The organism is Kocuria sp. HSID16901 (assembly GCF_003989425.1).
GTDB lineage: Bacteria > Actinomycetota > Actinomycetes > Actinomycetales > Micrococcaceae > Rothia > Rothia massiliensis.
Genome location: NZ_RBLM01000007.1, coordinates 1 through 115,343, shown reverse-complemented (window position 1 = coordinate 115,343; position 115,343 = coordinate 1). Strand labels below are relative to the sequence as shown.

Here is a 115,343-nt window from a genome sequence, read left to right as displayed (position 1 = left end):
GAAGGTGAAGCAGCTGGATTCTGTGCTCCAGTGTACGTAACCACCGATACTCGTGGTCCAGTTGGGCAGCAGGCTCTCGGCCGACATAAGAACGTTCCCTCAGGGACGCAAGCGCAGCGGTGGTCGAACGATCGCGAACGTTTTCATCAGTTCGTCCATGCACCAATTGCAAGAGTTGAACGGTGAATTCGACGTCGCGAAGCCCGCCAGGTCCCAACTTAATCTGTCGCTCACGTTCGGCCTGCGGAATATTGTTGGTCACTCGACGGCGCATGCTCTGCACGGAGTCCACGAAGTTTTCTCGCCCCGAAGCCTCCCAGATGCGCGGCGAGATGGCTTCCAGGTATTCGGCTCCGATGGTCGGAGATCCTGCGATGGGACGGGCCTTCAAGAGCGCCTGAAACTCCCAGTTTTCCGCCCATCGCTCGTAATATCTGCGGTGTGAATCAACGGTTCGCACCAAGGGGCCGTCTTTGCCCTCGGGACGAAGGTTCGCGTCGATTTCCCACAGTCCAGGTTCCGGCCCGACACCGTAGATCACAGGCGTCATGGCTTTCACCATCTCGGTGCCGAGACGCATCATGGTCTCTTCGTCGGGCGCCGTCGATTCACCTTGGGCGACGTACTCGGAGGGTCCGACGGCGTACATGACGTCGACGTCGGAAATATAGTTCAGCTCCCTAGCTCCGCACTTGCCCATGCCGATCACGGAGATGTCCACATTTTTCGATTCTGGATCCTGGGAAAGGCATTCGGCACGCGCCACGGCCAAGGCGCCGTCGATGGCGGCGCCGGCGAGATCCGCAAGAGCTGCGCCCACCTTCGGCATATCGGACACGGGATCGTCGGAGGTGAGGTCGGCCAGCGCAATTCGCGTCAAACGATCGCGATACGTCACGCGAACCGCCGACTTGGCGTCCTCCCCGGTGACCTGGGCGACCGGCCAGGGCGAGTCAGGGTCAGCACCCACGCTGGTCAGAAAAATGCGCCGCAAAGACTCGGCGAGGCCCGATTCCTCGGGTTCCGGCAAGGGGGCAGGATTCTCATCGAAAATCTCGACATGTTGTGTGTGCCTCCGGAGGAACTCACCAAGGGCTTCGGAGGCACCAAGGACACGGTAGAAACCTTCGGCATCAGCTCCCCGTTCCACATACCGGGCGATGTTCGGGTCCTCGGCCAACATCCACACGATCGATTTCAAGGCCACGTCAGGGGACGGACTGAGCCGGAGCCCCTCGAGGAGACGACGCTGGTCCACGCCTTCAAGTTCACGCGATTCTAGCCACCGACTGGCGCCGGTGAGGTCATTGAAACCGACCGCAGCGAGGTGTCTCTTTGCTTCGGGAATCACGGGGTGGGGACGGTCCGAATTTTCCGACATCATCTCAGAGCAGGCCGAGGTTGTACTTCAGCTCGTACGGCGTCACTTCCATGCGATAAGCGGTCCAGTCGTCTTGCTTATTGCGCAGGAACTGGTGGAAAACCGTCTCCCCCAACGTTTCTGCCATGAATTCGGAGTCTTCGGTTTGACGAATTGCGTCGTGCAGGGAGGAAGGCAAAGGATCGTGCCCCAGGCTACGGCGCTCCGCCGCGGTCATCGACGCGACGTCGTAGTCCTCGGCGTCAGGTAAGGGGTATTCATTCTCGATGCCTTTAAGACCTGCCGCCAAAATGACTGCATATCCGAGGTACGGGTTGACCGCGGAATCGACGCCCCGGTATTCGATGCGAGCCGATTGCATTTTGTTGGGCTTATACAGGGGCACCCGGACGAGTGCGGAACGGTTATTGTGTCCCCACGAAAGGTAGCTGGGAGCTTCTCCGCCACCCCAGAGGCGCTTATAGGAATTCACAAACTGGTTCGTCACAGAGGTGAATTCCGGAGCATGGCGCAAGACTCCGGCGATGAAGTGACGCGCCGTCTGAGACAGCTGGTATTCGGCCCCTGCTTCGAAGAAGGCATTGGTATCGCCTTCAAAAAGCGAGAAATGCGTGTGCATGCCCGACCCCGGAAATTCGGTGAAGGGTTTGGGCATGAAGGTCGCGTAGATTCCTTGAGAAAATGCGACCTCCTTGATGACGGAACGGAAAGTCATGATGTTGTCGGCCGTTTGAAGCGCGTCTGCGTGTCGCAGATCAATTTCATTTTGTCCGGGCCCACCCTCATGGTGGCTAAACTCCACGGAGATTCCGACGGACTCCAACATCGTGACTGCCCGACGACGGAAGTCTTGAACGACGCCGCCGTAGACGTGGTCGAAGTAGCCTTCACGATCTACGGGTTCGGGATGCCCCTCAGAATTCAGCTCTTGGGACTTGAGCAGGTAAAACTCGATTTCCGGGGAGGTGTAGCAGGTGAAACCCATGTCCCCCGCCTTAGCCAGGATGCGCTTCAGAACTCCGCGAGGATCGGCCGTGCTGGGTTCGCCGTCGGGGGTCAAGATGTCGCAAAACATCCGCGACGTCGGTTCCGTCTCTCCACGCCACGGAAGCAGCTGAAAGGTGGAGGGGTCGGGCTGCAACAACATGTCCGATTCATGGACGCGAGACAGTCCTTCAATCGATGAACCGTCAAAACCGAGCCCCTCTTCGAAGACGGTCTCCACCTCGGCCGGAGCAAGGGCAACCGACTTCAAGGTGCCGACGACGTCCGTAAACCACATCCGGACAAACCGCACGTCGCGTTCCTCGATGGTACGAAGGACAAATTCTTGTTGACGGTCCATGACTCTCCTTGGCGGTCGGTGACCTCGATCGAATCCGTTTCTCACTCTATCCCGAGACGACGAGCTCCTTACGGAAAATTGCCGACTTGTGGATAGCAGACCGCGAAGAGTGGCGGGATACGTATCATGAGGGACATGGCTTCATACTTGCAGGACCGCGACGACCAGACTCCCCACGCCGATGACTGGCTCAGCGCGGTTCGCCGGGTCAGAACCACTCATCTCCAGCGATGCAAAGACCTCGGTCACCGATTCTCGATGTTGACTTCGTATGACGCCTTGACCGCGGAGATTTTCGACGCCGCTGGCATCGAGGTCCTCCTCATCGGAGATTCGGCGGGAAACACCGTCTTCGGTTATGAATCCACGCTTCCCGTGACCCTCGATGAGCTCATCCCCCTGACGCGAGCGGTATCCCGAGCGGCTCAACGTGCCCTTGTCATCGTGGATCTTCCGTTTGGGACCTACGAGGAATCGCCAGCCCAGGCCGTGGCTAGCGCCGTTCGCCTCATGAAAGAAGGCGAAGCCCACGCGGTGAAGATGGAAGGTGGGGCCTACTACGCCGAACACGTTCGGGCCATGGTGCAGGCGGGCATTCCCGTGATGGCTCACGTGGGATTCACCCCGCAGTCCACCAACGCCCTCGGCGGATTCCGGGTTCAGGGCCGGGCTGAAGCGGCTTCACGGCTCATCGAGGATGCCACCGCCCTGGAGGCCGCCGGTGCCTTCGCGGTATTGGCCGAAATGAGTGCGGAAGACGCCGTTCGTGCCATGGACGAGGCACTCACCGTCCCAACCGTAGGTATCGGCGCGGGTCGTTCGACCACCGGCCAGGTCCTCGTCTGGCAGGACATGGCCGGATTGACCACGGGCAAAACGCCCCGGTTCGTCAAGAAATATGCCGACGTACGATCGGTCATCACCGACGCCGCCTCGTCCTACCGAAAAGACGTGCTCGACGGCAGTTTTCCTGCCGAAGCGCACGTCTTTCGTGAGTGAAATGTCACCCGGGGCTAGGCGTCGCCTCGCCACTCGGCGTCGGAGCGGTCCCAGTCTTCATTGCGTTCTTGGGCTCGTTCTAGTGCGTGCTCTGCTTCTGCCCTGGTGGCGTACGGACCAATTAACTGGCGGTAGTCGGACTGGGCACCTTCTTCGACCTCATGGGTGAAGGTGTTGAACCAGAACTGCGAGTCGGGGTTGCTTCCGCCGCTGTCGTTGACGCTCATGATGTGCCTCCTGAATCGAGCTTGTGTTCTAGAGTTGACTATATGTCCCGCAGCAATACTTCCACGAGATCCCATAACGTTCCGGCCCCGAACGGAGGCGCGCCCATAGGTGCATTGACGCCGGGCGTCGTCGGCCCTACCCGCAAAGTTCCGGCGTCCATCGAGCGCCCCGAATACGTCGGAAAAGCCACCGCACAAGAAGGATCCGGCTCAAACTTCTACACCCCGGAAGAAGTAGAGCTCATCCGTGAAGCGGGAAAGATCGCGGCAGGATCCATTGTCGCGGCCGAAGAATACTGCGTACCCGGGCGAACCACAGACGAGATCGACCGCGTAGTGCACGAATACATGTGCGACCACGGTGCGTACCCGTCGACCCTCGGTTACAAGAATTTTTGGAAATCCGTGTGCACATCTCTCAATGAAGTGATTTGCCACGGAATTCCGGATTCTACGGTTCTTGAAGATGGCGACATCATTAATCTCGATGTCACCGCCTACAAAAATCGGATGCACGGCGACACCAACCGCACCCTCCTCGTCGGCGACGTCGACGAAGAGTCCAGGCTATTGGTGGAGCGCACGGAGGAAAGCCTTCGACGGGCCATGAACGCGGTCAAACCAGGCCGGGAGCTCAACGTCATTGGGCGCGTCATTGAGAAATACGCTTCTCGCTTCGGATACGGCGTCGTTCGCGATTTCACCGGTCACGGCGTCGGCAGGGAGTTCCACTCAGGGCTCATCGTTCCCCACTACGACGCGGCCCCGGCGTATAACACCGTCATCGAGGAAGGCATGGTCTTCACCATCGAGCCGATGCTGAACCTCGGAACCATCGAGTGGGACATGTGGGACGACGACTGGACCGTTGTCACCAAGGACCGCCGCCGTAGCGCACAGTTTGAGCACACGATGCTGGTCACCGCCGACGGCGTCGATATCTTGACCCTCCCGTAACCCCACTAGCCTCTCGCTCAACCTCTTCCAGGAGAACGCATGTCGTCAGTGACCCCCGACCGTCCGGCTGTAGCCATTCAGCAGGACCTCAACTCCGTCTCCACTCTTGCCGATCCGCGACCTCACGAGCTGGCCATTGGCATCGACATTGGCGGAACCGGCATCAAAGGTGGCGTTGTGGACCTGCGAACCGGCTCGCTGGTCAGCGACCGCCACCGCATCGATACGCCACAACCCGCCACCCCGGAAACCGTCCTACCGGTCGTGCAACAAATCGTCGAGGAGCTTCAGTCTCGCGACCTTGCCCCAGACCCAAACACCGCCGTGGGAATCGACTTTCCGGCGATCGTGAAAAATGGTGTGACCTGGTCCGCGGCAAACGTCGACAAGTCCTGGATCGGCGCCGAATTGAAGAAGCTCGCCGAATCTTCGGTCGGACGAACCGTCTACGCGGTCAATGACGCGGACGCGGCAGGTTTGGCCGAAGGAATCTACGGCCAAGGTCGTGACCGAAACGGACTAATCCTTGTGATCACCTTGGGAACGGGGATTGGTTCGGCCATGATCCATAACGGCATTCTCGTGCCCAATAGCGAACTCGGACACCTCGAAATTGACGGCCACGACGCCGAATCAAAGGCCTCCGTTCGTGCCCGCGAGCGTGAGGATCTTTCCTGGGACAAATACGGAGAACGGCTACACCGGTACTTCAGCCGGGTGGAAGCGCTCTTCTCCCCCGACCTCTTCGTGGTGGGCGGCGGCGTGTCCAAGAAACCGGAGAAGTTCATGCCGTATCTCGAGGACATCTCCACACCGATCCGCCCGGCCGCGCTGCAGAACAATGCCGGGATCGTGGGCGCGGCCCTCTGGGCAGCGGGGCAACCTGGGGAAAGGGAATACCACGACCAAGAGCTGGAGGATTAAGAATTACCCGGTTGCTTCTGACGAGTGACCTCAAGAAAAAATCCGTTCGCGGCCTCCGGGCCTCGAACGGATTTTTTCTCCCTCAGAGTGGATCCCTGGGGTGAAACCACGCTGGCCCATGCCGTGAAGGACCGGCATGGAACATCTCGTTTTAAATGGTGAACGCCGGTACCTGACGGCTTCCCCTCCGCAAGTACCGGCGACCAGTCACTATCTAACCATAAGTTTCTCGACGGGTCTAGATCAGAGTCGGCTGATCCGGTTCGTCGGAATCTTTGGCCTTTTTCGCCCGACGACGCGGCTTCGCCTGGGAGGCTTCTCCATCCTTCGAGGTTCCCTCCGCCGGCGTCGTCTTCGGAGCGGCTCCGGCACCGCCGTCGGCTTCGTTAATGCCCCTCAAGGTGCGGATGGCGGTTTCGAAGTCTTCGAGACCATCGAAGGCTTGGTACACACTGGCGAACCTCAGGTAGGCCACCTCATCGAGGCGTTGTAGAGGTTCAAGAATAGCGAGACCGACATCGTTGGCGTCGATTTCGGCAAGCCCCTTAGCCCGGATGGACTCCTCGACCTCTTGGGCTAAGAGCGCCAGGTCGTCTTCACTGACGGGTCGCCCCTGACAGGCCTTGCGCACACCAGAGACGATCTTGGCACGTTGGAACGGCTCGGTGGCCCCGGATCGTTTGATGACGTTCACGGACGTCGTCTCGAGCGTGGAAAATCGCCGTGAACACGACGAGCATTGGCGGCGACGGCGGATGGCGGAACCATCGTCGGCCACGCGGGAATCGACGACCCGGGAGTCCGGATGCCGACAATAGGGACAATGCATTCAGCTCACTCCTGAGGTGGACCGACGATCAGTACGTGCCGCTATGGCGGCCCCGTGCGCGGGAAGGTCCTCCGCCGAGGCCACGGCAATGATGTCGTCCCCCACGGCGGCTAGAGCATCCTCGGTGTACTCAATGATTTGCACGGCCTTCATGAAGGACGTGGTGCAGAGCCCACTGCTGTGGGTAGCTGAGCCGCCGGTGGGCAAAACGTGATTGGATCCAGCAGCGTAATCGCCAAGGGGCACGGGGCTATACGGGCCCAAGAAGATCGCGCCAGAGTTCCGTATGCGAGACGCGACCTCACGGGGATTCTCTGTGTGGATCTCAAGGTGCTCGGGCGCGTACGCGTTGACGACGTCGATGCCACGCTCGAGCGAATCCGTGAGGATCACGCCGGATTGGGGCCCGCCGAGCGCTTCCCTCACCCGGTCACGATGTTTGGTCTCGGACACCCGCCGTTGCAAAGCGGTTTCGACGGCCTCTGCGAGTTCTGGTGAGTCCGTCATCAGCAACGATCCCGCGTGCGGGTCGTGCTCGGCCTGGGACAGCAAATCCGCGGCCACGAATTCGGGATCGGCGGTGTGATCGGCGACGACGGCGATTTCGGTGGTCCCAGCCTCTCCATCGACGCCGACGATCGAACGCAGCTGCCGTTTGGCCATGGCCACAAAAATATTTCCGGGACCGGTAATCGTATTCACGGGTTGAAGGGATTCCTCACCTTCCAGCCCATACGCCATGGCCGCGAGTGCTTGAGCCCCGCCAATGGCCCACACCTCAGTGACTCCCAAAAGACCTGCTGCGGCAAGGGTCGTGGGATGCGGCAATCCGTTGAATTCCTTTTGAGGCGGCGTGCACAAGACGACGGAGTCAACGCCGGCTGCCTGAGCGGGAACGACATTCATGACGACCGACGATGGATACACCGCGAGTCCACCGGGAACGTAGAGACCGACCCTCTGCACGGGTGTCCAGCGATGGATCAAGTGAGCGCCCGGCGCCACCTCAACGGAGGCGTCGTCCGGTCGTTGCACGGCGGCAAAGGCCCGAGTCCGTTCGATAGCGGTCTCCAGGCCGCTTCGAACCTTAGGGTCAAGAGCGTCGACGGCCTCACGTATGGCCGATTCGGGAACCCGGAGGGATTCCTGTGTTACGCCGTCGAAACGCTGGGCAAGTTCGCGCAAGGCCTCGGCGCCCCTATCACGGACGTCGGCCAGGATGGAGGCGACCGATTCCTCGGCCGACGCCAAGAATTCCCCGGTGGGTCGCGGAACCACGGATCGAAGCTGCGAGGGGCTCAGGTGCTGTCCCCGCAGGTCAAGTACGCGCATGAGCGGAGTGGGCACGGTGGTCGAATCAGTCTCAGTCACGTGACCAGTTTAACGTCAACGACCGCGATCAGCAGATTCGGTGGTTCACAGTCCGTTGTCGGAGCCTCCGGAGCGTTCCAAACAGGAGGAACCGAAGAGCACCTTGAGGTCACCGAACAACGCTGGATTCGGGTTGACCCTCAGCCGCGGAGACAGTCTCATGAGAACATCCTTGGTCCGGCAGGCTAGGTTGATCCTCACCTCGGCGTCCCCTCGGTGATTAATCAAGATGTTCTCTAGCTCCCGTAGCGTGGATTCGGTGGCCCGGTGTTCGGGGATCGACAGAATCACCGGTCCCTTTTGTCCATCGGCATCAATGTCTGGAACTTTCAGCTCTTGGGCACTAATCGTGACGGAACCGTCGTCGCGCCGCTGTAGCCGGCCCTTGATCGTGCATATAAGGTCTTCCGCCAACACGCCGGCGATGGGTGCGTAGACCTTTCCAAAGAACATGATCTCCATGGAACCGGTACGGTCCTCGAGTTCAATACGCGCGTATGCATTGCCGCTCGACTTGGCGACCTTCCGCTGCACCGAGGTAATCATGCCCGCCACCGTCACCACAGATCCGTCGGGCTTACCGTCTTCGTCTAGGAGCGACTGCACCGACGAGTCAGACAATTGCCCCAGGACATCGTCGAGCCCCCGAAGCGGATGATCGGACACGTAAAGCCCCAGCATTTCCCGCTCAAAGTTCAGCATGTCGCGACGTTCCCACTCGGGGACGTCCGGAATGGCCACCGTGAGGTCGGTCGCTGGATCGTCGTCGTCCATGCCGAAACCGCCGAAAAGATCGAATTGGCCGGCTGCCTCCTGCCGTTTGACCGAAACGGTTGCGTCGATGGCCTCTTCGTGAATGAGCGAGAGAGCGCGACGCCGGTGACCTAGGTCGTCAAATGCGCCGGCCTTAATCATCGACTCGATGGTGCGCTTATTGCAGACGACCGCCGGCACCTTTTTCAAGAAGTCGTGGAACGAGGTGAACTTTCCCTGGCTTTCGCGGGTTTCGACCAAAGCAGAAACGACGTTGGCCCCAACGTTGCGCACAGCGCCCATTCCGAAGCGAATGTCGTCACCCACTGGAGTGAAGTTCAATGCCGATTCGTTGACGTCCGGTGGGAGCACCGTGATGTTCATGTGTCGACATTCGTTGAGATACAGGGCGAGCTTATCTTTATCGTCGCCGACGGATGTCAGCAAAGCCGCCATGTATTCCTGCGGGAAATGCGCCTTGAGGTACGCGGTCCAGTAGGAAACAAGGCCATAAGCCGCGGTGTGCGCCTTGTTGAATGCATAGTCCGAGAACGGAAGAAGGATGTCCCACAGTGACTTAACCGCACCTTCCGAATACCCGTTATCGATCATGCCCTGGTGGAAGGTCTCGTACTGGCGATCCAGCTCGGCCTTCTTTTTCTTGCCCATGGCACGCCGCAGAATATCCGCTTCACCCAGAGAATATCCCGCCACCTTCTGCGCAATGGCCATGACCTGCTCCTGATAAACAATCAGACCATAGGTCGTATCCAGAATCTCCGCGAGGGGCTCTTCAAGCTCGGGGTGAATGGGCGTGACTTCTTGCAGACCGTTCTTTCGCAAGGCGTAATTGGTATGCGAATTAGCGCCCATTGGTCCCGGTCGATACAGCGCAAGGACCGCGGAAATATGCTCGAAATGATCCGGCTGCATGAGCTTGAGGAGCTGACGCATAGGTCCGCCGTCGAGCTGGAACACACCGAGGGTGTCCCCTCGCGCGAGCAACCGGTAAGACTCTTCGTCGTCGGTCTCGAGGGTCTCCAGGTCGAGGTCGAAATCCCGGTTCGCCTTGATGTTCTCAATGGCATCGGAAATGATCGTCAGGTTTCTCAACCCGAGGAAGTCCATTTTGATGAGGCCGAGGCCTTCACAGGTCGGGTAATCGAACTGCGTGATGACCTGGCCGTCCTGCTCACGACGCATGATCGGAATGACGTCGATGATGTCGTGACTGGACATGATGACGCCAGCGGCGTGGACGCCCCATTGACGCTTCAGTCCCTCGAGGCCTTCCGCGGTCTCAAAGACCTTACGGGCTTCTTCGTCGCTGGACAGGAGCTCACGAAGTTCGTCGGCTTCCCCGTATCGCTTCGCGTCCTTGTTGTAGACGTCTTTCAGCGAGATGCCTTTACCCATCACGTCCGGCGGCATCGCCTTGGTGAGCTTCTCCCCCATCGAGAAGGGATATCCGAGCACCCGAGAGGAGTCCTTGAGCGCTTGTTTCGCCTTGATGGTGCCGTACGTGACGATCTGCGCGACCTTGTCTTCGCCGTACTTTTCCGTCACATAGTGGATGACCTCGGAACGACGACGATCATCGAAGTCCACATCGAAGTCAGGCATGGACACACGGTCCGGGTTGAGGAACCGCTCGAAAATCAGGTCATGCTCGAGCGGATTCAGTTCCGTAATACGCATCGCGTAAGCGACCATCGAACCGGCGCCAGATCCACGGCCCGGCCCCACCCGGATCCCGTTGTCCTTCGCCCAGTTGATGAAGTCGGCCACCACGAGGAAGTATCCAGGAAAGCCCATCTGGGTGATGATGCCGACCTCATACTCGGCCTGTTTACGGACATCGTCCGGAATGCCGTTCGGGAAACGGTAGTGCAGACCGTTTTCGACTTCTTTGACGAACCACGATTCCTCGTTTTCCCCGGGAGGGCACGGGAAATTCGGCATGTAGTTGGCGCTCGTATCGAACTCGACATTGCACCGTTCCGCAATTTCGAGGGTGTTATCGCAGGCTTCCGGAAAGTCTCGGAAGAGCTCCCGCATTTCGGCGGCCGATTTCAGATAGAACTCGTCGGCATCGAATTTGAACCGCTTGGGGTCTTGGAGCGTCGATCCCGATTGCACGCACAGGAGGGCTGCGTGCGCTTTGGCGTCCTCGGCGTGGGTGTAGTGGAGGTCGTTGGTGGCGACCAACGGCAATTGCAGATCTTTGCCCAGGCGCAGCAGGTCGCTCGTCACCTGTTTCTCGATGCCGAGGCCGTGGTCCATCAGCTCGAGATAGTAGTTTTCCTTGCCGAAGATGTCGCGGAATTCCGCCGCGGCGTCCCGAGCTTCTTGGTATTGGCCCAGACGAAGGCGAGTCTGGACTTCTCCGGAAGGACAACCTGTGGTCGCGATCAGGCCTTTGCCGTAGGTATTCAGCAGTTCCCGGTCCATGCGGGGCTTATAGAAATGCCCTTCCAAAGACGCCTTCGACGAGGCCCGGAACAGGTTGTGCATGCCCTGGGTCGTCTCGGCCAAAAGCGTCATGTGGGTGTACGCGCCACCGCCGGAGACGTCGTTGCGCCCGCCATCGCCAAATTTAACGCGCGTGCGATCCTGCCGGGCCGTACCGGGCGTCACATACGCTTCCACGCCAATGATGGGCTTGATGCCAGCGTTTCTGGCCCGGTTCCAAAAATCGAAGGCGCCGAAAAGGAATCCGTGGTCGGTCGTCGCCATGGAATCCATACCGAGTTCGTGCGCGTGCTCGAAGAGGTCATCAAGACGCGCCGCGCCATCCAGCATCGAATATTCGGTGTGGACGTGCAGATGGGTAAAACCTTTGCCGGAGGATGGAGCCGCGGAAGTCACCACTCCACTTTAGGTGCTCGACGCCGTGAGAGCATCTCCGTTGCGCATGGCGTCCACCGCAAAACTCAGGTCGGGCGAATATTCGCTCGTGAATTCCACCACCTGGCCCGTGCCGGGGTGCTCAAAACCGAGCCGATGAGCGTGCAACCACTGACGAGTCAGCCCCCAACGGGCCGAGAGTGCCGGGTCCGCCCCGTACGTAAGGTCACCACAGCATGGATGATGCAGAGCAGAAAAATGGACCCTGATCTGGTGAGTACGTCCGGTTTCCAAGTGAACTTCCACCAGGCTCGCCGGGCCGAAGGCCTCCAGAACTTCGTAATGCGTGATTGCCTCGCGGCCGTCCTCGACGACAGCGAAACGCCACTCGTGCCCGGGATGGCGTCCGATTGGCGCGTCGATGGTCCCACGCAGGGGATCCGGAATTCCTTGAACCAGTGCGTGGTAGACCTTGGTCACGGTTCGCTCTTTGAATGCCTTCTTCAAGACCGAGTACGAATGTTCGTTTTTGGCGACAACCATCAAACCCGACGTTCCAACGTCCAGCCGATGCACGATACCTTGACGCTCTGCCGCACCGGATGTGGAAATTGCCACCCCCACTGCGGTCAGCGCGCCCACCACGGTGGGACCATGCCAGCCCGGGGAAGGATGGGCCGCCACCCCTGCCGGTTTGTTGACGACGACGATGTCGTCGTCTTCGTGCACAATGTCAAACCCATCCACGGTTTCTGGCACTACGCGGATCTTGGCATCGGGATCCGGAACCTCCGCCGTAACCTGAGCGCCCACCGGAACCTTCAGCGACTTCGTGGGCTTGAGCGGCTTTCCCCCGACCTCGACGGACACCCTGTCTTCGGCACACCACTGACTGGCCGCCGATCGGGAACGGCCGGTGACCTCGGCCAAGTATGCGTCCAAACGCAACCCCGAGTGGTCGGCATCAACGGTCCACGTCGTCACGTCGTTCGTATCCTTCATGAACGGTCCTCTTCAGCAGGTTGAGCGGGCTCGGAAGTGCGCCCGTCGAGCGGAACTCCTCGAAGCATCACAATGGCTAGCACCACAATGCTCACCGTGATGCAGGAGTCCGCGACATTGAAAATCGCGAAGTGCGGAACGGAGATGAAATCAACGACATGTCCGCGCCCAAAACCGGGTTCACGGAAAAGCCGGTCGGTGAGGTTGCCCAGCACACCCGCGAGCAGCCCAAAAAGACCAAGAATCCAGGCACGAGAACGGGCCTTCGGGAGATAGAACAGCACCACGCATGCGACGACTGCCATCACGATCGTGAAAATCCAAGTGATGGATTCCCCCATCGAAAATGCCGCACCCGGGTTCCGGATGAAACGCCACCACAGCACGCCGTCCACGACGGGGATGACCTGCCCTTCCGTCATATTCGACACGACCATGTGTTTGGAGACTTGGTCGAGCGTGTACAGCACGATCAGCATCACCACGCCGCCCATGACATAGGGGCGACGAATTCGATCCGACGAAACGGTGTCGGCGCGCTGGCTCACGGTCGAAATTCTCCTCATAGATAGACTGCGGGGCTAACACACCGGTAGTGCTCGAAGCATCCGGTATGCCTTTAACAGAGTACCGGGGCCAGCGCCACTGGGACGCTGACCCCGGTATCGGGCCGAGACTCGACGGTCTCCGTTCCGACTTACTTGGAGTCGGTCGGCTCGACGCGCGGCGAATTCTCCAAGTCGGTGAGCTTGCCCTCGAGGTAGGACTTCAGCTCGCGACGGTACTTCGATTCAAAGGTGCGGAGGGTTTCCACATCAGACTCGAGATTGGTCTTCGACTCCTCGAGAGAGGCAAGAATCGACGAGCGCTTGGCTTCCGCATCGCTCAAGAGCGATTGAGCCGTGGTTTGGCCTTCCTCGATGAGGCGGGCCTTTTCGGACTCGCCCTGCGAGACGTAATCATCGTGCAGACGCTGTGCCATGGCGATGACGGCCGCCGCCGACGCGGCAGACTCGCTCTGGCCTCCCTGAGCGGATCCGGCATTTGTGGAATCCGACGCCTGAGCGGTCTCGCTCGTCGTGGCGCCCTCGGCCGCCGTGGGAACCTGCTCCTCGGTCGGGTGAATCTCAGAGTTGAGGTTTTCGGTCTTCAGATCGGACGAAGAGTCAGACTCGACGTTCAACGCTGCCACGGAATCGGACGAGCCTTCACCGTTCGATGTGGAGTTCTTCGACGTCGCGTTCTGAGTCGGGGCCTCAGCGTTGCTCACGCCGACCGTCGAGACGGAATCCGACTCGGGATCGACGCCGGCCTCGCGAAGCTTCTGCGTCAACTCGTCGTTTTCCTTGTGGAGACGGCGGAGTTCGGTCACGACCTCATCGAGGAAAAGGTCGACCTCTTCCTGGTCGTATCCCTCACGGAATTTGGTGGGTTGGAAGGTCTTGTTAATGACCTGTTCCGGGGTCAATGTCATGAAATACACCTCTTGTCGTTGAGATGCGGCGGCTGTCGCATCGAAGTTGTGTTGGGGGCAAGCCGGCCGCTGCCTCACGGTTCACACGAGAGCTTATGGGAAAAGTCTGACGAAAACCTTGATGTCGAGCGGAGCGCCGACGATTCGGCTAGGACACGCCCGAGGCTAACGAGGCTCTCACGATGCTCTGCGCGATGCTGAGAACGACCAACAACACTAGGAAGCCCATGTCAAGCGAAACGGTTCCGATACGCAATGGCGGAATCCACTTACGCATCAACCGCATCGGCGGATCGGTCATGGTGTAGACCGTCGACGCAAAAATGAGCGCAACACCTTGAGGCTTCCAGAACCTCGCGAATGTTTGCACCCAGTCCAGAATCAGCCGAAACATCAGCACGAGAAACGCCAAATACAAGGCGAAATGGATGATGGCCAAAGCCGAGATCAACGGACGAATCCTTCCTATGACGAACCAAGCACCGACGCGCTATTAGCTGTGGTTGAACAGTGAATCGTCAGATTCGTTTGGTGCCGACGAGACGTCCTCGGACGCGAGGACCTCCAAGTTGGAGGGCGTCAGCAAGAACACCTGCTCGGTCACACGTTCAATGCTGCCGTTCAGAGCGAACGTCAGTCCCGACGAAAAATCTACCAGTCGCTTTGCCTCAGCAACGTCCATATCCGTGACGTTCATGATCACGGGAATGTTGTTCCGGAAGGATTCGCCGATCACCTTCGCGTCGTTGTAGGAGCGCGGGTGAATGGTGGTAATGCGTCGCAATTCGTTTTCGCTTTCGGTTTGTGCCGCAGCACGGTTAATCGGGGTCACGGGAGCGCGGTACTCATCTTCCGCATCCGTCGCTTCCTGGCTGTTACGCCGGGAAGTAGTCGTTTGAGCAGCATCGGCTCGACGCACGGCCGAGGAGGACGAACGAGATTCGCGGCGAGGCTGAGAGCGTCGTTCCACGGGACGACGCTCGTCCTGATCGTCAAGCTCGTACTCATAGTCTTCGTGCTGTTCGACTCGGGGGCGAGTCGCCAGTGCCGTGGAGCCTTCGATGGATTCGCGCGGGGCACGCTCCATCGAATCGGCATACGACTGTTCATTTGCTTCCGGCTCAACCCGACGCCGTTGCGCCGCGGGCTGGGCCTCGTACCCGTCGTCGGCGAGGCCAAGAAAGACCATCGCCTGGCGCAGTGTTCCGGCCATGTGAACTCCTCGAGAATCGTTCGTTAAACGGGCGCTACCCGCCAATGGGACCATTATTCCCACTGACTAGGGAAATCAGGTGGGTCAACACGCCACAATCGGGGAATCATCACGCGTTATTGCGTGGTCGATTCCCCATGATGGCACTTCCAACTCGGACGCTGGTCGATCCCCATCGTATCGCTTCAGCCATATCACCGCTCATACCGGCAGAGATCTTCCAGGCATCGGGATGGCTTTCCCTCAGACGACGGCTGAGCGTGTGAAGCTTCTCAAAGGCACGATCGGGTTCAGCACCAAGCGGTGCTACGGCCATTAGCCCACCGAGCTTCAGGCCTTCTGCCTCGGAAATGAGATCGGCCAGGTGCTCGATGTCCTGGGGATCCGCTCCTCCCCGGGTCCCCTGTGCAGCCGCTCCGGGAGTTACCTTGGCGTCGTCCAAGCCCACCTGGATGAAACATTCCAGGCCACCATGACTCGCCGCCGCCGGCTCAGAGGCTTCGCCAGCTTCAGCGCGAGAAATCGCCGCGGAATAGGCTTTGCTCAATGCTTTGACGATCGAGGCCCGATCAACAGATTGGACGCTCGTCGCGTATCGGACCACTGATTTGGCCTTATTCGACTGCAATTGACCGATGTAATGCCATGACACCGGCTCATCGATGAATGGGCTGAGGTCATGTGCCTTCTGCGAGGCTTCCTGGTCGCGGTTCTCTCCGTAGGTGCGAATTCCGAGGTCGTACAGGGCCTTGACGTCAGAGGCGGGAAAAAACTTGGTGACGGTTATTAATTCAACGCCGACGTGAGGATCCCTCACATCGGCCGGCGTCATCGCGGCCATCTGCTCAATTTCCTTCAGGACGCGCTCATGTCGCACGGACAATTCTCGTGCCCGCTCCGCCTCATACTCGATTGCCGTCATGTCAGTACATCTCCTTCGTCGGTCATCGATTCAGTCCGTGAGGACGCTGATTGATGACCCCGCCGCCACACGAGACCGGCGATCCTCCCTTGTCCAGGTGCTCGCCGATGCGAAAAAAGGTCGTCCTGTTCAAAGGTGCATTCGTTGATGACTTTGCGGTGAACCTCCACGCCGAGGCTCCGCAGTTGCTTTTCGGCGGCAGCTGGAAGATCGAGACCAGGGCTACCCCAGCGTGTTTTAACGGCGATACCCGGAAGCTTGGCCTCGGCGTCGTGCGCCATATCCGGAGGCACCTCATAGCACCGTCCACAAATCGACGGCCCTATCCAGGCTTGCAGATCAGTTCCTCCAGCGGCACGAAGGGATTCGATGGCATTCGGCAAGACTCCGTGAAGGAGCCCTTGACGCCCAGCATGGGCCACCGCATAGATCAGGGGATTCGACGACGTCACAATCACCGGAAGACAGTCGGCCGTCATGATGGCCAGAGGGCGCCCGTGCTTCGTCAACGCCGCGTCGGCCACAGGTGCCAAGGCGCGCTCTTCCTCCGCAGAAGAGTTCATGGGAATGAGCGGAGCTTCGTCGGCAAGCACGACGTCCGTCCCATGCACCTGCTCCAAAAACAACAAGCTACCCGGATCGAGGCCGATTCCACGTTCGATGCGTCGTCGGTGCTCCTGAGGGTCCGACGTTCCAAGCACGTGCAAACCGAGGTTTCCGGTAGCAGATGCGGTAAAAGCGACCGACACCCCCGACGGCAGATCCGCTCTATGCCTCAGATGAACACGCGTATCGCTTGTCGATCCTCCACCCTCGTGCATTGCACCGTCCACCGCCTCGAAATCGGCCCCTTCAATGAGCCTGATGGCAAAACTACTTACGGGGCATCACGCCCCGAGGGACGCGCCGTGGATGAGATGCGACGGGCGGGACGGCATAGCCGTCCCGCCCGTCGGCTTCACACGCGCGTTTTCAGTTGGTTACTTCAGGAAGTCAGGAACGTCCAGCGAATCCTTACCGGATTTCTTGGCGCCCGACTCACCGTTCGGATCAACGGCCGGGGGTAGATCAACGTCGAACCCGGCGTTCGCCGGAACGTCCGAGTCATCCTGCCACTGCGAGGAGCTACCACCGGAGAATGAGGAGTTCCCGGAATAGCTGTTGCCGCCGCGCTGCGGGTTGCTGGCAACCTTGGCCGGCTGCGAAGATCCGCCACCGTAGGTCTGCTGCGTGCGCTGCGCCTGGTTGGCCGCCGCATTGTTGTTATTGCTGTTCGTCTCGGGGTTCAGGGAATCGAATCCCGCGGCAATCACGGTGACCCGCGCTTCATCGCCCAAGGCGTCGTCGATCACGGCACCGAAGATGATGTTGGCATCGGGGTGAGCCACTTCCTGAACCAACCGAGCGGCTTCGTTGATCTCGAACAAGCCAAGATCCGAGCCGCCCTGGATGGACAGCAGGACACCGTGAGCACCGTCGATGGATGCCTCGAGAAGCGGTGAAGCGATGGCAAGCTCCGCAGCCTTGACGGCACGGTCCTCTCCCTGCGCCGAACCAATTCCCATGAGAGCCGATCCCGCGCCCTGCATCACGGACTTGACGTCGGCGAAGTCCAAGTTGATGAGGCCCGGGGTGGTGATGAGGTCGGTAATTCCCTGAACACCGGAGAGCAAGACCTGGTCCGCAGACTTGAATGCGTCGAGCATCGACACATTGCGGTCTGAGATGGAGAGCAAGCGGTCATTCGGGATCACGATCAAGGTGTCGACCTCGTCGCGCAGAGACTCGATGCCGGTTTCGGCCTGGTTCGAACGACGGCGCCCCTCGAAGGTGAACGGGCGAGTCACGACGCCGATAGTCAAGGCACCGAGCGAGCGAGCGATTCGAGCCACGACGGGTGCGCCACCCGTACCGGTTCCGCCACCCTCGCCGGCGGTCACGAAGACCATGTCGGCGCCCTTCAGGACTTCCTCGATCTCTTCTTCGTGATCTTCGGCGGCCTGACGACCAACTTCGGGGTTCGCGCCGGCACCAAGTCCGCGAGTCATCTCGCGACCCACATCCAGCTTGACGTCGGCATCCGACATCAGCAACGCCTGAGCGTCGGTGTTAATGGCAATAAATTCGACGCCACGTAGGCCGACTTCGATCATGCGGTTGACCGCGTTGACGCCGCCGCCGCCGATGCCGACGACCTTAATGACGGCGAGGTAATTCTGGGGAGTTGTAACGTCCATGGGTTTCCTCGTTTGAGCGTGTGAAGCCAACATTCCGGAACCCGAGTCCTGAACCTAAGCTTGAAGGTTTAGATTATGGACCGGATTTCGACTATCAGCCGGTTCCTATACCGCAACTAGAGTATCAATCACCGGTAGGCGTGTCGCACCGATTCGGCGTTTCGCGCCTAAGAATTTCCGGGAAATCTCCTCAGTCTGTTGGTGATATTCAACCTTGACGTTAAGGTTTAGATCGCCGAGAACGCGCGATGCGTTACTTGGTGACCGGGTGATCAGGGCTCGAAACGTCGTAGACCGACGCGCCACCTTGATCTTTGAGGGCCTTGACCAGGCTATTCAATACTTGAGCTTTAAATTCGCTCTGGTCGCTGGTCCCCCAAATCACTTGTGAACCGTCCTTCATGTCCAAACGAATATTGGACGGGGAATCCGCCTCAACCTTGTTCAGCTGAGACAACAAGGACTGCGGAAGAGTCTGCAACGCCGCCACCGCCGAGGTGAAGGATTCGCTCTTGACCGCATCCGGACCGCCATCCAATAACGGCACGCCGGCTTCATTCACCGACTTCTTCGAGCCCACAGCGACGCCGTTTTTATCCACCAAGATGTATTGGTCACCGGACTTCACGGTTGCCACAGGAATTCGCTCGTGAACGGTAACTTCCAAGTCGTGGGGCGGCTTCGCTTCGATGCTGACGCCTTCGACGACGACGTCGTTACCGATCATGCCCTGAACCTCGTCCGAGCTGATGCGCGTCAACGGCCGTCCTTTGAGGGGATCGAGGGCTTTTTGCACCTTTGCTTGGTCGGAAAGGTTTGCCCCCTTGATCGTGATGTTGTGGACCGCCAACAAGGGCGAATAGAACACCACGCCGAAAAACAAAAGGGCCGCCAGGAGTAGCACCCCGATACCAGCGATCCAGCGGGTTCGTCGGGGCAGCTTCCCCCACCAACGCGCGCTTCTCTGGCGATTTTGGGCACTTCGCGAGGGCTGGTTGCCCTGCCTCTTTCGGCGCCGGTCCTCCGCCTGAGGGAAGCTCAGGATGTTATCCGGACGCTCTTCGGCCCCAGTCTGAGTGGGCTTCGACGACGGTTCCGGGCGGTCGTCCTGCGCAGTCCTTCCGGGCTGCCCCTCCGGCACACGTTCGACCCGAACCTTAGCTTCGTCATTGACGCGCACTGCGGCAGGGCGGTGTTCGTCGACTCGCTGGGTGCTCCCGATGGCTTCGATGCGTTGTCCTCGGGTACCGGCGTCGCCCCGAGCCGTCGCTTCGGCCAACTGATCGCGGGGGTTACGTGGCGCTCGGTTCGGCCGTTCGGAGTCTTCCGTGGTCGAGACCCTGGGTGCTTCGCCCGAGGAAGAGACATCCGCAGGACGCACAGAACCGGTCGTCGCGTCTTCTCCTTGCTTCGACGACGGCGACGGCTGCTCCTGGTGACGGGGCATGCGTGGACGATGGAGTGGGCTCATGCCGAATCCCGGGCGTTAACGGGCCCTTCCTCACGCAGCTCGTTCAAGACGATCTCGCCGTACGTTGTGACGTCGCCGGCGCCGATCGTCATGACGATATCTCCATCATTCGCCGACGAAGCAATCTGCTGGGCTGCTTCCTCGGGGCTCGCGGCGTACCGCACCTCGGTGAACCCGGCGTCTGTGATCAGGTGGCTGGTCACGCCGGCCATCGGTTCCTCGCGAGCGGGGAAGATGTCGACCACATACGCACGGTCCGCCAACGAGAGGGCCTCAGCAAATTCTCGGGCAAATTCCTGAGTTCGCGAGAAGAGATGCGGTTGGAAAATCGCGTAAACGGTGTGCCCATCGGCAACGGTACGAGCGGCTTCTAGCGCTGCGGCCACCTCGGTTGGGTGGTGGGCGTAGTCGTCGTACACGGAGATTCCGCGCTCACGACCTCGCAACTCAAATCGGCGAGCAGAACCGGTGAATGCGGACAACGCTTGAGCCGCCCGATCCATATCGAATCCGGCGTACAGAGCACAGCACAGGGCAGCTGCCGCATTCCGAACGTTATGCGCGCCAGGGACCGAAAGCCTCAGCCGCGTGGACCCCGAGTGGGAGTTCCCCCTCAGGTCTACGTCCCAGGTCACCTCGGCGGTACTGGTCGTACCTTCCCCGTTGATGTCGCGAATCACGACGTCGGCACCGTCCGTGGTGCCATAGGTCAACACAGTTCCGCCCCGGTTCCGGTGCCCCGTCGCCAGACGCCGTGCGCCGGGGTCATCCCAGCAGGCCACCAGGACCCCGGGGTCGGCCAGGGAATCAACAAATTGATCGAAGGCATCGGTGACAGCCTCGGAGCTTCCATAGAAGTCCAGGTGGTCAGGCTCGACGTTGGTCACGACGGCGATAGTCGGCCTGTACTTGACAAAGGAGCCATCCGATTCATCGGCTTCGGCGATGAACCATGAGTCAGGTCCCGTCGCGCCAAGGGCCGCGTTGGACCCCAGAGCCGCAATCCGGGCTCCTACAGCGAATGACGGCTGCGCTCCCACGCCGTCGTACATGACCGAAATCATGGAGCTCGTGGTGGTTTTGCCGTGCGTTCCGGCGACAGCCACCGATTGCGACTGGTCCATCGAGGCGGCAAGGGCATCCGACCGGTGCACTACCCGCAATCCTGCGGCCCGGGCTGCGGCGAGTTCCGGGTTCGTCGGCTTAATGGCTGTGGAGACGACAACGGTGTCCACGTTCTCGACATTCGAGGCGTCCTGCGGAATATGGACCGTGGCGCCCTTCGCCCGGAGGACGTCGAGCGCGGCGTTGTCCTTCATATCGGATCCGCTCACCGAAAGCCCATGAGCCAACATCAAATCGGCAATCGCCGACATTCCCGTTCCGCCCATGCCAATGAAGTGGATGCGTCCGAGCTCGCCCAGCGAGGGCCGCTCCGGAAACGGCGGATACATGAAGTCCGGCAGCAATTTCGAGTTCTCGTGCTGTGCATTCATGGGATTAGTGGTTCCCTCCCTGGCTTGCGGCGTCGTCGATCAGCTCTGCCATCTGCTGCGCCGCGTCGCGAATGCCATGACGGTATCCGTTCCGGGACATCTCTGTGAGGCGTTCCGAGTTCGTGACGACGGGCAAGACCGAGGACACAAACCAATCGGCGTTGAATTTCTTGTCCTCGACGAGTAGGGCGGCGTCTGAGCCCACCAGACCGGCAGCGTTCAACGCTTGTTCGCCGTTCCCGATCGGGAGCGGCACAAAGACCGCCGGACAGCCAACGGCGGCGACTTCGCTCACGGTGGCTGCGCCGGATCGAGCGATCAACAAGTCGCACGCCGAGTACACCTTTTCCATGCCGTTCACGAATTCGACCTGGTGGTATCCGGGGGCGTTGAGCAAGGAACCGTCATCGTCCAGCAGCTGCTTACCTCGGCCGGTGATGTGCAACATTTGGACGCCCGATTCAACCCATTCCCGACGACGCAGAACCTCGGCGATCGTCCGATTCATGTTCTGTGCGCCCAAAGAACCGCCCGTCACGATGATGGTCGGCACCCCGTCCTGCAGGGCGAGCAGCTGGCGCGATCCGGACCGTTCGGCGGCACGGTCGCACTCGGCGATGCGACGGCTCATCGGCATGCCGACGTGTCGTCCTCCGGCAATCGGCGTCCCCTCGAAGGCCGTCGCCACGACAACGGCCTTCTTGGCCCCGACCTTATTGGCCAGTCCCGGACGTTGGTTGGCCTCGTGGATCACCACGGGTACGTTTTCGCGGGCCGCCGCAAGGTACAAGGGCGTGCACACATAACCACCAACACCTACGAGCACATCGGCCTCGGCGCGGCGCAATATTTCCTGGCCTTGACGAACCGCGCGACGCATCCGAAGAGGGAGTTTCAGCAAATCAAGACTGGGTTTGCGGGGCATGGGCACCCGGTCCACAAACTCGAGGTCGTAGCCAGCCTCGGGGACCAGCCTGGTCTCCATACCTGTCTTGGTGCCCACGGCCACGATTTTTGCCTCAGGGTGCCGTTCACGCACGGCGTCCGCAATGGCCAGTAACGGGGAAATGTGCCCCGCTGTCCCACCTCCGGCAACGACGACGGACAGAGGCTGGGTCATGGTCGAATCTCCCTTGGTCGGTAGTGGTGGTCTTCGCAGAGCGAGATCGGTGTCTAGTCTACGTCCGCGCGATGCTTATCGAGGGACGCCAGACTGATCGCGGGATGGGTCGGGGATTTTGTCAGGGCCATCCCGAAACCGGCCGCAAAGAGGGAGACCGTCAAGGACGTGCCTCCGTAGGAGACGAACGGCAACGGAATACCGATCACGGGCAAGAGACCCGTCACCATACCAATGTTGACGAAGGCTTCCCCGACGAACCAGGCCATCAGGGCTGCCGCAGACAAGCGCACGAAACGGTCGCTCGAGCGAAGGATCACCCGGGCCAGGCACAGCGCCATGACGGCAAAGAGGGCCACCACGATGCACGTCCCAATGAATCCCAGCTCTTCACCGAGAATCGCGACAATGAAGTCGTTGTGCGCCTCGGGAAGATAGTTGTATTTCTGGCGCGACTCCCCCAGGCCCTGCCCCCACCACGAACCCGTAGCAAGTGCCGCCAACCCTGAATTGGACTGAAAGCATTCCTGTCCGTCGACGCACTGGGAGGGGAAGAGCCACGACGTGACACGGCTCAGGCGGTGCGGGGCGGATACGACCACCAAGACCGCGATAAGCAATGCACCCAGAATCGATCGCGTGAAAATTTTCATCGGCGCACGTGCGAACCACAAGGCGCTCGCGTAGATCAGCACAAAGACGATGCAGGTACCGGCATCGCCACCGATAATCACCAGCCCACTGACCGCAATGAATCCCAGCGACGACGGCAAAAGCGCGGCGTGTGCACTGGTCGCGACCCGCGTGGACCGAGCCAGGGACCATACGACCCATAGCATGAGCGAGAATTTAGCGATTTCCGACGGCTGGAACGACAGCGGACCAAGGGCGATCCAGTTCCGGTTACCGTTGACTTCCTTACCCAGGGGCGAGAGCACCAAGAGAAGCAAGACCAGCGAAACCCCCATCAGCCAGTACACCAGCCGACGATTTTTCCAGAAGGACAGCTTGATCCGCGCCGCGACGAACATCGCGATGATCCCGATAAAGGCGAAAATACCCTGCCTGATAAAGAGGCTATACGGCGATTGTCCCTGAGCAATCTGCTCGACGGACGAAGCGGACAGCACCATCATGCACCCCAGCACCGTGAGGCCCAGAGCCGATACGGCGATGCCGATCGCCGCGCTATTCATCGATCCCGTGGCGACCCACCGATATAACGGCCGCGAAACATAGCGGTATCCGTCGGCGATCTTGGTCCACAAAGTGTCGCGGCGTGGCTTTCTCGGGCGCTCCGGTGCTGCTGTGCTCATGCTCCGGCGCTTCCTTCCTCGGCTTGGTTGATCTTCTCAACGAGCGCACTCACGGCGTCGATGAAAGCCTCGCCGCGTTCCGCATAGGAAACGAATTGATCCATCGACGCCGCGGCGGGCGCCATGAGAACGGTGTCGTTGTGCTCCGCCAGCTCATGCGCGATGCGCACCGCTGACGACATGATGGATGGCCCGTCTTCAGAAGCAACCTCGGGCGAGGCGGCGTGATGAATCGGCACCTGCGGCGCGTGCTTGCTCAGGGCATCCGCCAAGGAGTCGGTGTCGGTACCGATCAAGATCACTGCCTTGAGGCGGTGGGCGTGCTGGGCCACGAGGTCGTCGTACGCCACACCTTTCGACAGCCCTCCGGCGATCCAGATGACCGGGTCAAAGGAACTGAGCGATGCGTCGGTCGCGTGCGGATTGGTGGCTTTGGAATCGTTGACCCACAGCACGCCATGCGTGGTGGCCACGGGTTGGATGCGGTGCGCTCCAGGTTGGTAGTTCCGCAAACCATCTCGTACGGCCACCGGGTCGACACCAGCCGCTCGTGCCAGGGCCGCAGCTGCCAGAGCATTCTCGACCGTATGACGCGTGGGCAACTCCCCCGTGTCTTTGACGTTGGCGAGCTCCGCAGCCGACGTCCTACGCTCTTCCACGAACGCACGGTCCACCAGCAATCCATCCACGACCCCGAGTTGGGACAGATACGGCGAATCGGTGGTGAAGGAAATCGCCCGGCAGCCTTCCTGCACGTCGGCTTCTTCGACCATGCGTTCGGTCAGAGGAGACGCAGCGTTATAAATGCAGGCCACGCTGGTGTTTTCGTAGATCTTGGCCTTGTCTGCCTGGTAGTTCTCGAAGGAACCATGCCAGTCGATATGGTCTTCGGCAATATTCAGCACTGTCGCAGCAAGGGGCCTCAGCGAATGGCTCCAGTGCAACTGATAGCTGGACAGCTCCACCACAAAGACGTCGTAGTCGACGGGATCGCGCAAAGCGTCAAGAATCGGTGTTCCCACATTGCCCACGGCGATCGCTTTTAAGCCGGCGGCCTGAAGGATGGACTCGGTCATACCGACGGTCGTGGTCTTGCCGTTGGTTCCCGTCACGCACAACCACTCTGTGGTCTTGCGCCCGGCGCGCTCACGCAGTCTCCACGCGAGTTCAACCTCTCCCCAGATCTGAACACCCTCACGGACGGCCTGATCCAGAATGCCCAGGGTGGGACGCAGACCCGGTGAAGTCACGACGAGATCAGGCCGTGCGCCGTCGACGTCGGGCAGGGAATCCATCGCTCCATCGCCGAGGACTGCTCCCGCCGCCCCCACGATCCCGAGCGTCTGCTCTTTGTACCGGGTGTCTTCGGTGTCCTGGCCGTCCACGACGACGACGCGGGCTCCCAGCTCGATCAGGGTGTCGGCTGCGGCAAATCCGGAGACGCCCAGGCCCGCGACGACCACACGCAACCCCGACCATGAGGCGTCCCAGCTGGTCAGTTCGGCCAACCGTGAGTTCTCCACGACGGGATTCTCATTGGTTGCTCGCATTAATTGCTCACTCCTCCGTGGCTGATGAGCCAGTCACCATAGAAAACGCCAAGGGCCAAGGCGACGAAGAGACCGGCAATGATCCAGAAGCGCACGACCACCGTGACTTCTTTCCATCCCTTGAGTTCAAAGTGATGCTGCAAGGGCGCCATCTTGAAGACGCGTTTCCCACCTGAAAGTTTGAAGTACCCCACCTGGATGATCACGGATGCGGAGATCATCACGAAGAGGCCGGCCATGAGCACCAGGAGAATTTGAGTGTGGCTCAAGATCGCGAAGGCCGCCAAGGCACCACCGAGCCCCAAGGAGCCGGTGTCGCCCATGAAGATGGTGGCCGGTGACGTGTTCCACCACAAGAAACCGATCAACGACCCGACCAAGGCGGCGGCCACGACCGACAGCTGGCCGGGATCCCTCACCTCGTAACAGACGTTTTCTACAGAGCCCGGGCCACAGAGGTGGTTGGTCTGCCACATGGTGATCATGAGGTACCCGGAAAACACCAGAATCGAGGCACCTGTTGCCAGGCCGTCCAGCCCGTCCGTCAGATTGACGGCGTTGGTCGTGGCCGTGCCGATCAGGTTAGACCAGATCACGAAGAGGATCACTCCGACTACAGGGATGCCAAAGGAAAGGTCCAGCCATTGGATGTCCCGAGTCAATGAGATGTGCGTCGAAGCCGGAGTCCAGCCCCGGTCATCGGGAAGCAACAGGGCCAGCACACCGAAGATCACGCCGACGGTTCCCTGCAGAACAATTTTGCCTTTCGGCGTGAGCCCCAGCGACTGCTTCCGGGCAATCTTCTTGAAGTCATCGATGAATCCCACACCGGCCATGCCGATCATGAGGAACATCAACAGCAGTGCCGATGCCGACGGCGTCAGCGTGCCGCCAAAAATCAGGCCGTTCAAGAGAAGAGAGAGGAAAAACGCGACGACCGTGGCGCCCATAATAACGACGCCGCCCATCGTGGGAGTGCCTCGTTTAGTCTGGTGGCTCGTGGGTCCGTCCTCACGAATGAACTGGCCGTACTGCTGCCGCACCAGAACCTTGGTGAACAGCGGCGTCCCGGCCAGCGAGAGGATGAGACCGAAGGCCGCGGCAAGCAAGATGGAAATCATGCGTTTCCTTGCGCCTTTCTTCCTAGTGCGTGTCAGGCCTGAGGGCCGCCGGTTTGATCGTGTGCCACTCTATCGCCCAGGAAGCGTAGACCCGCGCCGTTCGACGATTTGAAGAGAGCAATGTCTCCCGGTTCAAGTTCACGTCGCAGGATCTCGAAAGCTTCATCCGCGTCCTTGACCCATACGGCTTCGTCGCCCCAGGAGCCCTCTAGATGGGCCGCGTTGAATAGTGGCGCGGCTTCCTCGCCGATGACAACGAGCTTGGGAATATTCAACCGCACGACGTCGCGGCCGACTTTGTCGTGTTCCTCAACCGAGGCCTCGCCCAGCTCAAGCATCGGGCCCAGGACAGCCCAGGTCCGCCGTGGCGGTTGTGCGTCCCTGCCCATCTGCGCGAGCGTGCGCAAGGCTGCGGCCATGGATTCAGGGTTAGCGTTGTAGGCGTCGTTGATAACGGTCACACCGTCCGGACGATCCGTCCGTTCCATGCGGTACCGGCTCCCCGCGCCTAGTGTGTTGAGGCCTTGAACGATGGCTTCGGGCCGAAGACCCGCCATAAATGCCAACGAGGCGGCCGCCAAGAGGTTGTACACGTGGTGCTCGCCCATGAGTTTCGAGGCGACGGAAAATTCGTCACCGTTCGGGAAGGACAGACGGAAGTGCGGGCAGCCTCCCTCGTCTGTTCGGAGGTCCTTCGCCTCGAGCAGGTCGTGGTCGGTCGTTCCCACGTGGCGGCCTTCGACCCCGAAGTACGTCACGGGGGCCGAGGCCTTGGACTGCATCGGCGCCACCCGGGTGTCGTCCAGGTTCAGCGCCACGCCACCGGTCGATGCGACGCCGTCGGCAAGTTCCGACTTGGTGATGGCGATGTTTTCTACTCCGCCAAATTCCCCGGCGTGAGCGGTGCCCACCTTGAGAATCGCGCCGTAGTCCGGCACCACCATGTCGCAGAGGTAACGAATATTGCCCAGATGATTAGCGCCCATCTCGATGACGAGGAAGCGTGTGGTGTAGTCCGCGCGGAAAACCGTCAGCGGAACGCCGACTTCACCGTTGTATGAGCCGATGGGGGCAACCGTGGGCCCCTCCTCGGCGAAGATTCCTGCCAGAAGATCCTTGGTAGTGGTCTTCCCCGCGGAGCCCGTAATTCCTACGACCGTGACATCGCCATGCCGACGAAGCCTGCCGACGATGTCATGTGCCAAAGCACCCATAGCCTCGACGACGTCGTCCACCACGATGGCGGGATATACGGCACCCTCGGGATCGGAGGTTTCCCTCTCTGCCAGGGCTACCGGGGAACCAGCGTCACGAGATACACCAATGAATCGATGCCCATCCGTAACTTCTCCGGGTTTGGCGATGAAAAGGGTTCCTGCCGACACCTCGCGAGAATCCGTGGTCGCCGAGTCACAGGTCGTGGACGCCGCGAGAGTCTCGTCCATGCCGACGATCCGTCCCCCGACCGCCTCGGAGATTTGTTGAACTGACAGTTCAATCATGATTGTCCTCCCGTGGCTTCTTCTCGTGCGCGCCGAGTTGCCAGAGCTTGACGCAGCTCTTCACGATCGTCGAGGGCATGGTCCACCCCGGCGACATCCTGGCTGGTCTCATGTCCTCTGCCGGCCACCAAGATCGAATCCTGTGGCCCGGCAATCTCGACGGCCCGTGCAATAGCGGCGGAGCGCGGAGCGATATTCTCCACACTCGAAGCCCGTGCGCCGTCCTTCATGGCATCCCGAGCACCGGCTTCGACGGCCTCGCGGATAGGCCCCGGCGCCTCATGGTGAGGATCATCGTCGGTGACCAGCACGACGTCGGCGTGCCGAGCGGCGATGGCTCCCATGATCGGACGTTTGGTCTGGTCTCGCTGGCCGGTGGCTCCAAAGACCACAATGACCTGGCCGTGAGCCTCGTCGTTCGGACGGATCGCGTCCAAGGCACGCTCGAGGGCGTCCGGGTTGTGCGCAAAATCGACGATCGCTACCGGTTCTTGACTCAAGACTTGCATGCGGCCTGGTACCAGAGGAGTCAAGGCATCCTCGGTGGCCAAGACGTCTCGCAGACGGTCGAAGTCCACGCCAGATTCGGCGACCATCACAGCAGCAAGAGCCGCATTGGAGACGTTGAAGTCGGCGGGTAAGCCTGTGGCCGTGCGAATCTCCCGGCCGTCCCTGTGGCGGAGGGTAAAACGATGCCCGATGCCCGCAGGCTCCACCGACTCGACCGTCCAATCGGCGTCGGGCCCTTCCGATCCGGCAGTGTTCCCTCGGCCAAATCCGGTGGACAGGGTGACGACTGAGCCGTCTCCCTGGGCCTGACGTGCGGAGTCCGCCATCCAGAGGCCCCACGCGTCGTCGATAGTGACCACGGACCGTCGTGAATGTTCCGGGGTAAAGAGTTGTGCCTTTGAGGAAGCGTAGGCCTCCATCGTGCCGTGCAAATCCAAGTGGTCCTGTGTGAGGTTGGTGAATCCAGCGACGTCGTAAACCAGACCGTCCACACGCTTGTAGTCCAGGGCGTGCGACGAAACTTCCATGGAGGCCGCGGTAATCCCCTGCTCCCGCATCACCGTGACCAACGAATGAACGTGGGTGGATTCCGGCGTCGTCAGTTTGCTCGGGATGGCGGTGCCGCCGGCAAGGATCTCGATCGTGCCAATGAGACCGGTGAGGTGGCCCAGTTCCGACAGCACCGAATTGACCATGTAGGTGGTAGTCGTTTTGCCATTCGTCCCGGTGACCGCGAAAAGTCGCTGGTCTTCGGCGGATGCCGGCTGGCTCGAATAGATGTGAGCGGCCAACGGTCCCACGACGTCGCGCACCCGATCCACGATGAGCACCGGCAGCTGAACGCCAAGGGCCCGCATCCTTGCGAGGCCGGGTTCGTCGGTAAGAATTGCTGCCGCTCCAAGGCGTACGGCTGCCTCGGAAAAATCGGCCCCGTGGACGTTCGCCCCGGGAAGCGCCACGTAGAGGTCACCGGACTGAACTTCTCTGGAGTCCATGCTGATGCCGGCCACAACTACGGTGGTGGCACCTTCTGCCCGTGCGGCGTACCCCCACTCCTCTAGCGCCGAGGAGAGCTCGTCCAGGGACCTGGTTGGCACATTCGACGGGCGCAGATTTTGGGCGGTCCCCTTCAGAGAGTCCGGACCCGGAGGGGGCGTGTGCTCCGCCGACCGTTCCTCAGAAGTCATGTGGGTGGTCCTTCTTCCTGCGTCCTGCATGCCTGCTCTTGCGGGTGTACCCGATTATTGCTGCTAAGTGGTCTTCACAAGGGAAGACACTACGTATCACGGTGCGATTACCTGCCTTCGCCCGTCTCATCGTCGGTAAATTTGGGGATCGAGACCGGCTTTGTCGACGATCGCGGCACTTGATAGTACTGCAAAACTTTTTCCATGATCTTCGAAAAGACGGGGGTACAACCAATCGCGGTGACATCGCCCTTGGGCCGCTGCAAGACGACGCCGACCAGGTAGGTCGGATCTTCCATGGGCCCGATACCAATGAACGAGGTCGTATAGCCGTCGTAGCCGCCGCCCTTGTCCGCCGGGGCTTCCGCGGTTCCGGTTTTACCACCGACGCGCCAGCCCTTGACGGCAGCCTCCTTGGCGCCGCCTTCGGTAACGACCACTTCCATCATGTCCCGCACCAGTTGCGCGGTGCGCTCGGACACGATGCGCTTCCCCTCGGGTTTGGGACGCTTGTCCTCGGTACCGTCCGGCCCGACGATGGACTCCACGATTCGCGGCGTAAGTTGTATTCCCTTATTCGCCACGGCTTGATAGGCCATCATCGTTTGAAGCGGCGTCTGAGAGACACCCTGACCGAACAGCACCGTGTACTGCTGGCGGACATCCCAGTCTTTGGCAGGCGCCAAAATCCCTCGGTTCTCGCCTGGCAGTTCGATGCCGGTTTTCTTTCCGATGCCGAATTTTTCGAGCCAGTCGTGCCGCTGGTCTTTCGAGAGCTGTTTTCCGGCCAAGACGGTTCCCGTGTTCATGGAATCCGCGATAATTCCGGCAAGGGTTCGCTTTTGTGCCCCGTGGTCGAAGGCGTCGGTAATGGTCTGCCCGTCGATGTGGAGCTCGGCCGGAACGTCGAATCCACTCGTGGGCGTGGACTTGCCCTCTTCGATCACGGCCGAGGCGGTCAGAATCTTTTCCGTCGACCCGGGCTCGGTGGCCGCGCTGACGGTCCTCGCCGCGAAGTCACCCGGAGCCGCCTTTTCGTAGTTGTTCGGGTCAATCATCGACGAATCGGCCAACGCCAGTATCGAGCCGTCTTTAATGTTCATGACCATCGCGGTCCCCCACTCGGCATCCAACTCATCCGAGCGGGCTTTGACCTGCTGCTGAGCGAAGTACTGAATATCGCGATTAATGGTCAGACGAACGGTCTTACCGTCCTCGGCGGGTTGATTCATATCTTCGCCCACCGGGATGCGGATGCCATTGGCACTGATTTCGTAGACTCGTTCGCCATCTTTACCCGTGAGGTCGGTGTCGAACTGGAGCTCAATGCCGCCGGCGGCGCCCTCAGAGTTCAGGAACCCGACGACGGAACCACCAATGGAACCGTCCGGGTAGCTGCGCTTGGAAATGGACTCCGAATAGATAAATGGAGCCTTGATGTCCATGACCGCGTTGTTGACATCAGGCGTGACCTCTTCGGCGATGACGGCGTATTTGCTGTCTCCATCGAGGCTCTTTTTGATGTCGTTGTCCGGCTTCTTGAGGATGTCGGCCAGTTTGTACACCACATCCTGAACGCTCATCTCTTTCTCGTTCAAGCGGTCAACGGGGGCCACGGCCGTTTGGTCCACGGTGATCTTGTATCGCTGAATTGAACGAGCCAAGACGTTGCCGTTGATGTCATGAATTTCTCCGCGCAGTGCGGCAATTTTCTGGGTACGACGCCGTGCATCCAGGGCCGCTTTGGCTCGCCCGGTGGGGTCGATGGCTTGCACCCAAAAGAGTCGCCCCACCAGGAGGGCCAACATGGCAAGAAACGCGGAAATGCCAATAAAGCTGCGCCGAAGTATGCCTTGGGCTTCCTGGCCTTCGGCGCCCGCCGCCCCCTCGGCGTTTCTGCCGTCGCGGGGATCATCCGGTTGGGTCCGCCCGGGGCGATCCTCGGTTGAATCCACTGGCTTCTTTCCTACCCCTCCGTATCGTGGCGGGGACGCACCCCGAACCTTCTTCATCTCCCTGCGTCGGCGTTCAAGCGCCGACCGGGATCTGGACCGAATTTCTTAGTCTAGAGCCTCGAACTGAACGATCCTGGCGGTCCGAGAGTGGAAACCACCACAATCGACCTCACCACTCACGACCTGTCAAGGACGCTGTGACCTCGCTAAAGTTTCAGCCCCTACCTGTTAGTTCGAATGAGCACTCTGAGAGGGTTGTGCAGACGGCTGGTCCGACTTTTTATTGTCGTCCTTCTTTTGGTCGGCTTGCTTCTTTTGGTCGGCTTGCTTTTTCTGATCTTCGGCTTGCTTGGCGGCGTCGGTGTCGCTCTCCAGCGGCGGATCGATCAAGTTGGTCTGACCGTTCTTCTTCGCCTCGGCGTCGTCCGACGGGGCCGCTTGTGCCGCAGCGGGTGTGCCGCTGATCTTCGAGTTTTTAAGATCGAGCTGCGCCTGATCGCTGGCGGAGACCATTCCCAGCTGTGAAGCGCGAATCGCCAAGTTCTGAGGAGCCTGGTGATATTCGATCTCCTGACTTATTTTCTGATTGTCCTCAGTGAGGGAACGCTCCTGAGTGCGAAGGTCCACGAGTTTGTATTGATTTGAAGACAAGGAGATATTCAGCAGAAGGACCACGCCCAGGGTCATGAAGACACCCAGTACAGTGGCAATCACGAGCGATAGCCGTCGGCGACGACGTGCGACCGTGGCGGTGGCGAGCGGGCGACGACGACGCGGCTCCGGGGCCACGGCCAGCTCATGCTCGAGTTCTTCGACTTCGGCATCCCCGACGACGCGAAGGTTGCGTCGCTCCTTGACCGCACTCAGGTTGAGGGCGGCGGGTACACCATTCTCGGTTTCCGAGTCTGTGTACTGCGGTTCTGCACTCATGAAGCCGTCCTAGATTCGCGGATTCGTTCCGCGGCCCGCAACCTTGCGGAGGCCGCGCGCGGATTATTGTTAATTTCTTCGTCGGTTGGATTCTCGACGCCGCGAGTCAAGATCTTGACTTCGGGTCGGTGTTCTTCCAATTCGACTGGAAAACCTTTGGGGGCCGTGGAGACCGCCAAAGCCGTCATCCCACGCTTCACAATTTTGTCCTCAAGTGAGTGATAGCTCATGGCTACGACACGGCCCCCAAGGGTAAGAGAATTCAGTGCGGCGGGAATTGCGGCCTCGAGAGCCTCAAGCTCATGGTTAACTTCAATGCGAAGGGCCTGGAAGGTTCGCTTGGCGGGATGACCCGAATGTCGCTGAGCCGCGGCTGGAACAGCCTTCTTGATGATCTCCACGAGTTCACCCGTACTGACAATTCGGTGATCCTGACGAACTTCAACTAGAGATTGAACAATTCGACCGGCAAATTTTTCTTCGCCCCAGTTGCGGAGGATGCGTCGGAGGTGATTTGCGTCATATTCATTCACAACAACCTCGGCGGTGAGATCATCGTCGACATTCATGCGCATATCCAACGGCGCATCGAAGGAATAGGCGAAGCCTCGCTCCCTTTCATCGAGTTGAAAGGACGAAACTCCGAGATCGAAGAGAACGCCGTCGACGCCCTGTAGGCCACGGCGCCGAACGATCTCTGGAATCTGGTCGTAAACTGCGTGCTCGGGCTGGAAACGGTCACCAAAGCGCTTCAACCGCTCTCCGGCCAATCGGTGGGCCTGAGCATCACGGTCGATACCGATCACCGTTAACGCCGGAAACCGCTGCAAGAGATGTTCGGTATGTCCACCCATTCCCAAGGTGGCATCGATGACCACGGGGCGTTGGCCCGAGAGAGCGGGCTCAAGCAAGTTCACGCATCGCTCCAAAAGTACGGGAACGTGACGATCACGTGCCGACCGCTCCTCGTGAGAGGTCTTTGCATCCATCAAAGGCCTCCGTTTCTCCTCGTGGCTACTCAGTTGCGCGAAATTGCGCTTTTCCGCACCCCTACGGCAAGAACACTGCTGCCTGGTCCCCATCCAAACGAATTCGGCCCTCAATACGGCCTGGCTCAGGGGAAGTTGAGCCAGGACGATTCCGAATCGTCGGCTGGAGATCACGCACCAGAGGTCACATCAGCCCCGGGATCACCTCTTCATCGGTTTCCGAAAATTCCGATTCCTTTTCTCGCAGGTACTCGTTCCAAGCATCCGCGTCCCAAATCTCGGCCCGGGTCCCAGCGCCGATCACGGCCAGCTCTTTCTCAAGACCTGCATATTCCCTCAACGAGGAGGGAATCGTGACACGACCCTGTTTGTCGGGCACCTCATCCGACGCACCCGAGAGAAACACGCGAATGTAGTCGCGGGCCTGCTTCGACGAAATAGGGGCTTGGCGCATTTGCTCATGCACCCGCCCGAATTCCGACTCGCTGAAGACGTAGAGGCAACGCTCCTGTCCCCTGGTCAACACCAAGCCCTCCGAGAGTTCGTCTCGGAACTTGGCCGGCAGGATGAGTCGCCCTTTGTCATCGAGGCGAGGCGAGTACGTTCCGAGGAACATTCGCCACCGCCTCCCCTGAATACATTGCGTGCACTCTCTTGGTCGAATGCCACAGAAACATAAGGAACCACCCTTATTGCTCCTGCGCCCACCACTTTACTCCACTTCCCTCCACATGCAACACTTTTCCTCCATATCTTGGAGGAACACCCCCGTCCACGGCCGCAGAACGCTGCTATTCCGGGGCGGAGACGTGGTGGAGGACGTGCAAACGCCTCACCCTCGTGGTGGTGCACATCGACGTTTTTGGGCACAAAAAAGGGCCGACACCGTGACAAGGTGTCGGCCCAGCCTCCTGGTGGAGGACAGTGGGGAGGAAAGTGGAGGCCTAGCCTCTGTTGTTCCGTTCCTCCCATTTCTCTTCTAAACGTCGCATGAAGGACGACGACGAACCGGCGGATTTCGGAGCACCACGTGCAGAACCCCGCTTGTGACCTTTCGTGCTGGAGCCGCGAAGTGTTGCCACGTAGACGCCGAGCCCCATCACGACGAATCCTACGACTCCCACGACGACCAGCTTGGACGCAACGCCAGCGAGTACACCCACCAACCCCACGACCGCGATGACGATGCCCAGCACCAGATACCGCACGGATATTCCGCCTCGATCTCGAGTAGACGAGGTCGTTTCGGAGTGCATGGACTGCGCGAAATGCGGATCCTCGGCATTCAGCTGCTGTTCGAGCTGGTCCAACAACTTCTGCTCGTGTTCAGACAGTGGCATGGTCGTCTCCTCTTCCCAGGGCCGGGATGCTGTGACGGCCAGGGAAACCGTCCGTCATCCGTCCGTTAAGAATAGTGCTTCCTGGGATCAATTTCACTGGGAGGAACCTCGTAGGTCGTCCCGGAGGCGAGGAGTTTCGCCATCCTCTGTCTTAGCCTTCCCCTCCTTCTCGTATCGAGGCGCCACCGCGCCCTTCAGGAGGCGCGCCGGTAGCAGCCCCGTCGGCCCGAATTTTTCCCGAATCTGGTCCATCGCCGACTCCGCATGGTCCCACTCCCCTTCCGCGACCAACTGATCGGAGGACGCCGCGTCCCAGAGCGAAAGCTGCCGGCCCGAATCGTGCAGGTCTAGCCGTTCCGCCCGCACACCCACTAACCGAATCCGCGAAGCTACCGGGCCTAAATCGTCGAATAGGCGCTCGGCGGCGTCGTACACTTCACGTCCCGTTTTCGCTCCCTGGTCCAGGGAACGTGCACGGCTTACGGTACGGAAGCTCTCATCGCGAACCTTGATCGCGACGCCGTATGCCCGTCGGCCACTTGCCCGAAGCCTGCGCGCGACGTCGTGGCTCAGCTGAAGCAACACCGTCTTGATCTCACGCACGTCGTCGGTGTCGTAGCTGAAGGTGTGCTCCGCTCCCATGGACTTTTCCACCCGTTCCGTCACGACGGGACGGTCGTCGATTCCCCGGGCCAGGTTGTATAGGTGAGCACCCGAGGCCTTGCCAAGCCGCCTCACCAAATAGTCGAGGGGAGCTTGACGGACGGCACCCACCGTGTCGAATCCGGCCTCGTGGAGATTTTGAGCCGTCTTTTCCCCGACTCCCCACAACGACCGAACGGGCAGGGGATCCAAAAAGTCGTGAACTTTGGCATCGGGAACAATCCATAATCCATTGGGTTTTGAACCGGTTGAGGCCATTTTGGCCAGGAATTTATTTCCCGCGATACCAACGGATGCGACTAATCCCGTGGCTGACTGGATGTCCGCCCGGAGCCGCCGGGCAATCGCCACGGGACTCCCCATTCTCCGGATGGCTCCCGTGACGTCGAGGAAGGCCTCGTCCACGCTGACTTGCTCCACCAAGTCTGTGACCTGACGCAGAATTTCCATCACCTGCCGGGAGTAACGGCGGTAGGCTCCATGAGTCGGATCGATGTAGATAGCGTGGGGCGCTAATTGTCGGGCGCGAGCCACGGGCATCGCGGACCGCACTCCCAGGTCACGGGCCTCGTAAGAGGCCGACAGGACCACGGAACGCGTACCCGAACCAGCCACAACGACTTGCTGGCCCACGAGTTCTGGCCGCGTCAGCAGCTCAACCCCCACGAAAAAGGCGTCCATATCCACGTGCATGATCACGCGGTCGTCAAATCCACGCACGCTCCCCGACATGGCTCCTCCAATTCTCTCCAGACCCCGTAAAATAGAAAACACTCATTACACGCCACTATTCCCAGGAATATTTTGTCCCCGGGAAGTCAGGAATCGTTGCCGTGAATCACGCCGCCCCGGACGACGCTGCATCCCGCCGAACCGCCGCGGAGCGGGAGTTCGTGCAGGCGGTCGAGGAATCGATTCGAGATTTCCTCAACCGTCAACGCTTGACCATTCTCGACGTTTCCTACGAAGCGCTCCCATTGGTGGACGCAATCGAAGCGCTGTGCCTCGGTGGAAAACGCATGCGGGCGCTCTTGGCGTTCTGGGGTTGGCAGGCCGCTGGCGGTTCGGCAGACTCCCCCGAAATCGTCAAGGCCGGTGCCGCCATCGAGCTCTTCCAGTCGGCGGCCTTGATTCACGACGACATCATCGATCACTCTGACACGCGCCGGGGCCGTCCCGCTCTACATAAGGCCTTCGAATCGATGCATCGAGACGAACATTGGGAGCTGGATCCCGCCCAGTTCGGAACGATGAGTGGAATTATCGCGGGTGATATGTGCCTGTCCTTCTCCGAGGCGAAATTCGCGACGGTGGAGGTCCAGCCCGACGCCGCCCGGCATGCGCGGCGCATTTTCGATCTCATGCGCACCGAGGTGATGGCCGGGCAGTACCTCGACGGCCTCTCTGAGGTCGTGGGCATCGAAGACCCCGACGACGCTCTGCACCGCGCGTCGACGGTCATTCGCTTCAAATCGGCCAAATATTCGTGTGAGCATCCGTTGACCATCGGTGCGGCGTTGGCGGGTGCCGATCAAGAATTACTGCAGCGTCTCCGGGAATTTGGACTTCCCTTGGGTGAAGCCTTCCAGCTGCGTGACGACGTCCTCGGCGTCTATGGCGAACCCGAAGTCACGGGGAAACCCGCCGGAGATGATCTGAGGGAAGGCAAGCGGACCATTCTGATTGCGCTGGCAGAACGCGGCGCCGAACCGGAGGACGTCGCATTCCTCGAGACCCATCTCGGGGACCCGACGATGGATGAATCCACCGTCAATCGTTTGCGAGACATCATCCGCGCGAGCGGCGCGCTGGACGAGGCAGAGTCCATCATCTCCACGACCGAGCGCCAAGTCAGTGCGGCGCTACGACGCCTGAACGCGGATGACCGGATCACCGAGGCGCTTCGATCCATGGCTTCTCGCGCCTTGCACCGGAGTTCCTAAAACCCACGTGATGCCGCCTCTCACACGACGGCACCACTCGGGTTCCTTACCAGGCCAGTGCTTGGGCGCGGCGTCGGATTTCGGTTTTTCGGCCTTCATGCAACGCGTCGATGGGCCGGCCGGGTAGCGAATCATCTGCGGTAAAGAGCCAGTGAATCGCGGCCTCGTCGTCGAATCCCGAATCCGCGAGGACCGTCAGCGTCCCTCGAAGCGAATCGAGAACCTCGCCGTCGCGCATGAAGAGCGCCGGGACTCTCCGCACTCCATCGTCGTCTCGTACGGACAACAGGTGACGATCGGAGATCAAAGTGTGAACCCGGGTCACTTTAACGTCCAGGCTCTCAGCGATGTCGGGAATGGTGATCCAGTCGCCGACCAGGTCAAATAACTCGCGTGTTTTTTCGTTAGAACTCACGTCTCTAGGCTAAACCACCGGACGGAACGAGCACGCCCAATGTGCCGATCGCCTACAATCGGTTCAATGAAGAGGACTGCACCGGGACCACTGACCGGCCGGACCCTCGAGGGTCGCTACCTCCTCGGAGACATGATCGCCCGAGGAGGCATGGGAGTTGTCTACCGCGGACGGGATACCCGCCTGGATCGTCCGGTGGCCGTCAAAGTCTTGAAGGACTCGGTCGGCTCGACTCCCGAGGCCATGGAGCGATTCGTTCATGAGGCCCGAGCGGCAGCGGCCATCTCAGACCCTCACGTCGTCACGGTGTGGGATCAAGGCATGGACGAGAGCGGTCCAGACCCGGTCGTTTACCTGGTGATGGAGCTGGTGGACGGGGCCACCTTGAGGGACCTCATTAAAAGGCGCTCCCCCATGACCGTGCGAGAGGCCCTGCGGGTCGCCATACCTCTCGCCGAGGGCCTGGCCGCCGCGCATCACATCGGCCTCGTACACCGTGACGTCAAGCCGGAAAATGTACTGACGTCACCGAACGGCTCCGTCAAAGTCACCGATTTCGGCCTGACGCGACGAGTACAGGCGGAGTCGGCTACCTTGAGCCTGGTCGGTTCGGCCAACTACATCGCCCCGGAACTCGTACAACGTCGGCCTGCTGGCAAGCCCGCGGACAACTATTCGGTGGGGATCATGATGTACGAGCTACTCACCGGGGTTCCTCCATTTCGCGGCGAGACACCCTACGCCGTGTCGATGGCCCACGTTGATGAAGTGATGCCGGACATCCGCCGTCGTTTCCCTGACGTGGACCCCGAAATCGTCGAAATCATCTCATGGTGCTGCGCCAAGGATCCGGAAAACCGCCCTCAGGATGCCGAAGACCTCCATGGCGAGCTCCTCCACATTTCTCGTCGCCTCACCGACGACGCGTTGGACCGCAGGCCCCCGGGGTACCGAGAAGATTCGGCAGATCTGTTCAGTGGCTTGGAGACCGCGAGCCACACCCGACCCGTGCAACTCCAGGAATTGCGCGCTCCGACCACAGGGTCCAAGGCATCACGAATTGCAGTCGATACCGATCTTCCGGAAGAGCACGCCATGGCGGACCGTCCCCGGGAGAACGTGGCCGCGGAGCCCATGACCGAAAGCGTCGCCGCGCAGAGACCTCTCGACGCCGCAACGCGGGTGATGCCCACCGGGCCCACGCCCGATAGCGCCGGCGCTCCACCGCGGCGCGAAGCCGAGGCACACAGCAGTCATCCCGCGGTGCCTACTCATGTCCTCGGCTCCACAGAGCCCTACCGTGCGTGGGTATGGATCCTCATATTTGTGTTGGCCGCCTGCATGGTTGCTTACCTGGGGTGGCTCGTGGGCGTCAGCATCCTGTCAAATGACCCATCGGTTGTCTCGTACGGCATGCCCACGGGAGTATCCGGAACCCCGTCGGGCGCGTGACAAGCCCCCGTCTGATCAACTCAACATGAGCCCGTACGCATTCAAGGCGCGGCATCATCGCCCATCTGGACGACGACGCCGCGCCTTGTTCGTTTCTGGAGGCTGAGAGTTACCGCTTGGCGAGGTACTCCGCGACCAGGAAGGCGATCTCGAGGGACTGCATGTGGTTCAGACGCGGATCACACAGGGTCTCGTACCTGTCCGCAAATGCCGCCTCATCGACGGCGTCCGAGCCGCCCAAGCATTCGGCGACGTCGTCACCCGTCATTTCCACGTGGATTCCTCCGGGAATGGTCCCCAACTCGTCGTGGACCTCGAAGAAACCTCGTACCTCGTCGACGACGTCGTTGAAACGGCGGGTCTTGTAGCCGGACGGTACGGAGATGGTATTTCCGTGCATCGGGTCGGTGACCCACACGACCTTCGCACCCGCATCGCGGACGCCTTCGACCAGGGCCGGAAGGTTTTCACGGATCTTCGAGGCGCCCATCCTGGTGATGAATGTCAGGCGCCCCGGGCTACGTTCGGGGTCGAGCTTGTCGATGAGCCGGAGGGTGTCGTCGACGCTGGTCGTCGGGCCGAGCTTGACGCCGATCGGATTATGAACCTTGGACAAGAAGTTCACGTGGGCGTCGTCGAGACCCCGGGTGCGTTCCCCCACCCAGAGGAAGTGCCCGCTGGTGTCGTACGGCAGGTGGGTGCGCGAGTCGATACGAGTCAGCGCCCGTTCGTAATCCAGGAGCAAGGCCTCATGCCCCGCGTAAAACTCGGTCCCGCGAATCGCGTCGAAGTCCGAGCCGCAGGCATCCATGAACCGAATGGCTCGGTCGATTTCCCGGGCCAGGGACTCATACCTGGCGTTGGCTGGGTTAGAAACGAATCCGTTATTCCACTCGTGCACCAAACGCAGGTCGGCAAAACCGCCCGTCGTGAAGGCCCGAATCAGGTTCAGCGTCGAGGCCGACGTGTGGTAACCGCGCAACATACGCTCAGGATCGTGTTGCCGGGCTTCCTCGGTGAAATCGAATCCATTAACCATCTCTCCCCGGAAGGTCGGGAGAGTCACATCGCCCCTCGTTTCGAGGTTCGAGGAACGGGGCTTGGAGAATTGTCCCGCCATGCGCCCCATCTTGACCACAGGCATCGACGCGCCGTAAGTCAGCACCACGGCCATCTGGAGCAACGTCCGAACTCGACCGCTGATCTTGTCAGCGGTGGCGTCCGCGAACGTTTCGGCGCAGTCGCCACCCGTCAAGAAGAACGAACGGCCTTCGGCGACCTCTGCCAATCGCTGTCGCATTTGATCGACTTCACCCGCGAAGACGAGCGGCGGAACAGACTCTAATTCCGAGACCACGCGATCAAATGCGGGGTGCTCCGCCCAGGTCGGTTGCTGATCAGCTGAGAGGCCCCGCCACTCGTCCAGGCCGGGATAGTCCTTGGCCGACGGCGCGGTCGAGGTCCGGATAAGTGCCTGGTGAGAATTCAACTGATCTGTCATGCGAACCAGTGTACGGAACGCGAGCGATTGCGCCGTGATCCGGCCGAAATTATGTCGATATTCGAGATTGCTTTAGGTCACAGCCCTAAAGCTATCCCCGGTCCGCCTCATGCGCGACAGCGTTCGAGGAGTCTTCCTCCGAGTCTCCCGTCGACGACTTTTCCCCTGAGGAACGCCGTTGCTGCGCGTTCTTGACGGATTCGTCCACGCGAGCACGTGCCTCGTGGAGCTTCTCTTCGACACGATCGAGGCCCGGTTGAATGCGTTCTTTGGCATTCTCGACGCTGGCTCTCGCGGACTCGACCGATGCCTGGGTACGTTGCTTCGCCTTGTCGAGCACCTCAGAAACTGCTGCCTTCGCGTCCTGCACCCGTTGCTTCTCCATGGCGGCCTTGACCGTGGCGGCGTAGACATCCACGTACTCTTGGCCCGAGAGCCGCTGTATGGCCTGGATGATCTCATCGGCCACGGTGCGTTGCACGGCGTGTTCCGATGCTCGCCCTGCGTACTGGGAAAAATCCAACGGCTCACCGATGATCGTGCGAACGGTATCGATGCGGCGGCCGTCTTCAGTGGTTCGTCGCGGGAGCTTGTGCCCCTTGGGTTGAACCTTCTCGGTATTGATCATCGCGACCGGAATAACCGGTACACCAGATTCCAAGGCCAGCCTCGCTACCCCAACCTTGGCTTTGTACAACCGGCCGTCTGGAGACCGCGTGCCTTCCGGGTAGATCCCCAGGAGCTTGCCATCCGCGAGTGTTTGAGCCGCTTGCGACAGCGACTTTGCCGATTTTTTGCCGCCCGAGCGGTCCATCGGGATTTGGTTAATGCCTTTGAAGAAGGCGGCGGTGGCCCGGCCGACGATCCCCTGGCCGGTGAAGTATTCGGATTTTGCCAAGAAGTAGACCTGGCGGTCCACGGCGACGGGCAGAAACACGGAGTCGGCGAAGGACAAATGGTTGGAGGCGAGGATCGCTCCTCCCTTGGCGGGGATGTTCTCCAGGCCTTCGACGTCGGGCTTGAACGTCTGGTTCATCACCGGACCCACGACGAAACGCTTGAGGAGCATGTAAAGCACGATCAGTTTTCCCTTCAGACCGATTGCCGCGGTTGGTGACCCCGCCGCGTGATTGTTAAAAGACTATCCGGTCACATCCCGGATTCCCACGTGCACCGATGCAGGACTCGGACTCAGAGTCATGACAGAATGGAATTATGGGCTACATCACAGATCATTGGAGTCGACGCCGTCATGCGGCGCCGGCTGACCGTGAGAGGTCCGTCGATACTTCTGCCGGTTCGTGGGAGGGCGGACCCGACGGCGTCCTCGTACTTCACGGATTTACGGGCTCCCCTCATAGCGTCAGGCCATGGGCGGAATCCTTTGCCGCGGCCGGGCTGGCGGTGGAGATGCCGCTCCTCCCCGGCCACGGAACCACGGTGGATGACATGTCCACGAGGACGTGGCACGAGTGGGCCCAAGCCGTTGACGACGCGTACTGGCGGCTCAAGTCGCGCACGGAACGCATCGCGGTTGCTGGGCTGTCCATGGGCGGTGCGTTGGCTCTTCACGTGGCGGCTCGACGCACGGTGGACGCGGTGGTCCTCGTCAATCCGGGGGTCATGGATCCCATGAAGCTCATGCCCGTCGCCCGATGGCTCGCGCCACTCATCCCCACGGTCAAGGGTGTGGGAGACGATATCGCCCGGCCAGGCGTGACGGAAGGCTCCTACCCGGAGGCACCTTTGAAAGGCGCCGCGCAACTTCACCTGTTGATGAAGGAAGCCCGCAAAGTTCTCCCTGCCGTCACGGCACCCGTTCGGATCTATCGCTCCCTCACCGATCATGTGGTGACCGACGCGAGTCACGAATACCTCGTTGCTCATCTCCGGCCGGAACCGGAATTGATTCCACTGAGTTCCAGCTATCACGTCGCCACACTGGACTACGACGCACCCACCATTTTTAGCGGCTCCCTCGATTTTCTCGCGAGTCACGGTTTCCGCCTCGCACGCCCGGGGAGCCATGTATTGGACGAAGACCACGCACTAGAGAGGACCCCATGAAATCGACGTCGGTCGAGCTCCATGAACGCTTCGATGAAAAGACCAATATCTCGGATCTCTTGGAGTCCAAGTTCCCGCACAAGGCGGACGAGCTGCTCTTCAAGGTCCAGCGCGCCGAAGGGGAATGGCAAGACATTACCGCCCGCCAGTTCCACGAACAGGTCGTGGCGGTGGCCAAAGGGCTCATTGCCGCGGGTATTAGCCCCGGGGACCGAGTGGGGATCATGTCGCGGACCCGCTACGAATGGGCCGTCATCGATTTCGGTATCGCCTACGCCGGTGGCGTTTCGGTGCCGGTGTACGAGACGTCGTCGCCGTCGCAGATTGCGTGGATTCTGGGAGACTCGGGTGCTCGCGCCGTCATTGTCGAGTCCCGTCAGCACAGTGCGGCCGTCCGGCGTGCCACCCAACACGCTGACCTTGCCGTGGAAAATGTATGGCAGATCGACGCCGCGGAGTCGGACCAAGCCTCACTGAGCGCTTTGAAGAAACTCGGCGCTTTGGTCGATGACTCTCAGCTGGAAGCCTCCCGCACCTCGCGGCGACTCGACGATGCCGCGACGATCATCTACACCTCCGGCACCACCGGCAAACCCAAGGGTTGCCTCCTGAGCCACGCGAATTTCGTGAAACTGTGCGCCTCGGCGCGCCAAGCCATTCCCGAAGTGGCGAGCTCTCAGAATTCGACCTTGTTGTTCCTTCCTCTCGCCCACGTGTTTGCTCGCTATATCCATGTGTTGTCGATCGACGCCGGCGTCGTGGTCGGTCACTGCCCGGACCTGAAGCATCTGACCGGCGATATCAAGTCCTTCAGCCCCACCTTCCTCCTGGTGGTGCCTCGGGTCTTCGAGAAGATTTATAACGGGGCCAGAGCAACGGCGCACGACGCAAGCCGACTCAAGGGACGAATCTTCGATGCGGCCGAACGCATCGGAGTGAAATGGTCCGAAACCGTCATGTCGGGCCGAAAGCCTTCTCCCCTGCTCGCTGGTCAATACGCCGTGGTCAACCGGCTCGTCTTCGCACAGTTGCGCGAAGCGATGGGCGGACGAGTTTCCTATGCGGTCTCCGGTGGCGGGCCCCTCGGGACGTATTTGGGGCACTTCTTCCATGCCGTGGGCATCAAGATTTTGGAAGGCTATGGCCTCACCGAAACCACGGCTCCCCTCACCGTGGGAACGGTCAAAGATTTTCAGATCGGCACGGTAGGTCCCCCACTACCCGGCACGGAGATTCGCATTGCCGACGACGGCGAGGTGCTCTGCCGCGGTGTGGGAGTCATCGATCATTACCACGAGAATTCCGAAGCAGACGCCGATTCCTTCACGGAGGACGGTTGGTTTCGAACGGGCGACCTCGGTGAATTGACCGATCAGGGCATGCTCAAAATTACCGGTCGCAAGAAAGAGATTCTCGTGACGGCGGGCGGAAAGAATGTGATTCCGGGGTTGGTCGAAGACGAGATTCGGAAGTCTCCCCTGGTGTCGCAATGTGTCGTGATCGGTGACCAGAGGCCCTTCATTGCCGCGCTGATCACGCTGGACGAGGAGACTCTCCCCAAGCAACTCAGCGAGCTGGGCTTGGACTCCACCATGAGCCCTGAAGCCGCCGCCGAGTCCGAGGAGGTTCAGCACGCCGTCCAGGAGCTCATCGACCGCGCCAATGACAACGTCTCCAAGGCCGAGTCGGTGCGAGCGTTCCGCATCATTCCGCAGGACTTCACCGAACAGTCCGGACACCTCACACCGTCCCTGAAGATTCGACGGCCCCAAATCATGAAGGACTACGCGGAGATCATCGACAGTATCTATGCGCAGAAGAAGCCCACGTCCTAAGGGCACGATACCCACAGGAGGGGCGGGATAATTCCCGCCCCTCCTGTGGGTTAACTGACGAACTCCTCTGAACCGGCGTCAGTTACCGGGGACGTCCAAGCCCAGGAGCGCGTTCTCCACGACCTCCGTCAACGCGGGGTGAATCCAGAATTGTCCGCGAGCCATCTCGTGGGCCGTCAGGCCGAAGCTCATGGCTTGGATCAGTGGCTGGATCAACATGGATGATTCGGTACCGATCAGGTGAGCCCCGAGCAGTTCCCCGGTGTCCTTTCGGGCGACCAGCTTGACGAACCCAACGTGGTCCTCCATGGCCCAGCCGTACGCGACATCTCCAAAGTCCTGGATTTTGACGCTGATCTCAAAGCCCTCGGTTTGAGCCTTTTCCCGAGCCTCAGACTCCGTCAGACCGACGGCCGCGATTTGAGGATTGGTGAAAACAGCATGAGGAACGAATCGCTGATCCGTCGAGCGCAGATCCTCCGGGTGATGAATATTGTGCTGCACCGTGCGCTCTTGGGCATTGGCCAGGTGCTTCAACTGGATCTCCGAGCTGACGTCGCCCAAGGCCCAGAGCCCCGGCACCGGTTGTCCTCCGGAAAGCACCCGCTGGTATTCGTCAACGGATAGCACGCCGTTGTCCACGTCCAGCCCAACCGATTCCGCGCCCAGGCTGTCGACGTTCGATACACGTCCCGTCGCGACCAGCACGACGTCGGCGGTTTCCGTGGTCGTCGAATTTCCTTCACGAAGGGTCACGCTTAAAGCGCCGTCGACCTGCTCGATCGCGTCAATGCCGGTGTTCAACCGCACATCCCACTGTTGGCCCGCAACCTCGGCGAACCTCGTGGCGACGTCGGCGTCATGTTCACGCAATACCCGCTCTGACCGATTAGCCTGAATCACCTCTGATCCCAGGCCGGAGAAGATGCCCGCAAATTCTGCGGCAATGAATCCACCGCCCACAATGACGACTCGCTTGGGGAGCTCCTCGATCCGCATGATGGTGTCGGAGGTGTGAACCCCAGGGAGGTCTATCCCTGGGATATTCGGGCGCACCGCACGAGACCCTGCCGCGATGACGACGTGGCGTCCTCGAACCCGCTGTCCCGAGGCAGTCACCAGCGTGTGCGGGTCCTGGAACGTGGCGTACTCGCTATAGAGGTCGACGTTCTCGAGCCCCTCTCGGTATTCCTTGCCGCTCTCGGAAATGGCATCAATACGACCAAAAATCCTGTCACGGATTTCCCGCCAGCGAACCTGCTGACGTTCCATCGTGACGCCCAGCGCGTCGATCTCCAGACCGTGCCGGGCCGTCGTCGCCGGGTAAGCAAACATTTTGGTCGGTATGCAACCGCGGTTCAGGCAGGTGCCTCCGAAGACACCTCCATCGATGATGGCGGCCTTCTTGTCACGCCATTCGTGGTTGATCAGGCTGTTTCCCGAGCCAGACCCCACCACGACCACGTCATACTCGTGGACCTCTTGATTGTCATGATCTGCCATGCTGTCTCCTCATTTCAGAATTCACCATATGCGGGGCACCATGCATTATTCCGGCCTCGCGAGCGTCTACCGCATAAAACATGGCGGGCCACGGCTTCATTCCCGAAGCCATGACCCGCCACGTCGTCATTCCCTCATCACGGAACCGTTAGGAATCGATGGTGATCACGAGGTCTCCGCCGGCCACCTGCCGTACGTCGTTGAAGAGAACGCGACCAACCGTGCCTGAGGTCGTCGCCGTGATGGAAGCCTCCATCTTCATCGCTTCGATGGTCGCAACTTGGTCACCCTCCTTGACCTGGTCCCCTTCCGAGACGGTGATGGTGACGGCGCCCGCGAACGGAGCCGCGACGTGTCCCGGTGTCGAGGGGTCAGCCTTCTCCGCAGCCTGTACCGAGGACTCAACCGACTCATCGCGGACGTCAATGGAACGCTGCTGACCGTTGAGGGTGCACATCACCGTTCGGTAGCCCTTGTCGTTGGGCTCCGAGATGGCCTGCATCGTCGCGAGCAGACGCACTCCCTTGCCCAAGGAAATGACGTGTTCGCGCCCTTCCATCATCCCGTAGAGGTAATCGCGGGTATGCAAGACAGAGACGTCGCCGAATTCGTCGACCGTCGCCTGGAAGTCCTTGGTTGGCCCCGGGAACAACAAGCGGTTCAAGGTGTCTCGTCGAGTCTGCGAATCGCCCTGCAGGTTTTTCTTGTCGTCGTCCGAGATCTCCGTAATCGACGGAGTGGAACGGCGTCCTTCCAACGCCTTGGTCCGGAAAGGCTCCGGCCATCCGGCCGGCGGCGTTCCCAACTCGCCGTTGAGGAAGCTGATCACGGATTCCGGAATATCGAATTTCTGGGGGTTGGCCTCAAACTCCTCGGGATCCACCTTCATGCCCACCAATTGGAGGGCGAGGTCTCCCACGACCTTCGAGGATGGAGTCACCTTGACGATGTTTCCCAACATCCTGTTGGCGGCCGTGTAGGTGTTTTCAATCTCTTCGAAGTGTTCCTCCAGGCCCAAAGCGATCGCCTGTTGGCGCAAGTTCGTCAATTGTCCGCCGGGAATCTCATGCTGATACACCCGGCCCGTGGGAGAAGAGAGCCCCTTCTCGAATGGGGCGTAAATCGCCCGCAAGGACTCCCAGTACGGTTCCAGGGACGACACGGCGTCGAGGTCCAAGCCGGTGTCCCGATCCGTATGTGCCAACGCCGCGACCAGGGCAGATTCGGACGGCTGGCTGGTTGTGCCCGCCATGGATGCCACGGCGACGTCCACGGCATCGACCCCCGCTTCGGAGGCGGCCAAGAGCGTCGCAAGTTGGCCACCGGCCGTGTCGTGCGTGTGCAGGTGGACCGGCACGTCGGCAAACTTTTCCCGCAAGGCCGAGACCAGGCGGCGAGCGGCTTCCGGACGCAGCAGACCCGCCATGTCCTTGATGGCGAGAATATGAGCGCCCGCGTCCACGATCTCCTGCGCCAACCCCAGGTAGTAGTCGAGGGTGTAGACCTTCTCCTCCGGGTCCAGAAGGTTGCCGGTGTAGCACATTGCCACCTCGGCAACCGCGGTTCCCGTCTCACGAACCGCACGAATCGCCGGTTCCATCTGCGAGACATCGTTGAGTGCGTCAAAGATGCGGAAAATGTCGACGCCGGTTTCCGCCGCCTCCTGCACGAAGGCGTCGGTGACCTCGGTCGGGTACGGGGTGTAACCCACCGTGTTTCGCCCACGAAGCAACATCTGGATCGGGATATTGGGCATCGCGGCACGCAACAGACGCAATCGCTCCCAGGGGTCTTCACCCAAGAATCGCAGCGCGACGTCGTAGGTGGCCCCGCCCCACGCCTCGACGGAGAACAGCTCAGGGGTCACGTGGGCGACGGCGGGCGCGGCAGCGAGCAGGTCACGGGTGCGAATCCGGGTAGCCAACAACGACTGGTGGGCGTCCCGGAAGGTCGTATCCGTCACGGCCAGAGGCTTGTAATCCCGTAGGGCTTTCGCGAATCCCTCCGGTCCCAGCTGCTGAAGCTCCTGACGCCAGCCTTCAGGCGGAACCTGTCCCGGATCGTCAAAGGGACTGCGGAACGGCTCTTCGACCTTGTCCCCGGGGAAACGCGGCAATTTGGTGCGCGGATCAATTCCCTCGATGCGCGGCCCATTCGGCTGATTCACCGTGACGTTGGCCAGGTAGGTCAACGCCTTGGTGCCACGATCCGAAGAATGCTTCTTCGTCAACAACTCGGGGTGCTCATCAATGAACGGCGTAGAAACATCTCCGGCTTGGAATACCGGGTCTTCCAAGACCGCCAAAATAAAGGGAATATTGGTCGCCACGCCGCGGATGCGGAACTCGGCAAGCGCGCGTTGCGCCCTTTGGACCGCCGTCGTGAAGTCTTTACCCCGGCAGGTGACCTTGCACAGCATGGAGTCGAAGTGCGGCGAGATTTCGGCGCCCGCGTAGACGGTGCCGCCGTCCAACCGGACGCCCGCGCCGCCTGCGGAACGGTACGCGCTGATCTTCCCGACGTCGGGCCGGAACCCGTTCGCTGGGTCCTCGGTGGTGATGCGGCATTGCAACGCGGCACCCCGAACGCGCAGGGTCTCTTGGCTGATGCCGAGCTCTGGGAGGGTCTCGCCAGCGGCAATCCGCATCTGTGCCTGGACCAGGTCGATGTCCGTAATCTCTTCGGTCACGGTGTGCTCGACCTGAATCCGGGGGTTCATTTCGATAAAGACGTGTTCACCGGCTCGTTCACCGGCGGTATCGACCAGGAACTCGACGGTACCCGCGTTGACGTAGCCCAGTTCCTTCGCGAATTTCACGGCATCGCGGTACAGGGCCTGACGAATGTTCTCATCGAGATGCGGGGCGGGCGCAATCTCGACGACCTTCTGGTGACGCCGCTGCAACGAGCAGTCTCGCTCAAATAAGTGGACGACGTTCCCCTCGGCGTCGGCCAGAATTTGCACCTCAATGTGCCGGGGCCGGAGCACGGCCTGCTCCAGGAATACGGTCGGATCGCCAAAGGCAGTTTCGGCTTCACGCATGGCGGCGGACAGCTTATCGGGAAGTTCTTCCCGGGAGTCGACGCGGCGCATTCCTCGACCGCCGCCACCGGCCACAGCTTTGACGAAGATGGGAAAACCGATCTCATCTGCCTCGGCCAACAATTTCTCTTTGTCGGCCGAAGGCTCGGTGGAATCCAGCACGGGAATTCCCGCACGTCGGGCGGCCCTGAGTGCCTCAACCTTATTTCCCGCCAGATCGAGGACGTCCGCAGGAGGACCGATAAAAGTAATTCCGGCTTCTTTTGCGGCCTCCGGCAACCGAGGGTTCTCGGACAAGAATCCGTACCCCGGATAAATGGCGTCGACCCCCGCTTCTTGGGCGACGCGAATTATCTCGTCAACATCCAGGTAAGCACGAACGGGATGCCCTTCTTCGCCAATGGGATACGCCTCATCCGCCTGCTGACGGTGAATTGAATGGCGGTCTTCGAAGGGGAAGACGCCTACGGTTTTGGCGCCTAGCTCATACGCGGATCGGTATGCGCGGATCGCAATTTCGCCACGGTTGGCGACCAGGATCTTGGAGAACATTGATAACCGTTTCCGCCCGCAACTCACGATTTTCGTGGCGTTCCGGGCTTGTCTGGACGATGAGAGCACGGTGCTCGTCGTCTTTCATATCTTACGGACTCTGGTGTGATTCCTAACTTAGGCGACCAATCTGCAATGGCGAAGTCTGTGACCTGGTAGACGTCAATTTTCTACGCGACGTCGCTTCCCGGTGCGTCTTTCCGGCATGTCAAGACTTCGTCGATGGATATGATGGGTGTGAATTTCCCATCTCCAAGCCATCGCGAGGTATGTGTGACGCAGGTTGTCAGTATCAGCTCCCTGAAGGGCGGGGTTGGAAAGACCTCAGTCACCCTGGGATTGGCTTCGGCCGCCGCCGCGCGTGGGCTGAGCACCCTCGTCGTGGATCTCGACCCACACGGTGATGCCAGCACGGGGCTGGCGGTGTCCACTCACACCTCCGCGGGATCCGATGCCGCCACCGTTCTCCGGAGCCCCAAACGCCGGTCCGTTGAGGCCGCGTGTGTACCCGCGGGGTGGTCCACCACCCGCGCTTCGGGACGACGCCCGCGCCTGGACGTCGTCGTCGGCTCCTCCGGATCCGTGACCTTCGATCATCTTCCGCCAACGCGAAAAAACCTCAGCCGTTTGCGGACCGCATTGCAGGGAACAACCCGTTACGACCTCGTCCTCATTGATTGCCCGCCCACCTTGAACACCCTCACGATGATCGCGTGGGCGGCCTCAGAAAAGGTCCTCGCCGTCGCGGAGCCCAGCCTGTTCTCGGTGGCCGGCACGGAACGCACCATGCGGGCCATCGCCCGTTTCGAATCCGAGAACGAATTCAAGGTTCAGGCCGCCAGCGTCGTCGTCAATAAGGTGCAGTCGGACTCGGCCGAACACCAATACCGCATCGAAGAATTGCAAGGCATGTTCGGCAAACTCGTGGTTTCTCCTACCATCAACGACGCCGCCGTGTGGCAACAGATTCAGGGGTCCGCCTCCCCCGTTCATTCGTGGTCCGGCGATGAATCGGCGGTCGCCATGGCTCAGGCCTTCGACACGATTCTGGGCGGCCTCATTTCGGCCTAAGCAATCCTCTCGCATCGAGGAAACCCGGGTGATGACACGACGACACAGGGCGACCAGTTTTCACTGGTCGCCCTGTGCGTTGAAAGGATATTTTTGCGGCTAGCCCGCAGCGTTGCGACGGGCAGCCCGTCGGGCCGAGAGTTCGTCTCCTGGGAAGTCCTCACCGGACTCTTGTTGCAAGGGGGCACGCATGTCTTCGCCGGGCATCGTCGAGAGGTTATTCTCCAGTTCCCGCCAGACGCGACCAACCGCGATGCCGAAGACGCCTTGACCAGCTTGCACAAGGTCGATGACCTCATCCGGCGAGGTGCATTCGTATACGCTCGCACCGTCGGACATCAAGGTGATTTCTGCAAGGTCCTCGACGCCGCGAGTCCGCAGGTGCTCTACGGAGGAGCGAATCTGTTGCAGTGAAACACCCGTGTCCAGGAGTCGCTTGACGATCTTGAGGACCAAGACGTCGCGGAATGAGTACAAACGTTGCGTACCGGAACCTTTGGCACCGCGAACCGTTGGTTCCACAAGCTTAGTGCGTGCCCAGTAGTCCAGCTGCCGATACGTGATGCCCGCGGCCTTACACGCCACGGGGCCGCGGTAACCGATGTTTTCGTCGAGCGCCACGAGATCTTCATCGAACAACATGCCCTGACGGCCCTTCGGTGGTGAAGGGACGATGTCTTCCATGCCAGGAAGTTGCATTTCATCGTAGGCCGGCGCGTCGGCCACGCGCAGCTCTTCTGTCCGAGCGATATTCAGGCGATCCCGTCGTGGGTCGTCGTGCGATCCATTCTGGCCCACGAGGGTCCTCCTTCATGATCCGGGGAAGTCATCAGTCGTAGTAGACGCTAAAGCCATCCCCGGGTCGGGTCAAAGACATTTGACCGTGTCCCAGAGGCAAGCTCTGTAGGTGTGAGTGATTCGCACGTGTCCGTGCGAGTGCCCCTTACTCTACCAAGTCTTTTCCACCTGATCCGCGACCAGCGTGGCGTGAAGATTGGTGCACAGCGAAGAAATTTCGCGCGCCGTCTGCGATGCCTTCTCTTGAGACCGCTCGTCGCGCCGACTGGCCATGGGGGCAACCGCTTGAGTCACCAACGCGACCTCGCGGTCGGCCGCGGCGCGGAAAGGGCGCAAATGACGTGGCTGCAACCCATGCGCCGTCAGCCGCGAGCACAGCTCCGTCACCTGAACGGCCAACTCGTCGAATGTTCCATCCGACCCTTCTTCGATCAGGCCGTAATTGATGAGCTCCCGCAGCATGGGCAGGTCCACCGAGGTTTTCCGCGACAGCTCCCGAAGGGTGAACTTTCGTGGTTCTCGTGGCTGGTTTTGAATCTCCGACGCATCGGTCATACGGGTCTCGGTAACGTCGTTCGGAAATCCGTTTTGCTCGAGCTCTTCGACCTTCGCCTTAATGACTTTGAGGGGAAGATACTGGTCCCTTTGCAGAGTCAGCACGTACCGTAGCCTGTCGATGTCCTGGCTCGAGTACTTCCGGTAGCCGGTATTCGTCCGTTGCGGGAACACCAGGCCGCGATCCTCCAGGAAGCGAATCTTGGACGCCGTGAGCTCGGGAAATGATTCTTCCAAGTGACTCAGCACCTGGCCGATGGTCTTATCCTTGGTCTCCGCGGCTTCGGAAGGCTCCCCGGAGGTGTCCGGTTCGTTCGTCGACATCTCCGCAGCGCTCACTGAGCGTCACTCGAGTAGTACACGAAGGCGAACTTTCCGATGCGCACCTCGTCCCCACTCTTCAGGGTCACGTGATCCACCCGATCCCCATTAATGTACGTTCCGTTCAACGAGCCTGCGTCGGTCAGGTCGAAACGGCCTGCGTTGAACTGGAAGACGGCGTGATGCCGCGAGACGGTCACATCGTCGAGAAAAATATCGGCATCCGGGTGCCGGCCCGCGACGATACCTTCGTTGCTCGCGCCGCCCTGGGCCATGCTCGCATCCAGGAGGAAACGGGCGCTGTGTTGAGGGCCCTCTTGGGCGATCAACAGGGCCGATTCCGCGGGAAGGGCCTTAATTGCGGCAATTTCCTCTTCGGCCAGTTTACGTTGCGGCCGCACCCCCGGGCTGGCTGCCGCCAGACCGAAGACGGTGGTATCCGGGCTCGGATCGTGATGATCGGACATGTTCTTCCCCTTAAGTAATGTGGGCGCACTCGCGTCACATGGGCCGGTGAAGGAAGGTTGAGGGACCTTCCTCATCGATTCCGCAGGGCGTGGTCGGTGCGTCATCGCGCATCTGCGACAAACGACCGCGCGGCGGTCCAAACCCTGGACCTGCGCCTGAGACTTAAAGTCTAGCCGGAGGACCTGAAAAGTTCTGCCGGTTCACCCGTGAATTGGTCGGATATTCTCCAACAGGTCAGGCAATTTCGCTTTCGTACCCCTGGGCGTCCAGCAGTCCGTCCAAAGACCCTGCGTCCGAAGGGCGGATTTTGACGAGCCATCCGTCGCCGTAAGGATCAGAGTTCAGAATCTCCGGAGAGTCTGCGAGTGAGTCATTGACTGCCACGATCTCGCCAGTGACGGGCATGTAAAGGTCGGAAACCGACTTTGTGGACTCGACCTCACCAAAAGACTCCCCCGATTCGTGCTGAGAACCCACTTCGGGAAGGTCGACGTAAACAACATCGCCCAGGGCATCCTGCGCGTGGTCGGTAATTCCGACAGTCACCAGACCGTCCCCGTCTGGGCGGGAAATCCACTCGTGTTCGGCGGTGTACGACAGCTCGGCGGGAACGTTGCTCATAAGGCGCCTTTCGAGGAAAAGGTAGTGAGAAATCTATGACAATGGTGCCGGTGCCACGCCTGGCAACACCGGCACCATTATTACATGGGACACGTTCTCCGGATGCTAGATCACGGCATCCGAGAAGTGGTTGGGGTTACCGAAGCGGTGTGCCGTGATCGAAACGGCCTGTTCATGCAGGAACGGCAGCATTTCGATGCGTCCCGCCTCGGTGACCTCGTGGTGGTACACCGCGACGTCGGGACGGCCTCCAAGCGCCTCGAAGACGGAGCCGTGGTCATCACCGATGTAACGGATGCGGCACCCCTCGAAACGAGTTCCTACCAGCCCCGCCGGCTTGATGTTGCGGATGCCCCGGAGGGAAGTCCGCCAAGCATCGTCGGTCTCGATCGTGATGTTGACTCCAGCGGACTCCAACGCACCACGAACATACACCGGCAGCTGGGTCGCCACGGACAGGTCGATCGGGGCTTCGGCGGCAAGGCCCGCCGCAACCACGCGGAGGGTTTCCGCAAGTGTTGCCGACTCGTCGGCACGCACGTGGACCCTCTGCGCCACGTAGCGCAGGATATTGCGCTCGATTCCCAGCTGCGAGGGGTCGTGGTGCACACCAAATTCGGTGGCCCAGGCCTCGGCATCCGAGGACGCCGACCTCGAGAGGAACTCGATCTGCTCCTGCGTCAGGGCGTGAGGCTCACGAGCCCTATTCAGCAATTCACGAGCCTTTTCATTGGAGGGCGACGCGATGGCCGTAGCCTTCTTCGACGTCCAGTCCCCGAGTGCGATCAGGTAGTTGGGACCGCCCGCCTTGGTGCCCGTCCCCACCGTGGACTTCTTCCAGCCTCCGAACGGCTGACGACGCACGATGGCGCCGGTGATGCCGCGGTTGACGTAGAGGTTGCCCGCCTGAACGCGGTCCAGCCACAGGGCCAGCTCGTCGGAGTTCAGGGAGTGAAGTCCTGCAGTGAGTCCGTACTCGGGGGCGTTTTGAAGCTCGATCGCCTCTTCCAAGGTCTTGGCCGTCATGACGCCCAAGATCGGCCCGAAATACTCGGTGAGGTGGTATTCGCTACCCGGCTTAACTCCGGCACGAACACCCGGCGACCACAGCTTGCCGGACTCGTCGAGCTGCTTGGGTTCGATGACCCACTGTTCTCCCTCACCCAACGTGGTCAGGCCACGCAGGAGCTTGCCCTCGGGGGCCTTGATCACGGGGCCCATTTCCGCACGGATATCCGTGGGGTAGGCAATGTGAAGGGACTTGACAGCATCGATGAGCTGATTCCGGAAACGCTCCGACGTCGCGGCCGAACCCACCAAAATGACGGTCGAGCAGGCCGAGCACTTCTGCCCCGCGTGACCGAAGGCCGAATTCACGACGTCCTTAACCGCGAGGTCCAAGTCCGCGTTCGGTGTCACGATGATCGAGTTCTTGCCCGAGGTTTCGCCGAACAACGGCAGATCCTTACGGAAGGAGCGGAACAGCTCAGCCGTCTCATAGCCGCCCGTCAGGATGAGGCGGTCCACATCCGGGTGTGCCACAAGTTCACGGCCAAGGTCGCGCTCGGAGAGCTGCACCAGCTGCAGGACCTCGCGGGGAACGCCCGCCTCCCACAAAGCATCGGCAATCACGGCGCCACACCGCTTGGACTCACCGGCCGACTTGAACAGCACAGCCGAACCCGCAGCGAGGGCCGCCAAAGTCGAGCCCGTCGGGATGGCGACCGGGAAGTTCCACGGCGGGGTCACCACGGTGACCTTGCTCGGGTGGAAGTCGGCGCCGTCGACGGTCTCGAGCGCTTCGGCCAAATCGGCGTAGTAGTTGGCGAAGTCGATCGCCTCGGAGACCTCAGGGTCGCCCTGGTCAAGCAGTTTTCCGGCTTCGGAGGCCATGACCTCGAGCAATTCAGCGCGCTTGGCACCAAGCACCCGAGCGGCCTGACGAAGGATCGCGGCACGCTCGTGAGCCGGGCGAGCGCCCCACTCTTCCCCAGCCTTCTTGGCCCGAGCCACTGCATCCTGAACCTGCGAGACCGAGGTCAGCACGGAATCCTTGACCAGCTGGACGCCGAGTTCCGACGCCTCAGCTCGCCGCAGGATTTCCTTACCCCAGGCACGGTTATGTGCCAGCGAGGTATCTGTGTCCGGGGTGTTGTCGAAGGAATCACCCGGCGTGTATACGTTGTCGACCGTTTCTTCGTTCCGGTTCTGACGACGATTCGGCAACGGGACCTCGTCGGTGACCTTCTCGAGGGAACGCTCGAAGCGGGCCCGCTCACGGTCGAAGAGAAACTGGCTGTTATTGAGGTCGAAGATCGCCGACATGAAGTTTTCGCTCGATGCGTTCTCCTCCAGGCGACGAACCAGGTAAGAGATGGCGACGTCGAACTCCGAAGGACGAACCACGGGCGTGTACAGCAGCAACTGGCCGACGTCCCGCCGAACAACTTCGGCCTGCTGCGCCGCCATGCCGATGAGCATCTCGTATTCGACGTCGTCCAGTACTCCACGGTGCTTGGCGAGCAACCAGGAGAACGCGATATCGAAGAGGTTGTGCCCGGCCACGCCCAAGCGGATGTTCTTGGTGTGTTCGGGGCGGAGCGCATAGTCAAGTACGCGCTTGTAATTGGTGTCCGTGGCTTCCTTGGAATCCCAGGTGGTCAATTCCCACTTATGGACAATGGCCTCGACCATTTCCAAGGAAAGGTTGGCGCCCTTAACCAGGCGAACCTTGATCCGAGATCCTCCGTTGGCCACGCGCTCGGCGGCCCACTTCTGAAGTCGCTCCATCGCGGCCATGGTGTCCGGGAGGTAAGCCTGGAGCACGATGCCGGCTTCCAGATTCTTCAGGTGCGGCTGGTCGAGAATCTTGGTGAACACCTCGATGGTCATATCGAGGTCCTTGTACTCCTCCATGTCCATGTTGATGAACTTCGGAGTGGCTGACTGGGCCGCGTATTCGTAGAGCGGCGTCAGGCGTTCGACGGCACGGTCGACGACGGCGTCGAAGGACCACGGTGCATGCGGTCCCGAAACCGAGGAGACCTTGATCGAGACGTAATCGACGTCGTCGCGACGCAAGAGACGCTCGGTCTCACGGAGGCGATGCTCGGCCTCGTCATTTCCGAGCACGGCCTCACCGAGGAGATTGATATTGAGTCGGTTGCCACCCGCGGTGAGGTGTTTGATGGCGGGCCCCAATTTTTCGTCACGAGCGTCGACGATCAGGTGGCTCACCATGTCTCGCATGGCTTTGCGGGCCAGAGGGATCGTGGGCCAAGAGAGCTTGGGAGCCACGATGCCGCCCGCGCGCACGGCGGCACGCAAATGGGGCGGAAGGAACTTCGGAACGATGGGGGCCAAACGGCCCAAGTTGCGACCGGCGGCCGCGTCATCCTCGGGACGAATAACCTCGTCCACGAACCCGACCGTGAATTCGAGGCCATGCGGGTCTTTGAGAACACCGGCGAGCTGCGCCGCAGCCTGATCTTCAGGAACCTCGCGAGAGGCCTCAAGCCACCCTTTAACGATTTCTCCGGCTTCGTGAGCCATAGTCTCGTATTCAGCGGAAGCGAAAGGATTCGATGACAAAGAGTGCCTCCTTTAAAAAGCATGAGCTATCAAGCACAGGCCGCGCACCGTTGCGTCAGCCTTCGACGCGCGCACGCACGTCTTCCCCAAGTATGTACCATGACTTAGGTAAGCAAAAGTTATAGGAACTTACAGGTATCCAACAGATCAGCTCACGAATTGGAGCCCATGCTCGACGTCAAAAAATTGCGCGTTCTCCAGGAACTCTCTTACCGGGGAACGCTCTCCGAAACGGCCGACACGCTTGGTTACACACCTTCCGCGGTCTCCCAACAACTTGCCGCGCTGGAGCGGGAATGCGGGCACAAATTACTGCAAAAACACGGTCGCGGCGTGAGCTTGACCCTCAAAGCTCGGACGCTAATTAAACACACGGAAAAGATCCTCCACGAACTCGAACTCGCCCAGACAGCCCTGGAGGCGACCGAGGAGACCCCCGGCGGCACCGTCCGGCTCGCCATTTTCCAGACGGCGGCCATGGCCCTATTGACGCCGACCCTGGAAGCATTGGGGGCCTCTTATCCCCATCTCAACGTCGAAGTCATTCAACGTGAGCCGGAGGCCGCGCTGGAACAAACCCACATGCGCGACATCGACTTGGTGGTTGCGGAGCAATATCCGCACCGGTCGGTTCGTGAATTCAATGAGCTCGATTCTCGTCCACTCAACGAAGATCCCGTGATGTTAGCCGTCCGCCCAGAATCCACCATTCAATCCATTAAGGATGCGGCCGAGGCCTCCTGGGTCATGGAATCGCGCGAAAACGCGAGCCGGGGCTGGGCGCAACATGTGTGCCGAACGGCCGGCTTCGAACCCCGAGTCACCTTCGAATTCAATGACGTTCGGGCACACATAGACTTGGTTGAACGGGGCCTGGCCGTCGCCTTGCTCCCGGGATTTGCCTGGTCAGGCACCACGCCTCGGGTTCGGTTGATCGAATTACCCAACCTTCCCCACCGGACTGTTTTCACGTCGGCCCGTCGCGATATGGCCAAGCGCCCTGCCATCGAGGCCGTGCGATGCGCTCTCGAAGAATCAGCCCGCCAAGTTAAATTGTTGTGACCGACTAGCGGACAACTCCCGCAGTCTTATCCAGGAGGATTTTGGCGGTCAGCGCATCGACTACCAGGTCGGTGACGGCGCGAGCCCTCAAGGCGCCCAAGAGAGCAGCGGCCCGATGCGGCCCCGAGACCACACAGAGCCGATGTTCGATGCGCCGCAACTCCTGCGGCGTCGGCCCCGAAACCCGACGATTCATCTCGATGTCCTGCCATGTTCCGTCCTCGCGCAAAAGTACGGTACAGATATCGCCTACCACTTGCTCTCGCGAAAGAGCAGCAAAGTCAGCGTCGTCGAGGTATCCCGAACTGTAGACATGCGATGGGAGGGGTCCGTGGATGGCTCCCACCCCGAAGAGCGCGACGTCGGCTTGTGCCTGCAATCCCAGCACCCCGCGAATACTCCTCTCGCGCCACATTGCCTGCTTGGTGTCGGCAAAGTCGAAAAATGCCGGAACCGGGAAATGGACGATTTGCGAGCCAAAGGCCTCCGCAATGGAGTTGAGGATCGCCCCCGTGTACGGGATTCCGGAGCGTCGAGCATTACCCGCCCCGTTGAGCTGCACCACGACGGAGTCCGGAACCTTCCGGGGAACCAGATGGCGCGAGAGCTCCGTGACCGTGGAGCCCCACGCCACCCCAAGGATCGTTCCGGGATCCATGAGCCGGTCGAGCTCTACCGCCGCCACACGCGAGACCTGTTCCATCTGATGTATGGGCGAGGAACTGCTCCGCACCGGGACGACGTGAGCGTTGATATCGAAGAGCTTTTCCAAGCGAGATTCGAGTTCATCCCCTTCCCCCGTGGGCTCCCCCAAGGTGATCCGAACCAGGCCCGTATCCCTCGCGTATTTAAGGAGTCGGGAGACTGTGGCTCGAGACACGTCAAACTCTTTGGCCACCGCATCCATCGTCAGGTCTTGCAGGTAATACATGGTCGCCGCTTTGTGAGCCAGATCATCACGTTTGTTCATGTCCACCCCACCCAAAGTGCACGTTCGTTCAATAGTCCTGATCATTCTTTCATAGTCGACTACAACTAGGAGAGAGACGTCACGAGTGTCACCCCACCATCGACGTCGAGAACCCTAGCCGCCAACATCAAGGAGATGTCATGAAAACTGCCGCAACACACCTGACCGCGGCCTCCCGCGCCGAAGCACTCGATGCGATGAGCGATTCAGAAGGCGTAGACATCCTGGTCATCGGCGGCGGAGTCACGGGCGCGGGAATTGCCCTCGATGCCGCGACGCGCGGTCTGCGCACTGCCGTCGTGGACGCCGGCGACTGGGCTTCCGGAACCTCGGCATGGTCCTCAAAGCTGGTTCACGGAGGCTTGCGGTACCTGCTGAACCTCGACTTCAAGCTGGTTGCGGAAGCCCTCAAGGAACGCGGCCTTCTCCTCACCAGCTTGGCCCCGCACCTGGTCAAGGCCCAGCCCTTCCTGTGGCCCCTGAAGATGCCGGTCATCGAACGCAGCTACTCCGCGATCGGCATCGGCATGTACGACGCGATGGCCATCGCGGGCGCCCGCGGTAAGAAGACCGTGCCGACCCAAAAGCATTACTCCAAGAAGGGCGCAAAGCAGCTCTTCCCCGACATCAAGGATGACGCGCTCACCGGAGCCATCCGCTTCTACGATGCACGCGTCGACGATGCACGCTTGGTCATCGACCTCATCCGTACAGCCGCCGGATACGGCGCCTTGGCAGCCAGCCGCGCCCAGGTCACGGGACTCCTCAAGTCCGAAACCGGCCGCGTGATCGGCGCTAAGGTAACCGATCTCGAAACCCAGGAGGTCCGCGAGGTTCGAGCCAAGCACGTCATCAACGCGACCGGGGTCTGGACCGAAGAGACCGAATCCCTGACCGGCAAGGAGCAGGGACTCGAGGTCTTGGCATCCAAGGGCGTACACATCGTCGTGCCCCGCGAACGCATTAATGCCGAATCCGGCATCTTCTTGCGCACCGAAAAGTCGGTGCTGTTCATCATTCCGTGGCAGCGCTATTGGGTCATCGGAACCACGGACACGCCCTACGATCAGGACGTCGCTCGCCCCGTGGCGACGGCGCAGGATATCGACTACATCCTGGACCACGCCAACGCGATTCTGGACAAGCCACTGACCCGGGACGACATCATCTCGACCTACGCAGGCCTCCGTCCGCTCCTTCAACCGGGCGTCAAGGGTGACGAGTCAACGCAGTCGACCAAGGTCTCCCGCGAGCACACCGTCGCCGAGGTGGTACCCGGCATGTCCGCCATTGCCGGCGGCAAGCTCACCACGTACCGCATCATGGCCAGGGATGCCGTGGACTTTGCGCTGGGAGCGACCGCGGGTGCACGGCCATCCATTACGGAAGACATTCCGTTGGTTGGGGCCCAGGGGTACCAGGCGGCTCGTACACGTGCGGGTCAGATCGCCGAGCAGTTCGGCTGGACCGCAGCGCGTGTGGATAGCCTGTTGGATCGTTACGGTTCGGAAATCGACGACGTCCTCGACCTGATCCAGGAAGACCCCGAGCTCGGGAAGCCGCTCACCAACGCCCCAATGTTCCTTCGGGCGGAGGTTCTACTCGCGGTTCGCTACGAAGGCGCTCTTCACCTCGAGGACGTCTTGATGCGCCGGGTACGGCTCGACCTCGAGCAACGGGACCGTGGCCTGTCCAGCGCCGAAGAAATTTTGGCGATCATGTCCCCCGAGTTGGGATGGAGCGCCGAAGACCGCAAACGCGAATTCGACAACTATGCTCAGCGTGTCAGCAATATTGCACGCGCCGAAGAGCAGAATGATGACGCAGGTGCATCCCAGAGCGTGACCGCCGACCCCGAAATCATGCCTCGCAAGATTCTGGGCAAGAACTAGTCCCTAGGGAATCGGGCGGGGCCTTATTGTCCCGCCCGATTCTCCATTTCATCAATCACCCGCCGGGATCGCCCCGGCAATTCTAGGAAACACAGACACGACGACGTGTCGGAAAGTAGCAGCAATGGCCGTTTCAGTCCTCGCCGCGGATTCTCCCGGAATCCTCGGAATTGCCCCTGACCTGATGAAAGATGGCGTTCCGACGACACTCGGCATGTTCACCTCCGAATTCGTGGGCACCCTCATTCTGGTTCTGCTCGGTTGCGGCGTCGTCGCCGGACAGGTTCTCCCCCGCACCAAGAACCACGCCGGTGGCTGGCTCATGGTGGCCTTCGGCTGGGGTCTCGGCGTTTATGCCGGCGTTTACGCTGCCTACGCCACGGGTGGACACTTGAATCCCGTGGTCACGCTGTCCTTCTGGGCCGCTCACAAGGATTTGGCTGAAGGCATCCCTTCCACCGCGGGCAACGTTTTCATCTACATTCTGGCCCAACTAGTCGGCGCCATCATTGGCGCGGTTCTCGTTTACTTGACGCACAAAAAGCATTTCGACCTCGAAGCTCCCGCAGCCGACAAGCTTGGAGTCTTTTCGACCGGTCCCGAAATCCGTTCTTATGGATGGAACTTCCTGACCGAGATTTTCGCGACTTTTGTGCTGATCGCCTTCGTCCTCTTCTCTGACAAGACGCCCAGTGAGGTCGGTCCGTTGCCGGTCGCTTTGGTCGTCTTGGCCATCGGCATCTCTCTCGGTGGGCCCACGGGCTACGCGATCAACCCGGCTCGTGACCTCGGTCCCCGCATTGCCCACGCGATCCTGCCGATCCGCGGCAAAGGATCCTCGGACTGGTCCTACGCCTGGGTTCCCGTCTTCGGTCCGATCGTTGGCGGTCTGCTCGCCGCCCTCGTCGTTCCGCTGGCCGTGTCCCTCTGATGTCCACGGTCGCAATGATGCGACCATTCTCGAAAGGCATACCTCATGAACGCTGCAAAGGATGAGAGAACGAACAGGGCACTGTTCTCCGAAACTATGAAAACTGATAAGAAATACATCCTCGCCATTGACCAGGGCACGACCAGTTCCCGGGCCATCTTGTTCGATAAAAAGGGCCAAATTAAAACCATTGGCCAACACGAGCACCGGCAGATCTTCCCGAAGGCGGGATGGGTCGAGCACGACCCTCAGGAGATTTGGCGCAATGTGCGTAAATCGGTTGCGGACGCTTTCTCCGACGTCGAGGTCAACCACCACGACGTCGCCGCCGTTGGCATCACCAATCAGCGTGAAACCGCCGTGGTTTGGGATAAAAACACCGGCAAGCCGATTTACAACGCCATCGTGTGGCAAGACACCCGCACGCAGGCCATCTGCGATGAACTTGCCGGTGATGATGGATACGACAAGTACCACGACCGCGTGGGTCTTTCCCTGAACACCTATTTCGCCGGCCCCAAGGTGAAGTGGATTCTGGACAACGTCGAAGGCGCACGGGAGAAAGCCGACAACGGCGACCTCCTGTTCGGCACTACCGATACCTGGGTGCTGTGGAACCTGACCGGTGGCACCAAGGGCGGTGTGCACGTCACCGACGTCACCAACGCCTCGCGCACCATGCTCATGAACATCCGGACCCTGGAGTGGGAAGAGGACATCGCCAAGGACTTCGGCATTCCGATGTCGATGCTCCCGGAGATTAAGTCCTCCGCAGAGATTTACGGTCACGGCGACGCTCGCGGATTCCTGCGGGGCACCCCCATTGCCGGCATTCTGGGCGACCAGCAGGCCGCAACGTTCGGACAAGCCTGTTTCGAATCCGGCCAGTCGAAGAACACTTACGGAACCGGCAACTTCATGTTGATGAACACCGGCAAGGAGCCTGTGTTCTCTGATAACGGCCTGTTGACCACGGTCGCGTACAAGATCGGCGAAGCCGACACGGTATATGCCTTGGAAGGCTCGATTGCCGTGTCCGGTTCCCTGATCCAGTGGTTGCGCGACAACCTCGAGCTCATCAGCGACGCCAACGAAACCGAAGCTCTGGCGACGTCGGTCGAGGACTCCGGTGGAACGTACTTCGTCCCGGCGTTTTCGGGCTTGTTCGCGCCGTACTGGCGCCCTGATGCCCGCGGCGTTTTGGTCGGAATGACCCGCTACGTCAAGAAGGCACACATTGTGCGCGCGGCATTGGAGGCTACCGCCTTCCAGACCCGCGAAGTGATCGATGCGATGAACGCTGATTCCGATGTGGACCTCACCGAACTTCGCGTGGACGGCGGCATGACGGCCAACGAATTCCTGATGCAGTTCCAGGCTGATCTTTTGCAGGTTCCGGTGATTCGTCCGAAGGTTGTCGAGACCACGGCCCTCGGTGCGGCGTATGCGGCCGGCATCGCCGTCGGTTTCTGGGACGGCGAGCAGGACGTCGTGGACAACTGGCAGGAAGATAAGCGGTGGACGCCCAAGTTGGACGTTGACGAGGTCGAGCGTCAGTACCGCCTGTGGAAGAAGGCCGTACAGAGGACTCTCGATTGGGTCGACGAAGACACCAAGGGCTAGTTCCTGGGTGTACCGACCTCAAAGATCCGTCGGCCGCGACACTCCACCTGGTGGGGCGCGGCCGGCGGATCTTTGGTCATGATGGGCGATGATCGAGCTTTCGGTATCCCGGCACTCCATCGCCATTGATATTCCGGAATCAGAAAGGGCCTTGATGAACGACGCCGCAGGTCTCTTCGGAGACGACGCTTTCGACCGGGAACCCCGCCAAATTGTGCCCGGTGTCGTCCACGTGCCCGGGTGGTTGCCCCTGGACCACCAACGCTGGTTGGTCGGCCAGTGGGACCATTGGGGTCGGGGCCCGATTCCCCCACATTCGCCGCTCATTCATGGGCATCCGATGTCCGTCCGCATGACTTCATTGGGTTGGCACTGGGACTCTGCCGGATTGCAGCCCCAAGCGCGGGAGTTCGGCGGCGCTTCACCCCTGCCCGTTCCTGACTGGCTGATCCGATGGGGACGTCGCGCCCTCGCCGATGCTTATCCTCGGGACCAGGCACCCGATTGGCCCGGGCTCAACGAGGATGAGCTAACCGCCTGGGCCGCTACATATACGCCCGACGTCGCACTCATCAATTACTACGAACCGAGCGCCTCGATGGGAATGCATCAAGACAAAGATGAGCTGTCCTCTGAGCCAGTCGTGAGCGTCAGCGTTGGGGATACCGCGCTTTTCCGGGTGGGTAATCCACAAACAAAGAACAAACCGTTCCGCGATGTCCGGCTAGCTTCGGGCGACTTGATAGTTTTCGGAGGACCCAGCCGGTACATGTTCCACGGAGTTCCGAAGATCCTCCCTGAGACGGCACCGCCGGATGGCCCAGTGAAACACGGACGATTCAACATGACGTTGAGAATGACAGGACGCACCTCATGAATGACGCACCCTCTGAAAGCTCGCTGGCGCGAAGCGAATGGGCCAACGGTAGCGCGATGATGCGTGACTACTACGACCACGAGTGGGGAATACCCGTCGTCTCCGAGGCTGGCCTCTACGAGCGGTTATGTCTCGAAGGATTCCAGGCTGGTCTTTCGTGGGCGACCATTCTGGCTCGCCGGGAAGCATTTCGCGAAGCCTTTGCGGACTTCGATCCCGACGTCGTGGCACGCTTCACCGATGACGACGTCGAACGTCTCGTCGGCAACGCCGCCATCATCCGCAGCGGCCCCAAAATTCGATCCGCAATTTCCAACGCGCGTGCAACCATCGCACTCCGAGATCACACGGAGCCTGTGCTGGCGGGATGGACGCTTCCTCTCCAGAATGGTGCGACCTTGGACATCGAGCCAGGCCTCCCCTCACTCATCTGGTCCTTTGCTCCCACCAGCACCCCGGCCCCCGAGGCCGCTTCCGACGTTCCGACGCAGTCTTCCGAGTCCGTTGCCTTGTGCAAGGAGCTCAAGCGCCGGGGTTTCTCCTTCGTGGGCCCCACCACCGCCTACGCATTGATGGAAGCCGTAGGAATGGTAGATACACACTGGGTCGGAAGCCACCAACGCGGCGTATCCCAGATTTTTTCTCCGGAAGGACGACGAGCCGAACTGGTGTCACACGCCAGTCACGGCACCGAGACGACGGCGAACTAGTCCGCGCCGACGGTGATCGCTTCTGCCTCATCCTCTGCGGACTCATGGGGGCGCTTCGGCACCAGGTGGTGTCCGGAAAGGGCCAAGACCAAGATCGCGATCGCCAACGTGCACACGGCCATCCAGTACGGTGCGCCGGCTCCCACGGCATCGGCCACGGGTCCGGCAACGGCAGGCGCAATGGCGCCACCGATAAAGCGCACACCCGAGTAGGTCGAGGACGCGATGGACCGAGGAAGGCTCGTTGCCTCCATGACGGTTTCGGTCAACGCCGTATTCATCACGCCTTGGAAAAGTCCAGCAATGACGATCAGGACGATGAGACCCACGAGGGAGCCATGAAGCGTCGCGGCCAAGATCATGGTCACGGCCAACAGTCCGAGCATGGAGAACAATACCGGCCGTAGACCGAAGGCTCGCGTCAGGATGGGGGCAATGAACACGGAGGCAATGGCCAAGGCGAGGCCCCACCCGAAGAAGACGAATCCCAGCTGATGCGCACCGAATTCAGAACCTGACTTGGCCGCGGCGGCCTCTAACGGATACGGGGAGTACGCGAGCAACACGAAGAACGCAAAGTTGTAGAACAACGCGGTGAAGGCCAAGGCCCGGAGGGCAGGATCTTTGAGCGCCACAAAACCTGCCGTGAGAGCGTGCTTCTCACTGCGCTGAGCCGTGCCCTTCTTCGGCGAGCGCAATAGGGCTACGATCGCGATAAATCCGACCGCCATGAGAGCCGCGGTACCAAAGAACGGCCCTCTCCACGAGAGGGATCCGAGCACACCGCCGACCAGTGGGCCGACCGCCATGCCAATACCAAGAGCGGCTTCGTAGAGCATGACCGCTTGACTGCTTCCACCCGCCGCGGCACCGACGATCGCCGAAAGCGCCGTCGAGATGAACAAGGCGTTACCGAGGCCCCATCCTGCTCGGAACCCGATAATCTCACCCACGGTTCCCGACGAGCCTGCGAAGGCTGCGAACGCGACGATCAGCACGAGTCCAATAAGTAGCGTCGTCTTTATGCCAATGCGGCTGGAGACCCATCCAGTAAAGAACATCGCGATGCCCGTGATGAACAGGTAGCTCGTGAAGAGGAGCATGGTCTGCCCCGCCGTGGCGTCGAGTTCGCGGCTAATCGCCGGGAGGATCGGGTCCACGAGCCCGATACCCATAAACGAAACCATGCATGCGAAAGCAATGGCCCACACTGCGATGGGCTGTTTGAACATCGATGGCTTTCCGGGCTTCCGCTGATCCGCGGCAGACCCGCCTGGCGCATCGACCATTGGCCGGGAGTCCGTTGGAGTACTAGTGGTCATGCGAGTAATTGCCTCCTTAGCGGCAATGCCGTCCTCAAGAAACGGCGTTTCATATTGCTTAGCTATATTTATGAGTAAAAAAATATACTTCTCAGAAGCGCACTCGGCGGCGCTCGCGGGGCCCACTTCCGCGAGCCCCGCGAGGGAGCAACTAAGACTTCGAAAGGTCGAGATCGTTGGCGACTGAGTCAAAAATGGCTGCGGCCCTCCACAGAACCTCTCGCTCTTCTTCGGTGAGGTTCGCAATAGCCGGTTGAATTTTCTGCGTAGCCTTGCGCCGAAAGTCGTTCAAGACCTTCTTGCCCAAGACGGTGATCTCCATCAACTGGGCGCGCCCATCGTAGGGGTCCGATTGCCGGCTGACGAGCCCCTCATTCTCGAGTCTCTTGAGAACCCCCGTCATGGTCGGCTGGGTGATGTGCTCAGCAGAAGCGAGGTCTCCGATTCTCATGGGGCCGCTCAGAGTGAGGTTCGACAGCACGCGCAAGACGATGGTCGACCTCTCACGACCACTGTGACGCGACGCGGCCCGCACAAAACGGCTCGCCGAAACAATCAGTCCGGTGGCTTTCCGCGATTCACTCTGAGTGAGTTTTTCGGGCCCGGACGACGATCGAGGTGAGTGCGAATCTGACATGCTCACGATGATACCCCCATTTATATAGCATGGCTAATTATATTGAGGGGAATCCTCGACGGACGCCAGGTGCGGAAGAATCACCGTCTCCCAAATCCTCGCATTCACACCTCGAAAGGCCCCCATGTGACCCACCGACGAAACCCCTAAATCTTTCGGCGCATACCGAAAGTGTCTCCGATCGGAACTCCGGTAGAAGCCGAGCAGAGTTTTGAGTGCGGCCTTCGACATGACGACGTCGTCTTCGAAGGAAATGGCTGTAATGGGCGCCGTAATGCCTGAATACCCCGGCGCCAACCACGGCCGTTCGCCCAATATATAACGGGGGAAAGCAACCCAGCGCGTCCATTGGGCCATGACCCCCGCAGGGAGATTGCCAAAGAACCGCAATCTTCGCCCTGGAAAGTACCCACACATTCGTCGAGCTATGGGACCCACAAGGAAAAACATCACTGCGCCTGGGAGCGCAGTTTGCCAGGGGGATTTCCAACCGGAGCCCACCCCCGTGGCCACAAAAATACTCTTTGTTACGCCCCGGTCCCCCGCAAGCCCCAAAAGTTGGCCGCCCAGGCTATGCCCCACCCACGTGACCGGCAGATCCGAATAACTCTCACGTATCCAGTCCACGACGATGCGTGAGTCCCGGCCCCAATCCAAAATGTCCACCGAGGAGTTCCGCAAAGACCCCTCGAGAGAATCTCCGTATCCCGAAAAATCAAAGGTGACCGCCATGAAACCTTGGCTGACCAGCCATCGCGCAAAGGCATTGTAGTGACGGGCCCGGGTAGCCATCGCGGGAACCACCAGCACAATTCCCGAGGCGTGCGCCGGCTCGCCCCAAACGTTCAGAGCGACGGGCAACCGTTGTGCCCCTCGGAGCTCAACCCTCCGTGACTCGATCTTCTCTAAGACCTCATCGGTCGTCGTGGCTTCGATCATGTGGCTTGCTCCTTCAAAGACGCCGCTCTGAGGCACGGCACATGAGACACGCGTCTCACACCTATGGTGACCCTACCGATAGGATCGGAAACATTCCAGGCACCCCTTGGGTGTAGTTTCCGTGAGGTTCGAGGTTCCAGTGACTCGCACATTTCGACAGGTCGACGTCTTTTCCCCGGGACCGCTTCCGGGTAATCCGGTGGCCGTGGTCCACGACGCCGATTCCATGAGTGACGACGAAATGCTGTCCTTCGCGAACTGGACGAATCTCTCGGAAACAACGTTCCTACTAGCTCCCCGTTCAACCGATGCTGACTACCGACTTCGCATCTTCACGCCCGCTAGAGAGCTTCCGTTCGCGGGACACCCCACCCTTGGCTCGGCGCACGCTTGGCTGGAGGCCGGCGGAAGGCCTCGACACCCAGGGATCATCGTTCAAGAATGCGAAGCGGGCCTGGTTCGGGTTCGGTCCGCCGAGAATCGGCTCGCCTTTATGGCGCCCCCGCTGACGAGATACGAAAATGTGGAGCCACGGATAATGGGCCGTCTCTCCGAATGCCTCAGAATCGACCCGTCGGATATCCGTGATGCTCAGTGGATCGATAACGGTCCAGGGTGGGTCGGAGTTTTGCTCCCCTCTGCCCAGTTCGTCCTCGATCTCAACCCCGACCTGTCCTTGGTGAAGGCCTCTGGGCTGAAGATTGGTGTCGCCGGTTTCTTCAGCGAAAATCCGGCTCCGGCGGACCTTGAGGTCCGGGCATTCGGTGCCGGGGACGGATCGTCCGAGGATCCCGTGACAGGAAGCTTGAATGCCGGCCTTGCGCGATGGTTTACGGACACCCATCGCGTCGGACATTCCTATAGTGCCCGACAGGGAACGACCTTGGGACGAGGAGGGTTTATCCACGTCACGCGGGACGATGAGGTGATCTGGGTGTCGGGCGCCACGAGGACCGTCATTTCGGGGAACCTCGATTGGTAAGACGGCGGTCGACCGCCCCTCCCGAAGCAGGGAGGCCTGTGTGCGGAGCCGCCCCACGTCGATGACCGACGTGGGGCGGCGTGGGGACTCCGGATTCCTTCCGGGTCCCGAGATCGTGGCGTCTGGTTACCGATCGTCCGAATCAAGACGGACGATCATCTTGCCGGTGTTAGCGCCTTCCATCATGGAAATGAAGGCTTCCGGTGCGTGATCCAGGCCGTCCACGACGGTTTCGTCGTACTGGATCTTGCCGTCACCAAACCAGGAGCTCATGGCTTGCTGGAATTCACCGGCGTACTCCATGTAGTCGCCCACAATGAATCCCTTGAGCATCAAGGATTGCTTGACCATATTCGCCATGTTGTCCGGCCCGGCCGGAGCCTCAGTCACGTTGTACTGACTGATCGCGCCGCAGAGGGCCGCCCGACCGTAGCGGTTGAGGGAATCCAACGCGGCCTCAAGATGGTCTCCGCCCACATTGTCGAAGTACACGTCGATGCCGTTCGGCGCAGCCTTCGCAAGCTGCTCCCGAATGGGTGCCTCCTTGTAGTTGAGGGCGACGTCGTAGCCGTACTTCTCGGTCAGCAAGGCCGTCTTCTCGTCACTTCCCGCGGAGCCGATCACCGTTGATGCACCGAGGAGCTTGGCAATCTGCCCCACAGCGGTTCCCACCGCGCCGGCGGCTCCCGAGACGAAGACGACGTCGCCTTCCTTCAGTCCCGCAACCTTGGTCAATCCCATATAGGCGGTCATTCCCGTCAAGCCGACCATGCCCAAGTACACGGACAGGGGCGCCCCCGGAATTTCGGAAATCTGACGGAATTGGGCGGCGTCGTCCTGGGCGAGGTCACGCCATCCGAACTGGTGTAGGACGTAAGCGCCTTCCGGCAATTCCGGGCTCTTCGATTCGACCACTCGACCGACGGCTCCGCCGGTCATGGTCTCCCCAACCTCAAAGGGAGCCACATAGCTTTTCGCGCCGGACATGCGGCCACGCATATAGGGATCAACCGACATGAAGAGGTTTCGGACGCGCACCTGGCCGTCGGCCAGCTCCGGCAACTCAACGGTGGTCGTGGAAAAATTCTCGTGTGTGGGCCATCCGGTCGGCCTCGACGCGAGCTGAATCTGGGTGCTGACGTGGTTGGACATTACTGGACTCCTATCGACGGAATGACCTGAGCGACTATACTTCCAGACACTAATGTTCCCTACCCGAATACGCTCTCGATGAATCACACTTTGCAGGGTCTCAGGTCCACGTTGCACCAATTGGACGGCAACGGCTATGGCGCCTATAAGCGCCTGAAAGGGAGCTACGATTACGGGGAATTCGACCTTGTGATCGATCACGTACAGTCCGACCCTTACGCACCACCGTCGTCGATCCGTGTGATTTTTGCACTGGCCGACACCTCGATACCTCACTCCATGTGCGAGGGCCACGACCGCCGGGTCGCCACCGCAGACTTCATCGCTCGCGATCTCACCAAACTTCTCTGTGGATGCTCTTATCGCGGACTCAGCATGAGTAAGCCCGGGCAGGAAATTCTCGAAAGAACCAACGTCGTCGTCAGCGACGACACCGTTGAGGTACGACTCAGCGTTTCACTACCGGCGGGCGGTCGGCGCATCAAGGGGCGAGCAGCCGCCCATGTGCTGACCAATGATCTTCCCGATCTCATCGAGCGGTCCGCGCTCTTGTCGGGGATGGACCAAGAAGCCCTGAGCCGACAGGTGGACCTCTATCTCGATCAGCGGAACCTCCAACAACAATTGGCAGATCGCGGCCTGGTGAGCTTCGTGGGCGACGGATCGGTCCTTCCGAGGTCGTCCGGCGATTCTGACCTTCCCCTACGCTCCGGAGTCGCTTTCCGTAGCCCGCAGACATTCCGTGAAGAGTTCACCCTTCCGTCTGGGCGCACCGTCACCGGGATGGGTGTGCCGCGCGGTATCACCGTCATTGTGGGCGGCGGGTACCACGGGAAATCAACACTCCTGCGGGCCATGGAACGCGGCGTCTACCCGCACGTCGGTGGAGATGGACGGGAATGGGTCCTCACCGCCCCCGACGCCGTATCCATCCGAGCCGAGGACGGCCGCGCGGTCACCGGGGTCGATATTTCGCCCTTCATCGCGAACCTGCCGTCGGGCACACGGACCGAGAGCTTCACGACGACGAACGCGTCCGGCTCCACGTCTCAGGCGGCTAATCTTGCCGAAGCTCTCGAGTTGGGCACGTCTTTGTTGCTCATTGACGAGGACACCTCGGCCACGAACTTCATGATTCGCGATCCAGCAATGCGCGAACTCATCCCTGCCGGTTCGGAACCCATTACTCCCTTTGTGGACCGGGTGCGCCCTCTTCTGGAAGAACGCAACACCTCTACCGTGCTGGTCGCCGGCGGAACCGGGGCGTTCTTCGGCGTCGCAGACCACGTGATCGCGATGGACGAGTACATACCTTCCGACGTCACGGCACGGGCCCACGAGATCGCTGCCCGAGACTCCACCGCAACCGGGAACGACGACGCCGCAGAGCCGATTTTCGCACGTCGCCCCCGGCGTGTGCCCCAAGCGGATGCCCTATCCCCCTCGGACCGGCGGAAACCGGCGAGGGGCCGTGGCCTCGACTCAATTCAGGTCGGCCGCGAAGACATCGACGTCGCCTACTTGGCTCAGCTCGTGGATTCGTCACAAACGAATGCCATCGCCCTGTGCTTGGAGGCGGTCACCCGGGAACTCGATGGGTCCACAGATCTCGTGGCCAGTGTGCACCACGTGATGGAAAGGCTGGAACGGGACGGCTTGGACGCGCTTGTGAGACGAGGAGGGCCTCGTGGAGACCTAGCCTGGCCCCGGGCACAGGAGCTTCACGGAGCCATCAGCCGCTACCGCAAGCTCAAGCTCCGTTCATAGCTGGCTCTCGCTTAAAAGTAGGGGCAGCTCCACCGCGCCGAGGCCTTGCCCGGCCCTAGGCTGGAAGCATGTCACTTAAGAGATCACGTCATCAGAAAATCATCGCCGGAGTATGCGGAGGCATCGCCGAAGCATTGGATTGGACTCCCACCCGAGTCCGTTTACTCTTCATCCTGTCCTTCCTCATTCCGGGGCCACAAGCAATTTTTTACCTCGTCGCCTGGATCGTGATCCCCAAGGAAGACCGCAACTAGCCTCGTCGCCTCGTCACCACGACGGAGTCTAAAAGCGTCGCCAATTCTCCATTGGGCCCCTCTGCCTCTCGGCGTCGAACTTCACAGATTTCCGTGGTCCATTCGGCGCCAAGATTCAGTGAATTCAGGTCCTCTTCCGGCTGAGGAAAATCGCCCGGCCCATGTCCGCGAGCACTTTCCGACCACGGCGGGGGCGCCGCGTGGGAAATGATGCACAGTCTCCCGCCCTCGGCGACCAGCGAACTCGCCCGACGCAAGATCTCCACGCGATCCAATTCGACCGGGGACTGCAAGAAACTGGCCGTCACCAGGTCGAATGGCTCTATTGGGCTCCATACGGCCAGGTCCGTAGCCTCGAAGTGGGTTGCCTCGGAGAGTCCTTGATCTTCAGCCGCCGCCCGTGCACGCGCCACGGCCGTCGCAGAAATATCGACGCCCGTGGCCTCCCACCCGGCGCTGGCGAGCCACAGGACATCCGCTCCCTCGCCGCAACCGAGGTCGACCGACCGTCCCGCAGGAAGGTCTTCGACCAGTCCAACGAGCGTGGCGTTGGGCCGACCGGACCATATACGTTCGGCTGAGGAATAGCGGTTTTCCCAAAATTCTCGAGGGTCAGTCGTGGCATCGTCGTTGTGAGCGTGGTGCATCGTCATGCCTTGAGCCTAGACTCGAGATTGCTTGTGTGGCAAAGTTATTTGCCGAAACAGCAACAAGTAGGGGAACCATGGACGATCAACTATCTCGTGTTGGGCCGCGCTTACGAGCGGCGCGCCTCGGGCAAGGCTTGACGCTTGAAGGCCTCGCGGAACGAGCGGGCCTCTCGGCGAGCACGCTGTCTCGCTTGGAGGCCGGAAAACGTCAAGCGAGCCTCGAGCTTCTCCTACCCCTTACCCGTCAGCTCGGGATGAGCTTGGACGAGTTGGTCCACCCGAGCACCCCAGACCCTCGTGTACGCCGTCCCAGTTTCCGGCGAGCGGGCGTCGTGGTCGAACCGCTGGCACCAGAGGGTTCCTCCGTACACGTGTTCAAGATGACGCACTTGCCAACCCGAGAGGTACCACGTCCGGGGGTGCACCCTGGATTCGAGTGGTTGTACGTTCTCTCTGGAGAGCTGCGCCTCCAGCTCGGCGAACGAGACATGACCCTGGGAGCTGGCGAAGCAGCCGAATTCGATACCTTGACTCCCCACGCCGTGACGGCGTCTGGATCCAAACCGGCGGTTATTCTCAGCATTTTCTCCAGGGATGGCGCTCGTTTCCACACGCACGAGATCGGCGAGGAGCCCGACCCCGACGCAGAGCCTCTACGGTCACATGCCTGACCGCTCTCAATTCACGGCCGCTATGGAGCGCCATCAAGTATGGATTTATCTGGGAGCCGCACTGGCGGGTTTGGCCTGCGGGCAGGTCATGCCGTTCATCGGGGCATTCTCCGCGAGCGCCGTGTGGGCAGCGCTTGTTCTGCTTATGTACGGAACGTTCACGCAAATTTCCAGTTCGGCCCTTCGTTCTGCGTGGTCGGACTGGCGTTTCCTCACCGCCGCACTGGTGGGAAATTTCGTGGTGGTACCGCTCGTTCTTGGGGCCCTTCTTCCGTGGCTTCCGGAGAACCCCGCGGTTCGGCTCGGAATCATCATCACCCTTCTTGCCCCGTGCACCGATTGGTTCATCACCTTTACGCACCTGGGTAAAGGTGACGCGTCTCGTGCCGCTTCACTGGCACCGCTGTCTCTAATCCTCCAAATTCCAGCGGTCCCTCTCTATTGGGCACTTCTCTCCCCCGCTGGCTCTGGGCCAGCGTGGGGACCAACAGGTATTCTGCCCGCAGTGGGAGTCATTGTGGTTCCCCTGACGATCGCCTGGCTGACGGAGGCTTGGCTTCGTTCACGTGACGCCCACAGCAACGATCCGGAGGATCCTCGATCCGACGGGACGGCAGAATCCCGCTGGCGATCGTGGTGGTCACGGATTCCCGTTCCAGCGCTGGGCGCCGTCATCTTTCTCGTGATGGCCGGCCACGTCAACGACGTCGCCGGGGCCGTAGACGTCATTCCCTCCGCGGGCGCCGTCTATGTGGGGTACCTGGCCATCGCACTAGTGATAGCGAAGGGGCTGAGCCTGGTGTTCAGGCTCAGCCCCCGAGGTTCCCGGACCCTGGCCTTCAGCCTGGGAACGCGCAACTCCTTCGTGGTGCTACCGCTCGCGCTCGCTCTCCCTGCGGGATGGGAATTGAGCGGCGTCGTCGTGGTGCTGCAATCCCTCGTGGAGCTACTCGGGATGATCCTCTACCTCTGGATTGTCCCCAAGCTCCTGTTCCGGGACCGGCCTGTTTAGTGGGCTCCGGCGGTGGCGGCCGGTTCGAAGACCGGAACCTTCCCTGTCTCCGGAACCTGGGTACCGCGCAACGAGGCACCCTTCGTTTCCTTCATGAACAAGACCGCGATGAATCCAATCAGGCAGGCACCCATCATGTAGAACGCAGGTACCAGGTCGTTACCGGTAGCCCCGATCAAGGCCTCATTCACCATGGGCGACGTACCGCCGAAGATCATGGTGGAGACGTTATAGGCGATAGCGAATCCGGCATACCGTACCGGAGCCGGGAACATGGCCGGGAACGTCGCGGAAATGGTGCTGAGCTGAGGGATGTAGAGCAAGCCAAGAACCGCGAACCCAAGCAGCGCAAACCAGAAGCCCTGCGCCATGAGCAAATACATGGGAACCGACAGAACGAAGAGCGCGATGAGCGAGACGAACCACATGGGCTTACGTCCGACCTTGTCCGAGAGCGCGCCGCCAAATGGCATCACGACCATCATCGCGAACTGCGCGATGAACATAACGGTCAACGTGGTGGAACTGTCCATGCCGACGGAACTTTCCAGATAGGTCGGCATATACGTCAACAGCGTGTAGTTGACGACGTTCACGGCCACGACCAGGCCGAACACGATGGCCATCTGACCCTTGTGATGGGCGAAGAGTTCTTTGAGCCCGCCACCGACCGAACTTTGATGCTGCTTTCCTTCGAGTTCCTCAAAGATCGGCGATTCCGCAAGCTTGGACCGCAGATACCATCCAATCAAGCCGAGAGGGCCGGCCACCAAGAACGGGATGCGCCAACCCCAATCCATCATCGCCGCGTTCCCGAGGGTCAGTTCCCCAATCAAGACGATCAGCGAGCCGAAGGCGAAGCCACCCAGGGTGCCGAATTCCAAGAAGCTTCCGTAAAAGCCTCGGCGATGATCGGGAGCGTATTCGGCCATGAAGGTCGCTGCCCCGCCGTACTCACCGCCCGAGGAGAACCCTTGAACCACACGCAATACCGCGAGCAGGATCGGGGCAAAGACTCCGATGGTATTGACGTCCGGCAGGACGCCGATGAGGAAGGTCGCGGCCGCCATCAGGACGATCGTCAGGGCGAGAACGCCCTTACGCCCCATCTTGTCGCCGATCGGTCCCCAGACCATGCCGCCAATTGGCCTCATGATGAAGGACAAAGCCAGCAACGACAGCGTCCATAATTGACCGTTGTCGCCGGGGAAGAAGTGCTGAGAAAGGTACGCCGTCGAGACCGCATACAGACCGTAATCAAACCACTCGGTGGCGTTGCCGATGGCGGAAGCTCCCACGGCCTTTCGGACTGTTTTGAGGTCTGGCTCAATGGGTGCCGGACCCGTTCCGGAATCCTTCTCGCTAGTCTGGTGGGCGTCGATTCGTGCTGGCGATTCATGTGCCATGAAATGATCCGATACTGTGGTTTAGCCGAATTGCGCTGTCAAATACGTTCATTCAACGGTAGATTGGCGGTCTGTGACAGTCAACACGGAACGAACCGCTCCATACCTGAATGTCGCGTCATCAGCGCGAAGTAGGCTGATGAAAAATTTTCTGAAATGAAACCTCACATTCGCCCACTCTGCGACGACTACCTAGTGATGGATAGCAAAATTCCCTTTGAGCAGGTCGTTCAGCACCACGGTCCCACCGTGTGGCGAGTTTGCCGTGGCCTGCTTCGGTCACAACACGACGCCGAAGACGCGTGGGCCGAAACGTTCGCGGCGGGGTTGAAGGCCTGGCCCGACCTACCTGGCACGACGACGGTGGAAGCCTGGCTCGTTGCCGTCGCTCGGCACAAAGCCATCGATGTGGCCCGCGGCAACGCCCGTCGCGCCACACCCAGTGAACCCGGCGAGGGAAGATCCGGGGGGCCGAACTGTTCGGCAACGTCGGAAAGTGCCGAGGAAACGGTTCTGCGGGACGTGAACGCCGAACTGTTGTGGGCAGCGGTGCACCAGCTGCCGGAGCGGCAACGACTCGCGGTGATCCACCATCATCTGGGAGGGCTACCGTATCGGGAGGTTGCCGCGCTCGTCGGCGGCACAGAAGCTGCGGTGCGTCGTGCCGCCGCGGACGGATTGCGATCCTTAAGGAGACAACGAAACGAATTGATGGAGCGTGAACGGTGAATACAACGAGGCATGAATTTGACGAAATTTTTCCCGTTCCGTCGGACCACATGACACGATTACACGAAATTTTGGAAGAAAAAGTCGTGGACGAAAACCTGGATATTTCATATCGAACAGTAGATTCACCGCTGGGCACACTCATGCTGGCAGCGACGAGCGAGGGCGTTCTTCGCGTAGCTTTCGAAGGAGAAGATTTCGATCACGTTTTGGGGTCACTCTCGAAATCGGTCAGCCCTCGAATTCTGAAATCCAGGCGACGTCTTGATCAGCCCGCACACCAACTGGAGGAATACTTCGACGGCGCACGTCAGGTGTTCCATCTACCTCTGGACCGCCGGTTATCCCACGGGTTCAGGGGAACCGTCCAGCACTATCTTCCGACCATCCCCTTCGGAGAGACCCTCAGCTATCGCGACGTCGCGGAACGAGTCGGTCATCCTCAAGCTGTGCGAGCCGTCGGATCGGCGTGCGCCACGAACCCGATCCCTGTGATCGTGCCGTGTCACAGGGTCGTCCGCGCGGACGGATCATTGGGTGGATATCTTGGTGGGCTGGAGGCAAAACGAGAACTCTTACGCCTCGAAGGATCCGGAGGGCGTTAATGGAACCCGATTCATCAGAGTTATTTACCGGACTGAGCGCTTTCCCGCTCACTCCATTGCACGATGACCGGATGGACGAGTCGGCTTTCGGCAACATCATCGGCATGCTCGACGCCGCATCCGTAGACTCGATCACTGTCTTGGGGTCGACCGGTTCGTATGCCTACCTACACACTGAAGAACGTGCCAGGGCCGTTGAACTCGCCGTCGAGAACGCGTCATCCACTCCGGTATTCGCCGGGATTGGGGCCCTCCGCACCTCGGATGTGTTGACTCATGCCGCCAACGCCCGCGAGGCAGGTGCGCGAGCGCTATTGCTCGCACCCGTCAGCTACCAGCCTCTGACCGATGAGGACGTTTTTCACCTGTACCGGGCGGTGTCCGAATCCACCGATCTTCCGATCATCGTCTACGACAACCCAACCACCACACACTTCTCGTTTTCCCTCGACCTCTACGCCCGCGTGGCAGCGCTGCCCCACGTTGCGTCCGTGAAGATCCCGCCCTTGCCTTCTGATTCTCGGGCTGCCGCGGAACGGGTTCATCAGATCCGTGACGTGATCCCCCGGGACGTCGTTGTGGGAATTTCGGGCGACGCCTCCGCCGCTCAGGGCCTGGTGGCGGGGTGCTCCGTTTGGTATTCCGTCATCGGAGGCGTCTTGCCGCAGCTTGCCCTCCCGATCGTGGAGGCGGCTCGTCAGGGGCATGACGCTCTGGCGCGGGAGACCTCCGACCGATTGCGGCCCCTGTGGGATCTTTACACCGAGTTTGGCGGGAGCGCCCGCGTCGCTGCCGCCATCGCGGAAGCTCTCGGCCTGGCCCAGCCTTCGTGCCTCCCTCGTCCGATTCTTGGCTTGGACGAATCGGGCCGGCGCCGCGTCGTCGCCGCGCTACGTGAGGTGGGTATCGATCGGACCGTGGATGGCTCAGCCTTCGGCGATCACCGCTAGGACGGCTTGACTGTAACGTTCCTGCTTCTTGGCGCCGATGCCGCTGATCCCGGCGAGGGCGGCGTCGGAAACGGGCCGTTCACGAGCCAATTCGATGAGCGTGGCGTCGGGGAAGACAACGTAGGCCGGAACCTGTTGCTCCTTCGCTTCCGCAGTCCGCCACGTTCGCAGCGATTCAAATAGTTTCTGTTGCGACTCGTCCAGCTCCGCCGCGGCCGCTGAATTTGCCTTCCGTCCGCGTCTGTTGGAGGACCGACCGGTTCTGCGGTCGGGCATCGTCCGCAGCATGATACTTTCCTCCCCGCGCAATAGGGGGCCAGATGCGGGCGCCAGCACCAGCGTGCCGTACTCCCCCACGGTTTCGACGACGTTCCGGGCGAGCAATTGCCGCACCACTGCCCTCCACTCGGATTCGCTCAGATCATCGCCGATGCCCCACACACTCAATTCTTGGTGATTCGACTGTTCGGAGCGCTCATTGGAGACACCCCGCAGGACGTTGATAATCTGGCCGGCCCCGAATCGCTGGCCTCGTTCGCGATCCAGCCGGACGATGGTCGACAGGAGTTTTTGGACCGGAACCGTGGCATCCCACGATGCTGGCGGATTGAGGCAGTTATCGCAATTGCCGCACGGTTCGGATTCTTGGCCGAAATACCGCAGAATCTGAACGCGACGGCAGGCCGTGGTTTCGCACAGTGCCAGCATGGCGTCCAGATGTCCCCGTTGGACCCGGCGATGCTCTTCGCTGCCTTCGGAGTCGCCGATCATGCGCCGGAGCTGGACGACGTCTTGGAGACCGTAGGCCAACCATGCCGTGGCGGGAAGACCGTCTCGGCCCGCGCGTCCGGTTTCCTGGTAGTAGCCCTCAACGGACTTGGGCATGTCAAGGTGCGCAACGAATCGCACGTCGGGTTTGTCGATGCCCATGCCAAAGGCGATAGTCGCCACCACCACGACGCCGTCTTCTCGGAGGAATCGACGTTGTGCACCGGCGCGTTCCGATTCGCTGAGGCCGGCGTGATATGCGACGGCGTCGATGCCTTGAGCCTGAAGCCAGGCTGCCGTTTGCTCCACGCGTTTGCGCGATAAACAGTACACAATTCCGGCGTCGGACTCGTGCTCCGTCCGGATGAGGTCCAAGAGTTGTTGGCGCGCGCTATTTTTCTCGGTGATCCGGTATTGAATATTGGGCCGGTCGAAACTTGCCACGAAATGGCGGGCACTATCCATCCGGAGATTTTCGGTGAGTTCGCGGTGCGTGACCTCGGTTGCGGTAGCCGTGAGGGCGATTCGCGGGACTTCCGGAAACCGCTCCGCCAACACGCTGAGGCCCAGGTAATCTTGCCGAAAATCATGGCCCCATTGAGAGACACAGTGGGCCTCGTCGATGGCGAAGAGGCATACGCGAGACTCCTCGAGGAGACGTAGCGTCCTGGGCTGAACTAATCGCTCAGGCGCCATATACAAGAGGTCATATTCGCCGGCTCTGAGGCTCGATTCCACGTCACGCACTTCCTCAGGAGTCAACGTGGAATTGAGATATCCCGCTCGAATACCGACCGCAGCCAGCGCATCCACCTGGTCCTGCATGAGTGCGATGAGCGGAGAAACGACGATTCCTGTGCCCGGTCGAACCACCGCAGGAATTTGGTAGCAGAGAGATTTTCCCCCGCCGGTGGGCATGAGAACGACGGCGTCCCCGCCAGCGACTACGTGGTCGATGATCTCGGCCTGCGAACCTCGAAAGGCGTCGTATCCGAAAGTGGATTGGAGAACATTCAACGGTGAAGTGGAGGCGTCGGCTGTGGTAGTCACGCCCCTACGCTAGCGCGATCGGCGACGTCGCGCCCGCCTTGTGGACGATCGATAGGCGCACATATCTTCTCGACCATTCTCTGAAACCAATGTTCCAGAGAGTTCTTGGCGTTGTGAACGAAATCTAAGCCTGCAATGGCACAGGACGGCCCAACAATCCCCGTAGGCTGGATGCTTCGGGATATTCGGAGCGTGCGACGCCGCGTCGTCTGAGCACCGGCACGACCTCGTCCACGAAACGGTGGAGTTGCGCCACGTCACTGACCTGTAGGACGAAGCCATCCGCCGCCCCGGCGGATTTCCACTCGATCATTTTCTCGGCGATAGTTTCTGCAGAGCCCGCCACGATGAATTGCGTCTGCTCCAAGAGGTCCCCAAGAATTGACGCTACGGTTCGGCCTTCCTGAGCAGCCTGTCGCAACGGCTCCGCGAGCCAGGTTCCCTCGTGGGCCATCCCCCGCTCGACGTCGTCTTCATCGATCTGCTGGTGGAAAGTCGAGACAGGGCGGCCGATGGCCACCGAAACCCGTTCTGCCATACGGTCCCAGGTGCCGTGGAGCTGCCAGTAGGAGGCCAAGGCTTCCTCGGCAGTTGCGTCGTCGTCGGTGACGAGGGCGATAAGACGTGCCAAAAGGAGCGGTTCGGCTCGCTTCGAGGATTCCGGATCGCCCGCTTCGCGAAGACGCGCCCGGTATGAAATGGCCGCCTGAATACTGGTAGGCATGGCGAAGACGGCGTCGGCGGTGGCAGAAGCAAGACGAAGCCCTTGAGGCGACTGACCCGCCTGGAAAATAACCGGCTCTCCCTGTGGGGAGGACTCAATGTTTAGCGGGCCGGCGACGTCGAAGAACTCACCGTGGTGCTCCAACGCGCGGACTTTCGAGCGATCCATATATTCACCCGTCGCACGATTCCGCGGAAATGCGCCTGGGTCATGGCTGGCCCAGAGTCCACGAATTACCTCGATTGCTTCTTGTGCTCTCGAGTACCGAGTCTGGTGATCGATCTGGCCGGACAAGCCAAAATTCCGTGCTGCCTGATCGCTCAACGAGGTGACGACGTTCCATCCCGCCCGCCCGCAGCTGAGGTGATCCAGTGAAAGCATCATCCGGGCGATGTTGTACGGGTGTTGATAGGTCGATGAAACCGTGCCGACCAGCCCCACCTTGGAGGTCCACGCGGCTAAGTAGGACAGCAACGTCAACGGCTCGAACCGTGAAAGATAGTGGGGCGGTCCGCTGGGGTCGGCGAAGACGGCGTCGGCAACGAAGAGAAAATCGAAGGTGCCTTCTTCCGCAAGTTCAGCGACCTTCCGGTACCAGCCCGAGTTGATCGAGGCGTCAACCGGCTCTTGGGGGTTCAACCACGCGCGTTCGTCGTCGGGCGCGCCGGAGGCTGTCGGCATAATACCCAGATGGAGGACGGACTGGGGCGGGGTTACTTCTGCATCCACGTCAGACAAGGCCATTTCTCGTTTTTCAAAACTCAACAGGACGACATCAGCATGAACGTTCTGGGCGGGAAACGCCATTCGGCGCGCCCTAAAATGGGTGGCTTTTCTCCGTTCCCCAGTTCAACGCCGTGACGACGATGGGTTTGAGGCTGGCTTGCTCCATCGTTCCGAGTGGCGACGATTGATCGTGGCTGTAGAACGGTCCTTCATCGAGCAGGGGTCTGGCCGTACTGGGCTGGGTTCGTCAGGACACGGGCTGGGAGGGATCCGGACAGGTGCCGACGGCAGCGCGGGGGCTGGGGTCGGCCCTCCCTATGCCCCTTAGTGGCGGTTACCCAATTCGACGGGGACAACCGCAGTTAGGTGGCGCCCAAACCACCACCAAACTGTGGTAAGTACCTCCAACGTAGGGCAACCGCCACCGAACGACGACGCCCGACCACCCGCCAGGCGCGGGTAAACGCCGCATAAGCCAGGCATCCGCCACTAGATAGCCGGATCCCGCCACCCGGCCGGCACCGGTATACGTCACATAAGCCGGGCAACCGCCCCTTGATAGCCGGATTCCGCCACCTACCGGCAACGGTAAACGCCCCACCAGCCGGGCAACCGCCACTTGATAGCCAGTGCCCGCCGACCCGGATGACAGGGAACGGTGAAAGTGGACAGTAAGTGGACACCAACGACCCTTAAACGAAAAAATCCCCGGAACACCAACGTTACTTCGCTGATATTCCGGGGATGTCCGTCGGGTTGACAGGATTTGAACCTGCGACCCCTTGACCCCCAGTCAAGTGCGCTACCAAGCTGCGCCACAACCCGAATTTATGCCCGGTCATCGCCGGGCACTCGAATCATCATACAGGATCACCCCGACGAACGCACATCGGCCAAGGCGCTCTTTCCGGGACCAGGTGGCCTTCGGAAAAAGCGCCGACGGTCCGACGCCGGAACGGATCCAGCCGGGTTAGCGGCGTCGTCCGCCCTTGGAATCCCGTGTCAGGGAGCGGCGTTCGCGAACTCGCATGGAGATTTCTAACGGTGTTCCTTCGAAATCGAAGGTTTCGCGAAGGCGGCGAATGATGAACCTGCGGTACCCCGGATCGAGGAAGCCCGTGGTGAAGAGCACAAACTTCGGCGGCCGCGAGGATACTTGCGTTCCGAAGAGGATCCGCGGTTGCTTTCCGCCACGCAGTGGGTGCGGGTGGGCCGCGACGATCTCGCCGAGGAATGCGTTCAAACGGCCGGTCGGAATCCGCGAATCCCAAGCCTCGAGGGAATGGAGCAGCGCGGGAACCATCTTGTCCTTGTGCCATCCGGTCTTCGCCGAAATATTGACCCTCGGCGCCCAGGCCACGTGCGCCAGGTCGCGGTCAATCTCGCGTTCCAGCTCGTCGCGGCGGTCTTCGTCGAGGGTGTCCCACTTGTTGAAGACCAGCACCATGGCGCGCCCGGAATCGATCGCAAGTTGCAAGATGCGCACGTCCTGCTCGGACAGCGGCTCGGACACATCGAGCATGATCAGGGCGACTTCGGAACGCTCCAACGCGGTTTGGGTACGCAATGAAGCGTAGAATTCCGCGCCCTTGGCCATATGCTGCCGACGTCGAATACCGGCGGTGTCCACAAATCGGAACGGTTGTCCGTTCAATTCGATCAGTTCGTCCACCGGGTCACGAGTCGTTCCGGCGATGTCGTTCACCACCGCCCGGTCCTCCCCCGCGAGCTTATTGAGCAGCGAGGACTTGCCGACGTTCGGACGACCAATGATTGCCACGCGCCGTGGCCCCTCGTACTGATCCGGTTCGGCATACTGCGAGTGCTCCGGCATCACCTCAAGCAACGCATCCAACATGTCCGCGATGCCCCGGCCGTGGACGCCGGAAATCGGGTGTGGCTCCCCCATACCCAGGGACCACAGCGCGGCGGCCTCCGGTTCTTGGTATGAATCGTCGATCTTGTTGGCGGCCAGCAACAGAGGCTTCTTGACCCGGCGCAACATTTGAACGATCGCCTCGTCCATATTCGTGATGCCCACGAGCGCATCGACCACCAGGATCACGACGTCGGCATGTGCCACGGCGATCTCCGCCTGGGCGGCCACCTGCGCGTCGATCCCCTTGGCATCGGATTCCCAACCGCCGGTATCCACGAGGGTGAACGTCTTACCGTTCCACTCGGCCTTATACGCCACGCGGTCGCGCGTCACACCCGGGGTATCCTCGACGACGGCTTCTCGCCGCCCGAGGATCCGGTTAATGATCGTGGACTTGCCGACGTTCGGCCGTCCGACGATGGCGACCACAGGGTCGGGCTCGCCGGTAGGCTCTTCGCCCACTTCGAAGCCCCAGTCGACCAGGAGCGCCCTGTCTTCGTCCTCCAGCTCGTAGTCGTCGAGTCCGGCCCGAAGCGCTTGTGCGCGCTTCTCGGCCTCCTCGTCGTCCAGGTTGGCGAGGTACTCCTCGACATGGTCCTCTTCGGCACCACCGAGGTACTTCTCCTCGTATTCGTTCATCTCAGTCATCGTGTGAGCTCTTGTCGTTCTCTTCGTCGTGGTGCGCTGCCGCGGTCTGACGAATCACGTCGATCACGGCGCGCACGGTCTGGTCAAAGTCCAGGTCGGTCGAATCCACCAAGGTGACCCCGTCCGCGGCCTCGGTGAAATTGGTAACTTTGGAATCTGCGGCGTCTCGTTGCGCCACCTCAAGCTTGAGACGGTCGTCCGAGGCTTCGCTACCGATCTGCCGTCCGCGGCGTTCCATGCGGGCTTCCTCGCTCGCCGTGAGGAGGATCCGAACCGAGGCATCGGGGGCGACGACGGTCGTGATGTCGCGCCCTTCAGCGACGATCCTGCGCCCGTTCGCCACGATTTCCATGCGCTGACGAGCGATCAAGGCATCGCGAGCTTTTTGGTTTTTGGCGACCGCAGAAACCTTCTCGGTCACTCGAGACTCCCGAATCGCATTCTTGATATCGATCCCGCCGACCATGATGGTCTCCACAATCGGGTCCGTACCAATCTGCAGCTGGAAGTTTGCTGCGGCGTCGGCGACGGCCTGATCGTCCTCAAGGTCCACACCGGCCTCGAGGCACCACCAGGCCAGCGACCGGTACATCGCGCCCGTGTCCAGGTAGGCCAGGCCAAGCCGTATGGCCACCTCCCGGGACACGGAGGACTTCCCCGAGCCGGAGGGACCGTCGATCGCGACGACCAGTTCGGATTTCCACGCCTCGGTCTGGTCGCCGTCCTTAAACTGCGACGCCGCAGGCTCAGCGGGCACTGCCGCTTGCTCCAAGCGATCCTGATTATCTTGACTCACGGTGTCCTCCATCGGTTGTCATCGGCACGCCGGTTGGCAGAGCCCCTCGTCATTCGGCAATCTTCCAGCCACGATCGGTGAGCTCGCTGACGAGCTCCTCGCGTGCATTCGGGATCACGGATACCTCGACCATACCCACCGGTTGGCCCTGAGAGTGTTCCATTCGCATGTCCTCCAAGTTGACGCCGATTTCTTCGATCTCGGCGAGCAGCTTGGCCACCTGGCCCGGGGTATCGTCCACGAGCACGGTGAGCGTGGCGAAAGCCTTGGGGGAACCGCCGTGCTTGCCCGGAATCCGCGCGACGCCGTCGTTACCTTGAGTCATCAACTCGGCGATATCCAGGCGAGCACCATCGGCGGTCGGATTTTCGAGCGTCGCTATGAGTCGATTGATGTCGCGCCGGACTTCGTACAGCGTTTCGACCACCGGCCGCGCATTCGAGGACAAAATCTGCACCCACAGCCCCGCGTCGGAAGCGGCGATACGAGTGGTATCTCTCAGTCCTTGGCCCGCCAGGCTCAGCGACTCGAGCGGCGTATCCCGCAATCGAGAAGCCAGCAAGGACGACATCACCTGGGGAACGTGAGACACCAGCGCAACCGTTTCGTCGTGCTCTCGAGCATTCATGTACGCAACGTTGGAGCCAAGATCCGTGGCGAGCCCCCGCGCCAGTCGCACCGTTTCGCCGGCGACGTCGTCGTGCTCGCAAATCACCCACGGCCGGGACATGAACAGTTCGCCTCGCGCCGCGACCGGCCCGGACTTCTCCCGGCCAGACATGGGGTGGGTCCCCACATAACGGCTCAAATCCGCACCGCCTGCGCGAACGGCGTCGAGAATCGGTTCCTTGACCGAAGCAATGTCCACGACGACGGCGCCCGGATAATCCTTGAGCGCGTCGACGACCGTACGGGCCGTGACATCCGGCGGAGTGGCGACAACCACGAGCTGCGGGTCAATGTCCGCGCGGGCTGCCTGCTCCCCCATCCGCTCAGTCAAGAGCGCGAGAGAACGTCCCGCTCCGATATCCGCAGATACGGCCTCGGTGGTCGGTGAGATATCCGAAACCCAGGTTTCCACACCTTGAGCGGCCAACCCGAGACCGATGGAGGAGCCTAAAAGACCCGCTCCAATCACCAAGACCGGCCCGGAGACGGTAGCGCTGGAAGTTTCGGCCACGGTTACATCCCCACCGAAGCGAGCAGCGATCCGATCTCGACTTTGGACAGGTTCCGCACGGTTCCTTGCTTTTGGGATCCGATACGCACGGGCCCCATCTCGATGCGCACGAGCTTCTCCACGGGGTGGCCGACAGCGTCAAAGAGACGACGCACGATGCGGTTCTTACCGGAGTGAATCGTGACCTCGACGAGCAAGTGACCGGGCGTGGAATCGACCAAACGGAAATCGTCCACGCGTGCGACACCGTCTTCCAGGCGGATGCCCTTCTTCATCTCGTGTCCGACGCCGTGCTCCATCGGCCCACGAACCTGCACCAGGTACTTCTTGGGCACCTCGTAGGAAGGATGCGTGAGTCGGTTGGCGAGCTCGCCGTCGTTGGTCAGCAGAAGCAAGCCTTCCGTGGCGACGTCGAGGCGCCCCACGTGAAAGATCCGTTCCTTCTTCTGAGGGTTGAGGTAGTCCGAAATGCAGGGGCGCCCTTCGGGGTCCTCCATCGTGGCGATAACGCCTTCGGGCTTGTTGAACGCGTAGTAAACCTTGGAATCGTCGGTCTGGATGGTCACGCCATCGACCTGAATGTGTGAGGTTCGAGGATCCACGCGGACGCCAAGTTCGGTGATGATCTCGTCGTCAACGACCACTCGGCCTTCGCGAATCATCATTTCGCAGACGCGACGTGAGGCGACACCAGCCTGGGCCATGAGCTTCTGCAGGCGCACGCCGTCGCGGTCGTACACGTCCAGGTGGTCTACCGGAGCTGCCCGGGGACGGCGCGGACGGTGGGGGCCGCGGTATTCGTGGTCGGGACGGTATTCGCCGCGTTCCCGCGCGAAGATCTTTCCGGCCTGGCCCTTTTTCGGCTTGAATTTCTTGGCGTCGGATTTATTCGCGCCCGACTTGACGACGGGCTTCTTGCCGCGAGAGTCGGCTCCTGGGCGAGACGGGCCCTTGGCGTTAGGGTTCTTGAAATTTTTGGACGCACCACCGCGCGCAGCGGGTTTCCCCTGCGCTCCTCGCGAGCCTCCGCGAGAATTGCTGTTGCCGGTGTTCTGACGTCCCGTCGATCGATTGGCCATGTTCCTGTACTTTCGGTGGTTATGCGGTTGTGGATTCGGCACGGTTGTCGGCTGACAGCCCGTTTCCTTCCATCCCTAGAGCCGCTGCTCGTATTCGCCGATATCTTCCACGTCGGGTAGATACGGCGAAATCTTCGGCAGATCCCCCAGGGTTTCTAGCCCCATCTTCTCGAGAAAAAGTGGCGTCGTCACGTACAAAGTGGAACCGGATTCGCCCGGTTCGTCGTCTTCGGTGACCAAACCCCTGGTTTTCAGTGTGCGCACGACGCCGTCGACGTTGACGCCTCGGATCGAAGAGACCCGAGCGCGGGAAACGGGTTGGCGGTATGCGATCACTGCGAGGGTTTCCAAGGCCGCCTGCGAAAGCTTGGCGGTTTGACCCTCCAGGATGAAACGCGAGACCCACGGCGAGAATTCCGTGCGGGCGTAGAGGCGCCAGCCCCCGGCGACCCGCCGCAATTCCATGCCGCGAGGTTCCCTGGGGACACGTTGTCCGCCGGGGGTCGACTCTGGGACATCTGCTAAAGATTCCTGGTCGACGTTCGTCGCGAAATCCTCAGTATACCCGTCGTAGTCGCGTCGCAGGGAGGCCACGGCTTTCTCTATGGTGACAACGGGCACCATGAGGGCTTCGGCGAGTTCGTACTCATTGACCGCGGATTCCGCGACCATCAAGATCGCCTCGACCGCGGCCTTCACGCCGCCGGGCACCAGGTCCACCGTGGCGGGAGGAGGTGCGTCCGGGGCAGCTACGCCGTCATGGGGCGATTCCGGCCGGTCGCTCATGAGTCATCTTCTCCGGTGTAGTCGTCGCTGGCGAGGCGTTCGGCACTCCAGGATGGGTCCTCCCCGATCCAGCTAATGGTCAATTCCTCGAGCGGTCCTTCCTGCGCGAAGCCGACGACGCGATCTCGATACATCTCCAGAAGAGCGAGGAATCTCACCACGATGACCAGCATGTCTTCGGCATCGGCGATGAGTCTCGTGAAGGTGGCAGGTGGGCCGTCCATGAGAGCCGCCGCGATGTTCTCAGCTTCATCGCGAACCGTCACTCGAGCCCCATGAAGGTGGTCCAGACCCACCTCATCGGGAGATTCCTCCTTGGGCCTCATGGCTTTCTCCGCGATCGCGGCGAGCTGTTCAGGCGTCGTGGTCATGATCAGCTCGGGCAACAGGTGGGCAAATTCGGGTTGTAACCCGCCGGGCCGAGGATGCCGGCTCGCTTCAGCTTTCATGGTGTCGTCCATGACCTGGGCGACGTCCTTAAAGGCCTTGTACTGCAACAACCGTGCGAAGAGAAGATCGCGAGCTTCGAGCATCGCGATGTCGTCTTCGTCCTCGACCTCACCTGCCGGAAGCAAGCGTGCCGCTTTGAGATCAAGCAAGGTTGCGGCAATGACCAAGAACTCGCTGGCTTCATCCAGCGCCTTTTCTAGGCCGGTGTCTCGCAGGGCTCGTACATAGGCGATGAACTCGTCGGTGACGGCCGCGAGCGCAACTTCGGTGATGTCCATCTCCCGTTGGGAGATCATCGAGAGCAAGACCTCGAAAGGTCCCGCAAAATTCTCCAGGGATACCGCGAACCCCGAGCCTTCTACCCGTTCCGATTCTGCGGCGGCGGGTCCGGGCTCGGGGTCCGTGGGAACCCTTGACGGAGCGGTTTTCAGCGGGAGCCTCCGCGGTCAATGAGCTCCTTGGCCAGTTCGCGATATGCCACCGAACCGGTATGCGTCGGCGCGTAGCTCAGGATCGGCTCGGCGGATACCGTTGCGTCGGGGAACTTCACGGTTCTCTTGATCACCGTGTCGAAGACCTTGTCGCCAAAAGCGTCAATGATTCGGGCCAGAACTTCCTTCGAGTGCAACGTCCGGGAATCGAACATCGTCGCCAGCACGCCGTCCACGGTGAGGTCCGGATTCAGACGGTCCTGGACCTTTTCGATCGAATCGACCAGCAGGGCCACCGCGCGCAGGGCGAAGAATTCGCAGATCAGCGGGATAATCACGCCGTCGGCCGCGGTCAGAGCGTTGACGGTCAGGAGGCCGAGCGAGGGTTGGCAGTCGATCAGGATGACGTCGTACTCATCCTTGACCTTCTTGAGCGAGCTCGCGAGAACCTGTTCACGCGCCACCTCGTTGACGAGTTGGACTTCCGCCGCGGAGAGATCGATATTAGCCGGCAACAGGTCCATGTTGTCGAATTCGGTCCGCCGCACCGCGCTGTGCACGTCGACCTTGCGATCCATCATGACGTTATAGATCGTCGTCTCCAGCTCGTGGGGGTTCACTCCGAACCCGGCGGAGAGCGCACCTTGCGGGTCGAAGTCCACCATGAGTACGCGCCGGCCCAGTTCGGCCAGGGCGGCACCCAGGTTGATGGTCGACGTCGTCTTTCCGACGCCACCCTTCTGATTGACCATGGCAATCACGCGGGCGGGACCGTGGGAGTCCAGGAGTTCCGGTTCCGGAAACCGGCGAACGGGACGTCCGGTGGGACCGAGTTCTGCTTCGGAGTTCTGTGTACTCACGCGCACCTTTTTCACATTGGGGGCGGATATGGACTGCCCTTAACCTTACAGCGACATGCCTTTCGGGCAGAGGCGTTCGGTGAACTGTGCATTTTCCGCCGGATGCACCGCGCCCGCCCGTGCATGAATTGCAGGGGCGGGCGCGAGCGGTCACGTCACCAGAAACGTCACCTAATGGCGAGCTGTGGATGGCTCGGCCTTTTCAGGTTGTGCGCCGTCATCGTTGTCAATGGCGGCTTCTCCACCCATGGTCGCTTCGTCGAACTTAATCTCGCCGTCAAGGACCTTGTGCACGCGGTTCAGATCCACCTCGTGTGACCACTTGCCCAGCAAGAGCGCCGCCACGGCGTTGCCGGTGAAGTTGGTCAAGGCACGCGCCTCGGACATGAAGCGGTCGATGCCGACGATCAGCCCTACGCCGTCGACGAGGTCGGGGCGGTGCGACTGGAGCCCACCGGCCAAGGTCGCGATGCCCGCACCGGAAACACCCGCCGCACCCTTCGAGGCGATGATCATGAAGATCAGCAGTGAAATCTGCTCGCCCAGTTCCAAGGGCTTGCCCATGGCATCCGAGACGAAGATCGAAGCCATCGTCAAATAGATAGCGGTGCCGTCGAGGTTGAAGGAATACCCGGTGGGAACCACGATGCCGACCACCGGTTTGGAGACGCCGACGTGTTCCATCTTGGCGATCAATCGGGGCAGCGCTGCCTCCGAGGAGGACGTGGAGAAGATCAACAGGTATTCACGGGCCAAGTACTTCATGAGCTTGAGAATGTTGACGCCGGTGAAAATCTTCAGCATCGCGCCCAACACGATCACGATGAACAAAATACAGGTGATGTAGAAGCCGACCATGAGGATCGCCATTTGCCCGACGGCCTTGATGCCGGTGGCTCCCACGACGGCGGCGATCGCACCAAAGGCACCCAACGGTGCGATCCACATGATCATCCCGAGCAGCCGGAAGACGAGAGCCTGCATGTATGTGATGAACTTCAGGATCGGCTTACCGGAATCCCCCATGCGCTGCAATGCAAAGCCAACGAGCAATGCCACCAGCAACGTCTGCAAGATATTGCCGGATGTCAACGAGGAGAGCAGAGACTTAGGAATGATTCCGAGCAGGAATCCCGTGGTTCCGCCTTCGGAACCACCTTCGGCGTCATCGGGAAGTTTGTAGCCGGTGGGGTGATAATTCAGACCGTCACCGGGGTGCAGGACATTGCCCACGACCAGCCCGATGAACAGCGCGAACGTCGACATGATGAGAAAGTAGATGATCGCCAGACCGCCGACTTTACCGACGGTGGCGGCACGCGCGACCGAGCCGACACCGAGGACGATGGTGCAGAAGATCACCGGTGAGATCATCATCTTGATGAGGGCGATGAATCCGTCGCCCAAAGGCTTGAAAGCCTGGCCGACGCTGGGCGCTATCAAACCGACGAGCACGCCGGCGATGACCGCAAGGATGACGGAGACGTACAACATGTGCGTGCCGTCTTTGTACCACGGCTTCTTCGCTGTGGACTGGGCCATGACGCTCCCCTTTCAGGTGTGTGATGGATGATTGCGACGGCGTGCCGGTGAGGCCGACGCCGTCGCGGGTATTCAAGAAGTATGGTGGTCTGGGCCACTTTTCCGGTATTTGTGTTCATAAAGTTCGTGAGGAGCGCCACGTGCGGTCGACTGAAGTAGCCGCCGCGACCCGTACATCGCCGTTCGGTCGCGGCGCCAGCGCCCGGGGGCTCTCCTCCTGGGCCATCGCCCGCATCTTCTTGCTCTTGCAGATGGTGATTGTGGTGGTCGTGTGCTGCACCGTCGGTCTTCTCATGTTGTGGCGTGCACAGTCCGCCGCGGAACAACGCGCCACGGATATCACGAAAGCCGAAAGCGCGACTCTGGCCCAGGACCCGTTCGTCATCCAGCAGGTCACCTCCGCCGATCCAAGCGCCGGGCTTCAGCCCTATGTTTCGAAGGTCGTCAACGGTTCGTCGGTCAGCTTTGTGACGATCATGTCCCCCGAAGGAATCCGGTACACCCACCCAGACGAAAGCAATATAGGTCAGCACTACCTCGGCGATATATCGCGAGCCCAACGCGGGGAAACCATGACGGTCAAGGAACGTGGCACGTTGGGGATGTCCATGCGCACGATCATGCCGATCCGCGACGACCATGGAACCGTCGTCGGCCTCGTGTCGACGGGAGTAACCGTGACGGAGATTTCCGCGACCGTCCGGGACGGCCTTCCCGCCATCGGACTCTTCGCTGGAATTCTGCTGGTGACCACCACATTGACGACCGTGCTGCTATACCGATATCTGCACCGTGCAACCCTGGGTTATAGCCAGCAGGACATACTGAATTCCGAGGCCACCCGGTCCATGGCGCAAATGCTCCGGATCCAAAACCATGAGCATCGCAATCGAATGCATACCGTCGTGTCTCTGCTCGACCTCGGCCGGACAACTGAGGCACGCCAGTTCGCTCGCGAAGACCTCGAATCGACCGGCAGACACATGCCATCGTGGGGAAGCTACGAGCAGCTGCCGGCCGTTGCCGCTTTGCTATCCGGTAAGGCTCGTGAGGCCAAGGAACGCGGCATCGAACTCACGGTACGGGTCGACGGACATTGGGACGCCATACCCTTGAGTGAAATCGAATTGGTCACCGTGGTCAGCAATCTCGTGGATAACGCCGTCGATGCCGTCGCCGGTTCCACGGAATCTGGCACGGTGGAGGTGGAGCTTAGCGAAACCGATGCCGGGTGGGACATCGTCGTGGCGGATAACGGCCCGGGTGTCAGCGACCATGACCGCGCACGGATTTTCTCGTGGGGCTACTCGACTAAACCCACGGGCCCTGAGGGGCGCGGTCTCGGACTAGCCCTCGTACGCGACACGCTGGCCCAGCACGGGGCAAGCATCGATGTCTTTAACGACGCCGGGGCCGTGTTTACCGTTGTCATTCCCCGGAGCGAGGAGAGGAGGAGCCGATGACACTGCGCGTCATCGTCGTCGACGACGAAAGCGTGACAGCCTCGGCGCACGCGGAATACATCCGGTCACGGTCAGGATTCAGCGTGATCGGAACCGCCTTTAATGCCCGGGGTGCCATCGAAGCGATCCGAACCTCATTCACACGCCACGAGCCCGTAGACCTGGTGTTGCTCGATATCAATCTGCCGGATCGTTCGGGGTACGAGGTCGCGAAGTTTCTCCGAGCGGAAGGGTTGCCCGTGGACCTCCTGATGGTCACCGCGGACCGTCGAGCCGCAAGCCTTCGCACCGCAACCCTCCACGGAGCATTTGGTTATCTCGTCAAACCGTTTCGCCTGGAGGATCTGGGTCGGAAACTCCAGGAGTATGCGCAGTATCGGCAGCGAGCCGGGACGAGCGGCGAATGGGACCAGGCCTCCATCGACCGTCTCTTCCAGCGCCAAAGCACCACCTCTACCCTCGACTTACCCAAAGGGCTGTCCGAAGACACTTTGGACGATTTGTCGGACCTCTTGAGCAGGGCGAAGGATGGCCTTTCGGCACGTGAGATTTCGGAACAACTCGGGTTATCCCGGGTGACCGCCCGAAGGTATCTGGAGTACCTGCACGAATCAGGCCGCGTGGATCGCCGTTCGCGCCACGGCACACCGGGACGTCCCGAGCTGGAGTATTCCTGGCTCTCCTAAATACTTCCTGTGATTACCTTTTCTGCACGATCTGGCGCATCCCCTCGAGAACGCTCGGGTCTTCGATCGTCGACGGCACACGGTATTCTTCGCCGTCGGCCATCTGACGCATCGTCTTGCGCAAGATCTTGCCGGAACGTGTCTTGGGTAATCCCTCGACCACACGGACCTCCTTGAAGTCGGCCACAGCTCCGATCGTGGAACGGACCATTCCCACCAGCTCACGGGCGAGTTCTTCCTCGGTGATCTCGGCCCCTTCTTTAAGCACCACGTAGCCTGACGGGCGCTGGCCCTTGAGGTCGTCGGCGACGCCGATCACCGCGCTCTCGGCGACCGCGGGATGGGCCGCGATCACCTGCTCCATCGCACCCGTTGACAGCCGGTGACCGGAGACATTAATGACGTCGTCCGTCCGGCCCATCACGTATACGTAGCCGTCATCGTCCACATAGCCAGAGTCGCCGGTCGCGTAATAGCCGTCGAAAGCCGAAAGATACGAGGCGATGAACCGCTCGTCGTTACCCCAGAGCGTCGGGAGGGTCCCGGGCGGTAGTGGAAGACGCAGCGCAATATTGCCTTCCTCACCGGATGCCACGGGAGTGCCGGTGGGGTCCAGCACGACGACGTCGTAGCCAGGCACCGGAACACTAGGCGAGCCAGATTTAATGTCGAGGGGTTCGAGCCCCCGCGGGTTAGCAGCGATGGGCCAACCCGTTTCGGTTTGCCACCAATTGTCTGCAACGGGTACGCCGAGGAGGTCTCCGGCCCATCGGAAGGTTTCCGGATCAAGGCGTTCTCCTGCAACAAATAACGTCTCCAGGGAGGAGAGATCGTAGTCGCGACTCAGTTTCCCCTCCGGATCGGATTTTCGGATCGCCCGAAGCGCGGTCGGAGCGGTGAAAAGGACTTTGGCACCGGATTCTTCGATGACTCGCCACAGCGCACCCGCATCGGGAGTCCCCACCGGTTTACCCTCGTACAGCACAGTGGTCGCCCCGGTCAGCAAGGGTGCATAGACGATGTAGGAATGTCCGACCACCCAGCCGACGTCGGAGGCAGTGAACATCACTTGCCCCGGCCCGACATCGTAAATATTGTCCATCGACCAGCGGAGCGCGACCGCATGGGAGCCATTATCCCGCACCACGCCTTTCGGCGCTCCCGTGGTACCCGAGGTGTACAGAATGTAGAGGGGATCCGTTGCCCGTACGGTCACGCAGTCGGACGGGCTGGCTTCGGCCGTTGCGGACTCCCAGTCGATCCATGTGGTCTTCAGCCCGCTGGCTGCGGTGCTGGCTTCGGATTCCGCGCAGTTTCCTTCGAAGCCGTCTCGTTGCCGGACGAAGACCGCGTCCACGTGATGGTCGGAGAGGCCCAGCGCCTCGGCCACCGCAGGAAGGTATTCGATCCGACGTTTGGGTTCGACACCGCCGCTGGCCGTCACGACCACCTTCGGCGTGCAATCATCGATGCGCGCAGCAAGTTCACTCGGCGCAAATCCGCCGAAAACCACCGAGTGCACGGCGCCGAGCCGCGCGCATGCCAGCATCGCCACGATGGCCTCCGGAATCATCGGAAGATAAAGGAGAACCCGGTCGCCGTGGGCCACGCCCTTGCTCGCGAGCGCACCGGCGAATTTCCTGACGCGCTCGAGCAAGTCGCCGTAGGTGATATCGGCCTGAGTATCCGTGACTGGAGAGTCGTAGCGGATAGCCACCTGGTTTCCGCGGCCAGCCTCGACGTGTCGATCGACGGCGTTGAAGCACGTGTTTAACTCCCCGTCCGGGAACCACCGATAAATCGGCGCCCTGGAGTCGTCCAGGGCGACGCTCGGCGGTTTGACCCAGTCGATCCCCTGAGCTGCTTCTAGCCAGAACTGTTCGGGATGATGAATGCTTCGATCAAAGGTTTCGCGGTACGTCGATGTCATCTCGTCTCGTCCTCACATGGGCCGGGTGGGATTTCTTGGCACGCCACGGCCGATAGCCGGTTGGCGTGGCACCCAACATAGTGTCTTGGCTCACAGCACACAAGACTTATGTATACAAAATGTGCAATTACTGAGGAAATACCACGCGAAATGCCAGACCATTGCGCCTCATCACGCTTTTCTGTATACATGGAGGGGAAGAGACGTCCACCACATTGTGGGCTCACCGGCATTCGAGGAGGCGACGATGAAGGCTTCGGATCGCGCATATGAGCAGTTGCGCACCGACATCATCGAATGGCGATTGGGCCCTGGCACAACGCTGAGTGAGGTGGAACAGGCCGAACGTCTTGGATTCTCCCGCACGCCCGTGCGCGAGGCCTTTTCCCGTTTGATGGCGGAAGGGCTCGTCGAACCGGGTCGAGGCCGCGGCGTCGTGGTCTCCCCCGTCTCGGTGGACAAAGTACGCGCCATGTTTGAACTCCGTGTTGCTCTGGATTCCCAGGCGGCAGCCCTCGCCGCGCTCAAGGGTCAGCCGAAGACCTTCGAGAATTTAGCGCATCGCCTCGACGACGCCGTCCTTAACCTGAGCGAGGACGACGCCGACCGAAGCGGCTACTACGCCCTCATCGAGGAGATGGATGCGTCCATCGATGAGGCCGCCCAAAATTCGTACCTCGCGGTGGCTCAACGCCAGCTACGAGTTCACCTTGGACGAGTCCGCAAATTGTCCAAGGACGACGACCGTCGTTTGGTCCGGGCTGCCCACGAACACGCCGATATCGCACGCGCCATCGCATCCGGCGACGTCGAACTCGCACAAGCCGCGACGCGAATCCATCTATCCCACGCATTGCAGGCCATCCTCAATGCGGTGCCGAAGACCGATGGCGAGCACGCCTATGCCGCCTAAATCCCAATAAACATCAAGTTGCCCAGTAGTGAGAGAGGACGCCTCGTGACGACTACCCATAACGTTCGCGTTTACCGCAGTGAAGAAAACCTCGCCCGTGAAGATCAGCTGGCCCACAAAATCGCCAGCGTGGCCACCGATCCTGTGGCGATCGAGCCCGAGGTCGAGGAGATGGTCATTAACCGCATTCTCGATAACGCCTCGGTGGCGATCGCTTCCCTCAATCGCGGACCCATTATTTCCGCAAGAGACCAGGCACTGACGCACAAACCGACCTCCAACGGCAACGGCTCCGCCCTGTATGGAGTCGATGCGTCGTTGGCCAAGGTCTCCCCCGAATGGGCGGCGTGGGCCAACGGCGTCGCCGTGCGGGAACTGGATTATCACGACACGTTCTTGGCGGCGGAATATTCCCACCCGGGTGACAACATCCCCCCGATCCTGGCGGTGGCTCAGCACAGTGGCCGCACGGGTGCCGATCTCATTCGTGGTATCGCCACCGGCTACGAGATCCAGATCGACCTGACCAAGGCCATTTGCCTTCACAAACACAAGATCGACCACGTCGCCCATTTGGGGCCATCCGCCGCAGCGGGAATCGGTACCCTCTTGGGGCTTGACACCGAAACCATCTTCCAGGCGGTCGGGCAGGCTCTCCACACCACCACGGCCACACGCCAATCCCGCAAGGGTGAAATTTCCACGTGGAAGTCCCATGCGCCGGCACTTGCCGGGAAGCTGGCGGTTGAGGCTGTGGATCGTGCGATGCGCGGCCAGACTTCACCGGTGCCGATCTACGAGGGTGAAGACGGCGTCATCGCCTGGATGCTCGATGGGCCGGACGCTTCCTACGACGTTCCGTTGCCTGAGCCTGGCGAAGCCAAACGAGGAATCTTGGACTCCTACACGAAGGAGCATTCGGCCGAATATCAGGCGCAGGCTTGGATCGACATGGCCCGCAAGCTCCACCGTGAACACCCCGAGATCGCCGATCCCGAAAAGGTTGACGCGATCGTGCTGCACACATCGCACCATACGCACTTCGTGATCGGTTCCGGAGCCAACGATCCACAGAAATACGAGCCCACCGCCTCCCGCGAAACGCTGGACCACTCGATTCCGTACATTTTCACGGTCGCGTTGCAGGATGGAGAATGGGACCACAATCGTTCCTATGCCCCCTCGCGCGCAAGCCGTCGCGACACCGTTGCTCTGTGGCACAAGGTCACGACGTCGGAAGATCCCGAGTGGACCCGGCGCTACCACTCGGTGGACCCGCAAGAAAAGGCATTTGGCGGTCGGGCAGAAATCACCCTCCGTGACGGCACCGTCCTGACGGAAGAGATTGCCGTTGCCGACGCCCACCCGCTTGGGGCTCGGCCCTTTGCTCGCGAACAGTACATCCGGAAACTGCGGGCTCTGGCGGACGGCTCCGTGGCCGATTCCGAGCTCAACCGCTTCATTGAGGCGGCCGAAAATCTTTCCTCCTTGGGAGCGGGCGAGCTGGATGCCCTCAACGTGACGGCCTCCATCGACCTCGCTACCGGCTCGAAAGGATTGTTCTAAATGTTGTACCCGAAGACCTCTCCGGCTCAGAAGCGCGAAGCATTGCGGAGCCTCTTGAGCGATGGGCCTCGCCGCGGCGGAACCATCAAACAATTTCCAGGGGCATATACGCCAATTTCGGCCCGCTTGATCGAAGAGAAGGGGTTCGACGGCGTCTATATTTCGGGCGCGGTGTTGGCTAACGAGCTGGGCTTCCCCGACATTGGATTGACGACGCTCAGTGAAGTTGCGCAGCGCGCCGGACAGATTGCCCGAATGACCAACCTACCGGCCATTGTTGACGCCGACACCGGCTTTGGCGAACCCATGAACGTCGCCCGGACCGTTCAAGAGCTGGAAGACGCCGGGCTGGCTGGTTGCCATATCGAAGATCAGTTCAACCCCAAACGCTGCGGACACCTGGACAACAAGAACATCGTGGACGAGGACACCGCCATTAAGCGGATCCGCGCCGCGGCAGAAGCCCGTCGAGATGAGAATTTCCTCATCATGGCCCGGACCGATCTTCGCGGGGCGGAAGGATTGGAAGCGGCCATCGACCGAATGAAGGCCCTGGTCAAAGCGGGAGCCGATGCCATTTTCCCCGAGGCCATGAAGGATCTCGGCGAGTTCGAGGCCGTGCGCCAGGCAGTGGACGTCCCGGTGCTGGCCAACATGACCGAGTTCGGCAAATCCAAGCTCTATACGACGACCGAGCTCTCCGGAGCCGGTGTGGACATGGTGATTTACCCCGTGACATTGCTTCGCAGTTCACTCGGCGCCATGGAACGCGTTTTGGAACGCATTGAGGCCGACGGCACCCAAGAGGCCGCCGTAGATGACATGCTGACGAGGGCACGCCTGTACGAGCTCGTGGATTACGAGTCGTACAACACCTTCGACACCGGCATTTTCAATTTCGAGGTTCCGGAACGGTTCCGCTAAGTCTTCCCATCATCCGATCAAGGATTCGAAGGAGAATCACATGACGACTCAGCACAACGACATCAAAAAAGGCCTGGCCGGCGTCGTCGCCGACACGACCGCCATTTCCAAGGTCAATCCCGAAACCAATTCGTTGCTGTATCGCGGCTACCCCGTTCAGGAACTCGCCGCGAACTGCTCCTTTGAAGAAGTAGCTCTTTTGCTCTGGAACGGCGATCTTCCCTCGGAGGAAGAACTGCGCGAATTTCAGGACTTCGAGCGCTCGCACCGTGAGCTCACCCCAGAGCTCAAGGCCGTCATCGACGCTTTACCCACCGATTGCCACCCGATGGATGTCTGCCGCACGGCGGTTTCTGTCTTGGGTGCGCAGGACCCTGACTCCGAAGAGCAGTCCGCGGAAACCAACCTGGTCAAGGCCAAGAAACTGTTTGCGGCCATGCCCGCCGTCGTCGCATACGACCAACGACGTCGTCATGGCGAACCCCTGATCGCTCCCCGTGAGGATCTCGACTACTGCGACAACTTCCTGTACATGACTTTTGGCGACGTTGCGGCTCCCGAGGTCAAAACGGCGTTCCAGGTGTCGATGGTTCTGTACGCCGAGCACTCCTTCAATTGTTCGACCTTTACCGCTCGGACTATCGCGTCCTCCTTGGCGGACATGCATTCAGCCGTGACAGGTGCCATCGGCGCTCTCAAGGGACCCCTCCACGGTGGTGCCAATGAGGCCGTCATGGAGACGTTCGACGAGATCGGTATCCGTAAGGATGAATCCGAAGACGACGCCGAAGCTCGCTCCAAGGAATGGATGGACGAGGCGCTGGCTCAGAAGAAGAAGGTCATGGGATTCGGTCACCGAGTGTATAAGAACGGTGATTCCCGCGTTCCCACGATGCAGTCGGCACTATTCGACATGATCCGTTACTACGACCGTGGAGAAATGCTGGGCCTGTACAACGGACTTGCCCGGTCGATGGACGAAGCCAAGGGGATCAAGCCAAATCTCGATTACCCCGCCGGGCCGACTTATCACTTGATGGGCTTTGATACCCAGACCTTCACTCCGCTCTTCGTCGCGGCACGCATGACGGGATGGACCGCTCACATCATGGAACAGCTCGCGAATAACTCCTTGATTCGCCCGCTTTCGGAATATGACGGTCCGGACGAACGCCACGTCCAGTAGAACTGTGGCGTCTGACGACGGGCCTGGGCGCAAAAACGCGGCCGGGCCCGTTTGCGGCGTACAGTGATCAATAGTTCACGAAAAGGATGTGAAATCTATGGTGACTCAAAAGGTTGTCGCAACGCCGCCCAAATCATCCATTTTTCTGACATTAACTATTCACCCCGGTTCCGAATCCTCGGTCCTCGGGCTTTTACCTGCGGTGTCCGGACTCACCCGCTCTGTCGGCTTCCGACACCCCGATGCAGAACTCCTCAATGTCGTCGGAATCGGTTCCGAGGCATGGGACCGCCTGCTACCGAATGCGCACCGTCCTCAGCACCTCCATCCATTTCGTGAGCTGACCGGTCACCCTCATCACGCCCCTTCCACGCCCGGCGACCTGCTCTTCCACATCCGTGGGCGAACGCCAGACATGTGCTTCGAACTCGCACGGGTCCTCATGGAGAAATTTGGTCCCTACACTTCCGTAGAAGACGAGGTCCACGCCTTCAAATATTTTGATGAACGTGACCTCCTCGGTTTCGTGGATGGAACCGAAAATCCAGAAAATGACGAAGCTTACGACGCCGTGCTCATCGATGATGATCCGGAATTCGACGGAGGGAGCTACGTGCATGTCCAAAAATACGTCCATGACTTAGCCGCTTGGGATTCCATCACCGTCGAAGAGCAAGAACGGGTGATCGGACGGACCAAGTCTGACGACCTCGAATTTCCCGATGATGAAAAACCCTCCAATTCACATCTGGCGCTCAATGACGTGAGCGATGATGAGGGCAACGACCTCGATATTCTTCGCTACAACATGGCCTTCGGAGATTTCAGCAGCGGTGACATGGGCACGTATTTCATCGGCTACGCCAAAGATCCAGGCGTGACCGAGCAGATGCTGGAGAACATGTTCCTCGGAGATCCACCGGGAAACTACGACCGTATCCTGGACTTCTCGACCGCCCAGACGGGGGCCCTATTCTTCGTGCCGAGCATCGATCTCCTCGACGATATCGATGCCCTCACAGAAGGCTCCCCAGCCTCCACCAACGAACCAGCACCTTCGACGCCGCTCCCAACCGATACCGAATCCGGCGACCATCCCCCCGAGGGGTTCACCGTCGGACGCCTCCAAGCCTGAACCACAACCCATCGTCCCGCGACCTGTCGCGGGACTTCCGGCCGGATATCACCGGCGCGCAAAGGAGAAGACATGACCAGCAGCAATCTTCACCGCGAACTTGCCCCCGTCTCTCAGGCCGCATGGGCCGAGATCGAGGAAGAAGCCATTCGAACCTTTAGCCGAAACATCGCCGGCCGACGCGTCGTCGACATGCCCGAGCCACAGGGAACCGCCTTCTCATCGCTTGCGGCGGGACACGTGACCGACGGGCGAGAGATCGTCCCCGGCGCACAGACCCGTAGCCGCGATGTCATTCCAGTCCTCGAAGTCAAGGTCCCGTTTACCGTGACGCGCCAGGCCGTCGACGACGTATTGCGCGGTTCCGTGGACTCCGACTGGCAACCGGTCAAGGACGCGGCCACAACCATCGCGGCCGCCGAGGACACCGTGGTATTCCACGGCTACGACCAGCTCGGCATGACGGGAATGGTCGATGCCAGCTCCAACGAACCGATCGCAATCCCTGAGGACGTCCGCGACTTGCCGCGATCCGTCGCCCAAGCCCTGACACGGCTTCGTCTCGCCGGAGTCGAGGGGCCGTACACCCTCGTGGTGTCCGCGGACCTGTACACAGCCATCTCCGAAACCACGGATCACGGTTACCCGATCCTCGAACACCTTCAACGAGTGCTCAAGGAGGACGGGAAAATCATCTGGGCGCCTGCGCTCAACGGCGCGCTGGTCGTCACGACTCGCGGCGGCGATTTCGAGTTGCACCTGGGCGTTGACCTTTCCATCGGGTACGACTCCCATGACGCGCAGAACGTGCACCTTTACCTCCAGGAGACCTTTGCCTTCCGAGTCGCCTCGGACGAGGCCTCAGTTCCGCTGACCGCCTAGGTCAGCGGAACTATTAGCCGACCGCGCGCGGGTGGCTCGTAAGGAACACCTCCCGGAGAGTGTCCGCAGTCACCCGCGTGTAGATCTGTGTGGTCGTCAGCGAGGAGTGTCCGAGCAGTTCTTGCACAACGCGAATATCCGCTCCGCCTTCAATCAGGTGAGTTGCAAAAGAATGCCGCAATGTATGTGGCGAAAGCTCTTCGGTGACGTTCGCCCTGGCGGCCGCCTTTTTCAATATCAGCCACGCCCCTTGCCGTGTGAGACGACCGCCCCGGGCGTTCAGGAAAAGTGCGGGCGTAGCCGACCCTTTGGCCGCGAAAAGCGGACGGGCACGCACCAGGTACGCGCTCACTGCGTCGACGGCGTAGGAGCCCACCGGGACTAGCCGCTGTTTACCACCCTTGCCTTCGAGGCGGGCTGCGCCGCCCAGCCCGTTGGGGTCTTCCGTTCCTCCCGCTTCACCCGCGAATTCGGAAGAGAGATCGTCTCGGTCAATTCCGACGGCCTCGGAGATTCGCGCGCCGGTGGAATAAAGGAATTCGAGGAGCGCAGCATCTCGAAGCCCCGCTGGGGTCTCCCGATCAGGAGCCTCCAGGATGCGCGCCACGGTATCCACGGGCAGGGCCTTCGGTAGGCGCTCCCCCGCACTCGGCGGGTTGACCGTCGCCGCGGGATCATCCTCGGTGATTCCTTCGAGAACCCAAAATTTGTGAAGCCCCCGCGCTGAAACGACACCTCGGGCCACACTGCGGGTCGACAAGCCACATCCGCCCTCGGAGGCGGGCCGTGCCATGTGTTGGACGTAGTCCCGCACGTCGTCGGTCGTGATGTCCTGGGGGCTCTGGACGGAACGTTGTTCGGTCAGGAAGTCGAGGTATCGGCCGAGATCTCTCCGGTACGAGGCCAGAGTATTGGCCGAGAGGCCGCGTTCGACCGTGAGGTGCTGGAGATATCGCTGGACGGGACGTTCAAACCCGGCCGGTACGTCGAGCTTAGGCATCGGAGGATGTGCGGAGGTTCGGATGCGCAGGCCATGGTTCGTTGGGCGCACGAAGGTCTTGATGGCCGCGTTGAAGGCTCGCGTAAGCGGCCAGGATCGCAATATTCGCCGACGGCGAATGCAACCGGGAGGTTAGCACCGCGGTGACAGCTTCCTCCAGAGGGACCCAACGGGTGACAATTTCGGCTTCTTCGCCTTCCCGTTCCGTGCGGTCCTCGGGTGCCATTTCCCCGATGCCCCGAGCCAAAAAGATCCTATTGGCTTCGGTCGAGCAACCCGGTGAATTATTGAATTCCGCGAGAGTATGCCACGTGTCCGCGGTGAGATCGGTTTCTTCGGCTAGTTCCCGTTGAGCGGCCGCCAGCGGCTCTTCCCCTTCGATATCGAGAAGGCCGGCGGGAATTTCCCAGAGGTTCATGCCGACCGGCTGCCGATACTGGTTGATCAAGAGGATTTCGTTCCGGTCATTGAGCGCCGCGATGGCCACGGCACCGGGATGACGCAAGTAGTCACGGTTGAGAATCTCTGCAGACTTCTCCGGACGGAGACGAATGCGGTCCCGCACGACGTCGAATATCGCACCCTCAACAAGGGTTTCGCTGGCGACCAGTTCCCGCGGATTGACATGGTCTTGGAGCACGTATCCGTCACCGACTTGAGGTTCCGGGGTAGCTGCGTCGTTATCCGTCATGCCCCCAGGGTACACAGGAGTACACGGTTGAGCGCTGGTCTTTGGCAGGGGCGGCACCCGGCAAACTTCGCCGCGCGACGACGGCCAGTGACCGCGCCGGGCCTGCCGCCCCTGGACGGTATGTCTCGCGACGAAGAGCCTCAATCTGCAGGCCATCGAGTAAGTGTGGCTTTCGAGACCCTTCACGAGAAAACTGCTGCCCCACTTGGGGATTCTTCAGAAATAGACAGTCTAACTAATTACTTACACGCAGAGATTAACCATCCACTCCACAAAACAATACCGATCACATTGCGTCTTGTATTAAACTTTTTTCACCCAGCTGGATCAACATACGAGAGGTAAATAATTGTGAAGCGAACAATATTGCCCTTTGGAGTAGTCGCACTTGCCACCCCTGAATCCTTCACATGCGCAGGCTCATGACAATGACTCTGCCCCACAAACTTGGACACGAAATAAGGCTTACTGGGACTACTGCTAATCTCACCCCAGCACGCAATTAACTTTAATAGGAACATGGAATTTACGAAAAGATTCTTCACTTTGCTTTTCGTTCCGCTGGCGGCAGCCGTCTTTTCCTTCGCAACACTCTGGCTTTCCGAGACCGATGCTCCACTGGTGGGGAGGAATGTGCTTTCCATATCCTCCGACATCACGAGTCCCCGAGCTGACACTCCGACCTCCAGTCCGGAGTTCCTACGCACGCTAGAGACTGAGGCGAAAAGCCGGCACCTTAACATCGCTCGGCTCTCGGATAACGCCGAGTCGCCTGCCAGCGGGGCGGAGCTGCAGGTCCTGATCACGCAACCGCAGCATCCTTCGCAGAAAATTTTGACCGACGGATACTCGCCCTTTAACGCTGGATACGACGTCGTGGTGAAACCATGGGATTCTTCGCAACAGGATCCCCGTGCGTTCTATCTCCTTTTCGGAGATGCCCAGGCGATGGAAGGTCTGGACGATGCGCTTGCTGCACAGGGATACACGGTACGACAGTTTGATCGCTACTCGTTCGATGAAGTTTTGGGGCAAAATATTGGCTCTCCCTTATCCTTTGCCTTGATAGCCAGCCTCGTGGCGGCGTCTTGTTTCTCTTGTGCCATGACTTTGGTGAGCGCCAAGAAGGTCGCACGGCTGCGGCTCGCTGGTTGGTCCGTCGGGCGAATTCTGGGTCATGATTTCTGCAGCGGGGCTGTCCCATACCTTGCCGGACTCCTGGTGACCACCGGGATTACTGCCTTATTTTTGACCTTCTACAATGGGCTCGCCTCATTCGGTATTTATCTTGCCGTCTTGGGATCTTTCGCCACAGTATTCATAGCCGCGGTCATTGTGTCCCGGTTTCTTGCTTTGGGGTTGCTGTACCTCGTTCCGGTGCCCGCAACGCTGACGGGCAAGAGGCCGGTGAAATCGTTGTATGGGTTGCTCTGCCTACTGAAAATCACCTGTGTCACGCTTCTTCTGGTCTCGCTCGGTGCTTGGTACGGCCAATTTGGTCTGGCAACTTCGCATCTCAGGGCCTTCGAACAATGGAAAGAAACACCCGAGGCCGCATTTTTGCCGGTCAACGGTCCCACCTGGAGTCAAGCGGAAGATCAGCTCATCACGGACTGGCTCGTCTCTGAACTTCGGCATGGGAATGTGATCATCAGCCATTCGCAAGTCCGTCAGCACGTTCCGAACGACGACGCCGTCATCGAGTCCAGTTACCCCGCCGTCTACGTAAATCCCGAATACCTGAGACACCACAGAATCCACGGAGTCTCGGATCACGTCGCGCTCGAGGAGATGGAACGTTCAAAGACCGCCCTGGCCTTCAAACCCTATGGTGCACCAGCCGAAAATCTCACTGTGGACGATCTCATCCCCGGCATGGAGCTACCTGCTCTTAAGGTCGTGGACACGGATACGACGGGCGACGTCTTCACCCATGGAGATTTGACTCACGAGAAGAAGGAATTCGTCGAGAACCCCCTAGTGGTGGTCTTGCCCGATCACGTCCTCATCGAAAACCCCAGGGCGATCTCTGCATGGGTGACAGATGGCGGCCTTTTGGTGAGAGACGCAGAGGCCGCATCGAACCGTCTCCGTGAGTCCACCGCGGAACGCTACTTCAATCCTCCAACGCCCGGCTCGACGTACCAGGCACATGCCCTCAAATTGACCATAGCCGATCTTCAAGCCACTGGATCCGCAATCGTGGTCTATGCGTTACTCGTCGTGTTCTCGTGTCTAGCTTTCGCGGCTACCTATGCGGCGGCCCGTAAGGACCAGCTATTCCGAAGGCACCTCTTCGGTTGGAACCCAATGCTCGCTGCCGGCCCAGCTTTCGCAGGAATTGGCGCGGTGTGGTTATCATTCCCGGCTGTCATCGGGCATCTGATACATCAAGCCCAAGATCCCATGGCCCTGATCTCTCAGTCCTCACTGGAAGTCATGGGGTACATCAGGTTCCTCTTCGTCGCAGGGCTGTGCGTAGGCGCCGTCGTCCTCCTCCTAGCAGGAACGGGGATCCTTGTTTTCTCCCGACGGGCCGTTCTAGAGAAAGGACGAATTCATTGACGCCCTACCTTCATTTCGCCTCTGAGTACATGGAACTCGGGGGCCGGACTCTATGGAGTTCCCTCGAGATATCGGCCGAACCCGGTGAGATGGTAGCCCTCATGGGTCCTTCGGGGTCAGGTAAGACGACGCTCCTCAACTGCTTGGGTGCACTAACCCGTCCGTCCACCGGTTCACTCACGGTCGGTGGCGTCGAGGTACATCCGGCCTCGAGCGCCGTGAGACGTAAATTTCGACGCGACCACGTCGGATATCTGTTCCAGAATTTCGCTCTAGTCGAGTCGGAATCCGTGGAGAAGAATATCGTTGATCCGCTGCGGATCATGCCCCGAAGGCGCCGCCCAAGCGCCTCGGACATCTCGCAGGCCCTGAATAGTCTCGGCCTGGTGGGCAGGGAAAAGGATAAGGTCTGCGGGCTCTCCGGCGGCGAACAACAGAGGGTGGCGCTTGCCGCCGTTCTCGTCAAGAAGCCCTCGTTGATCCTGGCGGATGAACCGACGGGGTCTCTCGACGACGCGAATGCACGGGTCATCATCGAATCCGTGCGGCGTCTCACCGATCAGGGAGCCTGTGCCGTGATCGCTACCCACGATCACGATGTCGCTCGATCCTGCGATCGGGTCGTAAATCTCCAAAAGTTCACGGTGTCGGCGTGATGCTGAAAAGCTAAAATGAAGGACCGCCGTCAACCCGTTCCCGGGGAGACAGCGGTCCTTCAATCTTCAGGGGAAAACTCTGCTGGTTGTGGCTTATTTGAGACGATCGAGCGCCGCCGCCACCAGACCGCTGAACAGCGGGTGGGAGCGCGTGGGCCGCGAAAGCAATTCGGGGTGCGCCTGAGTCGCCACATAGTAGGGATGCTCCGAGGCCGGCAATTCTACGAACTCTACCAATCGGCCGTCGGGGCTGGTCCCGGAAATCACCAAGCCCGCTTTTTCGAGGTCGTCCCGGTAGGCGTTGTTGACCTCGTAGCGGTGGCGGTGCCGCTCCTCGACCTCGGTTGCGCCATACGCCGCCGCAGTCACGGAACCTTCAGCCAACGTGGCCGGGTACAGGCCAAGACGCATGGTTCCGCCGAGATCCCCCGCTCCCTCAACGAACTGCTTCTGTTCTTCCATCGTCGCGATCAACGGGGTCGACGTCTCGGGCTCAAACTCCGTGGACGATGCGTCCTCGAGTCCGACGACGTTGCGCGCGTATTCAATCACCATGCATTGAAGTCCCAAGCACAGGCCGAGAGCGGGAATCCCGTTCTCCCGGGCGTAGCGAAGCGCGCCAAGTTTGCCCTCGAGGCCACGGATTCCGAAGCCTCCCGGGACGCAGATGGCGTCCACGTCAGCGAGTTGGTGTGCCGCGCCTTCTGGCTGGGCGCACAGATCCGAGGCGATCCACTTGAGCTTGACCTTCGCATCATTAGCGAAACCACCCGCGCGTAGTGCCTCAGAAACCGAGAGATAGGCGTCGGGCAGGTCGATGTACTTACCCACCAAACCGACCGTGACTTCGTGCGTCGGCTCGTGGACCACTTTGAGGAGCTTGTCCCACTCCTCAAAGTCGGCCTCCTGATAATCCAACCCGAGGTAATCCAAAACGTAGGTGTCCAAGTCTTGGTGGAACAAGGTTTTCGGGATGTCGTAGATGCTCGGGGCGTCGGGGCAGGAGATGACGGCCTCGGTGTCGACGTCGCACGCTCCCCCGACCTTGGCCTTGAGGGATTCCGGGATATCTTGCACGCACCGCAAGACGAGCGCATCGGGGATGATCCCCAAGCCACGCAACGCCGCAACGGAGTGCTGGGTGGGCTTGGTCTTCAGCTCACCCGAGGGGCCGATGTATGGAATCAGCGAGACGTGAAGGAAGAAGACGTTTTTGCGCCCAACGTCACGGCGAACCTGACGAGCTGCTTCAAGGAATGGCTGGGACTCGATATCTCCGACGGTTCCACCGATTTCGGTGATGATGATGTCCGGGGCATCAGCGTCGCCGGTCGCCCGACGGCGCATTCGTGCCTTGATTTCGTCGGTGATGTGCGGGATGACCTGAACCGTATCGCCCAAATACTCGCCTCGACGCTCCTTGGCGATCACGGTCGAGTACACCTGGCCGGTCGTTACGTTCGCGGAAGCGTCGAGGTTTTCGTCGAGAAAACGTTCGTAGTGACCGATGTCGAGATCGGTTTCTGCGCCGTCGTCCGTGACGAACACTTCGCCGTGTTGGAAGGGGTTCATTGTGCCCGGATCGACGTTGAGATACGGATCGAGCTTTTGCATCGTCACGGAGAGTCCGCGCGAGCGAAGGAGGCGGCCCAAGCTTGACGCCGTCAGGCCTTTACCAAGAGAGGATGCGACACCGCCCGTCACGAAGATCTGACGAGTCACTTTTTCGTCGCGTTGAGAAGTTGCCGAGGATGTCTGCTTATCGTTCACCACGGAATTCAAGCCTATCACGAGGGGTTTCCATCGCACCGGTCGTGGACCGGGCAGACGGCTGACGAGTGCCAATCACAGCTGACCGGCGGATTTGAGAAGTTCTTTAGCGTGGGCCCTGGCGGCCTCGGAATCGGCGTGTCCCGCTAACATGCGAGCGAGTTCGACGATTCGGCCTTCGGCATCGAGGACGTTGACGTCACTCACCGTCGAGTCACTCGATTTGAGCACCAAAACGTGTCGGTCAGCGTAGGCGGCAACCTGCGGAAGGTGAGTCACCACGAGTACTTGAACATGCTGAGCCAAGTGAGCGAGGCGTTTTCCTATTTCTACCGCTGCCTTGCCGCCGACACCGGAGTCAACCTCATCGAAAATGAAGGTGGGCACCGGGTCCACTTCGGCCAAGACAACTTCGAGGGCCAGCATGACTCGGGACAATTCGCCACCCGACGCCCCCTTGCCGAGGGGTCGGGGCTGAGCTCCTTCGTGAGGAGCCAGCTTGAAAGACACTGTGTCCTTGCCATCGGGCCCAAATTTTTCAGCTTCCGCAATCTCGACGACGAGGGAGGCGTTGGGCATCGCGAGAGCCTTCAACTCAGTAGACACAGCGCCAGAGAGCCTCTTTGCGGCCGCGGTACGCATTTCCATCAGTTCGAGAGATTGGGCCTGCATATTTTTGCGCAGCGTCCGAAGCTTTTCCTCCAACGCTTCAGAGCGGGCAGGATCGTCCGTGAGCTGTTCGAGCCGGGCCCGGTTCGTTTCTGCCCACTCGAGGACCTCGGGGATGTCCGCCCCGTATTTTCGTGTCAACTTCTTCAGAGCCGCACGCCGCGCTTCGACTTCGGTCAACCGCCCGGATGATTCGGCGTTGAGGTCGGAAAGGTACCCCGAAAGTTCTTCACCGATGTCGGTGGCCTGAATCATGAGTTCGCGGACCCGCTGGGCTAGAGCGGCGAGCGCGGCGTCGTCGTCGGCCTCCTGCGCGAGTGCCCGATGAGCGGAGTCCAAGAGCACCGACACGGTGGTAGCTTCCACATCCGAGTCGCCCCCACCGACCAAAGCGGACTGGGCAACCCCGGCCGCGGTTCGGAGCTGTTCGACGTTGGTCAATCGGGCAGATTCGGCATCAAGGCTTTCTTCCTCGCCCGGTTGCGGCTTGACGGCATCAATTTCTTTGAGCGCCTGGCTCAGGCTTTGGGCTTCGAAAGCGCGAGCGCGCGCGTTCTCCCGAACTTCCCGCAATTCCCGTGCAGAGGCACGGTACTCCTCATAGTTCTTGTGATATTCGTCGAGTTTCTTGGCGAGTTTGTTGCCAGCGTAGGCGTCGAGCGCGGACCGTTGGGCCTCCGCGGAGCGCAACCGGAGTTGGTCGGATTGGCCGTGGACGGCCACGAGGGTTTCGCCCACCCGAGATAACACGCCGATGGGAGCAGCGGCCCCGCCGACGGTGGCCCGTGAGCGTCCGGTGGCGTTGACGGTTCTGGAGACGATGAGTTCTTGGGGCAGGCGTTCCGAGTACTCGTCGGATTCGATGGTGTGGGCCTCTCCACCGGCCTCCTCCGTAAGGGCCAGGGCGGCGTGCCCCTCAGGAAGGCGCACTACGGCCTGGGAAAGTGCCGAACGCGCACCGGAGCGAACGGCCGCGGCATCGGACCGCGCGCCAAGAAGCATCCCCAGTGCGGTCACGACCATCGTTTTACCGGCGCCCGTCTCCCCCGTCAGCACGGACAGCCCCGGGCCGAGGGGAAGGGTCGCGTCGGTGATGACACCGAGATCGCGAATGTGGATTTCTTCGATCATGGTTGCTCCGTTCCCTCAGTGTCGGGCAGGTTCCGTTCGGCGACGTCCATGCGGTCCACGGGTCCGCGCCAGCCTCGGGTTGGTAGGTCGAATTTTCGCACCAGCCGCTCTGAGAACGGCGCGGGGTGAATTCGAGCGAGCCGAACCGGCTTATCGGACCTTCTGACTTCGATTCTGGAACCTGGCGGCAATTCGGTGGTGCGGCGACCGTCGCACCAAAGAACACCGAAGTGACCGTTCGTCGGCAAGATCTCCACCGCCATGGTTGAGGTCGGTGCCGTCACCATGGGACGAGAGAACAAGGCATGGGCGCTGAGGGGAACCATGAGCATGGCCTCGACCTCAGGCCACACGATTGGCCCACCACCGGAAAAGGCATATGCGGTGGACCCCGTGGGTGTGGCCATGACGACGCCGTCGCATCCGAACGTACTGAGGGGCCGGCCGTCTACCTCAATCACGACCTCGACCATTTTCTCCCGGTTCCCCTTTTCCACGGAAGCCTCGTTGAGCGCCCAGGTGTGATTCAGAATCTGACCGGAATTCCAGACCAGAATATCGATCGCCATACGCTCTTCGACCGTGTATGAGCGATTGACGATGTGGTCTACGGTTTCGTCCAGGTCGCTTCGTTCCGATTCGGCAAGAAAGCCGACGTGGCCGAGGTTGACGCCGATCAGAGGAATGTTGGTGTGCCGGATGATTTCGGCGGCGCGCAAGATGGACCCATCGCCTCCGAGAACGACGCCGAGTTCGATATCGTCCAGCGGAACGTTGTCGTTGATGACTTGGACGCCCACGGCTTCAGCTTCGGTTCCACGCAAGATTTGGAGGTCCGTGCGGCTCATGACCGGGGTGAGGCCCGCCTCATGAAGGCGCACACACGCTTGAGTCGCCGCAGCGGTTGCCTCGGGGCGACCCGTATGCGCGAACAGAAGTATCTTGCGGCTCATGCTCTTTTGCCTTCCGATGAGGGGCGATGGGAACTCCCGGTCAGTTCCGTAGTCCTACCCTAGGCGAGAGGACTGACACTTTAAGGTTCCTTCGCGCCGGGGTGATTTCCATGGCGTCGTCATGACTCTGCTTCCGAGAGGGCGCCCGGCTGACGTAAGAGCAGAAAGTGTTCGCGGTTTCCGTTCTGACCAGGTAACTCGGAGGGGCGTTCGTCCTCGATGACGAGTCCGAGGCTCCGCGCTGCTCGTCGAACAGACTCGATGCCGGCTTCACGATCGGCGTCGCTTTTCACCAAGCCGCCCTTACCCAGTTTCGACCGACCGACCTCAAATTGGGGTTTAACCATGAGAATCAGTGCGCCTCCCGGGCGGGTGACGCGGGCGAGGGGCTCGATCACCAGCGTCAGGGAGATGAAGGAGAGGTCTCCTACGACAAGGTCCACCGTTCCCCCGATGTCCTCGATCGTCAGAGAACGAACGTTGAGGCCTTCCATCGAGACGACTCGCGGATCGGCCCGGACACGCGGGTCAAGTTGCCCGTGCCCGACGTCGACCGCCGCGACCTGCTCGGCACCAGCCTCTAAAAGAACCTGGGTAAAGCCACCCGTTGAAGCTCCAGCATCGAGGCATCGACAGCCCCGTACCGCCACCTGGGGGAATGCTCGAAGGGCCCCGGCCAGCTTATGCCCGGCGCGGCTGACATATTCTCGTGTGGCAGGTTCCTGCACGACGACGCTGTCGTGCTCTCCCACAGGGCGCGAAGGCTTGCTCACGGTGCGACCGTTCACCTCGACACGGCCGGCAGCTATGGCCTTAGCGGCTAAAGTCCTGGACGCTACATGGCCGCGGGCGACGAGCCACTGGTCCAGCCTCACGATTCCCTCGATTGAGACTCTGCGCTTTCCGCCTGTCGGTTGGCGCGCGGTATCAGGCCCTCGGGCAAGGAACTCGGATCCCGGTCGAGCATCTTCCGAATCTGAGCATGTAGTTGTTCGTAAACCGCTACGTGCTCATCAACGGGTGTTTCTTCCAAGCGGTCGAGGAGACGGTCCAAGCTGTCTTCCGTACCTAGCTGCGCAAAGTCATGTAGCGCGTCGGAGTGCTCGTTGCGTCCTTCGACGTCGGGTCCGGCGTCGTCGCGCGGAGTCTCGCTCATGCACGAATCACCCGTGCCGACGTCGCGGTCTCGGCCTCTGGGCGGGCAGCCCACCACGCGGCCGCGGCCGTCCGAACTATTTTGACCTCGGGGACGGAATCGTGCGCTACGACGTTCACGGAGTCATCTTGCACGGTCGCGGAGACCTGGTCACCGAGGCGAGCCACGATGGCGTCACCGGAATAGTCCACGCGTGGTTCGTCGTACTCGGTAAAGAGTTCCCGGAGCGTTCCGACCACGTAGGTGGGACGCTCGGCAACACGAGCATTCACGATGTCGTCCCCAGTCTGCACCCCGGTCATGACGGCAATGCTGGGCAGGCCGGCCTGTTGTGCACCGAGGATATCGGTATCCAAACGATCCCCTATTACCACGGGAGAGCTCACGCCGAGCCGGTCCGTGATCGTTGAGAATATGGTGGAGCCGGGCTTACCGGCAACACGTGGCGTACGACCGGTGGCTGCGGCGACCGCATGAACCAGAGTTCCATTCCCGGGTGCAATACCGCGTTCCTTGGGGATCGTCATATCGGTGTTAGACACGATCCAGAGGACGTCACGGTTCGCCAGGAGGTACGAGGCTTCCGCCAGGTCCTGCCATCCCAGTGCTGGTTCGAATCCTTGAAGGACAGCACGCGGCTGGTCTCCGAACCCCACGACTTCAAGACCTACCTCTCGGGCGCAATCTGCCAGAGCCGAGGATCCGCAGATGGCGACGGGCGTCCCTTCTCCCAGCTCCCCGACCGCCAAGCTGGCCGCCGACTGTGCCGCGCTGATGACATGGTCCGCATCGACGGACAACCCGAGAGAGCGAAGATGCTCTGCGACGGTTTCCACGGACCTCGAGGCATTATTGGTCACGTACGCGACTTCAATGCCCTGCTCAGACGCTGTGTTTAGTGAGTCCACCGCACCGTCGATCGGGTGAGGGCCCGCGTATACGACGCCGTCGAGGTCCGAGAGAATCGCATCAAATGCAGAAATCAGCGAAGGCATGGAGGGTTTAGTCGTCCTTCCGTTCGGGTTCCTGGATCGGCTCGGATTCGGGATCCTTCCCGGTCTCGTCCTCTACCGAGGCGACCCCGTCGGCGACGGCGGACTCCGAAGGAGTGAATTCTTCGTGCTCAGTCTCGGAAAGGTCATCCGTGGGTTGCGGCTCTCGAGTCTGGCGCTGCTCGATCATGGCCTCGTCAAGATCTACGCCCTGTTCTCCCGTTGCGGTATCGACCGACTCCTCATCCGGCAGAACATCGATTTCGTAAATTTCCGGGTCTTCAAACTGGCCCTGACCCAGAGCGGCTTCGGCGACGACGGCGAGTCGGGCCCAAGACGCCGCATCCTTCGTCTCCCCCATTTCTTCGAGCAAGTCCGCGTAGGCGCTGAAGAGTCGCGGGCTGTAAGAAAATGCTTTCTGACGGTTCAATTCAGGAATTTCCAAGGCCTTCTTGGCTGTGGCAAGGTCCCCACGATCACGATGAATTCCCGCGACGACCATGGCCAACTCGACCTTTTCCGCGCCGCGAAGATCCGAGAGTTCAGGGTCACTCGCGGTCTCGAGGGCCTTGTCGATCCGCCCCAAAGCACGCTCGCAGTCGACGATCAAAGCGATGTGCTCGTGCGAACCCGTCATCCGGCGATGCGTGCGCAGCTCACGGAGCGCAACGTCAAAACGTTCAGCAACATACGCTGCGATGGCGGCTCCTTCACGCACTGCGGCAACGCGCCCACCTCGACGGACCGCTGCCTGCGCATGCTCGAGAGCAAATTCGGGATCGACCTCAAGGTACTGGCTTGCCATGACCAGGTGCTTGGCGACGACGTCGGCGTTGTCCTTCTCCAGGACGCGCAACTCGCTCAGCACGGAGCGGTCGAGTTCCCGACCGGTAACCTCCTCATCGATTTCCGGAGCCTTTGGGCGCGACGGGCGATAGCCGTCACGATTCGAGCGCTGGTCGCGCTGACCACGATCAAAGCGACCCGCCGGATCCTGATCCTTCCGGCGGGGGTCACGGTCTGACCTGTCATAAGGTTGACGATCGTTGAAGCGACGATCACGGTCCCCGCTTCTGCTCCCGGCTCCGCGGTCATCCCGACGCCGTTGGCCACCGCTCCGGTCGTATCCGCCGCTGCGTCCGTATCCACCGTTACGGTCAGAGTTACTCCCCCGACCACGCCCTTCCTGGCCCGAACGGCGGTACTGCTGGCGGTCATTCCCGCGCTCCGAATGCCTACGATCGTCGTCAGCCAAGCTGCTTCTCCTCTATGTACGTAGTACGTGATCTCTGGTAACCCCGAGAGCCCACGTGGTTCTCCTGGAAAGTTTACGCACCTTGGGGCCTGTTCGGCATATCGCGGTTCAGAGTTGGCTCATGATGTACGACTCGTCATGCGTCTCAGGTCGGAGCGTCCACAAACGAGACCATGGCGTTCGTCGGCATTAATGGAACGGGTGTTAAATAAAAAAGGAGGAGAAGCGTCCACACCCCAACACAGGGCACAAACACTTCTCCTCCACAAAAATATTTTCGGCGGCGACCTACTCTCCCACACACCTACCGGGTGCAGTACCATCAGCGCTAAGAGCCTTAACTACCGGGTTCGGAATGAGACCGGGTGTACCCCTCTTGCCATAACCACCGAA

Annotated in this window: 98 protein-coding genes, 1 tRNA gene and 1 rRNA gene (1 of these 100 running past the window's edge); 33 read left to right on the top strand and 67 right to left on the bottom strand. The window is 60.6% G+C overall.

The window, feature by feature from the left end; translation table 11 throughout:
* Positions 1–1,381: the 5' portion of a bifunctional [glutamine synthetase] adenylyltransferase/[glutamine synthetase]-adenylyl-L-tyrosine phosphorylase gene (locus D8M21_RS09575; protein WP_048678989.1), read on the bottom strand. The gene continues 1,706 nt to the left of window position 1, outside the view; 1,381 of the gene's 3,087 nt are visible here — the first part of the coding sequence; it begins with the start codon at positions 1,379–1,381; its stop codon lies off the left edge, out of view.
* 4 nt (positions 1,382–1,385) lie between these two features.
* Complete coding sequence (gene glnA / locus D8M21_RS09570) at positions 1,386–2,726, bottom strand: type I glutamate--ammonia ligase (protein WP_048678786.1); 1,341 nt, start codon at positions 2,724–2,726, stop codon at positions 1,386–1,388.
* Positions 2,727–2,861: 135 nt separating this feature from the next.
* Between glnA and panB the strand changes: the two genes are divergently transcribed.
* A complete protein-coding gene (panB, locus tag D8M21_RS09565) occupies positions 2,862–3,725 on the top strand; it encodes a 3-methyl-2-oxobutanoate hydroxymethyltransferase (RefSeq protein WP_053089937.1) in 864 nt (287 codons plus the stop codon).
* Positions 3,726–3,739: 14 nt separating this feature from the next.
* On the opposite strand, the gene D8M21_RS09560 is transcribed toward panB, so the two are convergent.
* Positions 3,740–3,952, bottom strand: coding sequence for an SPOR domain-containing protein (locus D8M21_RS09560; protein ID WP_048678787.1), 213 nt, complete (start codon positions 3,950–3,952; stop codon positions 3,740–3,742).
* Between the two features lie 42 nt (positions 3,953–3,994).
* On the opposite strand from D8M21_RS09560, the gene map reads away from it, so the two are divergent.
* Both map and ppgK read left to right on the top strand, forming a co-directional pair.
* A complete protein-coding gene (gene map, locus D8M21_RS09555) occupies positions 3,995–4,909 on the top strand; it encodes a type I methionyl aminopeptidase (RefSeq protein ID WP_048678790.1) in 915 nt (304 codons plus the stop codon).
* 39 nt (positions 4,910–4,948) lie between these two features.
* Positions 4,949–5,833, top strand: coding sequence for a polyphosphate--glucose phosphotransferase (gene ppgK / locus D8M21_RS09550; protein ID WP_082156638.1), 885 nt, complete (start codon positions 4,949–4,951; stop codon positions 5,831–5,833).
* Positions 5,834–6,071: 238 nt separating this feature from the next.
* On the opposite strand, the gene nrdR is transcribed toward ppgK, so the two are convergent.
* The 15 genes from nrdR to ftsW all read right to left on the bottom strand — a co-directional run bounded on the left by nrdR (position 6,072) and on the right by ftsW (position 23,764).
* Entirely contained in the window at positions 6,072–6,662 is a 591-nt protein-coding gene (gene nrdR, locus D8M21_RS09545; protein ID WP_048678793.1) for a transcriptional regulator NrdR, read from the bottom strand.
* A complete protein-coding gene (hisD, locus tag D8M21_RS09540) occupies positions 6,663–7,994 on the bottom strand; it encodes a histidinol dehydrogenase (RefSeq protein WP_048678795.1) in 1,332 nt (443 codons plus the stop codon).
* Between the two features lie 84 nt (positions 7,995–8,078).
* Entirely contained in the window at positions 8,079–11,588 is a 3,510-nt protein-coding gene (dnaE, locus tag D8M21_RS09535; protein ID WP_238651295.1) for a DNA polymerase III subunit alpha, read from the bottom strand.
* Positions 11,589–11,663: 75 nt separating this feature from the next.
* Complete coding sequence (locus D8M21_RS09530) at positions 11,664–12,635, bottom strand: RluA family pseudouridine synthase (protein WP_048678798.1); 972 nt, start codon at positions 12,633–12,635, stop codon at positions 11,664–11,666.
* Complete coding sequence (gene lspA, locus D8M21_RS09525) at positions 12,632–13,183, bottom strand: signal peptidase II (protein ID WP_238651273.1); 552 nt, start codon at positions 13,181–13,183, stop codon at positions 12,632–12,634. The genes D8M21_RS09530 and lspA overlap by 4 nt, the downstream gene beginning before the upstream one ends.
* A 149-nt stretch (positions 13,184–13,332) precedes the next feature.
* The gene (locus D8M21_RS09520) at positions 13,333–14,109 is read right to left on the bottom strand and encodes a DivIVA domain-containing protein (RefSeq protein WP_048678800.1); all 777 of its coding nucleotides are present in this window, start codon (positions 14,107–14,109) and stop codon (positions 13,333–13,335) included.
* A 148-nt stretch (positions 14,110–14,257) separates the two neighbouring features.
* Positions 14,258–14,560, bottom strand: a complete 303-nt coding sequence (locus D8M21_RS09515; RefSeq protein ID WP_126855833.1) for a YggT family protein — start codon at positions 14,558–14,560, stop codon at positions 14,258–14,260.
* A 42-nt stretch (positions 14,561–14,602) separates the two neighbouring features.
* Positions 14,603–15,322, bottom strand: coding sequence for a cell division protein SepF (locus D8M21_RS09510; RefSeq protein ID WP_053089939.1), 720 nt, complete (start codon positions 15,320–15,322; stop codon positions 14,603–14,605).
* Positions 15,323–15,431: 109 nt separating this feature from the next.
* Positions 15,432–16,244: a YggS family pyridoxal phosphate-dependent enzyme gene (locus D8M21_RS09505; RefSeq protein WP_048678808.1), complete on the bottom strand. Its 813-nt coding sequence runs from the start codon at positions 16,242–16,244 to the stop codon at positions 15,432–15,434.
* Positions 16,241–16,993 carry a polyphenol oxidase family protein gene (locus tag D8M21_RS09500; protein ID WP_238651265.1) on the bottom strand — a complete coding sequence of 251 codons (753 nt, stop codon included), beginning with the start codon at positions 16,991–16,993 and terminating at the stop codon, positions 16,241–16,243. Before D8M21_RS09500 ends, D8M21_RS09505 begins: the two co-directional genes overlap by 4 nt.
* A 231-nt stretch (positions 16,994–17,224) precedes the next feature.
* A complete protein-coding gene (ftsZ, locus tag D8M21_RS09495; protein ID WP_048678811.1) occupies positions 17,225–18,481 on the bottom strand; it encodes a cell division protein FtsZ in 1,257 nt (418 codons plus the stop codon).
* A 253-nt stretch (positions 18,482–18,734) separates the two neighbouring features.
* Positions 18,735–19,928 carry a cell division protein FtsQ/DivIB gene (locus D8M21_RS09490; protein WP_048678815.1) on the bottom strand — a complete coding sequence of 398 codons (1,194 nt, stop codon included), beginning with the start codon at positions 19,926–19,928 and terminating at the stop codon, positions 18,735–18,737.
* A gap of 20 nt (positions 19,929–19,948) precedes the next feature.
* On the bottom strand, positions 19,949–21,448 hold the full coding sequence (murC, locus tag D8M21_RS09485; RefSeq protein WP_048678818.1) for a UDP-N-acetylmuramate--L-alanine ligase: 1,500 nt from the start codon (positions 21,446–21,448) through the stop codon (positions 19,949–19,951).
* A gap of 4 nt (positions 21,449–21,452) precedes the next feature.
* Positions 21,453–22,568, bottom strand: a complete 1,116-nt coding sequence (locus D8M21_RS09480; RefSeq protein ID WP_048678820.1) for a UDP-N-acetylglucosamine--N-acetylmuramyl-(pentapeptide) pyrophosphoryl-undecaprenol N-acetylglucosamine transferase — start codon at positions 22,566–22,568, stop codon at positions 21,453–21,455.
* Positions 22,569–22,621: 53 nt separating this feature from the next.
* The gene (gene ftsW, locus D8M21_RS09475; RefSeq protein ID WP_158088290.1) at positions 22,622–23,764 is read right to left on the bottom strand and encodes a putative lipid II flippase FtsW; all 1,143 of its coding nucleotides are present in this window, start codon (positions 23,762–23,764) and stop codon (positions 22,622–22,624) included.
* 73 nt (positions 23,765–23,837) lie between these two features.
* Here ftsW and D8M21_RS11650 point away from each other — a divergent pair, with 73 nt between their 5' ends.
* A complete protein-coding gene (locus D8M21_RS11650) occupies positions 23,838–23,915 on the top strand; it encodes a twin-arginine translocation signal domain-containing protein (protein ID WP_353954373.1) in 78 nt (25 codons plus the stop codon).
* Here the strand turns inward: D8M21_RS11650 and murD are convergent.
* The 10 genes from murD to dinB form a co-directional block, all read right to left on the bottom strand.
* Positions 23,881–25,434: a UDP-N-acetylmuramoyl-L-alanine--D-glutamate ligase gene (gene murD, locus D8M21_RS09465; protein WP_048678823.1), complete on the bottom strand. Its 1,554-nt coding sequence runs from the start codon at positions 25,432–25,434 to the stop codon at positions 23,881–23,883. The two genes, D8M21_RS11650 and murD, sit on opposite strands and share 35 nt — an antisense overlap.
* Positions 25,434–26,555, bottom strand: coding sequence for a phospho-N-acetylmuramoyl-pentapeptide-transferase (mraY, locus tag D8M21_RS09460; RefSeq protein ID WP_048678825.1), 1,122 nt, complete (start codon positions 26,553–26,555; stop codon positions 25,434–25,436). Before mraY ends, murD begins: the two co-directional genes overlap by 1 nt.
* 32 nt (positions 26,556–26,587) lie before the next feature.
* Positions 26,588–28,057 (bottom strand): UDP-N-acetylmuramoyl-tripeptide--D-alanyl-D-alanine ligase, encoded by a 1,470-nt coding sequence (locus D8M21_RS09455; RefSeq protein WP_126855832.1) that lies wholly within the window; start codon positions 28,055–28,057, stop codon positions 26,588–26,590.
* Positions 28,054–29,754: a UDP-N-acetylmuramoyl-L-alanyl-D-glutamate--2,6-diaminopimelate ligase gene (locus D8M21_RS09450; protein WP_048678832.1), complete on the bottom strand. Its 1,701-nt coding sequence runs from the start codon at positions 29,752–29,754 to the stop codon at positions 28,054–28,056. Before D8M21_RS09450 ends, D8M21_RS09455 begins: the two co-directional genes overlap by 4 nt.
* A 107-nt stretch (positions 29,755–29,861) precedes the next feature.
* Positions 29,862–31,709, bottom strand: a complete 1,848-nt coding sequence (locus D8M21_RS09445) for a peptidoglycan D,D-transpeptidase FtsI family protein (protein ID WP_238651263.1) — start codon at positions 31,707–31,709, stop codon at positions 29,862–29,864.
* Positions 31,710–31,937: 228 nt separating this feature from the next.
* Complete coding sequence (locus D8M21_RS09440) at positions 31,938–32,639, bottom strand: hypothetical protein (protein WP_048678835.1); 702 nt, start codon at positions 32,637–32,639, stop codon at positions 31,938–31,940.
* Positions 32,636–33,628 (bottom strand): 16S rRNA (cytosine(1402)-N(4))-methyltransferase RsmH, encoded by a 993-nt coding sequence (rsmH, locus tag D8M21_RS09435; protein WP_126855831.1) that lies wholly within the window; start codon positions 33,626–33,628, stop codon positions 32,636–32,638. The genes D8M21_RS09440 and rsmH overlap by 4 nt, the downstream gene beginning before the upstream one ends.
* Positions 33,629–33,812: 184 nt before the next feature.
* The gene (gene mraZ / locus D8M21_RS09430; protein ID WP_048678836.1) at positions 33,813–34,244 is read right to left on the bottom strand and encodes a division/cell wall cluster transcriptional repressor MraZ; all 432 of its coding nucleotides are present in this window, start codon (positions 34,242–34,244) and stop codon (positions 33,813–33,815) included.
* A gap of 328 nt (positions 34,245–34,572) precedes the next feature.
* Positions 34,573–34,968 carry a DUF3040 domain-containing protein gene (locus tag D8M21_RS09425; protein WP_048678840.1) on the bottom strand — a complete coding sequence of 132 codons (396 nt, stop codon included), beginning with the start codon at positions 34,966–34,968 and terminating at the stop codon, positions 34,573–34,575.
* Positions 34,969–35,061: 93 nt separating this feature from the next.
* Positions 35,062–36,351: a DNA polymerase IV gene (gene dinB, locus D8M21_RS09420; RefSeq protein WP_238651261.1), complete on the bottom strand. Its 1,290-nt coding sequence runs from the start codon at positions 36,349–36,351 to the stop codon at positions 35,062–35,064.
* 113 nt (positions 36,352–36,464) lie between these two features.
* Between dinB and D8M21_RS09415 the strand changes: the two genes are divergently transcribed.
* Complete coding sequence (locus tag D8M21_RS09415; protein ID WP_048678843.1) at positions 36,465–37,574, top strand: polyprenyl synthetase family protein; 1,110 nt, start codon at positions 36,465–36,467, stop codon at positions 37,572–37,574.
* A 46-nt stretch (positions 37,575–37,620) separates the two neighbouring features.
* On the opposite strand, the gene D8M21_RS09410 is transcribed toward D8M21_RS09415, so the two are convergent.
* On the bottom strand, positions 37,621–37,989 hold the full coding sequence (locus D8M21_RS09410) for an Rv2175c family DNA-binding protein (RefSeq protein ID WP_048678845.1): 369 nt from the start codon (positions 37,987–37,989) through the stop codon (positions 37,621–37,623).
* 66 nt (positions 37,990–38,055) lie between these two features.
* On the opposite strand from D8M21_RS09410, the gene D8M21_RS09405 reads away from it, so the two are divergent.
* Positions 38,056–39,441 (top strand): protein kinase domain-containing protein, encoded by a 1,386-nt coding sequence (locus D8M21_RS09405; RefSeq protein ID WP_048678848.1) that lies wholly within the window; start codon positions 38,056–38,058, stop codon positions 39,439–39,441.
* 109 nt (positions 39,442–39,550) lie between these two features.
* Here D8M21_RS09405 and D8M21_RS09400 read toward each other — a convergent pair whose 3' ends face one another.
* Positions 39,551–40,942, bottom strand: a complete 1,392-nt coding sequence (locus D8M21_RS09400; protein ID WP_048678851.1) for a class II 3-deoxy-7-phosphoheptulonate synthase — start codon at positions 40,940–40,942, stop codon at positions 39,551–39,553.
* A 91-nt stretch (positions 40,943–41,033) separates the two neighbouring features.
* Positions 41,034–42,011, bottom strand: coding sequence for a lysophospholipid acyltransferase family protein (locus D8M21_RS09395; protein WP_321174086.1), 978 nt, complete (start codon positions 42,009–42,011; stop codon positions 41,034–41,036).
* A gap of 146 nt (positions 42,012–42,157) precedes the next feature.
* Here D8M21_RS09395 and D8M21_RS09390 point away from each other — a divergent pair, with 146 nt between their 5' ends.
* Together D8M21_RS09390 and D8M21_RS09385 are read left to right on the top strand one after the other, a co-directional pair.
* Entirely contained in the window at positions 42,158–43,009 is an 852-nt protein-coding gene (locus D8M21_RS09390) for an alpha/beta hydrolase (protein ID WP_053089941.1), read from the top strand.
* Positions 43,006–44,844: an AMP-dependent synthetase/ligase gene (locus tag D8M21_RS09385; protein WP_048678854.1), complete on the top strand. Its 1,839-nt coding sequence runs from the start codon at positions 43,006–43,008 to the stop codon at positions 44,842–44,844. The genes D8M21_RS09390 and D8M21_RS09385 overlap by 4 nt, the downstream gene beginning before the upstream one ends.
* 78 nt (positions 44,845–44,922) lie before the next feature.
* Here the strand turns inward: D8M21_RS09385 and D8M21_RS09380 are convergent, their stop codons facing one another.
* On the bottom strand, positions 44,923–46,347 hold the full coding sequence (locus D8M21_RS09380) for a mycothione reductase (RefSeq protein WP_048678857.1): 1,425 nt from the start codon (positions 46,345–46,347) through the stop codon (positions 44,923–44,925).
* A gap of 148 nt (positions 46,348–46,495) precedes the next feature.
* Positions 46,496–49,942, bottom strand: coding sequence for a pyruvate carboxylase (locus D8M21_RS09375; protein ID WP_048678860.1), 3,447 nt, complete (start codon positions 49,940–49,942; stop codon positions 46,496–46,498).
* A gap of 273 nt (positions 49,943–50,215) precedes the next feature.
* On the opposite strand from D8M21_RS09375, the gene D8M21_RS09370 reads away from it, so the two are divergent.
* A complete protein-coding gene (locus tag D8M21_RS09370) occupies positions 50,216–51,013 on the top strand; it encodes a ParA family protein (protein WP_288780520.1) in 798 nt (265 codons plus the stop codon).
* 99 nt (positions 51,014–51,112) lie between these two features.
* Here the strand turns inward: D8M21_RS09370 and D8M21_RS09365 are convergent, their stop codons facing one another.
* From D8M21_RS09365 to D8M21_RS09345, 5 genes are all read right to left on the bottom strand, one after another.
* Complete coding sequence (locus tag D8M21_RS09365) at positions 51,113–51,712, bottom strand: MerR family transcriptional regulator (protein ID WP_048679028.1); 600 nt, start codon at positions 51,710–51,712, stop codon at positions 51,113–51,115.
* A 249-nt stretch (positions 51,713–51,961) separates the two neighbouring features.
* Positions 51,962–52,705 carry a transcriptional regulator FtsR gene (gene ftsR, locus D8M21_RS09360; protein WP_053089942.1) on the bottom strand — a complete coding sequence of 248 codons (744 nt, stop codon included), beginning with the start codon at positions 52,703–52,705 and terminating at the stop codon, positions 51,962–51,964.
* A complete protein-coding gene (locus D8M21_RS09355) occupies positions 52,702–53,154 on the bottom strand; it encodes an FHA domain-containing protein (RefSeq protein WP_048678866.1) in 453 nt (150 codons plus the stop codon). The genes ftsR and D8M21_RS09355 overlap by 4 nt, the downstream gene beginning before the upstream one ends.
* A 235-nt stretch (positions 53,155–53,389) precedes the next feature.
* Positions 53,390–53,776 carry a glycine cleavage system protein GcvH gene (gene gcvH / locus D8M21_RS09350; RefSeq protein ID WP_048678869.1) on the bottom strand — a complete coding sequence of 129 codons (387 nt, stop codon included), beginning with the start codon at positions 53,774–53,776 and terminating at the stop codon, positions 53,390–53,392.
* A 105-nt stretch (positions 53,777–53,881) separates the two neighbouring features.
* Positions 53,882–57,328, bottom strand: a complete 3,447-nt coding sequence (locus D8M21_RS09345; RefSeq protein WP_126855836.1) for a bifunctional proline dehydrogenase/L-glutamate gamma-semialdehyde dehydrogenase — start codon at positions 57,326–57,328, stop codon at positions 53,882–53,884.
* Positions 57,329–57,535: 207 nt separating this feature from the next.
* On the opposite strand from D8M21_RS09345, the gene D8M21_RS09340 reads away from it, so the two are divergent.
* Positions 57,536–58,429, top strand: a complete 894-nt coding sequence (locus D8M21_RS09340; RefSeq protein ID WP_048678873.1) for a LysR substrate-binding domain-containing protein — start codon at positions 57,536–57,538, stop codon at positions 58,427–58,429.
* A 4-nt stretch (positions 58,430–58,433) separates the two neighbouring features.
* Here D8M21_RS09340 and D8M21_RS09335 read toward each other — a convergent pair whose 3' ends face one another.
* Positions 58,434–59,399 carry a sugar-binding transcriptional regulator gene (locus D8M21_RS09335; protein ID WP_048679035.1) on the bottom strand — a complete coding sequence of 322 codons (966 nt, stop codon included), beginning with the start codon at positions 59,397–59,399 and terminating at the stop codon, positions 58,434–58,436.
* Between the two features lie 140 nt (positions 59,400–59,539).
* Between D8M21_RS09335 and D8M21_RS09330 the strand changes: the two genes are divergently transcribed.
* The 5 genes from D8M21_RS09330 (at position 59,540) to D8M21_RS09310 (ending at position 65,432) form a co-directional block, all read left to right on the top strand.
* Positions 59,540–61,291, top strand: a complete 1,752-nt coding sequence (locus tag D8M21_RS09330) for a glycerol-3-phosphate dehydrogenase/oxidase (protein WP_126855830.1) — start codon at positions 59,540–59,542, stop codon at positions 61,289–61,291.
* Positions 61,292–61,415: 124 nt separating this feature from the next.
* Positions 61,416–62,222, top strand: a complete 807-nt coding sequence (locus D8M21_RS09325; RefSeq protein ID WP_065424217.1) for an MIP/aquaporin family protein — start codon at positions 61,416–61,418, stop codon at positions 62,220–62,222.
* Between the two features lie 96 nt (positions 62,223–62,318).
* Complete coding sequence (gene glpK, locus D8M21_RS09320) at positions 62,319–63,845, top strand: glycerol kinase GlpK (RefSeq protein ID WP_082156644.1); 1,527 nt, start codon at positions 62,319–62,321, stop codon at positions 63,843–63,845.
* Positions 63,846–63,933: 88 nt separating this feature from the next.
* Positions 63,934–64,722, top strand: coding sequence for an alpha-ketoglutarate-dependent dioxygenase AlkB (locus D8M21_RS09315; protein ID WP_238651259.1), 789 nt, complete (start codon positions 63,934–63,936; stop codon positions 64,720–64,722).
* Positions 64,719–65,432, top strand: a complete 714-nt coding sequence (locus D8M21_RS09310; protein WP_048678882.1) for a DNA-3-methyladenine glycosylase I — start codon at positions 64,719–64,721, stop codon at positions 65,430–65,432. Before D8M21_RS09315 ends, D8M21_RS09310 begins: the two co-directional genes overlap by 4 nt.
* On the opposite strand, the gene D8M21_RS09305 is transcribed toward D8M21_RS09310, so the two are convergent.
* From D8M21_RS09305 to D8M21_RS09295, 3 genes are all read right to left on the bottom strand, one after another.
* The gene (locus tag D8M21_RS09305) at positions 65,429–66,754 is read right to left on the bottom strand and encodes an MFS transporter (protein WP_082156645.1); all 1,326 of its coding nucleotides are present in this window, start codon (positions 66,752–66,754) and stop codon (positions 65,429–65,431) included. The two genes, D8M21_RS09310 and D8M21_RS09305, sit on opposite strands and share 4 nt — an antisense overlap.
* Positions 66,755–66,905: 151 nt before the next feature.
* A complete protein-coding gene (locus D8M21_RS09300) occupies positions 66,906–67,391 on the bottom strand; it encodes a MarR family winged helix-turn-helix transcriptional regulator (protein ID WP_048678887.1) in 486 nt (161 codons plus the stop codon).
* Between the two features lie 33 nt (positions 67,392–67,424).
* Positions 67,425–68,330, bottom strand: coding sequence for an alpha/beta hydrolase family protein (locus tag D8M21_RS09295; protein ID WP_048678889.1), 906 nt, complete (start codon positions 68,328–68,330; stop codon positions 67,425–67,427).
* 139 nt (positions 68,331–68,469) lie between these two features.
* Between D8M21_RS09295 and D8M21_RS09290 the strand changes: the two genes are divergently transcribed.
* Complete coding sequence (locus tag D8M21_RS09290) at positions 68,470–69,312, top strand: PhzF family phenazine biosynthesis protein (RefSeq protein WP_048678892.1); 843 nt, start codon at positions 68,470–68,472, stop codon at positions 69,310–69,312.
* 126 nt (positions 69,313–69,438) lie between these two features.
* Here D8M21_RS09290 and D8M21_RS09285 read toward each other — a convergent pair whose 3' ends face one another.
* On the bottom strand, positions 69,439–70,464 hold the full coding sequence (locus tag D8M21_RS09285; RefSeq protein WP_048678895.1) for an NADP-dependent oxidoreductase: 1,026 nt from the start codon (positions 70,462–70,464) through the stop codon (positions 69,439–69,441).
* Between the two features lie 78 nt (positions 70,465–70,542).
* On the opposite strand from D8M21_RS09285, the gene D8M21_RS09280 reads away from it, so the two are divergent.
* Both D8M21_RS09280 and D8M21_RS09275 read left to right on the top strand, forming a co-directional pair.
* Positions 70,543–72,231: an ABC-ATPase domain-containing protein gene (locus D8M21_RS09280; RefSeq protein WP_048678896.1), complete on the top strand. Its 1,689-nt coding sequence runs from the start codon at positions 70,543–70,545 to the stop codon at positions 72,229–72,231.
* A 68-nt stretch (positions 72,232–72,299) separates the two neighbouring features.
* Positions 72,300–72,485: a PspC domain-containing protein gene (locus D8M21_RS09275; RefSeq protein WP_048678898.1), complete on the top strand. Its 186-nt coding sequence runs from the start codon at positions 72,300–72,302 to the stop codon at positions 72,483–72,485.
* On the opposite strand, the gene D8M21_RS09270 is transcribed toward D8M21_RS09275, so the two are convergent.
* Positions 72,482–73,138 carry a class I SAM-dependent methyltransferase gene (locus D8M21_RS09270; RefSeq protein ID WP_048678901.1) on the bottom strand — a complete coding sequence of 219 codons (657 nt, stop codon included), beginning with the start codon at positions 73,136–73,138 and terminating at the stop codon, positions 72,482–72,484. The genes D8M21_RS09275 and D8M21_RS09270 overlap by 4 nt on opposite strands.
* Positions 73,139–73,209: 71 nt before the next feature.
* Here D8M21_RS09270 and D8M21_RS09265 point away from each other — a divergent pair, with 71 nt between their 5' ends.
* The gene (locus D8M21_RS09265) at positions 73,210–73,806 is read left to right on the top strand and encodes a helix-turn-helix domain-containing protein (RefSeq protein ID WP_048678905.1); all 597 of its coding nucleotides are present in this window, start codon (positions 73,210–73,212) and stop codon (positions 73,804–73,806) included.
* Positions 73,799–74,818: an arsenic resistance protein gene (locus tag D8M21_RS09260; protein ID WP_048678907.1), complete on the top strand. Its 1,020-nt coding sequence runs from the start codon at positions 73,799–73,801 to the stop codon at positions 74,816–74,818. The genes D8M21_RS09265 and D8M21_RS09260 overlap by 8 nt, the downstream gene beginning before the upstream one ends.
* Here the strand turns inward: D8M21_RS09260 and D8M21_RS09255 are convergent.
* A complete protein-coding gene (locus D8M21_RS09255) occupies positions 74,815–76,224 on the bottom strand; it encodes an MFS transporter (RefSeq protein ID WP_053089944.1) in 1,410 nt (469 codons plus the stop codon). The genes D8M21_RS09260 and D8M21_RS09255 overlap by 4 nt on opposite strands.
* A gap of 156 nt (positions 76,225–76,380) precedes the next feature.
* Here D8M21_RS09255 and D8M21_RS09250 point away from each other — a divergent pair, with 156 nt between their 5' ends.
* Genes D8M21_RS09250 through D8M21_RS09240 form a run of 3 tightly spaced genes read left to right on the top strand, consistent with a single transcriptional unit; the run spans position 76,381 to position 78,508 of the window.
* The gene (locus D8M21_RS09250; RefSeq protein ID WP_238651257.1) at positions 76,381–76,953 is read left to right on the top strand and encodes an RNA polymerase sigma factor; all 573 of its coding nucleotides are present in this window, start codon (positions 76,381–76,383) and stop codon (positions 76,951–76,953) included.
* A 50-nt stretch (positions 76,954–77,003) separates the two neighbouring features.
* A complete protein-coding gene (locus tag D8M21_RS09245) occupies positions 77,004–77,558 on the top strand; it encodes a methylated-DNA--[protein]-cysteine S-methyltransferase (RefSeq protein WP_048679045.1) in 555 nt (184 codons plus the stop codon).
* Positions 77,558–78,508, top strand: a complete 951-nt coding sequence (locus D8M21_RS09240; RefSeq protein WP_048678911.1) for a dihydrodipicolinate synthase family protein — start codon at positions 77,558–77,560, stop codon at positions 78,506–78,508. The genes D8M21_RS09245 and D8M21_RS09240 overlap by 1 nt, the downstream gene beginning before the upstream one ends.
* Here D8M21_RS09240 and recQ read toward each other — a convergent pair.
* The 11 genes from recQ to D8M21_RS09185 all read right to left on the bottom strand — a co-directional run bounded on the left by recQ (position 78,485) and on the right by D8M21_RS09185 (position 91,427).
* On the bottom strand, positions 78,485–80,326 hold the full coding sequence (recQ, locus tag D8M21_RS09235) for a DNA helicase RecQ (protein ID WP_126855828.1): 1,842 nt from the start codon (positions 80,324–80,326) through the stop codon (positions 78,485–78,487). The two genes, D8M21_RS09240 and recQ, sit on opposite strands and share 24 nt — an antisense overlap.
* Before the next feature lie 124 nt (positions 80,327–80,450).
* Entirely contained in the window at positions 80,451–81,731 is a 1,281-nt protein-coding gene (locus D8M21_RS09230) for an NtaA/DmoA family FMN-dependent monooxygenase (RefSeq protein ID WP_238651250.1), read from the bottom strand.
* 796 nt (positions 81,732–82,527) lie between these two features.
* Positions 82,528–82,601 (bottom strand) — tRNA-Pro (locus D8M21_RS09225).
* Between the two features lie 145 nt (positions 82,602–82,746).
* Positions 82,747–84,303, bottom strand: a complete 1,557-nt coding sequence (gene der / locus D8M21_RS09220) for a ribosome biogenesis GTPase Der (RefSeq protein ID WP_126855827.1) — start codon at positions 84,301–84,303, stop codon at positions 82,747–82,749.
* Positions 84,296–84,994 (bottom strand): (d)CMP kinase, encoded by a 699-nt coding sequence (gene cmk, locus D8M21_RS09215; RefSeq protein WP_048679047.1) that lies wholly within the window; start codon positions 84,992–84,994, stop codon positions 84,296–84,298. Before cmk ends, der begins: the two co-directional genes overlap by 8 nt.
* Before the next feature lie 154 nt (positions 84,995–85,148).
* Positions 85,149–86,279, bottom strand: a complete 1,131-nt coding sequence (locus D8M21_RS09210; protein WP_048678922.1) for a prephenate dehydrogenase — start codon at positions 86,277–86,279, stop codon at positions 85,149–85,151.
* A gap of 2 nt (positions 86,280–86,281) precedes the next feature.
* Complete coding sequence (locus D8M21_RS09205; RefSeq protein WP_053089945.1) at positions 86,282–87,358, bottom strand: pseudouridine synthase; 1,077 nt, start codon at positions 87,356–87,358, stop codon at positions 86,282–86,284.
* A gap of 75 nt (positions 87,359–87,433) precedes the next feature.
* Positions 87,434–88,144 carry an SMC-Scp complex subunit ScpB gene (gene scpB, locus D8M21_RS09200; protein ID WP_048678930.1) on the bottom strand — a complete coding sequence of 237 codons (711 nt, stop codon included), beginning with the start codon at positions 88,142–88,144 and terminating at the stop codon, positions 87,434–87,436.
* Entirely contained in the window at positions 88,141–88,890 is a 750-nt protein-coding gene (locus tag D8M21_RS09195; RefSeq protein WP_082156646.1) for a segregation and condensation protein A, read from the bottom strand. The genes scpB and D8M21_RS09195 overlap by 4 nt, the downstream gene beginning before the upstream one ends.
* A gap of 131 nt (positions 88,891–89,021) precedes the next feature.
* On the bottom strand, positions 89,022–89,885 hold the full coding sequence (locus tag D8M21_RS09190) for a ParA family protein (protein ID WP_238651248.1): 864 nt from the start codon (positions 89,883–89,885) through the stop codon (positions 89,022–89,024).
* 171 nt (positions 89,886–90,056) lie between these two features.
* Entirely contained in the window at positions 90,057–91,427 is a 1,371-nt protein-coding gene (locus D8M21_RS09185; protein WP_048678938.1) for a cation:dicarboxylate symporter family transporter, read from the bottom strand.
* 140 nt (positions 91,428–91,567) lie between these two features.
* Between D8M21_RS09185 and D8M21_RS09180 the strand changes: the two genes are divergently transcribed.
* Both D8M21_RS09180 and D8M21_RS09175 read left to right on the top strand, forming a co-directional pair.
* Positions 91,568–92,890: a sensor histidine kinase gene (locus D8M21_RS09180; protein ID WP_048678941.1), complete on the top strand. Its 1,323-nt coding sequence runs from the start codon at positions 91,568–91,570 to the stop codon at positions 92,888–92,890.
* Positions 92,887–93,576 carry a response regulator gene (locus D8M21_RS09175; RefSeq protein ID WP_048678944.1) on the top strand — a complete coding sequence of 230 codons (690 nt, stop codon included), beginning with the start codon at positions 92,887–92,889 and terminating at the stop codon, positions 93,574–93,576. The genes D8M21_RS09180 and D8M21_RS09175 overlap by 4 nt, the downstream gene beginning before the upstream one ends.
* Positions 93,577–93,589: 13 nt before the next feature.
* Here D8M21_RS09175 and D8M21_RS09170 read toward each other — a convergent pair whose 3' ends face one another.
* Entirely contained in the window at positions 93,590–95,506 is a 1,917-nt protein-coding gene (locus tag D8M21_RS09170; protein ID WP_048678946.1) for an AMP-binding protein, read from the bottom strand.
* Between the two features lie 247 nt (positions 95,507–95,753).
* On the opposite strand from D8M21_RS09170, the gene D8M21_RS09165 reads away from it, so the two are divergent.
* The 6 genes from D8M21_RS09165 (at position 95,754) to D8M21_RS09140 (ending at position 102,112) form a co-directional block, all read left to right on the top strand.
* Complete coding sequence (locus D8M21_RS09165) at positions 95,754–96,419, top strand: GntR family transcriptional regulator (RefSeq protein ID WP_048678949.1); 666 nt, start codon at positions 95,754–95,756, stop codon at positions 96,417–96,419.
* A 45-nt stretch (positions 96,420–96,464) separates the two neighbouring features.
* Positions 96,465–97,985: an MmgE/PrpD family protein gene (locus tag D8M21_RS09160; RefSeq protein ID WP_048678951.1), complete on the top strand. Its 1,521-nt coding sequence runs from the start codon at positions 96,465–96,467 to the stop codon at positions 97,983–97,985.
* Positions 97,986–98,909, top strand: coding sequence for a methylisocitrate lyase (gene prpB / locus D8M21_RS09155; protein ID WP_048678954.1), 924 nt, complete (start codon positions 97,986–97,988; stop codon positions 98,907–98,909).
* A gap of 40 nt (positions 98,910–98,949) precedes the next feature.
* Positions 98,950–100,095, top strand: coding sequence for a bifunctional 2-methylcitrate synthase/citrate synthase (locus D8M21_RS09150; protein ID WP_048678956.1), 1,146 nt, complete (start codon positions 98,950–98,952; stop codon positions 100,093–100,095).
* A 97-nt stretch (positions 100,096–100,192) separates the two neighbouring features.
* On the top strand, positions 100,193–101,230 hold the full coding sequence (locus tag D8M21_RS09145; RefSeq protein WP_065424218.1) for a Dyp-type peroxidase: 1,038 nt from the start codon (positions 100,193–100,195) through the stop codon (positions 101,228–101,230).
* A gap of 72 nt (positions 101,231–101,302) precedes the next feature.
* Positions 101,303–102,112: a family 1 encapsulin nanocompartment shell protein gene (locus tag D8M21_RS09140; protein ID WP_048678959.1), complete on the top strand. Its 810-nt coding sequence runs from the start codon at positions 101,303–101,305 to the stop codon at positions 102,110–102,112.
* Between the two features lie 13 nt (positions 102,113–102,125).
* Here the strand turns inward: D8M21_RS09140 and xerD are convergent, their stop codons facing one another.
* Together xerD and D8M21_RS09130 are read right to left on the bottom strand one after the other, a co-directional pair.
* Complete coding sequence (xerD, locus tag D8M21_RS09135; RefSeq protein ID WP_048678962.1) at positions 102,126–103,112, bottom strand: site-specific tyrosine recombinase XerD; 987 nt, start codon at positions 103,110–103,112, stop codon at positions 102,126–102,128.
* Positions 103,105–103,803 (bottom strand): NUDIX domain-containing protein, encoded by a 699-nt coding sequence (locus D8M21_RS09130; protein WP_082156648.1) that lies wholly within the window; start codon positions 103,801–103,803, stop codon positions 103,105–103,107. Before D8M21_RS09130 ends, xerD begins: the two co-directional genes overlap by 8 nt.
* 519 nt (positions 103,804–104,322) lie before the next feature.
* Between D8M21_RS09130 and D8M21_RS09125 the strand changes: the two genes are divergently transcribed.
* Complete coding sequence (locus tag D8M21_RS09125) at positions 104,323–106,368, top strand: hypothetical protein (RefSeq protein WP_048678965.1); 2,046 nt, start codon at positions 104,323–104,325, stop codon at positions 106,366–106,368.
* The gene (locus D8M21_RS09120) at positions 106,365–107,024 is read left to right on the top strand and encodes an ABC transporter ATP-binding protein (RefSeq protein ID WP_202975618.1); all 660 of its coding nucleotides are present in this window, start codon (positions 106,365–106,367) and stop codon (positions 107,022–107,024) included. The genes D8M21_RS09125 and D8M21_RS09120 overlap by 4 nt, the downstream gene beginning before the upstream one ends.
* 93 nt (positions 107,025–107,117) lie before the next feature.
* Here D8M21_RS09120 and D8M21_RS09115 read toward each other — a convergent pair whose 3' ends face one another.
* From D8M21_RS09115 to rrf, 8 genes are all read right to left on the bottom strand, one after another.
* Complete coding sequence (locus D8M21_RS09115) at positions 107,118–108,815, bottom strand: CTP synthase (protein ID WP_048678966.1); 1,698 nt, start codon at positions 108,813–108,815, stop codon at positions 107,118–107,120.
* 54 nt (positions 108,816–108,869) lie between these two features.
* Complete coding sequence (recN, locus tag D8M21_RS09110; RefSeq protein ID WP_048678969.1) at positions 108,870–110,594, bottom strand: DNA repair protein RecN; 1,725 nt, start codon at positions 110,592–110,594, stop codon at positions 108,870–108,872.
* A complete protein-coding gene (locus tag D8M21_RS09105) occupies positions 110,591–111,547 on the bottom strand; it encodes an NAD kinase (protein ID WP_048678972.1) in 957 nt (318 codons plus the stop codon). The genes recN and D8M21_RS09105 overlap by 4 nt, the downstream gene beginning before the upstream one ends.
* A gap of 119 nt (positions 111,548–111,666) precedes the next feature.
* Positions 111,667–112,422: a TlyA family RNA methyltransferase gene (locus tag D8M21_RS09100; protein WP_082156649.1), complete on the bottom strand. Its 756-nt coding sequence runs from the start codon at positions 112,420–112,422 to the stop codon at positions 111,667–111,669.
* Positions 112,419–112,703: a hypothetical protein gene (locus D8M21_RS09095; protein ID WP_048678978.1), complete on the bottom strand. Its 285-nt coding sequence runs from the start codon at positions 112,701–112,703 to the stop codon at positions 112,419–112,421. Before D8M21_RS09095 ends, D8M21_RS09100 begins: the two co-directional genes overlap by 4 nt.
* Positions 112,700–113,698, bottom strand: a complete 999-nt coding sequence (locus D8M21_RS09090) for an HAD-IIA family hydrolase (protein ID WP_048678980.1) — start codon at positions 113,696–113,698, stop codon at positions 112,700–112,702. The genes D8M21_RS09095 and D8M21_RS09090 overlap by 4 nt, the downstream gene beginning before the upstream one ends.
* Before the next feature lie 7 nt (positions 113,699–113,705).
* Entirely contained in the window at positions 113,706–114,950 is a 1,245-nt protein-coding gene (locus tag D8M21_RS09085) for a hypothetical protein (RefSeq protein ID WP_126855824.1), read from the bottom strand.
* A gap of 275 nt (positions 114,951–115,225) precedes the next feature.
* Positions 115,226–115,343: ribosomal RNA gene (gene rrf / locus D8M21_RS09080) — 5S ribosomal RNA — on the bottom strand.

What these genes read in the sequence shown, in the direction of transcription:
- D8M21_RS09480 (WP_048678820.1), bottom strand. Translation starts at nt 22,568, where the DNA reads ATGACCCAGCCTCTGTCCGTCGTCGTTGCCGGAGGTGGGACAGCGGGG.
- panB (WP_053089937.1), top strand. Translation starts at nt 2,862, where the DNA reads ATGGCTTCATACTTGCAGGACCGCGACGACCAGACTCCCCACGCCGAT.
- D8M21_RS09400 (WP_048678851.1), bottom strand. Translation starts at nt 40,942, where the DNA reads ATGACAGATCAGTTGAATTCTCACCAGGCACTTATCCGGACCTCGACC.
- D8M21_RS09395 (WP_321174086.1), bottom strand. Translation starts at nt 42,011, where the DNA reads ATGCTCCTCAAGCGTTTCGTCGTGGGTCCGGTGATGAACCAGACGTTC.
- D8M21_RS09175 (WP_048678944.1), top strand. Translation starts at nt 92,887, where the DNA reads ATGACACTGCGCGTCATCGTCGTCGACGACGAAAGCGTGACAGCCTCG.
- D8M21_RS09090 (WP_048678980.1), bottom strand. Translation starts at nt 113,698, where the DNA reads ATGCCTTCGCTGATTTCTGCATTTGATGCGATTCTCTCGGACCTCGAC.
- prpB (WP_048678954.1), top strand. Translation starts at nt 97,986, where the DNA reads ATGTTGTACCCGAAGACCTCTCCGGCTCAGAAGCGCGAAGCATTGCGG.
- D8M21_RS09240 (WP_048678911.1), top strand. Translation starts at nt 77,558, where the DNA reads ATGGAACCCGATTCATCAGAGTTATTTACCGGACTGAGCGCTTTCCCG.
- mraZ (WP_048678836.1), bottom strand. Translation starts at nt 34,244, where the DNA reads ATGTTCCTCGGAACGTACTCGCCTCGCCTCGATGACAAAGGGCGACTC.
- D8M21_RS09385 (WP_048678854.1), top strand. Translation starts at nt 43,006, where the DNA reads ATGAAATCGACGTCGGTCGAGCTCCATGAACGCTTCGATGAAAAGACC.
- murC (WP_048678818.1), bottom strand. Translation starts at nt 21,448, where the DNA reads ATGAATGCACAGCACGAGAACTCGAAATTGCTGCCGGACTTCATGTAT.
- D8M21_RS09325 (WP_065424217.1), top strand. Translation starts at nt 61,416, where the DNA reads ATGGCCGTTTCAGTCCTCGCCGCGGATTCTCCCGGAATCCTCGGAATT.
- D8M21_RS09310 (WP_048678882.1), top strand. Translation starts at nt 64,719, where the DNA reads ATGAATGACGCACCCTCTGAAAGCTCGCTGGCGCGAAGCGAATGGGCC.
- gcvH (WP_048678869.1), bottom strand. Translation starts at nt 53,776, where the DNA reads ATGAGCAACGTTCCCGCCGAGCTGTCGTACACCGCCGAACACGAGTGG.
- D8M21_RS09375 (WP_048678860.1), bottom strand. Translation starts at nt 49,942, where the DNA reads ATGTTCTCCAAGATCCTGGTCGCCAACCGTGGCGAAATTGCGATCCGC.
- D8M21_RS09365 (WP_048679028.1), bottom strand. Translation starts at nt 51,712, where the DNA reads ATGCAACTTCCTGGCATGGAAGACATCGTCCCTTCACCACCGAAGGGC.
- D8M21_RS09440 (WP_048678835.1), bottom strand. Translation starts at nt 32,639, where the DNA reads ATGAGTGCAGAACCGCAGTACACAGACTCGGAAACCGAGAATGGTGTA.
- D8M21_RS09345 (WP_126855836.1), bottom strand. Translation starts at nt 57,328, where the DNA reads ATGGCTCACGAAGCCGGAGAAATCGTTAAAGGGTGGCTTGAGGCCTCT.
- D8M21_RS09300 (WP_048678887.1), bottom strand. Translation starts at nt 67,391, where the DNA reads ATGTCAGATTCGCACTCACCTCGATCGTCGTCCGGGCCCGAAAAACTC.
- mraY (WP_048678825.1), bottom strand. Translation starts at nt 26,555, where the DNA reads ATGATTTCCATCTTGCTTGCCGCGGCCTTCGGTCTCATCCTCTCGCTG.
- ftsW (WP_158088290.1), bottom strand. Translation starts at nt 23,764, where the DNA reads ATGAATAGCGCGGCGATCGGCATCGCCGTATCGGCTCTGGGCCTCACG.
- D8M21_RS09105 (WP_048678972.1), bottom strand. Translation starts at nt 111,547, where the DNA reads ATGAGCCGCAAGATACTTCTGTTCGCGCATACGGGTCGCCCCGAGGCA.
- D8M21_RS09355 (WP_048678866.1), bottom strand. Translation starts at nt 53,154, where the DNA reads ATGTCCGATCATCACGATCCGAGCCCGGATACCACCGTCTTCGGTCTG.
- D8M21_RS09340 (WP_048678873.1), top strand. Translation starts at nt 57,536, where the DNA reads ATGCTCGACGTCAAAAAATTGCGCGTTCTCCAGGAACTCTCTTACCGG.
- der (WP_126855827.1), bottom strand. Translation starts at nt 84,303, where the DNA reads ATGACTGAGATGAACGAATACGAGGAGAAGTACCTCGGTGGTGCCGAA.
- ftsZ (WP_048678811.1), bottom strand. Translation starts at nt 18,481, where the DNA reads ATGGACGTTACAACTCCCCAGAATTACCTCGCCGTCATTAAGGTCGTC.
- D8M21_RS09280 (WP_048678896.1), top strand. Translation starts at nt 70,543, where the DNA reads ATGAATCACACTTTGCAGGGTCTCAGGTCCACGTTGCACCAATTGGAC.
- scpB (WP_048678930.1), bottom strand. Translation starts at nt 88,144, where the DNA reads ATGAGCGACCGGCCGGAATCGCCCCATGACGGCGTAGCTGCCCCGGAC.
- D8M21_RS09170 (WP_048678946.1), bottom strand. Translation starts at nt 95,506, where the DNA reads ATGACATCGACGTACCGCGAAACCTTTGATCGAAGCATTCATCATCCC.
- nrdR (WP_048678793.1), bottom strand. Translation starts at nt 6,662, where the DNA reads ATGCATTGTCCCTATTGTCGGCATCCGGACTCCCGGGTCGTCGATTCC.
- D8M21_RS09185 (WP_048678938.1), bottom strand. Translation starts at nt 91,427, where the DNA reads ATGGCCCAGTCCACAGCGAAGAAGCCGTGGTACAAAGACGGCACGCAC.
- ppgK (WP_082156638.1), top strand. Translation starts at nt 4,949, where the DNA reads ATGTCGTCAGTGACCCCCGACCGTCCGGCTGTAGCCATTCAGCAGGAC.
- xerD (WP_048678962.1), bottom strand. Translation starts at nt 103,112, where the DNA reads ATGCCTAAGCTCGACGTACCGGCCGGGTTTGAACGTCCCGTCCAGCGA.
- D8M21_RS09205 (WP_053089945.1), bottom strand. Translation starts at nt 87,358, where the DNA reads ATGGCCAATCGATCGACGGGACGTCAGAACACCGGCAACAGCAATTCT.
- glnA (WP_048678786.1), bottom strand. Translation starts at nt 2,726, where the DNA reads ATGGACCGTCAACAAGAATTTGTCCTTCGTACCATCGAGGAACGCGAC.
- murD (WP_048678823.1), bottom strand. Translation starts at nt 25,434, where the DNA reads ATGCGAGCAACCAATGAGAATCCCGTCGTGGAGAACTCACGGTTGGCC.
- D8M21_RS09130 (WP_082156648.1), bottom strand. Translation starts at nt 103,803, where the DNA reads ATGACGGATAACGACGCAGCTACCCCGGAACCTCAAGTCGGTGACGGA.
- D8M21_RS09145 (WP_065424218.1), top strand. Translation starts at nt 100,193, where the DNA reads ATGGTGACTCAAAAGGTTGTCGCAACGCCGCCCAAATCATCCATTTTT.
- D8M21_RS09245 (WP_048679045.1), top strand. Translation starts at nt 77,004, where the DNA reads ATGACACGATTACACGAAATTTTGGAAGAAAAAGTCGTGGACGAAAAC.
- D8M21_RS09255 (WP_053089944.1), bottom strand. Translation starts at nt 76,224, where the DNA reads ATGGCACATGAATCGCCAGCACGAATCGACGCCCACCAGACTAGCGAG.
- D8M21_RS09380 (WP_048678857.1), bottom strand. Translation starts at nt 46,347, where the DNA reads ATGGCAGATCATGACAATCAAGAGGTCCACGAGTATGACGTGGTCGTG.
- hisD (WP_048678795.1), bottom strand. Translation starts at nt 7,994, where the DNA reads ATGCGCGTACTTGACCTGCGGGGACAGCACCTGAGCCCCTCGCAGCTT.
- D8M21_RS09560 (WP_048678787.1), bottom strand. Translation starts at nt 3,952, where the DNA reads ATGAGCGTCAACGACAGCGGCGGAAGCAACCCCGACTCGCAGTTCTGG.
- D8M21_RS09425 (WP_048678840.1), bottom strand. Translation starts at nt 34,968, where the DNA reads ATGCCACTGTCTGAACACGAGCAGAAGTTGTTGGACCAGCTCGAACAG.
- D8M21_RS09270 (WP_048678901.1), bottom strand. Translation starts at nt 73,138, where the DNA reads ATGACGATGCACCACGCTCACAACGACGATGCCACGACTGACCCTCGA.
- recN (WP_048678969.1), bottom strand. Translation starts at nt 110,594, where the DNA reads ATGATCGAAGAAATCCACATTCGCGATCTCGGTGTCATCACCGACGCG.
- D8M21_RS09260 (WP_048678907.1), top strand. Translation starts at nt 73,799, where the DNA reads ATGCCTGACCGCTCTCAATTCACGGCCGCTATGGAGCGCCATCAAGTA.
- dnaE (WP_238651295.1), bottom strand. Translation starts at nt 11,588, where the DNA reads ATGCTGGATGGCGCGGCGCGTCTTGATGACCTCTTCGAGCACGCGCAC.
- D8M21_RS09530 (WP_048678798.1), bottom strand. Translation starts at nt 12,635, where the DNA reads ATGAAGGATACGAACGACGTGACGACGTGGACCGTTGATGCCGACCAC.
- D8M21_RS09285 (WP_048678895.1), bottom strand. Translation starts at nt 70,464, where the DNA reads ATGTCCAACCACGTCAGCACCCAGATTCAGCTCGCGTCGAGGCCGACC.
- D8M21_RS09335 (WP_048679035.1), bottom strand. Translation starts at nt 59,399, where the DNA reads ATGAACAAACGTGATGATCTGGCTCACAAAGCGGCGACCATGTATTAC.
- D8M21_RS09510 (WP_053089939.1), bottom strand. Translation starts at nt 15,322, where the DNA reads ATGGCCGGAACACTGCGCCAGGCGATGGTCTTTCTTGGCCTCGCCGAC.
- D8M21_RS09250 (WP_238651257.1), top strand. Translation starts at nt 76,381, where the DNA reads ATGAAACCTCACATTCGCCCACTCTGCGACGACTACCTAGTGATGGAT.
- D8M21_RS09405 (WP_048678848.1), top strand. Translation starts at nt 38,056, where the DNA reads ATGAAGAGGACTGCACCGGGACCACTGACCGGCCGGACCCTCGAGGGT.
- D8M21_RS09295 (WP_048678889.1), bottom strand. Translation starts at nt 68,330, where the DNA reads ATGATCGAAGCCACGACGACCGATGAGGTCTTAGAGAAGATCGAGTCA.
- D8M21_RS09125 (WP_048678965.1), top strand. Translation starts at nt 104,323, where the DNA reads ATGGAATTTACGAAAAGATTCTTCACTTTGCTTTTCGTTCCGCTGGCG.
- D8M21_RS09490 (WP_048678815.1), bottom strand. Translation starts at nt 19,928, where the DNA reads ATGCCCCGTCACCAGGAGCAGCCGTCGCCGTCGTCGAAGCAAGGAGAA.
- D8M21_RS09230 (WP_238651250.1), bottom strand. Translation starts at nt 81,731, where the DNA reads ATGCCGACAGCCTCCGGCGCGCCCGACGACGAACGCGCGTGGTTGAAC.
- rsmH (WP_126855831.1), bottom strand. Translation starts at nt 33,628, where the DNA reads ATGGATGCAAAGACCTCTCACGAGGAGCGGTCGGCACGTGATCGTCAC.
- D8M21_RS09450 (WP_048678832.1), bottom strand. Translation starts at nt 29,754, where the DNA reads ATGACTTCTGAGGAACGGTCGGCGGAGCACACGCCCCCTCCGGGTCCG.
- D8M21_RS09390 (WP_053089941.1), top strand. Translation starts at nt 42,158, where the DNA reads ATGGGCTACATCACAGATCATTGGAGTCGACGCCGTCATGCGGCGCCG.
- D8M21_RS09265 (WP_048678905.1), top strand. Translation starts at nt 73,210, where the DNA reads ATGGACGATCAACTATCTCGTGTTGGGCCGCGCTTACGAGCGGCGCGC.
- D8M21_RS09150 (WP_048678956.1), top strand. Translation starts at nt 98,950, where the DNA reads ATGACGACTCAGCACAACGACATCAAAAAAGGCCTGGCCGGCGTCGTC.
- D8M21_RS09315 (WP_238651259.1), top strand. Translation starts at nt 63,934, where the DNA reads ATGATCGAGCTTTCGGTATCCCGGCACTCCATCGCCATTGATATTCCG.
- D8M21_RS09305 (WP_082156645.1), bottom strand. Translation starts at nt 66,754, where the DNA reads ATGACCACTAGTACTCCAACGGACTCCCGGCCAATGGTCGATGCGCCA.
- D8M21_RS09195 (WP_082156646.1), bottom strand. Translation starts at nt 88,890, where the DNA reads ATGATCTCCCAACGGGAGATGGACATCACCGAAGTTGCGCTCGCGGCC.
- D8M21_RS09505 (WP_048678808.1), bottom strand. Translation starts at nt 16,244, where the DNA reads ATGACGGCAATCGAGTATGAGGCGGAGCGGGCACGAGAATTGTCCGTG.
- D8M21_RS09095 (WP_048678978.1), bottom strand. Translation starts at nt 112,703, where the DNA reads ATGAGCGAGACTCCGCGCGACGACGCCGGACCCGACGTCGAAGGACGC.
- D8M21_RS09275 (WP_048678898.1), top strand. Translation starts at nt 72,300, where the DNA reads ATGTCACTTAAGAGATCACGTCATCAGAAAATCATCGCCGGAGTATGC.
- D8M21_RS09520 (WP_048678800.1), bottom strand. Translation starts at nt 14,109, where the DNA reads ATGACATTGACCCCGGAACAGGTCATTAACAAGACCTTCCAACCCACC.
- map (WP_048678790.1), top strand. Translation starts at nt 3,995, where the DNA reads ATGTCCCGCAGCAATACTTCCACGAGATCCCATAACGTTCCGGCCCCG.
- D8M21_RS09165 (WP_048678949.1), top strand. Translation starts at nt 95,754, where the DNA reads ATGAAGGCTTCGGATCGCGCATATGAGCAGTTGCGCACCGACATCATC.
- D8M21_RS09330 (WP_126855830.1), top strand. Translation starts at nt 59,540, where the DNA reads ATGAAAACTGCCGCAACACACCTGACCGCGGCCTCCCGCGCCGAAGCA.
- D8M21_RS09455 (WP_126855832.1), bottom strand. Translation starts at nt 28,057, where the DNA reads ATGATTGAACTGTCAGTTCAACAAATCTCCGAGGCGGTCGGGGGACGG.
- glpK (WP_082156644.1), top strand. Translation starts at nt 62,319, where the DNA reads ATGAAAACTGATAAGAAATACATCCTCGCCATTGACCAGGGCACGACC.
- D8M21_RS09140 (WP_048678959.1), top strand. Translation starts at nt 101,303, where the DNA reads ATGACCAGCAGCAATCTTCACCGCGAACTTGCCCCCGTCTCTCAGGCC.